General features: G+C 72.1%; 88 protein-coding genes, 1 tRNA gene and 1 pseudogene (1 of these 90 running past the window's edge). 48 read left to right on the forward strand and 42 right to left on the reverse strand.

Annotated features, from left to right (window positions below; genetic code table 11):
* From ACZ4U4_RS15785 to ACZ4U4_RS15845, 13 genes are all read left to right on the forward strand, one after another.
* Nucleotides 1-1128 (forward strand): ATP-binding protein (locus tag ACZ4U4_RS15785; RefSeq protein ID WP_467873887.1); only part of this gene is annotated, 1128 nt, incomplete at its 5' end.
* Between the two features lie 94 nt (nt 1129-1222).
* Nucleotides 1223-2689, forward strand: coding sequence for an FAD-dependent monooxygenase (locus ACZ4U4_RS15790; RefSeq protein ID WP_467873889.1), 1467 nt, complete (start codon nt 1223-1225; stop codon nt 2687-2689).
* 95 nt (nt 2690-2784) lie between these two features.
* Entirely contained in the window at nt 2785-3114 is a 330-nt protein-coding gene (locus ACZ4U4_RS15795) for a TcmI family type II polyketide cyclase (RefSeq protein ID WP_467873891.1), read from the forward strand.
* On the forward strand, nt 3111-4382 hold the full coding sequence (locus tag ACZ4U4_RS15800) for a beta-ketoacyl-[acyl-carrier-protein] synthase family protein (protein ID WP_467873894.1): 1272 nt from the start codon (nt 3111-3113) through the stop codon (nt 4380-4382). The genes ACZ4U4_RS15795 and ACZ4U4_RS15800 overlap by 4 nt, the downstream gene beginning before the upstream one ends.
* Entirely contained in the window at nt 4379-5587 is a 1209-nt protein-coding gene (locus ACZ4U4_RS15805; protein ID WP_467873896.1) for a ketosynthase chain-length factor, read from the forward strand. Before ACZ4U4_RS15800 ends, ACZ4U4_RS15805 begins: the two co-directional genes overlap by 4 nt.
* A gap of 39 nt (nt 5588-5626) precedes the next feature.
* The gene (locus ACZ4U4_RS15810) at nt 5627-5893 is read left to right on the forward strand and encodes an acyl carrier protein (protein WP_467873899.1); all 267 of its coding nucleotides are present in this window, start codon (nt 5627-5629) and stop codon (nt 5891-5893) included.
* A gap of 59 nt (nt 5894-5952) precedes the next feature.
* Nucleotides 5953-6738, forward strand: coding sequence for a 3-oxoacyl-ACP reductase FabG (fabG, locus tag ACZ4U4_RS15815; RefSeq protein WP_467873902.1), 786 nt, complete (start codon nt 5953-5955; stop codon nt 6736-6738).
* 39 nt (nt 6739-6777) lie between these two features.
* Nucleotides 6778-7722, forward strand: a complete 945-nt coding sequence (locus ACZ4U4_RS15820; RefSeq protein WP_467873904.1) for an aromatase/cyclase — start codon at nt 6778-6780, stop codon at nt 7720-7722.
* Nucleotides 7723-7724: 2 nt separating this feature from the next.
* Nucleotides 7725-10010: an SDR family oxidoreductase gene (locus tag ACZ4U4_RS15825; RefSeq protein ID WP_467873907.1), complete on the forward strand. Its 2286-nt coding sequence runs from the start codon at nt 7725-7727 to the stop codon at nt 10008-10010.
* Between the two features lie 130 nt (nt 10011-10140).
* Complete coding sequence (locus ACZ4U4_RS15830) at nt 10141-11475, forward strand: MFS transporter (RefSeq protein ID WP_467873910.1); 1335 nt, start codon at nt 10141-10143, stop codon at nt 11473-11475.
* A 53-nt stretch (nt 11476-11528) separates the two neighbouring features.
* Complete coding sequence (locus ACZ4U4_RS15835) at nt 11529-13118, forward strand: acyl-CoA carboxylase subunit beta (protein WP_467873913.1); 1590 nt, start codon at nt 11529-11531, stop codon at nt 13116-13118.
* A gap of 11 nt (nt 13119-13129) precedes the next feature.
* Complete coding sequence (locus tag ACZ4U4_RS15840; RefSeq protein WP_467873915.1) at nt 13130-13360, forward strand: acyl-CoA carboxylase epsilon subunit; 231 nt, start codon at nt 13130-13132, stop codon at nt 13358-13360.
* 87 nt (nt 13361-13447) lie between these two features.
* The gene (locus ACZ4U4_RS15845; RefSeq protein ID WP_467873918.1) at nt 13448-14032 is read left to right on the forward strand and encodes an NADPH-dependent FMN reductase; all 585 of its coding nucleotides are present in this window, start codon (nt 13448-13450) and stop codon (nt 14030-14032) included.
* Between the two features lie 96 nt (nt 14033-14128).
* On the opposite strand, the gene soxR is transcribed toward ACZ4U4_RS15845, so the two are convergent.
* Complete coding sequence (soxR, locus tag ACZ4U4_RS15850; protein ID WP_467873920.1) at nt 14129-14581, reverse strand: redox-sensitive transcriptional activator SoxR; 453 nt, start codon at nt 14579-14581, stop codon at nt 14129-14131.
* A 200-nt stretch (nt 14582-14781) separates the two neighbouring features.
* On the opposite strand from soxR, the gene ACZ4U4_RS15855 reads away from it, so the two are divergent.
* Nucleotides 14782-15714 (forward strand): alpha/beta hydrolase, encoded by a 933-nt coding sequence (locus ACZ4U4_RS15855; RefSeq protein ID WP_467873923.1) that lies wholly within the window; start codon nt 14782-14784, stop codon nt 15712-15714.
* A 26-nt stretch (nt 15715-15740) separates the two neighbouring features.
* On the opposite strand, the gene ACZ4U4_RS15860 is transcribed toward ACZ4U4_RS15855, so the two are convergent.
* Complete coding sequence (locus tag ACZ4U4_RS15860; protein ID WP_467873926.1) at nt 15741-16172, reverse strand: MarR family winged helix-turn-helix transcriptional regulator; 432 nt, start codon at nt 16170-16172, stop codon at nt 15741-15743.
* Between the two features lie 155 nt (nt 16173-16327).
* Between ACZ4U4_RS15860 and ACZ4U4_RS15865 the strand changes: the two genes are divergently transcribed.
* From ACZ4U4_RS15865 to ACZ4U4_RS15900, 8 genes are all read left to right on the forward strand, one after another.
* Entirely contained in the window at nt 16328-17338 is a 1011-nt protein-coding gene (locus tag ACZ4U4_RS15865; RefSeq protein ID WP_467873928.1) for a Gfo/Idh/MocA family protein, read from the forward strand.
* 61 nt (nt 17339-17399) lie between these two features.
* Nucleotides 17400-18965 carry an MFS transporter gene (locus tag ACZ4U4_RS15870; RefSeq protein WP_467873930.1) on the forward strand — a complete coding sequence of 522 codons (1566 nt, stop codon included), beginning with the start codon at nt 17400-17402 and terminating at the stop codon, nt 18963-18965.
* An 89-nt stretch (nt 18966-19054) separates the two neighbouring features.
* Nucleotides 19055-20326 (forward strand): nucleotide disphospho-sugar-binding domain-containing protein, encoded by a 1272-nt coding sequence (locus ACZ4U4_RS15875; protein ID WP_467873932.1) that lies wholly within the window; start codon nt 19055-19057, stop codon nt 20324-20326.
* A 70-nt stretch (nt 20327-20396) separates the two neighbouring features.
* Nucleotides 20397-21074, forward strand: coding sequence for an antibiotic biosynthesis monooxygenase (locus tag ACZ4U4_RS15880; RefSeq protein WP_467873935.1), 678 nt, complete (start codon nt 20397-20399; stop codon nt 21072-21074).
* A gap of 38 nt (nt 21075-21112) precedes the next feature.
* Nucleotides 21113-22180, forward strand: coding sequence for a glucose-1-phosphate thymidylyltransferase (locus ACZ4U4_RS15885; protein WP_467873938.1), 1068 nt, complete (start codon nt 21113-21115; stop codon nt 22178-22180).
* Nucleotides 22180-23211 carry a dTDP-glucose 4,6-dehydratase gene (gene rfbB / locus ACZ4U4_RS15890; protein WP_467873941.1) on the forward strand — a complete coding sequence of 344 codons (1032 nt, stop codon included), beginning with the start codon at nt 22180-22182 and terminating at the stop codon, nt 23209-23211. The genes ACZ4U4_RS15885 and rfbB overlap by 1 nt, the downstream gene beginning before the upstream one ends.
* Before the next feature lie 47 nt (nt 23212-23258).
* Nucleotides 23259-24515, forward strand: a complete 1257-nt coding sequence (rfbH, locus tag ACZ4U4_RS15895; RefSeq protein ID WP_467874585.1) for a lipopolysaccharide biosynthesis protein RfbH — start codon at nt 23259-23261, stop codon at nt 24513-24515.
* Nucleotides 24512-25939, forward strand: a complete 1428-nt coding sequence (locus ACZ4U4_RS15900; protein ID WP_467873944.1) for an NDP-hexose 2,3-dehydratase family protein — start codon at nt 24512-24514, stop codon at nt 25937-25939. The genes rfbH and ACZ4U4_RS15900 overlap by 4 nt, the downstream gene beginning before the upstream one ends.
* A gap of 91 nt (nt 25940-26030) precedes the next feature.
* Here the strand turns inward: ACZ4U4_RS15900 and ACZ4U4_RS15905 are convergent, their stop codons facing one another.
* The 8 genes from ACZ4U4_RS15905 to ACZ4U4_RS15940 all read right to left on the reverse strand — a co-directional run bounded on the left by ACZ4U4_RS15905 (nt 26031) and on the right by ACZ4U4_RS15940 (nt 38046).
* Nucleotides 26031-26834 carry a TrmH family RNA methyltransferase gene (locus ACZ4U4_RS15905; RefSeq protein WP_467873946.1) on the reverse strand — a complete coding sequence of 268 codons (804 nt, stop codon included), beginning with the start codon at nt 26832-26834 and terminating at the stop codon, nt 26031-26033.
* 52 nt (nt 26835-26886) lie between these two features.
* On the reverse strand, nt 26887-28122 hold the full coding sequence (gene cobA / locus ACZ4U4_RS15910; protein ID WP_467873948.1) for a uroporphyrinogen-III C-methyltransferase: 1236 nt from the start codon (nt 28120-28122) through the stop codon (nt 26887-26889).
* Between the two features lie 499 nt (nt 28123-28621).
* Entirely contained in the window at nt 28622-32848 is a 4227-nt protein-coding gene (gene cobT, locus ACZ4U4_RS15915) for a nicotinate-nucleotide--dimethylbenzimidazole phosphoribosyltransferase (RefSeq protein WP_467873951.1), read from the reverse strand.
* A 251-nt stretch (nt 32849-33099) separates the two neighbouring features.
* Nucleotides 33100-34326 (reverse strand): precorrin-6y C5,15-methyltransferase (decarboxylating) subunit CbiE, encoded by a 1227-nt coding sequence (gene cbiE, locus ACZ4U4_RS15920; protein WP_467873954.1) that lies wholly within the window; start codon nt 34324-34326, stop codon nt 33100-33102.
* A gap of 181 nt (nt 34327-34507) precedes the next feature.
* Nucleotides 34508-35140 (reverse strand): GNAT family N-acetyltransferase, encoded by a 633-nt coding sequence (locus tag ACZ4U4_RS15925; RefSeq protein WP_467873957.1) that lies wholly within the window; start codon nt 35138-35140, stop codon nt 34508-34510.
* A gap of 175 nt (nt 35141-35315) precedes the next feature.
* Nucleotides 35316-36170 carry a MetQ/NlpA family ABC transporter substrate-binding protein gene (locus ACZ4U4_RS15930; RefSeq protein WP_467874587.1) on the reverse strand — a complete coding sequence of 285 codons (855 nt, stop codon included), beginning with the start codon at nt 36168-36170 and terminating at the stop codon, nt 35316-35318.
* 74 nt (nt 36171-36244) lie between these two features.
* On the reverse strand, nt 36245-36994 hold the full coding sequence (locus ACZ4U4_RS15935) for a methionine ABC transporter permease (RefSeq protein ID WP_467873959.1): 750 nt from the start codon (nt 36992-36994) through the stop codon (nt 36245-36247).
* Entirely contained in the window at nt 36991-38046 is a 1056-nt protein-coding gene (locus ACZ4U4_RS15940) for a methionine ABC transporter ATP-binding protein (RefSeq protein WP_467873961.1), read from the reverse strand. The genes ACZ4U4_RS15935 and ACZ4U4_RS15940 overlap by 4 nt, the downstream gene beginning before the upstream one ends.
* 676 nt (nt 38047-38722) lie before the next feature.
* On the opposite strand from ACZ4U4_RS15940, the gene ACZ4U4_RS15945 reads away from it, so the two are divergent.
* On the forward strand, nt 38723-39091 hold the full coding sequence (locus ACZ4U4_RS15945) for a hypothetical protein (RefSeq protein ID WP_467873964.1): 369 nt from the start codon (nt 38723-38725) through the stop codon (nt 39089-39091).
* Nucleotides 39084-39524, forward strand: coding sequence for a hypothetical protein (locus ACZ4U4_RS15950; protein WP_467873966.1), 441 nt, complete (start codon nt 39084-39086; stop codon nt 39522-39524). The genes ACZ4U4_RS15945 and ACZ4U4_RS15950 overlap by 8 nt, the downstream gene beginning before the upstream one ends.
* A 56-nt stretch (nt 39525-39580) precedes the next feature.
* Here ACZ4U4_RS15950 and ACZ4U4_RS15955 read toward each other — a convergent pair whose 3' ends face one another.
* Both ACZ4U4_RS15955 and ACZ4U4_RS15960 read right to left on the reverse strand, forming a co-directional pair.
* On the reverse strand, nt 39581-40084 hold the full coding sequence (locus tag ACZ4U4_RS15955) for a GNAT family N-acetyltransferase (RefSeq protein WP_467873969.1): 504 nt from the start codon (nt 40082-40084) through the stop codon (nt 39581-39583).
* Nucleotides 40085-40370: 286 nt separating this feature from the next.
* Nucleotides 40371-41543: a glycerophosphodiester phosphodiesterase gene (locus ACZ4U4_RS15960; RefSeq protein WP_467873971.1), complete on the reverse strand. Its 1173-nt coding sequence runs from the start codon at nt 41541-41543 to the stop codon at nt 40371-40373.
* A gap of 263 nt (nt 41544-41806) precedes the next feature.
* Between ACZ4U4_RS15960 and ACZ4U4_RS15965 the strand changes: the two genes are divergently transcribed.
* Nucleotides 41807-42475: a lysophospholipid acyltransferase family protein gene (locus ACZ4U4_RS15965; protein WP_467873973.1), complete on the forward strand. Its 669-nt coding sequence runs from the start codon at nt 41807-41809 to the stop codon at nt 42473-42475.
* Between the two features lie 60 nt (nt 42476-42535).
* On the opposite strand, the gene ACZ4U4_RS15970 is transcribed toward ACZ4U4_RS15965, so the two are convergent.
* From ACZ4U4_RS15970 to ACZ4U4_RS15990, 5 genes are all read right to left on the reverse strand, one after another.
* Nucleotides 42536-44497, reverse strand: coding sequence for a bifunctional metallophosphatase/5'-nucleotidase (locus tag ACZ4U4_RS15970; protein ID WP_467873976.1), 1962 nt, complete (start codon nt 44495-44497; stop codon nt 42536-42538).
* A gap of 464 nt (nt 44498-44961) precedes the next feature.
* A complete protein-coding gene (locus ACZ4U4_RS15975) occupies nt 44962-46542 on the reverse strand; it encodes an MFS transporter (protein WP_467873978.1) in 1581 nt (526 codons plus the stop codon).
* The gene (locus ACZ4U4_RS15980) at nt 46539-47090 is read right to left on the reverse strand and encodes a TetR/AcrR family transcriptional regulator (protein WP_467873981.1); all 552 of its coding nucleotides are present in this window, start codon (nt 47088-47090) and stop codon (nt 46539-46541) included. The genes ACZ4U4_RS15975 and ACZ4U4_RS15980 overlap by 4 nt, the downstream gene beginning before the upstream one ends.
* Before the next feature lie 136 nt (nt 47091-47226).
* Nucleotides 47227-48654 carry an argininosuccinate lyase gene (gene argH, locus ACZ4U4_RS15985; protein WP_467873984.1) on the reverse strand — a complete coding sequence of 476 codons (1428 nt, stop codon included), beginning with the start codon at nt 48652-48654 and terminating at the stop codon, nt 47227-47229.
* Between the two features lie 264 nt (nt 48655-48918).
* Complete coding sequence (locus ACZ4U4_RS15990) at nt 48919-49311, reverse strand: DUF488 domain-containing protein (RefSeq protein ID WP_467873986.1); 393 nt, start codon at nt 49309-49311, stop codon at nt 48919-48921.
* A 188-nt stretch (nt 49312-49499) separates the two neighbouring features.
* On the opposite strand from ACZ4U4_RS15990, the gene ACZ4U4_RS15995 reads away from it, so the two are divergent.
* Nucleotides 49500-49573, forward strand: a tRNA-Pro gene (locus tag ACZ4U4_RS15995).
* Between the two features lie 325 nt (nt 49574-49898).
* On the opposite strand, the gene ACZ4U4_RS16000 is transcribed toward ACZ4U4_RS15995, so the two are convergent.
* From ACZ4U4_RS16000 to ACZ4U4_RS16025, 6 genes are all read right to left on the reverse strand, one after another.
* Nucleotides 49899-50246, reverse strand: a complete 348-nt coding sequence (locus ACZ4U4_RS16000) for a winged helix-turn-helix domain-containing protein (protein WP_467873989.1) — start codon at nt 50244-50246, stop codon at nt 49899-49901.
* A complete protein-coding gene (locus tag ACZ4U4_RS16005) occupies nt 50228-50647 on the reverse strand; it encodes a hypothetical protein (protein WP_467873992.1) in 420 nt (139 codons plus the stop codon). Before ACZ4U4_RS16005 ends, ACZ4U4_RS16000 begins: the two co-directional genes overlap by 19 nt.
* Before the next feature lie 335 nt (nt 50648-50982).
* The gene (gene secD / locus ACZ4U4_RS16010; RefSeq protein WP_467873994.1) at nt 50983-53427 is read right to left on the reverse strand and encodes a protein translocase subunit SecD; all 2445 of its coding nucleotides are present in this window, start codon (nt 53425-53427) and stop codon (nt 50983-50985) included.
* A 66-nt stretch (nt 53428-53493) separates the two neighbouring features.
* Nucleotides 53494-54192 (reverse strand): hypothetical protein, encoded by a 699-nt coding sequence (locus tag ACZ4U4_RS16015; RefSeq protein ID WP_467873997.1) that lies wholly within the window; start codon nt 54190-54192, stop codon nt 53494-53496.
* A gap of 61 nt (nt 54193-54253) precedes the next feature.
* Complete coding sequence (locus ACZ4U4_RS16020; RefSeq protein WP_467873999.1) at nt 54254-54922, reverse strand: response regulator; 669 nt, start codon at nt 54920-54922, stop codon at nt 54254-54256.
* Complete coding sequence (locus ACZ4U4_RS16025) at nt 54919-55881, reverse strand: HAMP domain-containing sensor histidine kinase (RefSeq protein WP_467874002.1); 963 nt, start codon at nt 55879-55881, stop codon at nt 54919-54921. Before ACZ4U4_RS16025 ends, ACZ4U4_RS16020 begins: the two co-directional genes overlap by 4 nt.
* Nucleotides 55882-56320: 439 nt before the next feature.
* On the opposite strand from ACZ4U4_RS16025, the gene ACZ4U4_RS16030 reads away from it, so the two are divergent.
* Nucleotides 56321-56647 carry a TraR/DksA family transcriptional regulator gene (locus tag ACZ4U4_RS16030; RefSeq protein ID WP_467874005.1) on the forward strand — a complete coding sequence of 109 codons (327 nt, stop codon included), beginning with the start codon at nt 56321-56323 and terminating at the stop codon, nt 56645-56647.
* A 132-nt stretch (nt 56648-56779) separates the two neighbouring features.
* Here ACZ4U4_RS16030 and ACZ4U4_RS16035 read toward each other — a convergent pair whose 3' ends face one another.
* The 6 genes and pseudogenes from ACZ4U4_RS16035 to ACZ4U4_RS16060 form a co-directional block, all read right to left on the reverse strand.
* Complete coding sequence (locus ACZ4U4_RS16035) at nt 56780-57322, reverse strand: arginine repressor (protein ID WP_391641845.1); 543 nt, start codon at nt 57320-57322, stop codon at nt 56780-56782.
* 7 nt (nt 57323-57329) lie between these two features.
* Nucleotides 57330-58547 carry an acetylornithine transaminase gene (locus tag ACZ4U4_RS16040; protein WP_467874009.1) on the reverse strand — a complete coding sequence of 406 codons (1218 nt, stop codon included), beginning with the start codon at nt 58545-58547 and terminating at the stop codon, nt 57330-57332.
* Entirely contained in the window at nt 58544-59470 is a 927-nt protein-coding gene (gene argB, locus ACZ4U4_RS16045) for an acetylglutamate kinase (RefSeq protein ID WP_467874011.1), read from the reverse strand. The genes ACZ4U4_RS16040 and argB overlap by 4 nt, the downstream gene beginning before the upstream one ends.
* Nucleotides 59471-59513: 43 nt before the next feature.
* Complete coding sequence (argJ, locus tag ACZ4U4_RS16050) at nt 59514-60692, reverse strand: bifunctional glutamate N-acetyltransferase/amino-acid acetyltransferase ArgJ (RefSeq protein WP_467874014.1); 1179 nt, start codon at nt 60690-60692, stop codon at nt 59514-59516.
* An 85-nt stretch (nt 60693-60777) separates the two neighbouring features.
* Nucleotides 60778-61806 carry an N-acetyl-gamma-glutamyl-phosphate reductase gene (argC, locus tag ACZ4U4_RS16055; protein WP_467874017.1) on the reverse strand — a complete coding sequence of 343 codons (1029 nt, stop codon included), beginning with the start codon at nt 61804-61806 and terminating at the stop codon, nt 60778-60780.
* Nucleotides 61807-62073: 267 nt separating this feature from the next.
* A pseudogene (locus ACZ4U4_RS16060) lies at nt 62074-62967 on the reverse strand (NADP-dependent oxidoreductase).
* A 69-nt stretch (nt 62968-63036) separates the two neighbouring features.
* Between ACZ4U4_RS16060 and ACZ4U4_RS16065 the strand changes: the two are divergent.
* Nucleotides 63037-63642, forward strand: a complete 606-nt coding sequence (locus tag ACZ4U4_RS16065) for a TetR/AcrR family transcriptional regulator (protein WP_467874020.1) — start codon at nt 63037-63039, stop codon at nt 63640-63642.
* A 296-nt stretch (nt 63643-63938) separates the two neighbouring features.
* Here the strand turns inward: ACZ4U4_RS16065 and ACZ4U4_RS16070 are convergent, their stop codons facing one another.
* Nucleotides 63939-64094: a hypothetical protein gene (locus ACZ4U4_RS16070; RefSeq protein ID WP_467874023.1), complete on the reverse strand. Its 156-nt coding sequence runs from the start codon at nt 64092-64094 to the stop codon at nt 63939-63941.
* Between ACZ4U4_RS16070 and ACZ4U4_RS16075 the strand changes: the two genes are divergently transcribed.
* On the forward strand, nt 64087-64875 hold the full coding sequence (locus ACZ4U4_RS16075; protein WP_467874026.1) for an amidohydrolase family protein: 789 nt from the start codon (nt 64087-64089) through the stop codon (nt 64873-64875). The genes ACZ4U4_RS16070 and ACZ4U4_RS16075 overlap by 8 nt on opposite strands.
* 61 nt (nt 64876-64936) lie before the next feature.
* Here the strand turns inward: ACZ4U4_RS16075 and ACZ4U4_RS16080 are convergent, their stop codons facing one another.
* Nucleotides 64937-65563, reverse strand: a complete 627-nt coding sequence (locus ACZ4U4_RS16080; RefSeq protein ID WP_467874029.1) for a TetR/AcrR family transcriptional regulator — start codon at nt 65561-65563, stop codon at nt 64937-64939.
* Nucleotides 65564-65687: 124 nt separating this feature from the next.
* On the opposite strand from ACZ4U4_RS16080, the gene ACZ4U4_RS16085 reads away from it, so the two are divergent.
* Nucleotides 65688-66476 (forward strand): alpha/beta fold hydrolase, encoded by a 789-nt coding sequence (locus ACZ4U4_RS16085; RefSeq protein WP_467874032.1) that lies wholly within the window; start codon nt 65688-65690, stop codon nt 66474-66476.
* A gap of 49 nt (nt 66477-66525) precedes the next feature.
* Here the strand turns inward: ACZ4U4_RS16085 and ACZ4U4_RS16090 are convergent, their stop codons facing one another.
* Nucleotides 66526-67959 (reverse strand): FAD-dependent oxidoreductase, encoded by a 1434-nt coding sequence (locus ACZ4U4_RS16090; protein WP_467874035.1) that lies wholly within the window; start codon nt 67957-67959, stop codon nt 66526-66528.
* 378 nt (nt 67960-68337) lie between these two features.
* Between ACZ4U4_RS16090 and ACZ4U4_RS16095 the strand changes: the two genes are divergently transcribed.
* Nucleotides 68338-68547, forward strand: a complete 210-nt coding sequence (locus ACZ4U4_RS16095; RefSeq protein ID WP_467874038.1) for a hypothetical protein — start codon at nt 68338-68340, stop codon at nt 68545-68547.
* Between the two features lie 8 nt (nt 68548-68555).
* Here the strand turns inward: ACZ4U4_RS16095 and ACZ4U4_RS16100 are convergent, their stop codons facing one another.
* The 4 genes from ACZ4U4_RS16100 to ACZ4U4_RS16115 all read right to left on the reverse strand — a co-directional run bounded on the left by ACZ4U4_RS16100 (nt 68556) and on the right by ACZ4U4_RS16115 (nt 72213).
* Nucleotides 68556-69197, reverse strand: a complete 642-nt coding sequence (locus ACZ4U4_RS16100) for a response regulator (RefSeq protein ID WP_467874041.1) — start codon at nt 69195-69197, stop codon at nt 68556-68558.
* Nucleotides 69190-70449 (reverse strand): sensor histidine kinase, encoded by a 1260-nt coding sequence (locus ACZ4U4_RS16105; protein WP_467874044.1) that lies wholly within the window; start codon nt 70447-70449, stop codon nt 69190-69192. The genes ACZ4U4_RS16100 and ACZ4U4_RS16105 overlap by 8 nt, the downstream gene beginning before the upstream one ends.
* A gap of 77 nt (nt 70450-70526) precedes the next feature.
* Nucleotides 70527-71279 carry an ABC transporter permease gene (locus tag ACZ4U4_RS16110; RefSeq protein WP_467874047.1) on the reverse strand — a complete coding sequence of 251 codons (753 nt, stop codon included), beginning with the start codon at nt 71277-71279 and terminating at the stop codon, nt 70527-70529.
* Nucleotide 71280: 1 nt separating this feature from the next.
* Nucleotides 71281-72213 carry an ABC transporter ATP-binding protein gene (locus ACZ4U4_RS16115; protein ID WP_467874050.1) on the reverse strand — a complete coding sequence of 311 codons (933 nt, stop codon included), beginning with the start codon at nt 72211-72213 and terminating at the stop codon, nt 71281-71283.
* 221 nt (nt 72214-72434) lie between these two features.
* Between ACZ4U4_RS16115 and ACZ4U4_RS16120 the strand changes: the two genes are divergently transcribed.
* Complete coding sequence (locus ACZ4U4_RS16120; protein WP_467874589.1) at nt 72435-73151, forward strand: class I SAM-dependent methyltransferase; 717 nt, start codon at nt 72435-72437, stop codon at nt 73149-73151.
* A gap of 162 nt (nt 73152-73313) precedes the next feature.
* Complete coding sequence (locus ACZ4U4_RS16125) at nt 73314-74519, forward strand: S8 family serine peptidase (protein WP_467874053.1); 1206 nt, start codon at nt 73314-73316, stop codon at nt 74517-74519.
* 57 nt (nt 74520-74576) lie between these two features.
* Here ACZ4U4_RS16125 and ACZ4U4_RS16130 read toward each other — a convergent pair whose 3' ends face one another.
* Both ACZ4U4_RS16130 and eccCa read right to left on the reverse strand, forming a co-directional pair.
* Nucleotides 74577-75725, reverse strand: a complete 1149-nt coding sequence (locus tag ACZ4U4_RS16130) for a glycosyltransferase (protein WP_467874056.1) — start codon at nt 75723-75725, stop codon at nt 74577-74579.
* Between the two features lie 168 nt (nt 75726-75893).
* Entirely contained in the window at nt 75894-79790 is a 3897-nt protein-coding gene (gene eccCa / locus ACZ4U4_RS16135; protein WP_467874059.1) for a type VII secretion protein EccCa, read from the reverse strand.
* Between the two features lie 532 nt (nt 79791-80322).
* Here eccCa and eccD point away from each other — a divergent pair.
* The 12 genes from eccD (at nt 80323) to ACZ4U4_RS16195 (ending at nt 108522) form a co-directional block, all read left to right on the forward strand.
* Nucleotides 80323-81717 carry a type VII secretion integral membrane protein EccD gene (gene eccD / locus ACZ4U4_RS16140; RefSeq protein WP_467874062.1) on the forward strand — a complete coding sequence of 465 codons (1395 nt, stop codon included), beginning with the start codon at nt 80323-80325 and terminating at the stop codon, nt 81715-81717.
* A gap of 147 nt (nt 81718-81864) precedes the next feature.
* The gene (gene eccB / locus ACZ4U4_RS16145; RefSeq protein WP_467874065.1) at nt 81865-83385 is read left to right on the forward strand and encodes a type VII secretion protein EccB; all 1521 of its coding nucleotides are present in this window, start codon (nt 81865-81867) and stop codon (nt 83383-83385) included.
* Nucleotides 83386-83490: 105 nt separating this feature from the next.
* Nucleotides 83491-83814, forward strand: a complete 324-nt coding sequence (locus tag ACZ4U4_RS16150) for a WXG100 family type VII secretion target (protein ID WP_467874068.1) — start codon at nt 83491-83493, stop codon at nt 83812-83814.
* Between the two features lie 97 nt (nt 83815-83911).
* Nucleotides 83912-84220 (forward strand): WXG100 family type VII secretion target, encoded by a 309-nt coding sequence (locus tag ACZ4U4_RS16155; RefSeq protein ID WP_467874071.1) that lies wholly within the window; start codon nt 83912-83914, stop codon nt 84218-84220.
* A gap of 151 nt (nt 84221-84371) precedes the next feature.
* Entirely contained in the window at nt 84372-84866 is a 495-nt protein-coding gene (locus tag ACZ4U4_RS16160) for a hypothetical protein (protein WP_467874074.1), read from the forward strand.
* A gap of 80 nt (nt 84867-84946) precedes the next feature.
* A complete protein-coding gene (locus tag ACZ4U4_RS16165) occupies nt 84947-87055 on the forward strand; it encodes a hypothetical protein (RefSeq protein WP_467874077.1) in 2109 nt (702 codons plus the stop codon).
* On the forward strand, nt 87012-87311 hold the full coding sequence (locus ACZ4U4_RS16170; protein ID WP_467874079.1) for a YbaB/EbfC family nucleoid-associated protein: 300 nt from the start codon (nt 87012-87014) through the stop codon (nt 87309-87311). The genes ACZ4U4_RS16165 and ACZ4U4_RS16170 overlap by 44 nt, the downstream gene beginning before the upstream one ends.
* 130 nt (nt 87312-87441) lie before the next feature.
* Nucleotides 87442-87774: a hypothetical protein gene (locus tag ACZ4U4_RS16175; RefSeq protein WP_467874081.1), complete on the forward strand. Its 333-nt coding sequence runs from the start codon at nt 87442-87444 to the stop codon at nt 87772-87774.
* A complete protein-coding gene (locus ACZ4U4_RS16180) occupies nt 87771-102221 on the forward strand; it encodes a WXG100-like domain-containing protein (protein WP_467874087.1) in 14451 nt (4816 codons plus the stop codon). The genes ACZ4U4_RS16175 and ACZ4U4_RS16180 overlap by 4 nt, the downstream gene beginning before the upstream one ends.
* A 96-nt stretch (nt 102222-102317) precedes the next feature.
* Complete coding sequence (locus ACZ4U4_RS16185; RefSeq protein ID WP_467874090.1) at nt 102318-103814, forward strand: hypothetical protein; 1497 nt, start codon at nt 102318-102320, stop codon at nt 103812-103814.
* Between the two features lie 55 nt (nt 103815-103869).
* The gene (locus tag ACZ4U4_RS16190) at nt 103870-107322 is read left to right on the forward strand and encodes a right-handed parallel beta-helix repeat-containing protein (RefSeq protein WP_467874092.1); all 3453 of its coding nucleotides are present in this window, start codon (nt 103870-103872) and stop codon (nt 107320-107322) included.
* Between the two features lie 243 nt (nt 107323-107565).
* A complete protein-coding gene (locus tag ACZ4U4_RS16195; RefSeq protein ID WP_467874095.1) occupies nt 107566-108522 on the forward strand; it encodes a DUF5996 family protein in 957 nt (318 codons plus the stop codon).
* Nucleotides 108523-108600: 78 nt separating this feature from the next.
* Here ACZ4U4_RS16195 and ACZ4U4_RS16200 read toward each other — a convergent pair whose 3' ends face one another.
* The 3 genes from ACZ4U4_RS16200 to ACZ4U4_RS16210 all read right to left on the reverse strand — a co-directional run bounded on the left by ACZ4U4_RS16200 (nt 108601) and on the right by ACZ4U4_RS16210 (nt 111755).
* Complete coding sequence (locus ACZ4U4_RS16200; RefSeq protein ID WP_467874098.1) at nt 108601-109638, reverse strand: hypothetical protein; 1038 nt, start codon at nt 109636-109638, stop codon at nt 108601-108603.
* Nucleotides 109639-109784: 146 nt separating this feature from the next.
* The gene (locus ACZ4U4_RS16205) at nt 109785-110237 is read right to left on the reverse strand and encodes a GNAT family N-acetyltransferase (RefSeq protein WP_467874101.1); all 453 of its coding nucleotides are present in this window, start codon (nt 110235-110237) and stop codon (nt 109785-109787) included.
* A 54-nt stretch (nt 110238-110291) separates the two neighbouring features.
* Entirely contained in the window at nt 110292-111755 is a 1464-nt protein-coding gene (locus ACZ4U4_RS16210) for an aminotransferase-like domain-containing protein (protein ID WP_467874103.1), read from the reverse strand.
* Here ACZ4U4_RS16210 and ACZ4U4_RS16215 point away from each other — a divergent pair.
* Together ACZ4U4_RS16215 and ACZ4U4_RS16220 are read left to right on the forward strand one after the other, a co-directional pair.
* On the forward strand, nt 111754-112758 hold the full coding sequence (locus ACZ4U4_RS16215) for a DMT family transporter (protein WP_467874107.1): 1005 nt from the start codon (nt 111754-111756) through the stop codon (nt 112756-112758). The genes ACZ4U4_RS16210 and ACZ4U4_RS16215 overlap by 2 nt on opposite strands.
* A gap of 174 nt (nt 112759-112932) precedes the next feature.
* The gene (locus ACZ4U4_RS16220) at nt 112933-113133 is read left to right on the forward strand and encodes a DUF1918 domain-containing protein (protein WP_467874110.1); all 201 of its coding nucleotides are present in this window, start codon (nt 112933-112935) and stop codon (nt 113131-113133) included.
* 85 nt (nt 113134-113218) lie between these two features.
* Here ACZ4U4_RS16220 and ACZ4U4_RS16225 read toward each other — a convergent pair whose 3' ends face one another.
* A complete protein-coding gene (locus ACZ4U4_RS16225; protein WP_467874112.1) occupies nt 113219-114487 on the reverse strand; it encodes a glycoside hydrolase family 10-like protein in 1269 nt (422 codons plus the stop codon).
* A 162-nt stretch (nt 114488-114649) separates the two neighbouring features.
* Between ACZ4U4_RS16225 and ACZ4U4_RS16230 the strand changes: the two genes are divergently transcribed.
* Nucleotides 114650-115343 carry the 5' portion of a 3-hydroxybutyryl-CoA dehydrogenase gene (locus ACZ4U4_RS16230; RefSeq protein WP_467874114.1) on the forward strand. It continues 176 nt past the right edge of the window, so only the first 694 of its 870 coding nucleotides appear in the window; its start codon is at nt 114650-114652; the stop codon falls past the right edge of the window.

Raw genomic sequence — 115343 nt, forward strand, 5'->3', positions numbered from 1 at the left:
GACAAACACGGCAACGTCGTGGTCGTCTCCACCCGCGACTGCTCCCTCCAGCGCCGCCACCAGAAGCTGGTCGAGGAAGCCCCCGCACCGTTCCTCAGCGACGAGCAGAACGCCGAGCTCTACCGCGCCTCCAAGGCCATCCTCAAGGAGGCCGGCTACGAAGGCGCGGGCACCTGCGAGTTCCTCGTCGGCCAGGACGGCACCATCTCCTTCCTCGAGGTCAACACCCGCCTCCAGGTCGAACACCCGGTCACCGAAGAGGTCAGCGGCCTCGACCTGGTCCGCGAGATGTTCCGCATCGCCGACGGCGAGGAACTCGGCTACGACGACCCGGCGGTGCGCGGCCACTCCTTCGAGTTCCGCATCAACGGCGAGGACCCCGGCCGCGGCTTCCTGCCCGCACCCGGCACCGTCACCACCTTCGAAGCCCCCTCCGGCCCCGGCGTCCGCCTCGACGCGGGTGTGGAGTCCGGCAGCGTCATCGGCCCGGCCTGGGACTCCCTGCTGGCCAAGCTGATCGTCACCGGCGCCACCCGCGAGCAGGCCCTCCAGCGCGCCGCCCGCGCACTGGACGAGTTCACCGTCGAGGGCATGGCCACCGCCCTCACCTTCCACCGCGTGGTCGTCAAGGACCCGGCGTTCGCCCCCGAACTGACCGGCTCCACCGACCCGTTCACCGTCCACACCCGGTGGATCGAGACGGAGTTCGTCAACGACATCCCGCCGTTCGCCGCCACCGGCACCGACGAGGCCGAAGCCGACGCCCGCGAAACCGTCGTGGTCGAGGTCGGCGGCAAGCGCCTGGAGGTCTCACTGCCCTCCTCGCTCGGCATGCCGCTGGCCCGCGCCGCGGTCGCCGGAGGCGCCAAGCCCAAGCGCAAGGCGGGCAAGAAGTCCGGCTCCGCCGCCTCCGGCGACACCCTCGCCTCCCCCATGCAGGGCACCATCGTCAAGGTCGCCGTCGAAGAAGGCCAGACCGTCGCCGAAGGCGAACTCGTCGTCGTCCTCGAAGCGATGAAGATGGAACAGCCCATCAACGCCCACCGCGCAGGCACCATCAAGGGCCTCGCCGCCGAAGTCGGCGCCGCCCTCACCTCCGGCGCCGCCATCTGCGAAATCAAGGACTGACGTCCTTCACCCAACGGTTCCCGGGCACCACCGCCTGCGCGAACCGCCCTTTACTGCGCGCCGAAGCGCAGCCCGCCAATGCCCGAGGAGTGACATGGACGCCGATGTGATTGTCGTGGGCGCCGGCCCCGCCGGGATGATGCTCGCCGGTGAGTTACGGCTCACCGGGGTCGACGTCATCGTCCTGGAACGTCTGGAGAAACGTACCGGTGAATCCCGAGGCCTGGGGTTCACCGCACGCACCATGGAGATTTTCGACCAGCGCGGACTGCTCTCCCGGTTCGGGGAGGTCGAGATCAGCAACGAGGGCCACTTCGGCGGTCTGCCCGTTGATTTCGGCGTGCTGGACGGCGCCCACCAAGCCGCCAAAACCGTGCCGCAGTCCCACACGGAGACCGTATTGGAGGAGTGGGTAACCGAACTGGGCGGTGACATCCGGCGCGGCCATCGGGCCCTCACCGTCAAGGACAACGGCAGCGCGGTCGAGGTCGAAGTCGACGGGCCGGACGGAGCACACCAGCTGACCGCCCCGTACCTGGTCGGATGCGACGGCGGGCGCAGCATGATCCGCAAGGCAGCCGGCTTCGACTTCCCCGGTACACCGGCGACGATGGAGATGTTCCTCGCTGATGTGAAGGGACTCGACCTCCCGCCGCGCATGATCGGCGAGACCCTGCCCGGCGGCATGGTCATGGTCGGCCCGCTGCCCGGCGGAATCACCCGGCTGATCGTCTGCGAGCGGGGCACGCCTCCGCGGCGTCGGGACATACCGCCTGAGTACGACGAGGTGGTATCGGCCTGGAAGCGGCTCACCGGGGACGACATCTCGCACGGGGAGCCCATGTGGGTGAGTTCCTTCGGGGACGCCACCCGCCAGGTGTCCCGGTACCAGCAGGGGCGGGTCTTCCTGGCGGGCGACTCCGCACACATTCACCTCCCGGCCGGTGGCCAAGGCATGAACACCAGCATCCAGGACGCGGTGAACCTGGGCTGGAAGCTGGCCGCCGTGGTACGCGGCCGGGCACCCGAGACACTGCTGGACACGTACCATGACGAGCGACACCCAGTGGGCAAGCGGCTACTGATGAACACGCAGGCCCAGGGACTGCTGTTCCTCAGCGGGGCCGAGATGCAGCCGCTGCGGGATGTGATGACCGAGCTCATCACGCACGATGTGGTCAGCCGCCATCTGGCCGGTATGGTCAGCGGCCTGGAGATCCACTATCCCCTCGACTCCGGCCCCCACCCGCTGCTCGGCCGGCGCATGCCGCACCTGGCACTGTCCGGCAGCTCCGGCGCGGGCAGCAGTACCGAGGCACTGCACGCGGGCCGCGGCGTACTACTCGATCTGGCCGACAACGCGGAACTGCGCCGCAGGGCGGCGGGCTGGACCGACCGCGTGGACATCGTGACGGCGAAGCCCGCAGACGATGTGCCGGACCCGCTGGCGCACACCACCGCCACCCTGATCCGCCCCGACGGCTATGTGGCCTGGGCCGCCCCCGGCAGCCACGGCGACCTGCCGATGGCCCTGACTCGCTGGTTCGGCCCCGCCCACTGAGGCGTCCTTTCGACGCGGACACGCCCTCCCCCCTCGTCAACACCTCCCCCAGGCCCATCCGGCCGGGGCATCTGAAGCGACTGAAGGAGAGAGCCATGCACAGCACTTTGATCGTGGCCAGGATGGAGCCCGGTTCACACACCGACGTGGCGCGCCTGTTCGGCGCGTTCGATGAGACGGAGATGCCCCACCGCATGGGGACACAGCGCCGTCAGCTGTTCTCGTACCGGGGTCTCTACTTCCACCTGCAGGACTTCGACTCCGACAACGGTGGTCAGCTCATCGAAGAAGCGAAGACGGACCCGCGGTTCATCGGGATCAGCGAGGACCTGAAGCCCTTCATCGAGGCGTACGACCCGGCGACCTGGCGTTCCCCCGCCGACGCGATGGCGCGGCGCTTCTACCACTGGGAGGCGTCCTCATGACGCGCCGCCGAGTGGTGATCACGGGCATCGGGGTCGTGGCACCGGGAGGCATCGGTGTCAAGAACTTCTGGTCCCTGCTGAGCGGCGGCCGGACGGCGACGCGGGGCATCACCTTCTTCGACCCCGTGCAGTTCCGTTCCAGGGTCGCGGCCGAAATCGACTTCGACGCGGAGGCGAACGGGCTGAGCCCGCAGGAGATCCGGCGGATGGACCGGGCCGCGCAACTCGCCGTCGTGGCCGCCCGCGAGGCGGTGGAGGACAGCGGCCTCGCATTCGGCAACCTCGACCCGCACCGCATCGGGACCACCATCGGCAGCGCGGTCGGCGCGACCACCGGCCTCGACCAGGAGTACCGGGTGGTGAGCAACGGCGGCCTGCTGGAACTGGTCGACCACACCTATGCGGTCCCGCATCTGTACAACTACCTCGTCCCCAGCTCCTTCGCCGCCGAAGTTGCCTGGGCGGTGGGCGCAGAGGGTCCGAGCACGGTGGTGTCCACAGGCTGCACGTCGGGGCTGGATTCGGTCGGCCACGCCGTGGAGCTGATCCGCGAGGGCTCCGCCGACGTCATGATCGCCGGTGCGTCGGACGCGCCGATCTCGCCGATCACGATGGCCTGCTTCGACGCGATCAAGGCGACCACGCCGCGCAACGACGACCCTGAGCACGCCTCACGGCCGTTCGACGGCACCCGCAACGGCTTCGTCCTCGGGGAGGGCTCCGCGGTGTTCGTTCTGGAGGAGCTGGCGGGCGCGCGGCGGCGTGGCGCGCACACCTACGCGGAGATCGCCGGTTACGCCTCCCGCTGCAACGCCTTCCACATGACGGGGCTGCGTCCCGACGGCGCAGAGATGGCCGAGGCCATCGATGTCGCGCTGGCCGAGGCGCGGATGAACGGCGACGAGATCGACTACATCAACGCGCACGGGTCCGGCACCAAGCAGAACGACCGGCACGAGACGGCGGCGTTCAAGAAGAGCCTGGGCGACCACGCCTACCGGACCCCGGTCAGCTCCATCAAGTCGATGGTCGGGCACTCCCTGGGCGCCATCGGCTCGATCGAGATCGCCGCGTCCGCCCTCGCCATGGAACACCACGTCGTGCCGCCCACGGCGAATCTGCACACCCCGGACCCCCAATGCGACCTGGACTACGTACCACTCACCGCCCGGGAGTGGGCGACGGACGCGGTACTGACGGTGGGCAGCGGCTTCGGCGGCTTTCAGAGCGCCATGGTGCTGGCCCGGCCGGAGAGGGGTGTGCGATGACCCGCTCGGTGGTGGTCACCGGCCTGGGAGTCGTCTCCCCCAACGGGCTCGGCGCGAAGGAGTTCTGGACGGCCACGCTGGCCGGGCAGAGCGGCATCAGGCCCGTCACCCGCTTCGATGCGTCTCCGTACCCGGTCCGGCTGGCCGGTGAGGTCCCCGGGTTCAGGGCCCACGAGCATGTACCGAGCCGGCTGATTCCGCAGACCGACCGGATGACCCAGCTGGCGCTCACCGCCACCGACTGGGCGCTGGCCGACGCCGGGGTCGAGCCCGAGGAACTCCCCGGGTTCGACATGGGCGTCGTCACGGCCAGCTCCTCCGGCGGCTTCGAGTTCGGCCAGGACGAACTGCGGAAACTGTGGAGCCAGGGCAGCCACTACGTCAGCGCGTACCAGTCCTTCGCCTGGTTCTACGCCGTCAACAGCGGTCAGATCTCCATCCGCAACGGCATGAAGGGGCCCAGCGGGGTCGTCGTGAGCGACCAGGCGGGCGGTCTCGACGCGCTCGCGCACGCCCGCCGCCAGATCCGCAAGGGCACCCGCCTCATCGTCTCCGGCGGCGTCGATGCATCGATCTGCCCGTGGGGCTGGGTGGCCCAGTTGGCCGGCGGGCGGCTGAGCACCAGCGACGACCCGGAACGCGCTTTCCTGCCCTTCGACACCGGGGCCCGGGGCCATGTGCCGGGCGAAGGCGGTGCGATCTTGATCCTGGAGGCGGCCGAGGCTGCCCGGCAGCGAGGCGCCCGGATCTACGGCGAGATAGCGGGCTACGGCGCCACCTTCGATCCCGCCCCCGGCAGCGGCCGCGAACCGGGGCTGCGCAGGGCCGTCGAGCTGGCGCTGGCCGATGCCGGGGCCGAGCCCGCCGATGTCGACGTGGTCTTCGCGGACGCGGCGGCCGTACCGGAGCTGGACCGCAGCGAGGCGGCCGCGATCACCGCGGTCTTCGGCCCTCGGGGCGTCCTGGTCACTGCGCCCAAGACCATGACCGGCCGCCTCTACTCGGGCGCCGCCCCGCTGGACGTCGCCGCTGCCCTGTTCTCCATCGAGGACGGGCTGATCCCGCCGACCACCCATGTCACGGCGCGGCCGGACTACCGGCTGGACCTGGTGACCGGCGCCCCCCGCACCGCCCGCCTCCGCACCGCGCTGGTCCTGGCCCGGGGCTACGGCGGCTTCAACTCCGCGGTCCTGGTCCGGGCCTGAACCAGCCCGAAATTTCCTACTGAAGTGAAGGAAAACACCATGAGCAAGCAGTTCACCTTCGACGATCTCAAGCGCATTCTCCTGGAGGGCGCCGGCGCCGACGAAAGCGTCGACCTGGACGCCGACATCCTCGACCTCGGCCTTGAGGAGCTGGGCTACGAGTCGCTGGCGCTGCTGGAGACGGCCAGCCGGATCGAGCGCGAGTACGGCATCAGCCTCGACGAGGTCGAGCTGACCAACGCCCTGACGCCCCGGGAGCTCATCGACGCCGTCAACGCGTGCCTGACCGCGTCGGCCGCGGCCTGACCACGGAACCCCGCACGTCCACGAAGCGGCAGAAGCACACGGCAACAGAAGGAGAGAGCATGTCGGAGCAGCACGCCAGGGTCGCCCTCGTCTCCGGTGCGACCAGCGGCATCGGCCTGTCCGTGGCCCGTCTGCTGGCCGGTCAGGGCCACCGGGTGTTCATCGGCGCCCGCAGCGGCGACAACGTCGCCACCACCGTCAAGGAGCTGCGCGGGGAGGACCTGGACGTCGACGGCACCACCCTCGACGTCCGTTCCGCGGACGGCGTACGAGCCTTCGTCCAGGCCGCGGTCGACCGTTTCGGGACGGTCGACGTACTGGTCAACAATGCGGGCCGCAGCGGTGGCGGAGTCACCGCCGACATCGAGTACGAGCTGTGGCAGGACGTCATCGACACCAATCTCAACAGCGTCTTCCGGATGAGCCACGAGGTCCTCAACACCGGCAGGATGCGGCACAAGGACCGCGGACGCATCATCAACATCGCCTCGACGGCAGGAAAGCAGGGCGTGGTGCTCGGCGCGCCCTACTCGGCCTCGAAGCACGGTGTCGTCGGCTTCACCAAGGCGCTGGGCAACGAGCTCGCGCCGACCGGCATCACTGTCAACGCGGTGTGCCCCGGATATGTCGAGACGCCCATGGCCCAGCGGGTGCGCCAGGGATACGCAGCCGCCTACGGCACCACCGAGGACGCCATCATGGAGAAGTTCTCCGCGAAGATCCCGCTCGGCCGCTACTCCACCCCCGACGAGGTCGCCGGCCTGGTCGGTTATCTGGCCTCCGACGTCGCGGCCTCCATCACCGCACAGGCACTCAACGTCTGCGGTGGCCTCGGCAACTTCTGAGCGCCCTTTCCCCCTCCCGGAAACGAAGAGGAGAACAGCATGGCTCACCAGGAACTTCGCGAGGTCGAGCACGAGATCACCGTCGAAGCCCCCGCCGCCGCCGTCTACCGGCTGCTCGCCGAGGTGGAGAACTGGCCGCGGATCTTTCCTCCCACCATCCATGTCGACCACGTCGAGCGCGGCGCGGACGAGGAGCGCATACGGATCTGGGCCACCGCGGGTGGCGAGGCGAAGAGCTGGACCTCACGCCGGACCCTGGACCCCGAGAAGCTGCGGATCACCTTCCGTCAGGAGGTCTCCGCTCCGCCGGTCGCCGAGATGGGCGGCACCTGGATCATCGAACCGCTCTCCGATACCGCATCCCGGATCCGGCTGCTGCACGACTACCGGGCGATCGACGACGCCCCGAAAGGGCTGAAGTGGATCGACGAGGCCGTCGACCGCAATTCACGCGCCGAACTGGCCGCACTGAAGACCAACATCGAACTGGGCCACGCCGCCGAGGAACTGACCTTCTCCTTCGAGGACAGCGTGCGGATCGAGGGGGCCGCCAAGGACGCCTTCCACTTCATCAACGAGGCCGGGCGGTGGGCAGAGCGGCTGCCGCACGTGGCGTCCGTGCGTTTCACCGAGGACACCCCCGGGCTCCAGGCCCTGGAGATGGACACCCGGGCGAAGGACGGCTCGGTGCACACCACGAAGTCCTACCGGGTGGCCTTCCCGCACCAGAAGATCGTGTACAAGCAGATCACGCTGCCCGCGCTGATGGTCCTGCACACCGGCTACTGGACCTTCACGGAGGACGAGGGCGGCGTCACCGCCTCCTCGCAGCACACCGTGGTCCTCAACACCGCCAACATCGCCCGGGTCCTGGGCCCCGGGGCAAGCGTCGCGGACGCCCGGGAATACGTACGCGGCGCGCTGAGCACCAACAGCCGCGCCACCCTGGGCCACGCCAAGCACTACGCCGAGAGCATGCGCTGACCGTGGCCACCGTGGACAGCGACGTCATCGTCGTCGGCGCGGGCCCCGTCGGACTGATGCTCGCCGGTGAGCTGCGGCTCGGCGGGGCGGATGTGGTGGTGCTGGAGCGCCGGGCCGAACCGACCACCGAGTCACGGGCCTCGACCCTCCATGCCCGCACCATGGAGATCTTCGACAGCCGCGCGTTCCTGGACCGCTTCGGAGAGCTGCCGGGCGACGTCATGGGGCACTTCGGCGGCATCCCCCTGGATCTGACCCTGCCCGGCCCGTACCCCGGCCAGTGGAAGGCGCCCCAGGTACGCACCGAGGCAGTCCTCCAGGAGTGGGCCCTGTCCCTGGGCGCCCGGCTGCGGCGCGGTCACGAACTGACCGGCCTGCGGGTCCACCCGGATCACGTCGAGGCAGAGGTGTCGGGCCCCAGCGGTCCGGTCCGGATCGGAGCCCGGTACCTCGTCGGCTGCGACGGCGAACACAGCACCGTACGCCGCCTGATCGGCGCCGCATTCCCCGGACGGGAGGCGGAACGGGAGCTGATCCGGGCGGATGTCGACGGCATCGAGATCCCGGCACGGCGCTTCCAGCGCCTGGAGCGGGGGCTCGCCATCGCGGCCCGCAATCCGCAGGGCATCACCCGGGTGATGGTGCACGAGTTCGGCAGCGCCGCCGGACAGCACACCGGCGATCCCGGATTCGCCGACATCTGTGACACCTGGCGGCGCGTCACCGGGGAGGACATCGCACACGGCACCCCGCTGTGGGTGAACTCCTTCCACGACGCCGCCCGTCAGCTGACCGACTACCGCCACGGCCGGGTGCTGTTCGCCGGCGACGCCGCGCACCAGCAGATGCCCATCGGTGGCCAGGCCCTCAACCTGGGCCTCCAGGACGCCGTCAACCTGGGCTGGAAGCTGGCCCTGAGGGTCACCGGGCGGGCTTCCGACGCGCTGCTCGACAGCTACCACGCCGAGCGGCACGCTGTCGGCGCACGGGTCCTGGGCAACATCGGGGCCCAGGCGACGCTGCTGCTCGGCGGCCCGGAGGTGGAGCCGCTGCGGGCCGTCATCGGCGAGCTCGTCCGGTACGAGCCCGTCCGCCGCCGCCTGGCCGGGATGATCTCCGGCCTGGACATCCGCCACGACGTCAGCGCGGGCGCTCATCCGCTGCTGGGCGCCCGCCTGATCCACAGGTATCCGCCGTCCCCCGGGCGCGGCATCCTGATCGATCTCTACGGCGACGAGGAGCACCACGCGCGGCTGCGCCGGGCCGCCGCGCCCTGGGCGGACCGCGTGGACACGGTGGCGGGCACGCCGGAGCCCGGCGGTGAACTGCCCGTGGCCGACGCCGTGCTGGTGCGCCCCGACGGTCACGTCGTCTGGATCGCCTCGGCGGGCCCCGCTGGTCCGGAACCACTGGTCACGGCCCTACGGCGCTGGTTCGGCGAGCCCGCCTCGCCGGACACCGTACGCACCACCGTCCCGGGCAGGGCCCACAGCGCCCTGCCGACCACAGCCGATCGGAGAGACCACATGAGCAGGCTCGCAGGTAAGACGGCGCTCGTCACCGGATCCAGCCGGGGCATCGGCCGGGCGGTCGCGGTACGGCTGGCACGGGAGGGAGCCCTCGTCGCCGTGCACTGCGCCACCGGCCGTGAGGCGGCCCAGGAGGTCGTCGCCTCGATCGAGAAGGACGGCGGACGGGCCTTCGCGGTCCAGGCCGAACTGGGCGTGCCCGGCGATGTCCACCAGCTGTTCCTGGGGGTGGACGAGGGCCTCAAGGAGCGCACCGGTTCGGCCTCGCTGGACATCCTGGTCAACAACGCCGGGGTGATGGGCGGGGTCTCGCCCGAGGACACGACGCCCGAGACGTTCGACCGGTTGTTCGCGATCAACGCCCGGGCACCGTTCTTCATCATCCAGAGGGCTCTCGCCGGGCTCGCCCCGGGCGGCCGGGTGATCAACATCTCCTCCGGACTGACCCGCTTCGCCAACCCTGAGGAGATCGCCTACGCGATGACCAAGGGTGCCGTCGAGCAGCTGTCGATGCACTTTGCCAAACACCTGGCCCCGCGAGGCATCACCGTCAACAGCGTCGCCCCCGGCATCACCCGCAACGGCAACCCCGTCTTCGACATCCCCGAGGCCGTCGAGCAGATGGCTCAGCTGTCGGCGTTCGGCCGGGTCGGCGAACCGCAGGATGTCGCCGATGTGGTCGCCTTCCTCGCCACCGACGACGCCCGCTGGATCACCGGCGCCTTCATCGACGCGACCGGCGGCACGCTGCTGGGGTAACGGGCCATCGATGCCGTCCTCTCAGCCCCGTCCTCCCCACCGAACCGGAAGCAGGATGATGGAGTCCTCGCCCCCAACGCATGCGCCCGCCCGGTCGGCCGCCCGCCCCGCCGGGCACTGGAGCCCCCGGATGTGGGGACTGTTGCTGGTACTGGCCGGCAACATGCTCATCGACGCCCTGGAAGTGTCCGCGGTGATCGTGGCGCTGCCGTCGATCGGCCGCGAGCTGCACCTCTCTCTGACCGTATCGCAGTGGCTGATCAGCGGTTTCGCCCTCGGCTTCGGCGGTTTGATGCTGTTCGGTGGACGCGTCGTGGAGCTGCTGGGCCGCCGGCAGGTGTACCTGACCGCGATGACCGGCTTCGCCGTGGCCTCGGTGGTCGGCGGACTGACCGGCGACCCCTCGGTGCTGATCGCCACCCGGTTCGTCAAGGGATTCTGCGCCGCCCTCACCGCACCGACCGGGCTCGCCATCATCGCTTCCGCCTTCCGTGCGGGCCGTGACCGCGACCGCGCCGTGTCGGTGTACGCCCTCTTCGGAGCCTGCGGGTTCACCACCGGGCTCCTGCTGTCCGGCTTCCTGACCGAGATCAGCTGGCGCTGGACCCTGCTCTTCCCAGCCCCGGTGGTCCTCGTACTCGCCGTATTCGGCCTGCGTCTCATCCCCGGTGCGCCGCCCGCGAACGCCACCCGGCACTTCGACGTCATGGGCGCGGGCACCTTCGTCGGCGCTGTGCTGGCCCTGGTGTACGGGATCGGCGAAGTCCCGGCGCACGGCTGGCTCGGCCTCCGTACGCTGGGTGCCTTCGTCGTGGCCGCGCTCCTCACGGCGGCCTTTTACGGCGTCGAACGGGCCTCGCCCCGGCCGCTGTTCGGCGTCGCGGCCCTGCGCAGCGGCCCACTCGTCCGCTCGATGCTCGGCGCCGCCGCTCTCAACGGCTCATACCTCGGGCTGCTGCTGGTGGCCACCGTGCGGTTGCAGGACGGCCAGGGCTGGGCGCCGCTGCGGACCGCGCTCGCTTTTCTCCCGGCAAGCGCACCTCTGGCAGCGACCGCACTGTTCTCCGGACGCCTCGTCAACCGCTTCGGCACCGCCGGACCGATCGCCGTGGGCGCGCTCGGCCCGCTCGCCGGTTATCTGCTCTATCTGAGTGCTCCGGTGCAGGCGCCGTACGCCACCGGTGTCCTGCCGACGATGCTGCTCGTCGGCGCGGGCTTCGTCCTGGGGTTCGCCGCCTTGAACATGCAAGCCACCCAGGGCATCGCCGCGAGCGCCCGGGGCCAGGCGGTCGCGCTCTACCAGACCGCCGTCCAATTGTCGGCGGTCCTGGTCGTCGCGCTGACCGCCGCGCTCGTCGCCGGCGGCTCCGATGACGCCCCGGCCCTGTGGCTCATCACGGCCGTCGGCGCCGTGGGGGTGGCCGCCGGGCTCTGCGGTCTGCCCCGCGCGGCACGCCCCTCGTGATCCCGCGGCGCCGGACACCGCGCCGCCCCCGCCTTCAGGAAGTGAGGACAGACATGCCCACTGCTGATACGACACCGGCCCCACGCGTGGACTGGACCCTGCGCGAACGTGTGGCCGAGTTGAGCCTGATCAAGCACGAGGCCCGGCACGGAACCGACCCGGCCGCCACCGAACGCCAGCACAGCAAGGGCAAGCTGACCGCCCGCGAGCGGATCGAGCTGCTGCTGGACGAGGGTTCGTTCAACGAGGTGGAGCCGCTGCGCCGGCACCGGGCGACCGGTTTCGGCCTGGAGGCGAAGAAGCCGTACACCGATGGTGTGATCACGGGCTGGGGCACGGTCCACGGCCGGACGGTCTTCGTCTACGCGCACGACTTCCGGATCTTCGGCGGCGCCCTCGGTGAGGCGCACGCCACCAAGATCCACAAGATCATGGACATGGCGATCCAGGCGGGCGCGCCGCTGGTCTCGCTGAACGACGGCGCCGGCGCCCGTATCCAGGAGGGCGTCTCCGCGCTCGCCGGTTACGGCGGCATCTTCCAGCGCAACACCAAGGCATCCGGTGTCATCCCGCAGATCTCCGTGATGCTCGGCCCCTGCGCCGGCGGCGCGGCCTACAGCCCCGCCCTGACGGACTTCGTCTTCATGGTCCGCGACACCTCCCAGATGTTCATCACCGGACCGGACGTCGTCCGCGCGGTGACCGGCGAGGAGATCACCCAGAACGGTCTGGGCGGCGCCGACGTCCACGCCGAGACCTCCGGTGTGTGCCACGGCTCGTACGACGACGAGGAGAGCTGTCTGGAGGACGTGCGCTATCTGCTTTCCCTGCTGCCGTCCCACAATCGCGAACTGCCGCCGTCCGTACCGACCCAGGACCCTCCGGACCGGGGCAACGAACCGCTGCTCGACCTCATCCCCGGGGAACCCGGCCACAGCTACGACATCCGCACCGTCATCGAGGAGATCGTCGACAGCGGCGAGTACTTCGAGGTCCACGCCGCGTGGGCGGCCAACGTCGTCTGCACACTGGCCCGGCTGGGCGGCGAGGTCGTCGGCGTCGTCGCCAACCAGCCGGCCTCCTACGCGGGCGTCCTGGACATCCAGGCCAGCGAGAAGGCCGCCCGCTTCGTGCAGTTCTGCGACGCCTTCAACATCCCGCTGGTCACCCTGGTCGACGTGCCCGGCTTTCTGCCCGGTATCGACCAGGAGCACGAGGGCATCATCCGGCGCGGCGCCAAGCTGCTGTACGCCTACTGCAACGCCACCGTGCCGCGGGTCTCGCTGGTCCTGCGCAAGGCGTACGGCGGGGCCTACATCGTGATGGACTCCCGCTCCATCGGGGCCGATCTGGCCTTCGCCTGGCCCGGAAACGAGATCGCGGTCATGGGCGCCGAGGGTGCCGCCAATGTCATCTTCCGTCGGGAGATCAGCAACGCCGATGAGCCCGAAACGGTCCGCAGCCAGAAGATCGAGGAGTACCGGACCCAGCTGATGCACCCGTACTACGCGGCGGAGCGCGGCCTGGTCGACGACATCATCGACCCCGTCGAGACCCGCCGGGTCCTGATCGCCTCGCTCGCCATGCTGCGCGACAAACACGCCGACCTGCCCTCCCGCAAGCACGGCAATCCCCCGCAGTGACGGAGAGAGACATGCCAACGACCGGCACCGGTTCCCTCCTCCATGTGACCAGAGGGAGCGCCACCCCCGAGGAGCTGGCGGCTCTCGTCGTGGTGCTGCTCGCCCGGACCCGCGCCACAGCCCGCCCCCGCAACGACCGCCGCCGCCATCCCACCTGGCGCCGCCTGGAACGGGCTCTGGGGCACCGGGGTCCGCGCAGCTGGCGCAGCGAGACGCGCCCCACCGCGCGGCACACCGGCTGAGAAACGGGCTTGACTTGAACCCCACTTCAAGTCTGATCGTTTGAACATTCCGCGAAACGGGGCCTGCCCCCACGCACAAGGAGACCCATGTCCACCACACCACTGCGCCTTGCCCTGATCAACAGCAGCGTCCGGGAGGGCCGTTTCGGTCCGACCGTCGCCAACTGGATCACCTCGCTCGCCAAGGAGCGCGACGACCTTCAGGTCGATCTGATCGACCTCGCCGACCACACGCTGCCGTACGAACTGTCCGCCCAACCCGACGAGGAGGTGGCCCGGACCCTGTCGAAGGTGTCGCCGCGGCTGGCCGACGCGGACGTCTTCATCGTGGTGACCCCGGAGTACAACCACAGCTTCCCCGCCTCGCTCAAGAGCCTGATCGACTGGCACCGCACGGAGTGGGGTGCCAAGCCGGTCGGCTTCGTCTCCTACGGTGGTCTGGCCGGCGGTCTGCGTTCGGTGGAACAACTGCGCACCATCTTCGCCGAGTTGCACGCGGTGACCGTCCGGGACGTGGTCAGCTTCCACAACTGCTGGGGACAGTTCGACGAGACCGGCGCGCTGAAGGAACCGGCCGCCGCGACCGCTGCCGCCACCACCCTCTTCGACCAGCTCGTCTGGTGGGGCCTGGCCCTGCGCGAGGCCCGTGAGGTGCGGCCGTACAACGTCTGACACGGGGCGCCGGGCCGCAGTACAGGTGCGGCGCGCCAGTTGGTTCCTGCCGTCACACTCCCGTACGCCTCGCTACGGAGCGTATGACGACAGGTCCTAGAACTGGAGCCCTTTGGCGCCCGGCCCCACTTCCCCGAGAACGTCACAGGGGTTCACGAGGGCACACTTCTCCAGCGAGAGGCAGCCGCAGCCGATGCAGTCGGTGAGCTTGCTCTGCAGAAGCATCAACAGCTTGATACGACGGGCGAGTTCGGAGCGCCACCGCTCGGAGACCTGGACCCAGTCCTCCTCGGTAGGGGTGCGGCCCTCGGGGAGGAGGCTCAGGGCCTCCCGGATGTCGGCGAGCGGGATCCCGACGCGCTGCGAGGCGCGGATGAAGGCGACACGGCGGAGCGTGTCGCGGGCGTAGCGCCGCTGATTACCGCTGGTGCGGCGGCTGTGTATCAGCCCCTCGCGGTCGTAATAGCGCAGCGTGGAGGCGGGCACACCGCTGCGGTCCGACACCTCTCCGACCGTCAGCTCCTTCGCCGGCGCCGCCGAGTTCGACATGCCCTCATCCTAAAGCGCCTTCCTCCCGACCCGGCCCGGCGCCACCCCACACGATCACCGACCGCCGCGCCGAGCCCCTCCGCTGCCACGCCCTTCCGGCCTCGTCCTCCCCCGCTCGCCGCCGAGGACGAGGAAGCGGACCACGCCACACCCCACCCGCCGCGGCCCGGACCGAGCCGCCCTGGAAAGCCGAGGCCCGTATGACCGGCCCCCCGACAGCCACCCCGCCCGCACCTGACCACGCGACCACCGGCCCGGCGGCGCTCTCCGCGGCCCCGGATGTCCGCCGGATCACGCTGGACGGCGCGGGTATCCCCCTGTCCGCGCTGCTCGCCGAACCGTGCCACACCCCGCCACGCGCGGTGATCGTCGCCGTGCACGGCGGCGGGATGCGGGCCGGATACTTCCACGGCCGGGCGCACCCCGCCCTTTCCCTGCTCGACCTCGGCGCGCGGCTGGGCTACACCGTGCTGGCTCCCGATCGTCCCGGCTACGGTGCCTCCGCCGGGCAGCTGCCGCTCGGCCAGAGCCTGTCCGAGCAGTCCGCCACACTCGCCGCCGCACTCACAGCCTTCGCCGGCGGGCACCGGACGGGGGCGGGCTTCTTCGCCGTCGCCCACTCCTACGGCGGCAAGCTCGCCCTGCGCGCGGCCGCTGAGGGGGCGTTCGGCCCGGACCTCATCGGCGTGGACGTGTCCGGCATCGGCCATCGCCCCGCTGTGGACTTCAGCAGGCTGTCCGCCTCCGGCGGCCGTCCGAACGGTTCGCTGCACTGGGGACCGCTCAGCCTGTATCCGCCGGACACCTTCCGGCTGGCCGGGACGCTGGTCACCCCGATGCCCGAACGCGAAGTGCGGGAGATGGCCGACTGGCCCGGACAGTTCGCGGGCATCGCCGCGCGGATCCGGGTCCCGGTGCGTTTCACCTTCGCCGAGCACGAGCGCTGGTGGCAGCACGACGGGCCGACCGTGGCCGCCATGACCGAGCTGTTCACCGGCACAACGGTCACCGTCGACCGGCAACCGGCGGCGGGGCACAACATCAGCCTGGGCTGGGCCGCCAGGTCGTACCACCTGCGCGCCCTGGGGTTCCTGGAGGAATGCGCCACCGCACGACGGGCGCACCCTCGATGAGACGACCGGCAGGGCGGGCAGGCCGCTCAGTCGGCGTCCGCCACCAGACGGGCGAGGAGCCGGTGGAACCGGTCACGCTCCTCCTCGCTGAAGGACGCGAACATCGCCTCGTCCGCCCGGGCCACCGCCTCATCCATGCGGCGGTACAGCCGGCGCCCTTGCGGGGTGCACCGCACGAGGTTGCGGCGCCGGTTGGCCGGGTCGGGCTCACGCGTGACGGCGTGCACTTCCTCCAGGTCACCCAGCAACGCGACCAGGTTCCCGGCGTCCAGATCGAGCGCCCGGCCCAGCTCCGCCTGGGTGCACTCCCCAAGTTCGGTCAGCCCAGCCAGGACGCGGTAGTGCTGCATGCGCAGACCTGTCCGATCCAGCTGTGCACAGAGCAGGCGTTTCGCCTGATGGGCGGCGTTGGACAAGAGCCAGACATCCAGCTGTGCCAAGCGTCCCGACATCTTCATGAGGCAATCCTACGCCCCCTATATTGCACCGACCAACATAAAAGCCTATCGTTGAACCAACCAATATTGGAGCGACCAATATTGCAGCTCTCTTTCCGCGTTGCGCGACACCGGACCAGCCCCCTGACACGGGCCACGAAGGCGAAGGTCGTCACATGACTGCACATCCCTTACGCATGGGCGTCATCGGCTGCGCCGCGATTGCCGCGCGCCGCATGCTGCCCGCACTCGTGGCCCATCCCGCCATCGAGGTGGCCGCGATCGCCAGCAGGCGGGAGGCCAAGGCCCGCTCGTTCACCGACCGCTTCGGCGGCGAGCCGGTCGAGGGGTACGACCGGCTGCTCGAACGCCCCGACATCGACGCGGTGTACGTCCCGCTGCCCGCGCTCCTGCACACGGAGTGGATCGAGCGCGCCCTTCAGGCCGGCAAGCACGTCCTGTCGGAGAAACCGCTGGCCACGACCCGGCAGGACGCCGAGAAGCTCCTCACGCTCGCCACGGCACGCGATCTGGTGCTGCTGGAGAGCTTCATGTTCCTGACGCACAGTCAACATGCTGTCGTCCAGCGGAAGGTGGCCGAGGGGGCCATCGGGGATCTACGTCACCTCACCGCCGAATTCGCCTTCCCGGCCAAGGCCGCGGACGACATCCGCTACCGGCCGGACGTGGGCGGCGGTGCGCTGACCGACATCGGCGTCTATCCGATCCGTACGGCCCTGATGTACCTCGGCGGCGATCTCGACGTGCTCGGCGCATGGCTCCACGTCGACGAGGACCGCGGAGTCGACCTGGGCGGATCGGCGTTGCTCAGCTCGCCCGACGCGGTCGCCGCGCACCTCACCTTCGGCATGGAGCACTCCTACCGTTCCCAGTACGCGCTGTGGGGCAGTCACGGAAGGATCTCCGTCCGCTGGGCCTACACACCGCCGCCGACGCACTCCCCCCTCATCCGCATCGAGCAGCAGGACCGCGTCGAGGACATCACCCTGGCTCCCGAGGACCAGTTCGCCAACGTCGTCGCCGCCTTCGTGGCCCGGATACGACAGGGCACCCCGTCCGGTCTGGAGGGCGAGTCCGTCCTCACCCAGGCCGCCCTGGTCGACGCCGTCCGCGCCCGGGCCCAGGCGGTCCCGCGCAGCGGTGGCGCGGGCTCGCTCCTTCCCTGAAACACCGCCGTCTCCCCTGGACGGCACCGCACCGAAACGAACGAGAAAGAGGTACTACACCGTGGTCGCTCCACCCAAGGCAGGCCGGAGGGAATGGGCAGGACTCGCCATTCTGGCCCTGCCGACCCTGCTCGTCTCCATGGACCTGACGGTCCTGCACCTGACGGTCCCAGGGCTCACCGAGGACCTGCACCCGAGCGGTACCCAGCTGCTGTGGATCGTGGACATCTACGGCTTCCTGATCGCCGGCTGTCTCGTCACCGCCGGCTCCATCGGCGACCGCATCGGCCGGCGCCGTCTGATGCTGTACGGCGCCGCGGTCTTCGGCGCGGCCTCCGTACTGGCCGCGCTCTCCGACAGCGCGGCCATGCTGATCGTGACACGCGGGCTGCTGGGCGTCGCGGGAGCGACCTTGATGCCCTCCACGATGGCCCTCATCCGCACCATGTTCCATGACGACGTACAGCGTTCACGCGCCATCGGCATCTGGATGACCAGCTTCATGGCCGGAGCGGCACTCGGCCCGCTGGTCGGCGGGGCGCTGCTGAACTTCTTCTGGTGGGGCTCGGTCTTCCTCATGGGTGTACCGGTGATGCTGTTGCTGCTGGTGCTCGGCCCCAAGGTGCTGCCCGAGTACCGCGCCGATGTGACGGGCCCCGTGGACCTCGTCAGCGTGGTGCTGTCGCTGGTGAGCATGTTGTCCGTGGTCTACGGGGTCAAGCAGATCGCCGGACACGGGGTGACGCCGCTCTCCGTCGGCATCGCCGTCGCCGGTCTGCTCGTCGGCTGGGCCTTCCTCCACCGGCAGCGGAGCTCCGCCAACCCGCTGCTCGACCTGGGGCTGTTCGGCAACATCCGGTTCAACGTGGCCGTCGTCGCCCTGGTCGTGAACACCGGCGTCATGATGGGCCTCAACTTCTTCGCTGCCCAGTACCTTCAGCTCGTCCACGGCAGCTCCCCCCTGGAAGCGGGCCTGTGGACGCTACCGATGACCATCGCGGGCATCCCCGTCGCCCTCCTGATCCCCTCCGTGGCCCGGAAGGTCCGTCCGGCCTACGTCATGGCGCTGGGACTGGTGGTGGCAGCGGTCGGCTTCCTTCTCATCACGCAGGTACAGGTGTCCCATCTGACCCTGCTGGTGGCCGGCACCGTGGTGATGTTCGTCGGGCTGTCCGCCATGGGCGTGTTCGGTACCGACATGGCGGTCAGCGCCGCGCCGCCGGAGCGGGCCGGTGCGGCGTCCGCGGTCACCTCGACCGCCAACGAACTCGGCGGCGCCCTGGGGCTGGCCCTCCTCGGCAGTGTCGGGACCGCCGTCTACCGGTCGGGCATGGCGGACGGCGACCTCACCGGGGTCCCCGCCCGTGCCGCACAGGACGCCCATGAGTCTCTGGGCGGGGCGGTCGAGACCGCGGGCCGGCTGTCGGCCCAGGCCGGCGCCGACCTGCTGAGGGTCGCCCGAAGCGCGTTCCTCGACAGCCTCCACGCCGTCTCCCTCGTCTGCGCGGTCGCGGTGCTGGCGCTGGCGGTGGCGATCGCGGTCCTGCTCCGCGACACCGGCCGGCCCGGCGAGGACCAGGAGGCATCGCCGCCTCAGGCCGCTCCGGACGGCGTCGAGACCGCCTGAGGAATCCTGCCGTCGAACGGGCCGCGCGACCGGCGCCGCCTCCGCACACCGCTCGCCCGACCCGTCGGGCACTGTGAAGGAGTTACCGCATGCGCATCATGTTCACCGTCTTACCCGTCACCTCCCACGTGATGGCGCTGGCCCCCTTGGCCACTGCCCTGCAGAGCGCGGGACACCAGGTACGGGTGGTGACGCACGATCACCCGGAAACCGTCGCCGCCATCACGGGAGCGGGCCTGACCGCGGTACCGCTCGACGGCAGGATCGACCTGGCCGCCGCGGTCCAGGAGACCTTCGCCAACGAGACGTTGGAGGGGATCGCCCGGACCACGGGGGTGGACCCCGACGACGGCAACACCTGGCCCATGATCCGCAACTACGTCGTGGCCTCGTACGCGTTCTACTACCCGGCGACCACCGATTCCGCCGGGGTCACCGACGAGATGGTCCGCTTCGCGCAGGAGTGGCAGCCGGAACTCGTCATCTGGGACCCGCTGTTCTTCCCCTCGCCGATCGCCGCTCGGGCCTGCGGCGCCGCCCACGCACGGCTGCTGTGGGGCCTGGACCGCTTCGGCTGGCTGCGCGATCAGTACGTCCGGGGCCGGCACAGCCGTGACGCGTCGGCCCCGGACCTGATGGCCGAGCTGATGCGCCCCCAGCTCAGCCGGTACGGCATCGAATTCGGCGAGGACCTGATCGTGGGGCAGTGGAGCATCGACCCCTGGCCCGAGGTCATGCGGCTGCCCCTGGACCTGGACCACCTCGCGATGCGCCCGGTGCCGTTCAACGGCGCCACGGCCCTCCCCCGCTGGCTGCGCGAGGCCCCCGAGCGGCCCCGCGTCTGCCTGACGCTGGGCACCAGCGGCCGGGATCTGTTCGGGGACAACGGCATCTCCATCAGCGATGTGTTCACCATGGCCGCCCAGCTGGACATCGAGATGGTCGCCACCCTCAACGAGGCCCAGCTGGCGGGCGCCGGCACCGTCCCGGAGAACGTCCGCCTGACCGACTACACCCCGCTGAACCAGCTCCTGCCGACCTGTGACGCGGTCATCCACCTCGGCGGAACAGGTACCTGGGCGGCCGCCATCGTGCACGGCGTACCGCAGCTCCTCCTGCCCAAGACCGGTTCCGAGTACGTGGATTTCGCCCGCTACACCGCGGCCAAGGGCGCGGGGCTGGTCATCGAGGACGAGAAGCCCACTGTGGCAGCCCTGCGCGAGGGGCTGCTGCGGCTGCTCGGTGACCCCGCATTCAAGGAGGCCACCTCGGCACTGCACCAGGAATTCACCCGGCTTCCGAGCCCCGTCGAGATCATCCCGGAGCTGGAGAGCCGCACCCGCCGGCACCGGGGCCGGTGAGCGGCTCCCGCAGCGAGCACACCGCACCACCCGCACACGCACCCGAGAACAGAAGCAAGAGGAGAAAGCCGTGACCCCGCCCGCCTTCCCCACCGTCAACCGCCCGGACTCCGAACTGGTGCTGGTGACCCCTCTGTACGTGGGCACCGCCGATGCCCAGCGCACGGTGGCCGATGCCCTCCTCGCCGAATGGGAGGCGACGAGCCGACCGGAGGGGCTGCTCTCGCAGACCTGCTATGTGAGCACCGAGGGCGAGAACGTGTGGACCTACGAACAGTGGACCGGCCTGGCGGCCTACCGCGCATCCGGCCGCATGTACCTGCAGCCCCCGGCGCTGCGCGGCCGCGGCGTGGACGGGGCGGACGTCGAACGCTGCGCCCCCATAGCGTTCAAGCGCTACCGGAGCACCGTCTTCGACACCGTCAGCACCCCGACCCGTATCGTCGCGCCGATGTTCGACGTCGACGGCCGTGCCGCGCAGCGCGCCGTCATCGACCGGCTGCTCGACGGCCCGCTCACCGAGGCGACACCGGGCCTGCTCTCGGCGCACTTCCACTACAGCCTGGATGGCAGCCGGGTGCTGAACTACGCGGAATTCACCGAGGACGAGGCCCACTTGGACTTCCTGGCCAGCCCCATCGCCCAGGCGACCACCAAGCTCACCCAGGACACTCCGGGAGTCCGGGGAATCGGCGGCAAGCGGTACCTGCTGCACGGCAGCGTCGGCGCACCGCCGGCCGCGAGCTGATCGCTCCCGTTCTCCACCGATCACGCAAGGAGGATTCCGTGAAAGCCCTGGTGTTATCCGGTGGCTCAGGCACTCGCCTACGCCCCTTCAGTCACTCCATGCCCAAACAGCTCATTCCCATCGTCAACAAGCCGGTCCTTGAGCACGTGCTGGGAAACATCAGGGATCTCGGCGTCACCGAGGTCGGCATCGTCGTGGGCAGCTGGGCCGCGGAGATCGCCGAAGTCGTAGGGGACGGCGCACGGCTGGGCATCCGCGTGACGTACATACCCCAGGAACAGCCGCTCGGCCTGGCTCACTGTGTGGCGCTCGCCCGCACCTTTCTGGGCGACGACGACTTCGTGATGTACCTCGGGGACAACATGCTCCCCGAGGGCATCGCCCGGGCCGCGGAGGAGTTCCGGGCGCAGCGCCCGGCCGCGGCGGTCGTCGTCCACCAGGTGGCGGACCCACGGGCGTTCGGTGTCGTGGAGCTGGAGCCGGACGGCACCGTAGCCCGGCTCGTCGAGAAGCCCCTGCACCCCCGCAGCAACCTCGCGTTGATCGGCGTCTACTTCTTCACCCCGGCCATCCACGAGGCCGTGCGGTCGATCGAGCCCAGTGCCCGCGGCGAGCTGGAGATCACCGACGCGCTCCAGTGGCTGGTCGACAACGGCGCCCGCATCAAGGCCGACGAGTATCACGGCTACTGGAAGGACACCGGCCAGGCCGCGGACATCCTGGACTGCAACGAGAAGCTGCTGGCCGACCTGCGCCCGGGCAACCTGGGCAGCGTGGACACCGCCAGCCAACTCGGCGACCAGGTACGCATCGAGGCGGGCGCCCGCATCATCCGCTCACGCATCGACAGCCCGGCCGTCATCGGAGCCGGCACCATCGTCGAGGACTGCCACATCGGGCCGAATACCTCCATCGGCTCCAGCTGTACGCTGCGGGCGACCCGGGTCCGGGACTCCATCGTGATGGACGGCGCCGAGATCTCCCACGGGCCCGGCCTGCGGAATTCGCTGATCGGCCGCAACGCCGTCATCGGCGCGAGCCTGGCCGGTGCCGCCTGCCACACCCTGGTCGTCGGCGATCACACCCGGATCAAGGTGGCCGCCTGATGCCCGTGTCGCGTGGCACACCGACGAGGCTGCTGGTCACCGGTGGCGCCGGCTTCATAGGCTCCCACTTCGTCCGCACCCTCCTGCACGGCGGTTACCCAGGCCACGAGTCGACCCGGGTGACCGTGCTCGACAAACTGACCTACGCGGGCAACCGCGACAACCTCCCCGCTCACCACCCTCGTCTGGAGTTCGTGACGGGCGACGTCTGCGATGGCCCGCTGCTGCGCGAGCTGTTGCCCGGGCACGACGCGGTCGTCCACTTCGCGGCGGAGTCGCACGTCGACCGGTCCGTGGGCTCGGGGACTGCGTTCGTACGGACGAACGTGCAGGGCACGCAGACCCTGCTGGAGGCCTGTGTTCAAGCTGAGGTGGGCAGGGTCGTTCACATCTCCACGGACGAGGTGTACGGCTCCCTCGCGGAAGGAGCCTGGACCGAGGAGTGGCCGCTGGCACCCAACTCTCCCTACGCCGCTTCCAAGGCCGCGTCCGATCTGCTCGCCCGCGCCTACTGGCGTACGCACGGGCTGCATGTGTCGGTCACCCGCTGCTCGAACAATTACGGCCCCCACCAGCACCCCGAGAAGCTGATCCCGCTCTTCATCACCAACCTGCTCGAAGGGCTGCCCGTGCCGCTGTACGGCGACGGCCGCAACGTCCGCGAATGGCTGCACGTCGACGACCACTGTCGCGCGATCGCCCTTGTCCTGGACGGAGGCGGGCCCGGTGAGATCTACCACATCGGCGGCGGCGCAGAACGGACGAACCTGCACGTCACCCAGCGCCTGCTCGATCTGTGCGGTGCGGAGGCCGGCTGCATCCGTCGGGTGGCCGACCGCAAGGGGCACGATCTGCGCTACGCCCTCGACTCGACCAAGATCCGTGAACAGCTCGGCTACCGCCCCCGCATCTCCTTCGAGCAGGGGCTGGCCGACACCGTCGAGTGGTACCGCTCCAACCTGGCCTGGTGGAAGGCCATGAAGTACGCGACCGAGGACAACGGACAGCAGTACCGAGGGGACATCGCGTGAGGAACGCCCACAAGGAACTGATTCTCGACGAGACCGCGAAGTACCACATGGAAGCCCGAGCTGAGGAGCCCTTCGTTCCGGGCGTCACCGAGATCTGGCCCTCCGGCGCGGTCCTGGACGAACGGGACCGGGCCGCATTGGTCGAGGCTGCCCTGGAGATGCGAATAGCCGCCGGACCCAGCTCGCGCAAGTTCGAATCCCGGTTCGCCCGCAAACTGGGCCACCGCAAGGCTCATCTCACCAATTCCGGCTCCTCCGCGAATCTTCTGGCCATGACCGCATTCACCTCGCATCTGCTGGAAGAGCGGCGGCTGCGCCCGCAGGACGAGGTGATCACGGTCGCGGCGGGCTTTCCCACCACCGTCAACCCGATCCTGCAGAACGGACTCGTCCCGGTCTTCGTCGATGTCGAGCTGGGCACCTACAACACGACGGCCGCCCGCGTCGCCGAGGCGATCGGGCCGCGCACCCGAGCCATCATGATCGCCCACGCTCTCGGCAACCCGTTCGAGGTCGCCGAGATCGCCCAGCTCGCGGCGGATCACGATCTATTCCTGATCGAGGACAATTGCGACGCGGTCGGTTCTACCTACGACGGAAAGCTGACCGGCACCTTCGGCGACATCACGACCGTCAGCTTCTACCCGGCCCACCATCTGACGACAGGCGAGGGAGGCTGCGTACTGACCTCCAACCTGGCGCTCGCCCGGATCGTGGAGTCACTCCGTGACTGGGGCCGCGACTGTTGGTGCGAGCCCGGCGAAACCAACAAGTGCCTCAAGCGCTTCCAGTACCAGATGGGCACCCTGCCTGAGGGCTACGACCACAAATATATTTTTTCGCACGTTGGTTACAACCTGAAGGCGACCGATATCCAGGCCGCCCTGGGCCTGACCCAGCTGGACAAGCTCGACGCGTTCTGCGCGGCACGGCGCCGTAACTGGCAGCAACTGCGGGACGGCCTGGAGGGCACCCCGCACCTGCTGCTGCCCAGGGCGACAGAGCGTAGCGACCCGAGTTGGTTCGGGTTCGCGCTGACCGTGGATCCCGAGGCCCCCTTCAGCCGGGGCGCGTTGGTGGACTTTCTCGAATCCCGCAAGATCGGCACCCGACGTCTCTTCGCCGGCAACCTGACGCGACATCCGGCCTATACCGACCAGCGGCACCGTGTCGTAGGCGACCTGACCAACACTGACATCGTCACCGAGCAGACCTTCTGGATCGGGGTCTATCCGGCGCTGACCGAGGAGATGCTCGACTACGTCATCTCCTCGGTGACGGAGTTCGTGGAGAAGCACTCATGACTCCGCAGACCGCGCCCCTCACCACGGCTCCCGCCGACCGTGACCGAGGACTGAGACCACGGCACGACGAAGCGCTTCTCTCTCGCATCGCCCGGTCCGCGGCCACCCGCCAAGGCGTGGGGCCGCAAACCGCGGAAGTACACACCTGGCTCGACGAGCGCCGCCGGTCCCACCACTTCCATGTGGAGCGCATACCCTTCGCCCAGCTGGACAACTGGTCATTCGACGGGGATACGGGCAACCTCGTACATCGCAGCGGCCGGTTCTTCACCGTCGAGGGGCTACGCGTCACCGTGGACGAGGGCCCCTACCGGGAATGGCATCAGCCCATCATCCGACAGCCCGAAGTCGGCATCCTCGGCATCCTCGCCAAGGAGTTCGACGGGGTGCTCCACTTCCTGATGCAGGCCAAGATGGAGCCGGGCAACCCGAACCTCGTGCAGCTCTCCCCAACCGTCCAGGCCACCCGCAGCAACTACACCAAAGTGCACAAGGGCGCGGCCGTGAAGTACGTGGAACACTTCACCCGCCCCGCCCCCAACAGGATCATCGCCGACGTTCTCCAGTCCGAGCACGGCTCCTGGTTCTTCCGCAAGAGCAACCGGAACATGATCGTAGAGACCACGGAGCCGGTCCCTCTCGACGACGACTTCTGCTGGCTGACCCTCGGCCAGATCGGTGAGCTGCTGCACGGTGACAATGTCGTCAACATGGACGCACGCACCGTACTCTCCTGCGTTCCGTACCAGGACGACCAGCCCGGTGCCCTGCACTCGGATATCGAACTGCTGTCGTGGTTCACGGCCGAACGTTCCCGGCACGAGGTGCGCGCCGAGCCGCTGCCGCTGGCCGGGCTCCCCGGCTGGACCCGCGGCGAATCGAGCATCGACCACACGGAGGGCCGCTACTTCAGCGTCGTGGCGGTCCGTGTACAGGCCGACAGCAGAGAGGTCACGGGCTGGACCCAGCCACTGTTCGAACCGCGCGCGACCGGCATCACGGCCTTCCTCCTCCGGCGGTTCGGCGGCGTACCCCATGTCCTGGTCCAGGCGCGCGTCGAAGCGGGCTTTCTGGACACTGTGGAACTCGGCCCCACGGTCCAGTGCACCCCCGCCGCCCACGCACATCTGCCCGCCGAAGAACGGCCACCGTTCCTGGACCACGTGCTGAACGCGCACTCCTCATTCCCGTCGCGCATCAGCTACGAGGCTGTGCACTCGGAGGAGGGCGGCCGGTTCCGCAACGCGGAGAGCCGCCATCTCCTCGTCGAGGCCGACGAAGCAACGGCTCCGCTCGACCCACCCGCCGGATTCCGTTGGGTCACCCCAGGACAGCTCACCTCTCTGGTCCGCCACAACCACTATGTGAACGTCCAGGCCAGGACCCTGCTTGCTTGCCTCAACGCAACCAGCACACGGGCCTGACAGCGGGTCCACAGGGTGGGGGTGAGCGTCGTGCGCTCACCCCCACCAACTGCGTTCGCCCCGCGAGGTCACAGCTTCACGGGCGACGCGGTCAACACCTCGTCGCGTAGAAGGCCACGGCGGAGGCGGCGGCGACGTTGAGGGAGTCCACGCCGGCGGCCATCGGGATCCGCACCCATTCGTCGGCCGCGCGCAGGGCGTCGATCGACAGGCCGTCGCCCTCGGTGCCGAGCATCAGCGCCAGCTTGTCGTACCGGCGGGCGGCCAGTTCGTCGATGGCGATCGACTTCTCGTCCAGGCACAGGGCAGCCGTGACGAAGCCGTCCCGCCGGAAGAGTTCGATCTCCTCCGGCCAAGAGGTCAGCCGGGTCCAGGGGACGTGGAAGACCGCGCCCATCGACACCTTCACGGACCGCCGGTAGAGGGGGTCGGCGCAGCGGGGCGTGAGGAAGACGGCGTCCACGCCCAGTGCTGCCGCGTTGCGGAAGGCGGCGCCCAGGTTCGCGTGGTCGACGGTGTCCTCGAAGACGGCGACACGGCGCGCCGTGCTGAGCAGCGACGCCGGGTCCGGGAGGGGCTTGCGCTGCATGGAGGCGAGGGCGCCGCGGTGGACGTGGTAGCCGGTCACCCGCTCGGCGAGGTCGGGGGTCACCGCGTAGACCGGTGCCGGGACCTCGTCGATGACGTCGCGCATGACGTCGACCCACTTGGCCGAGAGCAGCATCGAGCGCATCTCGTAACCGGCGTGCCGGGCACGGCGGATGACCTTCTCGCCCTCGGCGATGAACAGGCCCTCGGCGGGCTCCCGGCGGCGGCGCAGCTCGACGTCGGTGAGGCCGGTGTAGTCGCGCAGCCGGGGATCGTCGGGGTCGTCGACGGTGATGATTTCTGCCACGGGGAGATAGTGCCTTGTCGGTGTCGGGGTGCCAATGCCGGGCGGGGAAGGGCTACTTGACGGAGCTGCCGGGGGTGACGGCGACCACGTCACCGATGACGAGGACCGCCGGGGGGCGTACGCCCTCGGCCCGGACGGTCTCGCCGAGGGTGGCGAGGGTGGCGTCGACGCGGCGCTGGGCGGCGGTGGTGCCCTCCTGGACGACGGCGGCGGGGGTGTCGCCGGAGCGGCCGTGGGCCATGAGGGTGGCGGCGATGGCGGCGCTGTTGCCGACGCCCATCAGGACGACGAGGGTGCCGCGCAGCCGGGCGAGGGCGGGCCAGTCGACGAGGGAGCGCTCGTCGTCGGGGGCGACATGGCCGCTGACGACGGTGAACTCGTGGGCGACGCCGCGGTGGGTGACGGGGATACCGGCGGCTCCGGGCACCGAGATGGTGCTGGAGATGCCGGGGACGACGGTGCAGGGGATGCCGGCCTCGGCGAGCGCCTGGGCCTCCTCCATGCCGCGGCCGAAGACGAAGGGGTCGCCGCCCTTGAGCCGGACCACGGCCTTACCGGCCTTGGCGTGGTCGATGAGGGCCTGGTTGATGGCCTCCTGCGCCATGAAGCGGCCGTAGGGGATCTTCGCCGCGTCGATGATCTCGACGTGCGGCGGGAGTTCGGCGAGGAGGTCGCGGGGGCCGAGGCGGTCGGCGATGACGACATCGGCCTCGGCGAGCAGACGGCGGCCGCGCACGGTGATGAGGTCGGGGTCGCCGGGGCCGCCGCCGACGAGGGCGACGCCCTTGGTGCGGGCGCGGTGGTGGGGGGCGGCGAGGGAGCCGTCGCGCAGGCCCTCGACGACGGCGTCGCGGACGGCGGCGGAGCGGCGGGGGTCGCGGCCGGTGAGCACGGCGACGGTGACGCCTTCACTGTGGCCGGTGGCCGGGGTCCAGGCGGTGGCGGCCTCGGCGTCGTCGGAGCGGACGGCCCAGACGCGGCGCTCCTCGGCCTCGCGGGAGGCGGCGGCGTTGGCCTCGGGGTCGTCGGTGGAGATCAGCGCGTACCAGGCGCCTTCGAGGTCGCCGGGGCGGTAGTGGCGGCGCTCCCAGCGGAGTTCGCCGGTGTCGGCCATCGCCTCGACGGAGGGGGTGGCGGACGGGGAGACGAGCAGGACGTCGGCGCCGGCGGCGAGGAGGGCGGGGAGCCGGCGCTGGGCGACCTGGCCGGCGCCGAGGACGACGACGCGGCGGCCCGACAGGCGCAGGCCGACGGGGTAGGCGGCGTGTTCAGCGGCGTACTCGGCCATGGGTGCGGCTCCTTGTGCAGGTGAGGCAGGGGGGGCGGCGGGACGCAGCCGCTGCGGCGGTGGAACGGCTGGGAGGCATCCACGGGGCGCCGCCGGGTCCGGCCCCGACGCGGGTGGCGGCCCGGCTCCCAGCCTATAGGGGGCGCCGGGCAGGGGGGCGGGGGCCTGGGGGTAGGAGGTGGGAGGGGCGGCGGACGGCGGGCGGCGGGGCGTTATGGACAGGAAGGGTTCCTGAAAGCTCCGAGCCGGGGCCTACCGGTAGGAAGGCTCCCGGGCCGGGTCCTTACGGACAGGAAGGCTCCCTGAAGGAACAGGCGGACCCGGACCCGGCTCGTTCATAGAGGGAAGCTCCCTGAAAGCTCGCCCCAACGCCCTCACGAACAGGCAGCCTCCCTGAAAGCTCGGGCCCGGTGTCCCCTCGGCGAGCAGGACACCGGGCCCGTAGGCGGACGGCTCTGGGCGGCCCCGTGGACGGGCGGCCCCGGACGGACGCCTCGGCTCAGCTTTTCTCCGTCACGCCCGCGGTGTCGAAGGTGGCGACCTCGTGCATGGCGCGGGCGGCGCTCTGGACCAGCGGCAGGGCGAGCAGGGCGCCGGTGCCCTCGCCGAGTCGGAGGTCGAGGTCGACCAGGGGGCGGAGGCCGAGCTTGGTCAGGGCGGCGACATGGCCCGGTTCGGCGCTGCGGTGGCCGGCGATGCAGGCGGCCAGCGCCTCGGGGGCGATGGCGTGCGCGACGAGGGCCGCGGCGCCGACGCTGACGCCGTCCAGGATCACCGGCGTCCGCAGGGACGCGCCGCCGAGGATCAGGCCGACGAGGGCGGCGTGCTCCAGGCCGCCGACCGCGGCGAGGACGCCGATGGGGTCGGCCGGGTCGGGGCGGTGCAGGTCCAGGGCGCGGCGCACCACGTCGACCTTGCGGGCGTGCGTCTCGTCGTTGATGCCGGTGCCCCGGCCGGTGATCTCGGCGGGGTCGGCGCCGGTGTAGACGCTGATCAGGGCGGCCGACGCGGTGGTGTTGGCGATGCCCATCTCGCCGGTGAGCAGCGCCTTGTTGCCGGCCGCGACGAGGTCGCGGGCGGTCTCGATGCCGGCCTCGATCGCCTTGAGCACGTCCTCCTGGGACATGGCGGGCCCGGCGGTGAAGTCGTCGGTACCGGCGCGGACCTTGCGGGGCAGCAGCCCCGGTGCGGCGGGGAGTTCGGTGGCGACGCCGACGTCGACGACGCAGACCTCGGCGCCGACCTGGGTGGCGAAGGCGTTGCACACCGCGCCGCCGCCCAGGAAGTTGGCGACCATCTGGCCGGTGACCTCCTGGGGCCAGGGGGTCACGCCCTGGGCGTGCACCCCGTGGTCGGCGGCGAAGATCGCGACCGCGGCGGGCTCGGGGATCGGCGGCGGGCACTTGCGGGAGAGGCCGCACAGCTGCGCGGAGATGATCTCCAGCATGCCCAGCGCCCCGGCGGGCTTGGTCATCCGCTTCTGCCGCTCCCACGCGTCCCCGAGCGCCTTGGCGTCGAGCGGGCGGATGCCGTGCAGGGTCTCCCGGAGGAGGTCGTGCGGGTCCTCGCCGGGCAGGGCGCGGCGGCCGTAGGTCTCCTCGTGGACGACCCAGGACAGCGGACGGCGCTCCGCCCAGCCGGCCTGCATCAGCTCCGGCTCCTCGGGGAACTCGTCGACGTAGCCGATGCAGAGGTAGGCGACGACCTCCAGGTGCTCGGGGAGGCCGAGTTCGGTGACCATCTGGCGCTCGTCGAAGAAGCTGACCCAGCCGACGCCGAGGCCCTCGGCGCGGGCGGCGAGCCAGAGGTTCTCGACAGCGAGCGCGGAGGAGTACGGCGCCATCTGCGGCTGGGTGTGCCGGCCGAGGGTGTGGCGGCCGCCGCGGGTGGGGTCGGCGGTGACGACGATGTTCACCGGGGTGTCGAGGATGGCCTCGATCTTCAGCTCACGGAACTGCTTGGCGCGGCCCTTGGGCAGCGAGGCGGCGTACGCCTTGCGCTGCTCGGTGGCGAGCTGGTGCATCCGCTCGCGGGTCTCGCCGGAGCGGATCACGACGAAGTCCCACGGCTGCGAATGCCCGACGCTCGGCGCGGTGTGCGCCGCCTCCAGGACGCGCAGGAGCACGTCGTTGGGAATCGGGTCGGAGCGGAAGCCGTTGCGGATGTCGCGGCGTTCGCGCATGACGCGGTGGACGGCGGCGCGCTCGGACTCGTCGTAGCCGGGGGCCGCGGGGGCGGCCTCGGGCTGCGCGGCGGCGGGGGCCTCGGCGACGTCGGCGGCGGGCGCCTCGGTGGCGGGCTCGGGCTCTGCCTGGCCTTCGGCGGGGGCCCCGGCCGGTGCGGTCGCCTCCGGCACCTCGGTGACCTCGGTGGCCTCGGCGGGCTGCGGCTGCTCCGGTGCGGGGACCTGGGCAGGCGTCGCCTCGGGTTGGGCCTCGGCCTGCGGGGCTTCCTGGGGCGCTTCGGATGCGCCGGGCGCGGTGGCGTCCTGCGGGTGGGGGACGGCTGCGGGGGCGGCCGGGGGCACGGTCTGCGGCCACCCCGCGATGGGGGTGCCGGCGGCCGGGGTCGCGGTGACGGGCAGCGGGGCGGGCACCGGGCCGCCGGGAGCGACCGCGGGGACGGCGTCGGGCCCGGTGGGCTGCGCCTCCTCGGTGGTGTCCGGGCCGTTCGGCTGCGGGGCGGGGGCCGCGGCGACGCCGTCGGCCGGTGCCGACGGGGCCTGGGCGGCCGGTTCCTGGGCGGGCTGATCCTGAACGGTGTGCTCCGGTGCGGGGTGGTTCCGGGAAGTGTCCTCGGGCGCGGCGGCCTCAAGGTGCGGCTCGGCGTCGGGGACGTCGGACGGCTGCGGGTCGGCCGCCTCGGGAGCGGCCGGATCGGCCGCCGCCGTGTCCACGACGGGTGCGGGCTGCGCGGGGGCCGGGCCTTCAGGGGCCTGGGGCTGAGCCTCGGGTTCGGGGACGGTGGCCTCCGGCACCTGGGGCAGAGCCCCGGGAGCCTGGGCCTCGCCCTCGGGGGCCTGCGGCTGGACGTCGGTCACGGCCTCGGGGGCCTGGGCCTCGTCGGGGGCCTGCGCCTGGGTGTCGGTCACGGCCTCGGGGGGCTGCACCTCTGCCAGGGCCTCCGGCTCCGGGGCTGCCGCGAGCTGGGCGTCCGACGTGGCCTGCGCGGCCGCCTCGGCCTCGGCATCGGGCACCGGCTGCGCGGGCACCGCACCCTCGACGGCCTCGGCTCCCTCGACGGCTTCGGCGCCCTCGGCGACGGGGACCTGCCCGGCCTCGGGCTGCGGCTCGGGCTGTACGGCCTCGGCCGGTTCCGCCACGGGCTGCTCCGCGGTTGCCTCGGCAGTCGCCTCGGCGGGCTGGGCCGCGACGCCCTCGGGCGCGGCGTCGCCGGTATCGGCGGCATGGGCTTCGGCAGGCGCATCCGCGACCGCCTCGGGGGTCTCGTCCGAGCCCTCCACAGCGGTGGGCTGCCCGGTCGGCTGCTCCACGGCGGCCGGCGCGGCCCCGTCCGCGGCCTCGGTGTCCGGTACGGGAGCCTCGGCACCGTCCGGTGCGTCGGCCTGGGGAGCGGTGGCGTCGGCGGTCTCACCGTTCGCAGCGTCGGCGTCCGGGACGTCCGCGCCGGGCGCCTCGGCGACAACGGCCGCCTCGGCGGGCTGCGGCGCCGCGTCGGGAGCCGCCGCGTCCGCCTCCGGCTGCGCGCCGGCGGCCGGGTCGGAACCCTCGGCGGCCTGCGGAGCGTTCGCTGCGGCGGCCTCCGGAGCGGAGGCGTCCTGCGATGCGACGGCCTCGGCCGGAGCGGCGTCCTCCGGGCCGGGCACCTGCTGCGGGGCGGAACCCTCCGCAGCCGCGAGGGCGTCCGCGGTCCCGCCGGACGGCTCGGGGTGCGCCTCGGCCGGGACGGCGCCCGGGGCCTGCGCGGCCGGAGCGGTGTCCGGCGTCGGCACGCCCTGGGCGGGCAGCGGCACGGCACCGGGCCGAGCGGCCTGCTGCGGGTCGGCGACCGGCGCGGCGGCGGCCTGCGCGGACGCCTCGCCCCACGGCATCACCTGCGGCGGGATCTCACCGAGCTGGGGACCGGGCAGCGTCGCGGCCTCGGGCGCGGCGTTCGCCACCGGAGCGGCGGGCGCGGCCGGTTCCTGCGCCTGCGGACCGGCCTCCGCGACGGGCGGCTGCGCCCCGGGTCCGGCCCCGGGCACCTGCGCACCCGGCGCCGCGACAGGCCCCTGCGCACCGGTCTCCACGGCGGGAGCCTGCGGCGCGCCCTCGGTCTGCGGAACGTCCGTCGCCGGTACGTCCGCCGCCGGAACGTCCAGGTATTCGGGGCCGACCGTGGGCGGACCGGGCTGCCGGACCGGCATGGGCTGGGGCGGGGTCGCCGGGCCGCGGTCGGCGAGGGAGCGGACCACGCCGCCGGTGGCGTCCGGTACGGGCGGGCCCATGTGCAGCGGGCGCCGGGCGGGCGGGGGCTGCGGGGCGGCGGGTCGGGGCTTGCGGTCCGGCTGCTCGGTCCAGGCGCCCTGGGCTGCCGGCATCAGCAGCAGATCGTCGTCGTCGACCACGACGCCGGACGGTTCGGGGTGGCCGTACGCGTCCGCCTGCGCGGCACCCGGCTGTTCGGCAGCCGCGGGCCCGGCAGGGGAGGCGGTCGCCGGCTGCCCGGCCTGCCCGCCCGCGTGCTCCGGCTGTCCCTCGCCCGGGACCTGGCCGGTGTCGGTCATGCGTACCCCTCGCCCATCGATAGTGCTCCTTACCGCCGCTCGTGCGCGCGCGTGGCGGAGGGCGTGCCCTCCGCCCGGTGGGGCGGAACGAACGGCACGCCTCGCGGCACGTCCACCCTCCGAGTGTCGTGGCCAGATATCCGGATGTGCAGCCAAAACCGCGGCGTTTCCCGGATATTGACGTACGAAGCCGAACGCGGAACGGCGGCGCAACGATCCGCCAGCCTACCCCGCGCCGGTGACCTTCCTGGTCACGGGTGAGGAACGCGGTATCCGCTCAGCAGGAACACCACGGAGCGCTCCCGCTCGACCCAGGCCGAGGTGTCCAGATCGACCGATTGGAGCAGTGCGCACTCGACGTCGTAGCCGCCGTCGGCCAGGGCGCGGCCGAGCTCCTCGGCCTCGTCGCGGGTCGAGGCGTGGGTGACGATCCGCTCCGGGCGGCGGGCCGCGCAGGCGGTGACGACCGCCGCTCCCCCGCCGCCGATGCGGATCACGTCCGGCTCCGGCAGGTCCTCCAGGATCTGCGGGGCGCGGCCGTGGACGACCTGGAGCTGGACCCCGTGGCGGCGGGCGACGGCGGCGGTGCGGCCGCAGGCGTCCGGGTCGGCGTCGACGGCGATGACGGCGGCGCCGAAGCGGGCCGCCTCCACCGCGGCGGCGCCGCTGCCGGAGCCGATGTCCCAGACCAGATCGCCCAGACGGGGGCCGAGCCGGGCGAGTTGGGCGGTGCGCAGCTGCACCGCCTCGCCCTCGCCGAAGACGCCGCCGTACGCACCGGACGGCAGCCCCCAGCCGCGCGGCCCGACCGGATGGCCGACGTCGTGGCCGGCGATCCAGCCACTGGCGCGGTCCCCGGTGTCGTCGGTGCGCTGGGCGGCGCCGACGACGATGACGACGTTGGGGTCGCGCCAGTCGTGGTCGGCGACCCGGTCGGAGGTGAGGACGGTGACCCGCTCGCGGTCGGTGCCCAGGGCCTCGCAGATGACGAACGTACGGAGCACACCGCCGAGCAGCAGGGCGAGTTCGGCAGGACCGGCGCCCGGGGCGGTGAGGACGGCGACCTTGGGGTGGGCGCGGCAGACGTTGACGGCGCGGCGCAGGTCGCGGCCGTGGGCGACGACGATCTGGGCGTCGTCCCAGGGCATCCCGGCGCGGGCGAACGCGGCGGCGACGGCGGAGACGGCCGGGACGACCTCGACCTCCAGGCCGTACTGGGGGGCGCGCAGGGTGCGGACGACGCCGAAGAAGCCGGGGTCGCCGTCGGCGAGGACGACGGCGGTGCCGCGGTGTTGCGCTATGCGGCGGGCGGCGAGCGGGACGCTGCCCAGGCGGATGCGCTCGGCGGCGGGCGGTACCTCGGGGAGGGCGAGATGGTGCGCCGCGCCGGCCACCAGGGTCGCGGCGCCCAGCGCGGAGCGGGCGGCGGCGGTGAGCGGCGAGCCGTCCCATCCGATGACCGTGACCCGGTCGGCCATGCTTCGTCAGTCTCCTGTCGCGGGTGAGGGGCGGGAGCCGCGTCGCAGGTCGGTGCGGGGGCGGCACCGCGAGACTACTCCTGGCGGGGCCGGGGCGCGGACCGGGTACGGCGGGGCTGCGCCATCCGGCCGCGGTCCGCGCCGGCGATGGGGCACCCGGCAAACGGCCGCGGGTGCCCCGTCAGTTCCACTCCGGGTAGGCGAAACCGTTGGCGTCGACCCGGCGGCCGGGTACGTCGAGGTCCTCGGGGAGCAGGCTCCAGACGATGAGGTCGGTGCGGATGTCCGCCAGGCCGCCGTCCTCGGTGCGGGAGCGGGCGAGGAAGGCGTTGCGGAGCACGCCCTCACTGATGCAGCCGATCTTCTGGGCGACCTGCTGGGAGGCGGTGTTCCCGGCCGCGGTGCGCAGCTCCAGGCGCTCGAACTTCTGGTCGCCGAAGAGCCAGCGGGCGACGCCGAGGGTGGCCTCGCAGGCGTAGCCCTCGCCGCGGGCCCAGGGGGCGATGACGTAGGAGATCTCGGAGGAGCGGACCCGCCAGTTGGTGTTGCCGAGCTGGACGATGCCGACCAGGCGCTGGGTGAGGAACTCGGTGACGGCGAGGTCGATACCGCGGCCGGCGGTGCGTTCGCCGGGTGCGTACCGGGTGACCCAGGTGCGGGCGCGGTCCTCGGTGTAGGGCTGCGGTATGGCGGTCCAGGCGGCGACGAGTTCGTCGTTCATCATCTCGGCGAGGGCGGGGATGTCGTCCTCGTCCAACGGGCGCAGCACCAACCGGTCCGTGCTGATGGAGATATCCGGAAAGGTGGGGTTCATGCCGCTGCTCCAACGCTGTCGACCGTAGGGCTCCGGGGAGTTACGGGTCGTTTTCGATCACTTGTCGACCATCGTGAGTGCACCAGCATGCAGCATTCCGGCGGGGATACGCCAAGCACGGCGGCCCGTGCGCAGCGCGGGGCTGTGCACGGGCCGCCGGTGGTGCCGGGCGCGGTCAGCTCTTGGGCTTGCCGAAGGAGGGCAGCGCGGAGCCGTCGGTGTAGGTCTTCTCGATGTACTTCTTCACCGCATCGGTGTTGAGGAGCGTGGCGAGCTTCTTGACGCGCGGATCGTCCTCGTCACCCTTCTTGACGGCGAGGAAGTTGGCGTACGGGTTGCCCTTGACCGGCTCGATGGCGAGCGCGTCCTCGGACGGCTTGAGCTTGGCGGGGATGGCGTAGTTGCCGTTGATCGCCGCGGCGTCGTAGTCAGGGAGGGAGGAGGGCAGCGTCTCGGCCTTGGCCTCCTGGAACTTCAGGCCCTTGGTGTCCTTGATGTCGTTGAGGCCGGGGTTGTCGGCCTTGGCGTCCTTGAGGGTTATCAGGCCCTTGGACGCGAGCAGCTTGAGGGCGCGGCCCTGGTTGCTGGGGTCGTTGGGGACGCCGATGACGCTGCCGGAGCCCAGCTCGGAGAGCTTGGTGTGCTTCTTGGAGTAGAGGCCCATCGGCTCCAGGTGGACGTTGACCACCGGAACGAGGTGGCCGCCCTCCTTCTTGTTGTACTCGTCCAGGTATTCCTTGTGCTGGAAGTAGTTGGCGTCCAGCTCCCCGTTGTCGGTGGCGGGGTCGATGAGCGTGTAGTCCTCGAAGGTGCGGACGTTGAGCTTCAGCCCTTCCTTCGACGCCAGGTTCTTCTTGACGAAGTCGAGGATCTGGGCCTGGGGGACGGAGGTGGCGCCGACGGTGAGCGGCGCGTTCGCGTCGTTCTTCTTGGTGGTCTCGGGGTCGGAGGGGGCGCTGCAGGCGCCGAGACCGAGGGTGAGGGCGGCGGCGGCCGCGACCGCCCCGGTGAGCTTGATGACGTTGCGCACGAAGAGTGCCTTTCTCACGGGTCCCGCGGCATACGCGGGACGTCTACCGTCCGGCAAAGGGTCCGGACCGGGGTTCACAGAAGATGAGCGTTGTCCCGCTGGATCTGCTCGCTCGCCTTGCGCGGGCGGGGCAGGCGCAGCAGACCGCGGGGGGCGTCGGCGCGCGAGGAGCGGCGGGAGAGGGCGCGTACCGCGAGGTCGCCGATGAGCTGGACGGCGGTGACGATCACGATGATCAGGACCACCGTGACGATCATGAAGCGGGTGTCGAAGCGCTGCTGGCCGTAGGTGATGGCCACGCTGCCCAGACCGCCCGCGCCGAGGGCGCCGGCCATCGCGGAGTAGCTGATGACGGTGATGACGGTGTTGGTCAGACCGGCCACGAGCGAGGGCATCGCCTGCGGCAGCAGGACCTTGAAGACGATGGTCCAGGTGCCGCCGCCCATCGACTGGGCGGCCTCGACCAGCCCGCCGTCCACCTCGCGCACCGCGGTCTCCACCAGACGGGCGAAGAACGGGATGGCGCCGATGGCGAGCGGGACGACCGCGGCGCTGGGGCCGATGGAGGTGCCGATCACGAAGCGGGTGAACGGGATCAGCGCGATCATCAGGATGATGAAGGGCAGCGACCGCCCGATGTTCACCACGACGCTGATGACCTTGTTGACGGCCGCGTTGCGGAGCTGGCCGCCGCGCTCGGTGAGGACCAGCAGCACACCGAGCGGCAGTCCGCCGATGACCGCCCAGACGGTCGCCCACCACACCATGAAGAAGGTGTCGAGGCAGGCGTTGTACAGCAGCGGCTGCATCTCGTTCCAGCTCACTTGGCAGCGTCCTTCCGGAGCGTGGGGGCGGGCGCGGTGGCTCCGGCGGGTGCGTCGGCGACGTCGACCTGGAGACCTTGTTCGCGGAGGAAGCCGATGGGGACGACGTTCTCCTCGAAGGGGCCGGGCAGTTCGATCCGCATCCGGCCGACCTGATTGCCGCCGACGGTGTCCATCGCGGCGCCGAGGATCGAGATGTCGACGTTGTAGGTGCGCGACAGCTCGGAGATGACCGGGCGGGTGGCGGCGGAGCCGTGGAAGGTGACGTCCACGACGGTGCGGCCGTCGCCGGAGGGCTCGCCGCCCACGGGGAAGAGTTCGCGGGCCAGCTCGGAGCCGGGGGTGGCCAGGAGCCCCGCGACGGTGCCGGACTCGACGACCCGGCCGCCCTTCATCAGTGCGGCGGAGTCGCAGATGGTCTTGACGACGTCCATCTCGTGGGTGATGAGGACGATGGTCAGGCCGAGCTGCCGGTTGAGGTCGCGCAGCAGCTGGAGGATGGAGCGGGTGGTCTCCGGGTCCAGGGCGCTGGTGGCCTCGTCGGAGAGGAGCACCTTGGGGTCGCCGGCCAGGGCGCGGGCGATGCCGACGCGCTGCTTCTGGCCTCCGGAGAGCTGCGCCGGGTACGCCTTGGCCTTGTCGGCGAGGCCCACCAGGTCGAGGAGTTCGAGCGCCTTACGGGCGCGTTCGCGGCGGTCGACCTTGAGGATTTCCAGCGGCAGTTCGACGTTGTCCTGGACGGTGCGCGAGGACAGCAGGTTGAAGTGCTGGAAGACCATGCCGATGTGGCTGCGGGCGGCGCGCAGCGCGGCATTGGCGCGCTCCTTGCGTCCGGCCAGTGCGGTCAGGTCGGTCCCGGCGACGGTGACCGTGCCGGAGGTGGGGCGCTCCAGGAGGTTGAGGCAGCGGATCAGGGTGGACTTGCCGGCGCCGCTCTGGCCGAGGACGCCGTAGACCTCACCCTCGCGGACGTGCAGGTCGACGCCGTCCAGCGCGGTGACTTCGCGGTCTCCTGAGCGGTAGACCTTGGTCAGGCCCGTTGTGGTGATCACAGGGAATTCCGTCACTGTCGAGTGCCCGGCGGCTCGCCCGCCGGACACGGGGCATTCTTTCGCGGCATGGGAAACCGGGGACCTGAAAGACGCCGAAGAGCGGGCTTCGGGTTCCGGTGACGCGGGGTGGCCGGGTCCGTGGGGGCGGACGCTCTCGGCTCATGGCAGCAGGTCTCGCTTCGGGGCGCGAGGCTCAGGCGGGGGCCCTCAGCGGTCACACATTCGACACATGCAACGAGCACCGGGCGTCGTCATCGCCTCGGTCGCAGGGGTGCGGCTGCTCGTCGTGGTCATGGCGGCAAGTAAACCAGACAAGCGTCCAGGACGAGCCAGCGCGTCCGAATAGCGGACGGCAGATGTCGGAGCGTGGACGGTTCGTCGGCCGGGGGCGCCCGCCCCGGCCGCCGCTCCCCGTCCGCGCGGCCTGCGCGAACGCGCGCGTACGAGGCCGGGCGCCCGCCCGGTGTGCCCGGCCCGGGTCCGGGGCGTGTGGCCAACGCCACGGCGGGCGGGGCGGTCGGGCGGCGGGGCACGGCCCGGAGGAGTGTGCGGCCGGACCCGCCGCGCCGCTCCCCCGCCGGGCCGGGCCCGCGCGCGAGCGTCCGGTACGGGCCGATTAGCATCGCCTCATGCCCCACAACCCCACGGTGTGCCGCCGTGCCGCGCGGAGGTCCCGGTGATCGACGCCCTGACGATCGCGGTCGGCGCGACCGCCCTCGCCCTGGCCGCCTGGTGCGGCTTCGCCGCGTACCGCGACGAGCCGACGAAGGACTGGCACTTCATCGGCATGGCCGTCGTCTCCCTCCTCGGGATCGTGCAACTCGTCGTCGGCATCGTGCAGTTGGCGGGCGGACACACCCCCGACAAGGGCACCGCGCTCTTCCTCGCCTATCTGATCGGCGCGGCGGCGTGCGTACCGGGCACCGGCTTCATGTCGCTGTCGGAGCGCACCCGCTGGGGCTCGGCCACCGTCGCGGCGGGCGCCGTGGTGCTGGCGGTGCTGGAAGTCAGGCTTTTCGACATCTGGGGAGGCGGCAATGGCTGAGACCGCGAAGACCGACGTACCGGGGACCGCCGCCGCGGACGGCCGCCGCTCGCTGGGCTCCGGCCCCGGACGGCTGCTGGTCGCGCTCTACGGCATCTTCACCGTCGCCGCCGCGTCCCGCTCGCTCTACCAGCTGCTCGCGCAGTTCCATGTGGCGCCGCTGGCCTACACGCTCTCCGCGGTCTCCGCGGTGGTCTACGGCTTCATCACCTTCTCGCTGGTGCGCGGCGGCGAGGGCGCCCGCCGGGCGGCGCTGGTCTGCTGTGCGCTGGAGCTGCTGGGCGTCTTCGGTATCGGCACCTGGACGCTGCTCGACCCGGCCGCCTTCCCCGACGCCACGGTCTGGTCGGACTACGGCATGGGCTACCTCTTCATCCCGGTGATCCTGCCGGTCACCGGTCTGCTCTGGCTGCGGCGGGCGCGTACCGCCTGACGCCCGCGGGCCCGGCCGTGCCGCGGGGCCCTGAGGGTGGCCCCGCGGCGCGCGGCTCAGGCTCCGGTGGCGTACGCCTGTGCCGTCGCCGGCTTCTCCAGCGTGATGCGGCCCAGGCGGCGGCCGGTCTCCTCGGCGGGGACGGGGGCGTAGCCGTGGCTGCGGTAGAGGCGCAGCCCGCCGTCGCCGCGGCGGGCGGCGAGGAGGCGGTAGCGGGTGGCGGCGCGTTCGGCGCTCAGCCGGGCCTCGACGGCGGCCAGCAACCGGCCGCCCAGACCGTGCCGTTGCAGCCGGGGGTGGACGATGAGCTTGCCGATGCGGGCGGTGCCGTCGGCGTCGACAGTGCCGCGGGCCGAGCCGACGATCTCGTCTCCGAGGCGGGCGACCACCACGCAGCCGGTGGCGAGTTCCTCGCGGAGCCCGGCCAGGCTCTGGGTGAGCGGTTCGATGCCGTAGTCGTCGTAGAGCGCCGCTTCGGGCTGGTAGCAGAGGTACTGGAGTTTGAGGATCTGCTCGGCGTCCTGGTCGGTCGCCGCCGAGATGGTCACGCTCGTGCCCATGCGCGTTGTCCTCCCCTTTTCGGTTCGCGGTGTCCGGGCGCCATGAGGGTGGTGGCGGCTCCCGGAACGATGGCCCTGACCGGCGGCGTCCGGCAGACACCGCCGCTCCCGGCGTGGCCGCCGCCGGTGCTCTCCAGGGCTCCCCGCAAAGCACCGGCGGCAATCGCGCCGCGAGCATTCTGCGGGCCCGGCGCCGCCACCGGAACGGACCGGCGGCCCGCTGTGACATTCCCGACGCCGCCCGCCCCGGGGAACGGGGCGGGCGGCGGCCGGAACGGTCCGGGGATCAGGCCCTGCGGAACTCCTCGGCCACCAGCAGCGCAGTGTCCGGGTTGTCGGAGAACATCCCGTCGAGGCCGGTCGCCAGGCAGGCGCGGAAGTAACCGCGGGCGTCGCCGTAGGCGTTCGGGTCGGTGCCGCGGCGGTAGTCGGTCGGCAGGAAGGTGTTCTCGTTGCGGCCGGTGTAGGGGTGCAGCACCAGACCGGCGGCGTGCGCGTCCTTGACCAGCGGGGTGGCCGGGCCGGACGTGCCGTCGGCGTCCCGGGGGATGATCTGGTCCAGCGCCGGGCCGATGCCCTGGGCGAAGTCCGCGATCCAGCGCAGGCCCTCGGGCTCGATCAGGTCGGCCACCGTCCGCGGGTCGCCGGCCTCGACGAAGTCCCACGGCCGGGTGTCGGGGGCGTCGAGCAGGACGACCTTGGGGCACTCCAGGCCCAGCTTGCCCAGCCGCTGGATGCTGCTCGGCTCGAACGACTGGAGGAAGTTCGGCGAGGTGCGGCGGTGGCGCCCGTAGGCGCGCAGCGCCTTCGCCAGCCGCTCCTCCAGGCCCAGGCCCAGCTTGCGGAAGTAGGTGGGGTGCTTGGTCTCGATGTGGAGCCAGACCCGGCGGCCACGGCGACGCCCCTCACGGTCGGCCCAGCGCAGCACCTCGTCGAAGGTGGGGACCTCCCACACGCCGTCGTAGAGCGTGTTGTGCTGACGGGTCTGCGGGATGCGCTCCTTGGCGCGGAGGGTCTTCAGCTCGGCGAGCGTGAAGTCCTCGGTGAACCAGCCGGTGAGCTTCACCCCGTCGACGGTCTTGGTGGTCTTGCGGTCCGCGAACTCGGGGTGCGCGGAGACGTCGGTGGTCGCCGTGATGTCGTTCTCGTGACGGCAGACCAGGTGGCCGTCCTTGGTGGGGACGAGGTCCTGCTCGATGACGTCGGCGCCCATGTCCAGGGCGAGTTGGTAGGAGCCGAGGGTGTGCTCGGGGCGGTAGCCGCTGGCGCCGCGGTGGCCGACGATCAGCGGGACGGGCAGCTCGCCGCCCACGCCGCCGTGGTCCGGGCGGCCGCTCGCCGCCGTGCCGGTACGGTCCGCCGCCGCGGCCTGCCCGGCGGCGCCGAACACCACCGCACCCGCGCCGAGGGCCGCGGCCCCCAGTATCTTGCGCCGTCCCGGCTGCTGGCCCTGGTGCATCCCCGCTCCTTGCTCTCTGGATCGTCCGTTCAGCCGCTCCGGCCGTGGGTACGGGCCGGAGGGCCGGTCGATCGTATGCACGAACGAAGGAGTTCGGGGAGACGGCAGGGGGATTTGTGGAGAACATGACACCAACGGGGGTCAACTCCGTGCAGCGACCGGATGAACCCGGTGTGCGACCGGAGGTGACCCGCGAGTATCGTCCTGAGCCGCAGCGTTCCGTCATCACCACCACCGCCGACCCGTCACGCCCGGAGGGCCCGTTGTCCCGCATTGTGCTGAAGGCGATTCTCGGATTCGTCATGCGCGTCCTGTACCGCCCCACGGTCGAGGGCGTGGAGCGCATCCCGGAGACCGGCCCGGTGATCCTGGCCGGCAACCACGTCACGTTCATCGACTCGCTGTTCCTGAGCCTGGTCGTCAAGCGGCCGGTCTACTTCATCGGCAAGGACTCCTACGTCACCGGCAAGGGCGTCAAGGGCCGGCTGATGGCGTGGTTCTTCCGCAGCTCCGGGATGATCCCGGTGGACCGCGACGGCGGGCGCGGCGGCGTCGCGGCGCTGATGACCGGCCGCCGGATCCTGGAGCAGGGCCACGCGTTCGGCATCTACCCGGAGGGCACCCGCTCCCCCGACGGCCGTCTCTACCGCGGCCGTACCGGTATCGCCCGGCTGACGCTGATGACCGGTGCGCCCGTCGTCCCGTTCGCGATGATCGGTACGGACAAGGTGCAGCCCGGCGGCAAGGGCGTGCCGCGCATCGCCAAGGTGACGGTCCGCTTCGGTGAGCCGCTGGAGTTCTCCCGCTACGACGGCATGGACCGCGACCGCTACGTCCTGCGGGCCGTCACCGACGAGGTGATGAGCGACGTGATGGAGCTGTCCGGCCAGGAGTACGTGGACGTCTACGCCACCCAGGCGCGCGCCGCCTGACCTGCCGCCGCGCGACGGGCCGCATCCCCTCGGGGGTGCGGCCCGTCGTCGTGTCCGCGCTCAGCAGGGGACGCGGAAGCCGCCGGCGGCGCGGCGGCTCCTGGCGCGGGCGGTGGTCACGGCCGCCTCGGGGCGGGGGATGGCGGTGCCGTCGTACTGGAGCGGGCGGGGGCGTTCGGTGATGGTGCCGGTGCGGGCGTGGGGTGCGGTGGCGTTCTTCACCCGGACCCGGTCGGTGGCCGCCGGGGTGAGCTTCCCCGTCTGCCGGACGTACGCGACGAAGCTCTCGAAGTCGCGGGTGTGGCGCACCGGTTCGGTGAAGCCGAGGAAGGCGCTGAAGCCGTCCTGGTTGATGAGGGTGTACGAGGGGGCGGCGAGGCGGTAGGTGCGCTTCTCGTCGAGGGGTTCGCCGTCGATGAACACCTCGGCGGGGTCGACGCGCTTGCCCGCCGGACCGGTGGCGTCGAAGGTGTAGCGGACGTTGCCGGAGACGGCAAGCGGGGCGTAGCCGAGGCCGCCGCCCGGGACCGGCGCCCACTGTTCCTCCAGGGCGTCGTGGAGTTGGCGCCCGGTGACGGTGACGGTCATGATCGGGTCGCCGAAGCCGACGGCGTTCCAGGCGGCGCCGAAGGTGACGGTGCCGCCGCTGTCGGCGTCGTGCACCAGATCGGCGGCGATGACCGACTGGCCCTGGCGCGGCGCGACGACGATCAGGGCGAGGTCGGCGGGGGTGTTGGCGGGCCCGCCCGGGTCGGCCATCGGGTCGAGCGGCTGCCGCCCGGCCCACAGCGCCCAGTCGGCCACGAGGTTGCCCATGGTGCTCTCGCCGGTGTCCTTACGGGTGCGGGTGAAGGACGCGGTCTGGGTGGCGATCGGGGTGGTGGCGCGGCGGGTGCCGTATCCGGCCCAGTAGTCGGCGATCTCGCGGAGGTCGGGATCAGGGGTGATGTCGCGGGTGTTGGGGTGGTTGGTCGTGGTGGTCAGCTCGCGGACGACCTCGCCGGTGGCCGGGTCGAGGCGGAGGGTGATCTCGTTGATCAGCTGGCCGTAGCAGCCCGCCTCGACGAAGGGGCGGGGTCTGCCCGAGGGGTCCGGCAGCATCATGGAGAAGGCGCAGTGCCAGTGGCCGGTGACGATGGCGTCGATGTCGGACGAGACGCGCAGGGCGAGTTCGTAGGCGGGGCCCGAGGGGTTGGTGCCGCTGTTGAAGTCGGAGCCGGCGACGGCGCCGTCGTGCATGCTCAGGACGATGGCGCGGACGCCCTTGGCCTTGAGTTCGGCGGCACAGCGGTTGGCGGTCTCCAACTCGTCGAGGGTGCGCAGTCCGGGCTGGTAGGAGCCGGGGAACGATTCGGTGCCGACGGCGGTGAGGTGGATGAAGCCGATCGGCAGGGTGCGGCCGCCGCCCGCGTCGACGTGCACGATGTTGTACGGCGGCAGCACGGTTTTCCCGTCGGCGACATACGTCATGTTGGCGCTGTAGTAGGCGAAGTCGGCGCCCTTGAAGCGGGTGCCGGTGGAGTCCTTGAAGGCGTCGTCGCGGTCGACGACGGGGAAGGGCTTGCCGCCCGTCATGTGGGTGGTGAGGTACCGCACCGACTTGTCGAACTCGTGGTTGCCGGCGGACGCGAAGTCCAGGCCCATGGCGTTGAGCGCCTCGATGGTGGGCTCGTCGGCGAGGGCGGCGGCGTCGAACTCCCAGCCGGAGAAGAGGTCCCCGGGGGCGAAGAAGACGGAGTTGGTGTGTCCGGCGCGCAGCGCCTTGAGGTGCGCGGCCATGTAGGCGACGCCGCCGACGGTGTATCTGCGGCCGCCCGCACCGGTGATGACGGAGTTTCCGCCGGGTGCGCCCTGGAGGTAGCCGTGCAGGTCGGTGATGTTGAGGAGTTGCACATCGACGTACTCGGTGGCGGTGGCCGCGTCGCGGGCGTGGCCGGTGGCGTAGGTGGGGGTGCCGAGGGCGCCGGTGGTGGCCAGCGCCCCGGCAGCGGTGAGGAAGGAACGGCGTCCGATCTCGCGCACTGCGTCACTCTCCTGGGAGGTCCCGGGCGGAAGGGAACGGACGGAGAGTCAAGCGTGCGGGGCGGGCGCGCCGATCTCCGCGACGCGACGCGGACGTGAACGGGCGGCGGACATCGGCCCGACGGCCACCGGTACGCCCGGCGCGCCGTGGCGATCATGGTTGCCACCCGGCCCACGCCCCGGCGCCGACACGCCCCCGCCCCGCCCCGCGTCCCCCATCCGCACCCAAACCGGACGGCCGGGTAAGTACGGGCGCGGGCGCGCGGCGGCAGTGACTCGGGTAGCCGTCAGCAAGCCTTCCTGATGGCTACCCGGGCGGAGGCCGGATCAGGCGGTTCAGGAAGCCTTCCTGAAAGATGGCCACGCCGAGGGACGAGCGGGCACGTTCAGGAAGCCTTCCTGACAGTTGCCCGGCCGTGAGACGGACCGTACGAGCAGCGAGTCCCGGAGGCGGCTCCCGCCCCCTAGGCCACGGCTCCCCGCTGTTCGTCGGTGGGCCGTTCCTCCGGGCCGTCGCCGAGTTCCTGGCCGCGCAGCAGGAACCAGGCGACGACCGCGGCGGTGAGCAGCAGCGCGGCGCCGATGCCCGCCGCGACGTCCAGGCCCTCGACGAAGGCGTTCTGTGCGGAGTGCAGCAGCGCCTCGGACTGTTCCGGCGGCAGCGTCCGCGCCGTGTCCACCGCGCCGCCCAGCGACTCATGGGCCGCGGCGGAGGCGTCGCCCGGTACGCCCGCCGGGTCGGGGAAGCCGCGGTAGATGCCGGTGACGATGGAGCCGAGCAGGGCGATGCCGAGCGCGGCGCCCAGTTCGTAGGCCGTCTCGGAGACCGCGGAGGCGGCGCCCGCCTCCTCCTTGGGGACGCTGGAGAGGATGACGTCGGCGGTGACGGTGAAGGCGAACCCGGCGCCGATGCCGACGACGAAGAGGATCACGGTCAGCGCGAGGGTGCTGGTGTCGGCGTGCAGCGCGACGCACCCGGCGAGCGCGAGACCGACGACGGCGAGACCGCCGGCCACCACGACCCGCACGGAGAGCCGCCGGGCGACGTACCCCGCGGCCAGGCCCGCGCCCACCGCGCCGACCGCCGCGGGCAGTTCCACCAGTCCGGCGTTGAGCGGCGGCCGCAACTGCACCATCTGGAGGAACTGCGAGAGGAAGAAGACCAGTCCGGACAGGCCGAGGATGGTCAGCAGATCGGCGAGGACCGCGCCGGAGAAGCCCCGGTGGTGGAAGAGCTTCATGTTCAGCAGCGGTGAGTCGAGCGCGTACTGGCGGCGGACGAAGACCACCAGCGCGGCGATGCCGACGACCGCGGCCACCGCGATGTCCCAGCGGAAGCCGTGCACCGCCGCCTCCTTGATCGCGTAGACCACGGCGACGATGCCGACGAGGGAGAGGGCGACGCTGGGCAGGTCCCACGGGCCCGGCTCGGGGTTGCGCGACTCGGGGATGACCCGGGCGCCGACGAGCACGAGCAGCGCCATCACCGGAAGGTTGATCAGGAAGACCGAGCCCCACCAGAAGTGGCCCAGCAGGAAGCCGCCGAGGACCGGTCCGACGGCGGTGCCCGCGGAGGCCATCGCGCCCCAGATGCCGACCGCGAGGCTGCGCTCGCGGGGGTCGTGGAAAAGATTGCGGATCAGGGCGAGGGTGGACGGCATCAGCGTCGCCCCGGCCACGCCGAGCAGCGCCCGCGCCGCGATCATCATCTCCGGGCTGGTCGCGTACGCGCACAGCGCCGACATCGCGCCGAACACCACGGAGCCGATGAGCAGCAGCTTCTTGCGGCCGATGCGGTCGCCGAGGCTGCCCATCGAGACCAGCAGACCGGCGATGACGAACGAGTAGATGTCGCCGATCCACAGCAGTTGGGTGCCGGACGGCTGAAGGTCCTCGCTGAGGTACGGGGTGGCCAGGCCGAGGACCGTGGCGTCGACGCCGACCAGCAGCACCGCGAGCACGAGGACGGCGAGCGCCAGCCAGCGTCCCGGGCGGGGGTGGTCCTCGTGGGCGGAGCCGGCGCGGGCCGGTGCGCTCCCGTTCATTTCTCCATGCTCCGTCGCGCTCCGCCGAGCAGCAGCTCGGCGATCGAATGGGTGAGGTCGTTACGGGCCACCCGGCCGTCGTGGACGGCCCAGGCGCCGGCGCCGATCAGGCCGTAGAGCGCCTCGGTCAGCCAGGCCGCGCCGAGGTCGATACGGAAGTCGCCCTCCTCCTGGCCGCGGCGGAAGAGCGCGTGGATGCGGGCGTCGAGGCGGGTCCAGCCCTCGTTGATCTCCTCGCCCTCGAAGAGCTGGTTCTCGGTGAAGAGGAAGGCGAGGACGCCGGCGACCGGTTCGGCCTCGGCGACGAGCCGCCGGAGCGCGTCCGGGGCGGAGTCCTCGTCGAGCCGGGCGGCGTCCATGGCACGGGTGAGCTGTTCGATGCCCAGCTGTTCCAGCGCGCGGATGAGGGCGTCGCGCCCGGCGAAGTGCCGGTGCAGGGTGGCCCGGCCGATCCCGGCGGCGCGGGCGATCTCGTCCATGGAGGACGTGGGCCGCCGGGCGAGCAGCGCCGCGGCGGCGGTGAGTACATGGGAACGGTCCACAGCCATGAGACACACCATAACTGAATGAGACACCTCCGTCTCATTCAGCTGTTCATCGTCTCGTACGACCTACGGAGGGCGGATACGGCGTCGGCGGCCCCTCCGCACGGGAGGGACCGCCGACGGTGCGTCGGGGGTCGGGTCAGCGCTTGGCCGCGGCCCACCGCTGCTGGACGACGAGGTCCGACTTGACCTCGGCGAGCTGGACGGCGACGGCGGACGGGGCGGTGCCGCCGCGGCCGTTGCGGGAGGCGAGCGCGCCGGGGACGTTGAGGACGGTGCGGACCTCGGGGGTCAGCTCGGCGGAGATCTTCGCGAACTGCTCGTCCGTCAGCTCGTCCAGCTCCTTGCCCTCGGCCTCGGCGACCTTCACGCACTCACCGGCGACCTCGTGCGCCACCCGGAACGGCACACCCTGCTTGACCAGCCACTCGGCGATGTCGGTGGCGAGCGAGAAGCCCGCCGGGGCCAGCTCCGCCATCCGCTCGCGGTTGACGGTGAGCGTCGCCATCATGCCGGTGAACGCCGGGAGCAGCACCTCCAGCTGGTCGCAGGAGTCGAAGACCGGCTCCTTGTCCTCCTGGAGGTCACGGTTGTACGCGAGCGGCAGCGCCTTGAGCGTGGCCAGCAGGCCGGTGAGGTTGCCGATCAGCCGGCCGGACTTGCCGCGCGCCAGCTCCGCGATGTCCGGGTTCTTCTTCTGCGGCATGATCGACGAGCCGGTGGAGAAGGCGTCGTGGAGGGTGACGAAGGAGAACTCCTTCGTGTTCCACAGGATGATCTCCTCGGCGATCCGGGAGAGGTTGACGCCGATCATCGCGGTGATGAACGCGAACTCCGCCACGAAGTCCCGCGCGGCGGTGCCGTCGATGGAGTTCCCGGCGCTGCCGCGCTCGAAGCCGAGGTCGGCGGCGACCGCCTCCGGGTCGAGCCCGAGCGAGGAGCCCGCCAGCGCGCCCGAGCCGTACGGCGAGACGGCGGTGCGCTCGTCCCACTGCCGCAGCCGCTCGGCGTCCCGCGACAGCGACTGGACGTGAGCCAGCACATGGTGGGCGAAGAGCACCGGCTGGGCGTGCTGGAGGTGGGTGCGGCCCGGCATGGCGACGTCCGGGTGTGCCTCGGCGAGGCCGACCAGCGCCTCCTGGAGGTCGGCGATCAGCCCGCCGATGATCCGGGCGTGGTCGCGCAGGTACATCCGGAAGAGCGTGGCGACCTGGTCGTTACGGGAGCGTCCGGCGCGCAGCTTGCCGCCGAGGTCCGGGCCGAGCCGCTCCAGGAGCCCGCGCTCCAGGGCGGTGTGGACGTCCTCGTCGGCGACGGTGCCGGTGAACGAGCCGTCGGCGACGTCCGCCTCCAGCTGGTCGAGACCGGCGATCATGCGCTCCAGCTCGTCGGCGGTGAGCAGCCCCGCCTTGTGCAGCACCCGGGCGTGGGCGCGCGAACCGGCGATGTCGTAGGGGGCCAGCCGCCAGTCGAAGTGGACGGACGCGGAAAGCTGGGCCAGCGCCTCGGCGGGACCGTCGGCGAACCGTCCGCCCCAGAGCCGGACGTCACCGCTGTTGCTGCTCACTGCTGCTCCTCGGAGGTGGTGAGGTACACCGCCGCCCGCGCGGGGCGGAACGGCGGCCGTCGTACGAAGGTCGATCAGGTAACGAGCCGGGCCGGGCGAAGTCGCGTCCGGCCGCATCCGCGACGGGCCGCCACAGCGGCGGGCACGAGGCGCGCGGCCCCGGAGCCCCTCTGCGATCCCTGCGCGATAGGCATAAGTATGCAGTGGGCTGCATGCTTCGTCAACGCGGGAAGGGGCGGACACCCGCCGCGGGTCCGGGGCGCGTCAGCCGGCGGTGCGCAGCTCCTCCAGCAGGATCTGCACATGCCCGTGCGGCAGGTCCTTCGTGGCGGTCAGCAGCGTCATGGGGCCGTCGTCGGCGAGTTCCCGCAGGTGGTGCAGGGCCTCGCCCGCGTCCGCGTCCCGCGCCAGCTCCTCGCGGTAGCGGTCGGCGAACTCCGCGAACCGCTCGGGGGCGTGCCCGTACCAGCGGCGCAGGTCCGTCGAGGGCGCGACCGCCTTGCACCACTCGGTCAGCTCGGCGTCCTCCTTGGAGAGCCCTCGCGGCCAGAGCCGGTCGACCAGGACCCGGGTGCCGTCGGACGGCTCCGGAGCCTCGTACACCCGGCGGATCCGCAGGCCGTCGGCGGACGCCTTTCCGGAAGATTTTGTGGCCATACCTCATCGAAACACGCCGCGCGCCGGTCCGCCGGTGTAGCCGCCCGGCCCTGGTCGGGGCGGTCCGCACCCGCCGCCGGGACCGGGCCGGGGACCGCTTCGGGACCCCGCTTTTGGTCTCCGGGCACCGGACAGGGTATTTTTCTTCTGCACGCCCCGACCGGAGCTCTTCCGGTCGGTCCATGCACCGGGACGTGGCGCAGCTTGGTAGCGCACTTGACTGGGGGTCAAGGGGTCGCAGGTTCAAATCCTGTCGTCCCGACTCTGCTTTTAGCAGGTCGGAGGCCGTTCTCTCATCACGGGAGGGCGGCCTTTCGTGTGCCTCGGAAACACCGCGGTCAGCCGGTCGGTGGCCTTCCTCCCCCACCGGGAGGAGCCGTTGTCAACGATCCAGAAGACGCGTCTGGCGCTGGCGCAGAATCGCCCGGGCGACCGCCTCGCGGGCCGGTTCCGGCCATGACCAGCGCAATAGCGTTACCGGCCTCGACGGACAACTGGCGGGCCAGGGCTCGCTCGACGAGTCGGCCCGGCTTGGTGCCCGACCTCGCTGGGTCGAAGATGTACGGGATGGATGCTGCTACGCGGCCTCAGTCCGCTCCTTCCGTGATGGCCCTCAGGGCGGCCAGGTGGCGCTCATAGGCCGCGCGCCCCTCGGTGGTCAGTGCGAGCCAGGTGCGGGGGCGACGGCCGACGCGCCCCTTCTCCACGGTCAGCCAGACCTCTTTCTCCAGTGCCGCGATCTGCTTGGAGAGGGCCGAGTCGGTGACCTCCACCAGGTCGCGTACGAACCCGAACTCGGCCTTGCCGACCGACGCCAGGGCCGCGACCACCGACAGCCGCACGGGCGAGTTGAGCAGGGGGGCCAGGCCGTGCCGGGGATGGCTGCCCTCGCCGAGATCGGCCACGTCCCGCCCCGTCACGACGACCGCCGCCATTCGAGCCAGGCCCCTACGGCGGGCGGCAATGCGCACACCACCGCGGCCACCACGGCAAAGGCCGCGCCGGCCGTGAAGACCGAGTACCCCAGAACCAACGCCGCCACATAAACGAGGGCCCAGATGCCGATGATCATGCCGTGCCGGATGCCGAATCCGCGTCGCACAACGGGCTGCCGGTTGGCGTACACGCTGAGCCCCACCACCAACAGCACGGTGGCGGGCGTGTATACGGCCACGCGGACGGGGCCGCGCCCCAGGATGGCCAACGGGACGAGCACCAGCTGCGCCAGGGCAAAGATGCAGAGGTAGCGCGCGTACCAGCCGCTCTGCCTCCGGGTCGCCTGCTCGACCCCGACCGCCCGCTCCAATGCCTCGCCGGCGGCGCCGATTCCGTTCATGTCTCCCCCTCGCTTGCCCTCACTCCCCGATGCGGGAAGCCACAGATTTCCAGGGTCGCAACTACTTGCAAATTTGGCAAGTAAATACCGAACGGCTGAAGCTCCGTGCGCAGCGAGGCAACGGGACGCCCTGGCCGGGATCCTGCTGGAGACCGCCGAGCCCATAGCTGACGCGCCGGGGTGTGAGCGGTACATAGCCAGCGTTCCTGGCGAGGGCGACGTTGCATGCGTCACGGCCAACTGCCGGAGAGAAATCTCCAGGTCGGCGGGTTTTTTCGTCTGCGCATCCGGGCGGACGGTGTCCCGGCCGGGCGGGCCGGGACACCGTCCCCGGGTCAGACCCGGGCCCCCGTGTCGTGGCGCGGCCGTTCGCCCGCCGGGCGGCGGGTGCGGACGCCGCGCGGGCGGGCCGGCCGCGGCGGCGGGGCGCCGCTCGCCGACTCCAGGGCGATGGCCAGCGGCAGCGCCGTGAACATCGACGAGTACGTACCGACGCCGATGCCGAGGAGCAGCGCCACCGCGAAGTCGGTCAGCGTGTCACCGGCCAGGACGGCCAGCGCGGCGAGGATGAAGACCGCTCCGATGCCGGTGTTCACCGTCCGCGGCACGGTCTGCAGCAGCGCCCGGCCCGCGATCGTCCGGAACGGTGTGGCGCGGTCGGCGGCCCACAGTTCGCGGACCCGGTCGAAGACCACGACGGAGTCGTTGACGGAGTAGCCGACGACGGTCAGCAGCGCGGCGAGGAAGACGCCGTCGACCGGTTTGCCGAGCCAGGCGAAGGCACCGACCAGCACCACCACGTCATGGGCGAGCGCGGCGACCGCGGAGAGGGCGAAGGTCCAGCGGAACCGGATCGCCAGGTAGATCATCTGCCCGGCGAGCGCCACGCCCAGGGCGATCAGGGCGCCGCGGCGCAGTTCGGAGCCGAGGCTCGGCCCGATCTGCTCGTCGCGCACCTTCTCCGCGCCGCCGCCCAGCTCGGAGACCACGTCGGTGACCCGCTTCCCGTCGGGGGCGGAGAGCGGCTCGGTGCGGACGGTCAGCTCCTTCGCGCCCGAGGTGTGGACCACCGCGCGGGGGAAGCCCGCGTCGCCCAGGGCGGTACGGGCCCGTTCGGCGTCCACGGGCGCACTGGTCGTGTACTCGATCATCCGGCCGCCGGTGAACTCCACCCCGTAGTCCACGCCGCGGACCACGATGCCGGTGACGGCCAGGGCGAGGGCGAGGGCGGTCAGCAGCGGCCAGCGGCGGCGGTGGCGCAGCGGGTCGGGGGCGCGCCGCGTGAGCCAGGTGCGGACCCGGCCGGGGCGGGTGAGGCCGGTGAGGCCGGGGCGGCGGGTCACCGCGCGCCGGGAGAGGGCGAGTTCGGCCAGGACGCGGGTGATCAGCAGGGCGCTCACCATGGAGGCGAGGACGCCGATGCAGAGGGTCACGCCGAAGCCGCGGACCGGGCCCGAGGCAAAGGCGAACAGCAGACCGGCGGCGAGCAGGGTGGTGAGGTTGGAGTCGGCGATGGCGCTGAAGGCGTGCCGGAAACCGGCGGTGAGCGCGGCGCGGGGGCTGCGGCGTGGTGCGCCGCGCCGGGTCCGGCCACCCGCCGCGTACTCCTCGCGGGCCCGCTCGAAGACCAGGACGTTGGCGTCGACGGCCATCCCGATGGCGAGGACGAACCCGGCGAGCCCGGGGAGGGTGAGGGTCGCGCCGACCGCGAGCAGTGCGGCGTACGAGATCAGGGCGTAGCAGGCCAGCGCGGCGGCGGCGAGGGCGCCGAGGAGGCGGTAGACGACGGCGAGGAAGACCGCGGTCAGCGCGGTGCCGAGGAGTGCCGCGCGGGCGCTGGAGTCGAGGGCGGCGGCGCCGAGCGTCGGGCCGACGGTGCGCTGTTCGACGGTCTCGACGGGGACCGGCAGGGCGCCGCCGTTGATCAGGAGGGCGAGTTCCTTCGCGGATTCCTGGTCGAAGCCGCCGGTGATCTGGGTGGCGCCGCCGGCGATGCCGGTGCCGCAGGCGACGGACGGGTCGACCTGCGGCGACGAGATGATCTTGTCGTCGAGGACGATGGCGGCGCGGCGGGCCGGGTCGCCCGGTGCCGCACAGGCCGCCTCGGCGGTGAGCTTCTCCCAGGCGTGCTCCCCCGTACCGCGCAGGTCGAGGGCGATGTGCCAGCCGGTGCCGCGCTCCGCGTCGAACCGGGCGGTGGCGTTCTCCACGCCGTCGCCGGTGAGCGCGGGCGGGCCGAGCCGCAGCCGGGTGCCGGACTCGTCGGGCAGGACGGGCCCGGCGTCCTTGCCGGAGCCCTTCGCGGGCCTGCCGGAATCGGCAGGGGCCCTGCCTGTTCCGGCCGGATCCTTTCCGGGCGCCGGGGTGGCCTTGCCGGGGGCGCCCTTGTCCGTGCCGTCCTTGCCGGTGGCCGGGCGGTCGGTGGGGGCGGTGCCGAGGACGGGGTGGACGGTCAGTTGGGCGGTACGGCCGAGGACGCCGGCGGCGTGGGCGGGGTCCTGGACGCCGGGGAGTTCGACGACGATGCGGTGGTCGCCGGAGCGGGTGAGGGAGGGCTCGGCGACACCGAGGGCGTCCACCCGGCGGCGCAGCACCTCCAGCGTGCGGTCGGTGGCGTCCCGGTCGGCCTGCGCCGACGGGGAGTCACGGGTCTCCAGCACGAGCTGCGTACCGCCACGCAGATCGAGACCGAGCCGGACGGGTTGGGTCACGGCGAGATAGGCGGACAGGGCGAGCACGGCGAACGCGAGCAGCGCGCGCACCCTGGTGGCGCGGGTCATGATGCCTCCAACAGGCGTACCGCGTCCGGGCGTTGCCGGGCGCGGTGGAGTGCGACAGGACGTCGGTCAGCTGCCGGAGGAGGGCGGTGCGCGGGCCGGAGGGAGCGCGGCGAATCCGGGCGCGCCCGCGGAGGCGGCACGGATCCGCGGCGGGCGCGGCCCGGTGTACGGCGGTACGGGAAGGACGGCGGCGGGCGGCGTGCCCGACAGCGGGTGGTACGTCTGCTCGGGACCGGCACCCGGGCCGGACCGCAACAAGGGGGCCGGGTGCCGGACGACGGGCGCGGCCCGCAGACCGCCGGTGAAGCGGGCGGCGTGGGGGGCTTCGGAGTGCGGGGGGACGGGGTGGGCGGCCGGGTTCGCGGAGTCGCCCGAGGGGGCGGCGGCCCGGTCGGGACCGACCGCGGCGCGGGGCCCGGCGGTGCCCGTACCCGGCTGCGGGCCGGCGGCGGCGCGGGGCCCGGTGGCTGCACCCGGCTGCGGGCCGGTGCTCAGGGCGGAGGGGGCGTCAGGTCCGGCGGCGGTGCCCGTGCCGGGGCCGGGCTCCGGCGAGACCGTGTCCTCCGGTGCGTACGCGGCAGCCGCCGGGCGGACCACGCTCGCCGCGTAGGAGGACGGCGCCGCCTCCCGCTCCCCCGTCGGCGGCGGGAGCGCGCCGAGGAGCAGGGCGGTGAGCAGCAGGAGCGTACGGAGGGCGGGACCGCGCAGGCCGTGCCGGTCACGGGCGGCCGGGCCCGCCGCCCGCCGTCCGCCGCGCCGCGTCATCCCGCCCCTCCCCTCTCCCGCCCGCATCGTCCGCTCCGTCCCGCCGCCACCGCTGATACCGCTACGGCTCGATCAGGCCCACCCGGATCGCGTACCGGGTCAGCTCCAGGCGGTCGCGCATGCCGAGTTTGTGCAGCATGTTGGCGCGGTGGCGTTCGACCGTCTTGACGCTGATGACGAGGGTGGCGGCGATCTCCTTGGAGGAGTGGCCCTCCGCGACCAGCTTGAGGATCTCCTCCTCGCGGGCGGTGAGGATCTTCTCCGGGACGCCGTCGCCCTGCCGGGCGCGGTCGAGGTAGTGGCGGATCAGGGCGGTGACCGCGCCCGGGTAGAGGAAGGGTTCGCCGCGCATCGCGGAGCGGCAGGCCTCGACGAGGTCCCGGTCGGCGACGGATTTGAGGACGTAGCCGGAGGCGCCCGCCTTGAGCGCCTCGAAGAAGTACTGCTCGTTGTCGTACATCGTCAGCATGAGGATCCGCAGGCCGGGCAGGGCCGCGGAGAGTTCGCGGGCCGCCTGGAGGCCGGTCATCCGGGGCATGGCGACGTCCAGGACGGCGAGGTCGGGGCGGTGCTCGCGGGCGAGTGCCAGGGCCTCGGCGCCGTCGCCCGCCTCGGCGACGACCTCCAGGTCCGGTTCGCCGTCCAGGATCAGCCGGACGCCGCGGCGGACGAGGGCGTGGTCGTCGGCGAGCAGGATGCGGACGGGTCCGGGTGCGGTGCGCTCGATCATGCGGCTCCCCTCTCCTTTCCAGGCAGCGGGACGGTCAGCCGGACGCCGACGCCCCCGGTGGGCGCGGGCCCGATGTCCAGGCCCGCCTCGATGAACAGGGCACGTTCGCGCATCCCGCGGATCCCGGCGCCCTCCCGGGCCCGGCCCATGCCGCGGCCGTCGTCGCGGACCTCCAGCACCACCGCCCCGGGCGTACGGCGCAGCGTCAGCTCGACGGTGCGGGCGTCGGCGTGCCGGGCGGCGTTGGTCAGCGCCTCCTGGGCGACGCGGTAGACCACCAGCTCGGCGGCGGCGCCCAGGTCCGGCGGGCCGCTGTCGCAGCGGCAGCGCACCGTGAGGCCGGTGTGGGTGGCGTAGTCGGTGGCGAGGGCGGTGAGGGCGCTGGTCAGGCCGAGGTCGTCGAGGACGCCGGGGCGCAGCCGGCGGGCGATGCGGCGGACCTCGTCCAGGCTCTGCCGGGTGGTCTCCTGGGCGTGCCGGAGATCGCCGCGCAGCTCCTCCGGGGCGCGGTCGGCGGCGCGTTTCAGCTCCAGCAGCACCGCGGTCATGCTCTGGCCGACCTCGTCGTGGAGCTCCCGGGCGATGCGGCGCCGCTCGGACTCCTGGGCGGAGAGGGCGCGGGCGGTGCTGGCGGCGCGTTCGGACTCCAGCCGGTCGAGCATCTCGTTGAAGGTGCGCAGCAGCACGGCGACGGAGCCGCGGCCGTCGACGGGCAGCCGGTGGCCGGGGCGGAGCAGGTCGACGGTGACCATCCGCTGGGTGAGCCGGTCGACCGGGGCGAGGCCGATGCGGAGCAGCGCCGCGTTGGCGACCAGCATGACGACGAGACCGCCGACGAGCACCGCCGCCTCGGTCAGCCCCACCGGCACCGAAACGGTCACCGGCGCCCACAGCAGCAATGCCGTGGCCGCTCCCAGCACCACCGCGTTGAGCCCGAAGATCCGCCAGAACAGCGACACCGCGCGCCACACCTCCTTGATCGGCTCACTCTCCCATCCGCCGGGGCCTCGGGGGCGCCCGGGTCGGGCGCCGGGCCCAGCATGCCGGTGCCGGGCGAGGGCGTCGATCGGGTGAGCGACCCATCCCTGACCAGGGCATACACCCCTGGTGCAGCCGGAGATGGGTGGTGCCACCCATGTACGGGACGGGCCGCTGCGGCGAGGCTGGGAGGCGGGAGCGACGGTTCGTGTTGCCCGGCGGGGTGCCGCCGCGGGGCGCGGTCCGGGCCGCTCCCGGCCGGGCGGTGACCGCCGCCCGCCGTCCCGTCACCCGCCCGCCCCGGCACCCTCGCCGGCGGCGTACCGGGGGCTGCGGTGGCCGTGTCCCGGCCCGGTCCCGTGCCCGGGCCGGGTCACGCCCGCCGCAGCTCCCGTGGCGCAGCGAAAGGAACCGTCCACGATGTCGCCTGATGCGGCCCGCGCCGAAACCCCCGCCGACCGGATCGGCGCCGACGACGCCCGTCGGCGCCTGGTGCACGAGCGTGACGCCCGGCTGGCGCAGCTCACGGCCATCGAGGGCGAGGCGCCGCCCGGCACCGACGCGCTGCTGACGGCGCAGACCAGCGCGATCCGCCAGGTGCTCGCCGAGATCCAGCAGGCCGAGGCGCGGCTGGACGCGGGCACCTACGGGACCTGCGTGCGGTGCGCCGAGCCGGTACCCGCCGAGCGGCTGGAGATCCTGCCGTACGCCCGCTGCTGCGTCGGCTGCCAGGAGCACACCGGGTGAGCCGCCGGTGGTGACGAGGGCCCGGGCGCGCCGCCGTTTTTTCGGAGGCGCACCCGGGCCCTTCGTGTACGACGCCGCGGGCCCGGCGCCGACCAGTGCGGTCGGGGCCGGGCCCGCGGCGTCGTAGGGGGTTCAGTGCGCCTTCTGCGCCAGCCGCAGCAGATGGTCGGCGAGCGCCTGACCGCCCGCCGGATCGCGGCTGATCAGCATCAGCGTGTCGTCGCCGGCGATGGTGCCGAGGATGTCGTGCAGTTCGGCCTGGTCGATCGCGGAGGCGAGGAACTGCGCGGCGCCCGGCGGGGTGCGCAGCACGACGAGGTTGGCGGATGCCTCGGCCGAGATCAGCAGTTCTCCGGAGAGGCGGCGCATCCGCTCCTCCTTGGCCGACTCCCCCAGCGGCGCTCGCGGGGTGCGGTCGCCACCCTCGCTGGGCACCGCGTAGATCAGCTCACCGCCGGTGTTGCGGATCTTCACCGCGCCCAGCTCGTCCAGATCGCGGGAGAGCGTCGCCTGGGTGACGGAGAGACCGTCGTCGGCGAGCAGCTTCGCCAGCTGGCTCTGGGAGCGGACCGCCTGCCGGTTGAGGATGTCCACGATCCGGCGGTGGCGGGCGGTACGGGTCTGGGGTACGGCCTGGCCTCCACCGAGTGTTTCGTTGTCCTGCGCCTCATGCATCGCTTCGTCAGTCTCCGGATCGTTGTTCCCCGTCGGCCGCTTCGCGGGCCGTGTCGAGGACGCCGGGCAGCTTGCGGAGGAACGTGTCCACGTCGTCGTCGGAGACGATCAGCGGCGGGGCGAGCCGGATGACGTCCGGCGCGACCGCGTTCACCAGCAGGCCCGCGTCCTGAGCCGCCTGCTGCGCCTGCGGCGCGAGGGGCTCCGTCAAGACGATACCCAGGAGGAGGCCCGCACCGCGGACCGAGGCGACCGCGGGGTGCGCCAGCGCCTCGATCCCGGAGCGCAGCCGCTCCCCGGCCCGCTTGACGTGGTCGAGCAGTCCGTCGCGCTCGATGGTGTCCAGGACGGCGAGCGCCGCCGCGCAGACGACCGGGTTGCCGCTGAACGTCGAGCCGTGCGAGCCGGGCGTCAGCAGCTCGGCGGCCGGGCCGAAGGCGAGCGTCGCGCCGATCGGCAGGCCGCCGCCGAGCCCCTTGGCCAGCGTGACGACGTCCGCCTCGACGCCCTCCTCCTGGGCGGCGAACCAGTGGCCGGTGCGGCCGATGCCGGTCTGGATCTCGTCGAGGACGAGGAGGGTGCCGGTGGCGGCGGTGAGCTCCCGGGCGGCCCGGAGGTAGCCGGGCGGCGGGACGACGACGCCGTTCTCGCCCTGCACGGGCTCCAGGATCACGAAGGCGGTGTCGGTGGTGACCGCCGCGCGCAGCGCCTCGATGTCGCCGTAGGGGACGTGGTCGACGTCGCCGGGCAGCGGGGCGAACGGCTCCTGCTTGGCGGGCTGGCCGGTCAGTGCCAGGGCGCCCATCGTCCGGCCGTGGAAGCCGCCGGCGGTGGAGACCATGTGGGTGCGGCCGGTGCGGCGGCCGATCTTGAAGGCCGCCTCGTTGGCCTCGGCGCCGGAGTTGGAGAAGTAGACGCGCCCGGGGCGCCCGGCGAGGGCGAGCAGCCGCTCGGCGAGGGTGACGGTCGGCCCGGAGACGTAGAAGTTGGAGACATGGCCGAGCGTGGCGACCTGGTCGGTGACGGCGCGGACCACCGCGGGGTGGGCGTGGCCGAGGGCGTTGACCGCGATGCCGCCGAGGAAGTCGAGGTAGGCGCCGCCGTCGGCGTCCCAGACGGTGGTGCCCTCGCCGCGGACGAGCGCCAGGCGGGGGGTACCGAAGTTGTCCATCATGGCGCCCTGCCAGCGCCGCTGGAAGTCGGTGTTGCCGGTCGTGTCGGTCATGCCGTCCCCTCGTCCGTGCCGTTCTCGGTGTCCTGGTCCGGCACGACCATCGTGCCGATGCCCTCGTCGGTGAAGATCTCCAGCAGGATCGCGTGCTGGACCCGCCCGTCGATGACCCGGGCGGTGTGCACGCCGTTGCGGACCGCGTGCAGACAGCCCCGCATCTTGGGGACCATGCCGCTGGCCAGATCCGGCAGCAGCGCCTCCAGTTCGGTGGCGGTGAGCCGGGAGATGACCTCGTCGCTGCTGGGCCAGTCCTCGTACAGGCCCTCGACGTCGGTGAGGACCATCAGGGTCTCGGCGCCGAGGGCGGCGGCGAGGGCGGCAGCGGCGGTGTCGGCGTTGACGTTGAAGACGCCGTGGTCGCCGTCGTCGCCGCTGGCCGCGACGGAGGAGATGACGGGGATGCGGCCGTCGTCCAGCAGCGCCTGGACGGCGCCGGTGTCGATGGCGGTGACCTCGCCGACCCGGCCGATGTCCACCCGCTCGCCGTCGATCGACGCGTAGTGCTTGGTGGCGGTCATCAGCTGGGCGTCCTCGCCGGTCATGCCGACGGCGAACGGGCCGTGCCGGTTGAGAAGGCCGACCAGCTCGCGCTGCACCTGTCCGGCGAGCACCATCCGGACGACGCCCATCGCCTCGGGCGTGGTGACCCGCAGGCCCGCCTTGAACTCCGACTCCAGGCCGAGGCGGTCGAGCTGGGCGCTGATCTGCGGGCCACCGCCGTGCACCACGACCGGACGGAGTCCGGCGTGGCGGAGGAAGACGACGTCCTGGGCGAAGGCGTTCTTCAGGTCCTCGTCGACCATGGCGTTGCCGCCGAACTTGATGACGACGGTCTTGCCGTGGTGCCGGGTCAGCCAGGGCAGCGCCTCGATGAGGGTGCGGGCCTTGGGCAGCGCGGTGTGCTTACGGGTGCTCATGCGACGGCCTCGCCGGCTGGGCTCGGGGTGGATGCGTGGTGGGTCACGACGAGTACGCGCTGTTCTCGTGGACGTAGTCGGCGGTGAGGTCGTTGGCCCAGATGACCGCGGAGTCGCCGCCGGCGGCGAGGTCGGCGGTGATGCGCACCTCGCGGTAGCGCATGTCGACGAGGGAGCGGTCCTCGCCGACGGAGCCGTTCTTGCAGACCCAGACGTCGTTGATGGCGACGTTCAGCCGGTCGGGTTCGAAGGCGGCGGAGGTGGTGCCGATGGCGGAGAGGACCCGGCCCCAGTTGGGGTCCTCGCCGTGGAGGGCGCACTTGAGGAGGTTGTTCCGGGCGATGGAGCGGCCGACCTCGACGGCGTCGTCCTCGCTCGCGGCGTTGATCACCTCGATGCGGATGTCCTTGCTGGCGCCCTCGGCGTCACCGATCAGCTGGCGGGCCAGGTCGTCGCAGACGGTGCGGACGGCCTCGGCGAACGCGGCGCCCTCCGGCGCGACACCGGAGGCGCCGGAGGCCAGCAGCAGCACGGTGTCGTTGGTGGACATGCAGCCGTCGGAGTCGACCCGGTCGAAGGTGGTGCGGGTCGCGGCGCGCAGTGCGGCGTCCAGCTCGCCCGCGGGGACGTCGGCGTCGGTGGTGAGGACGACGAGCATGGTGGCCAGGCCCGGCGCCAGCATCCCGGCGCCCTTGGCCATGCCGCCGACGGTCCAGCCGTCAGCGGTGACGACGGCGGTCTTGTGGACGCTGTCGGTGGTCTTGATCGCGATGGCGGCCTTCTCACCGCCGTGCGGGGTGAGGTGGGCGACGGCCTTGTCGACGCCCGTGAGCAGCTTCTTCATCGGCAGCAGCTCGCCGATCAGGCCGGTGGAGCAGACGGCGACGGCGCCGGGCGCGTGACCGCCGGTCTCGTCGTGCCCCGCGGTGTTCAGCGAGGCGGCGGCCTTCTCCGCGGTGGCGTGGGTGTCCTGGAAGCCCTGCGGGCCGGTGCAGGCGTTGGCGCCGCCGGAGTTGAGGACGACGGCGGAGACCTCGCCGCCCTTGAGGACCTGCTCGGACCAGAGGACCGGCGCGGCCTTGACGCGGTTGGAGGTGAAGACGCCCGCGGCGGCCAGGCGCGGCCCGTGGTTCACCACGAGGGCGAGGTCCGGGTTGCCGTTCTCCTTGATCCCGGCGGCGATGCCCGCCGCCGTGAATCCCTGTGCTGCCGTGACGCTCACTGCTTCTCCTCGATCATTTCTCCGGCCGCGCCCGTCCTGGGCCCGGCGCCCACTCCGTACCGCCCGCCCGCGCCGTCCGTACGGCTCACGGGGCCACCCCGACGAGCGGCAGCCCGGTGGTCTCCGGGAGGCCGAGGGCGAGGTTCATGCTCTGCACCGCGCCGCCGGCGGTGCCCTTGGCGAGGTTGTCGATCGCGCAGATCGCGATGATCCGCCCGGCGGCCGGGTCCAGGGCCACCTGGATCTGCGCGGTGTTGGCGCCGCAGACCGCGGCGGTCGCCGGCCACCGCCCCTCGGGCAGCAGCGTCACGAACGGCTCGTCCGCGAACGCCTTCTCGTACGCACCGCGGACCGCCGCCGCGTCCACGCCGGGGAGCGCCTTGACGGTGCAGGTGGCGAGGATGCCGCGGGGCATCGGCGCGAGCGTCGGTGTGAACGAGACGCCGACCCGCTCGCCCGCCACCTCGCTGAGGTTCTGGATCATCTCCGGCGTGTGCCGGTGCCCGCCGCCGACGCCGTACGGGCTCATCGAGCCCATCACCTCGGAGCCCAGCAGATGCGGTTTGGCGGCCTTGCCGGCGCCGGAGGTGCCGGACGCCGCGACGATCACCGCCTCGGGCTCGGCGAGCCGCGCGGTGTAGGCGGGGAAGAGCGCCAGCGAGACGGCGGTCGGGTAGCAGCCCGGCACCGCGATCCGCCTGGTGCCCTGGAGCGCCGCCCGCGCACCGGGCAGCTCGGGCAGCCCGTACGGCCAGACACCGGCGTGCGGCGATCCGTAGAACGCCTCCCAGTCGGCGGCGTCCCGGAGCCGGAAGTCGGCACCGCAGTCGATGACCAGCACCTCCGGGCCCAGTTCCTCGGCGACCGCCGCGGACTGCCCGTGCGGCAGCGCGAGGAAGACGACGTCGTGCCCGGCCAGCGCCTCGGCGGAGGTCGGCCGCACCTCGCGGTCGGCCAGCGGGAGCAGGTGCGGCTGGAGGGAGCCCAGGCGCTGCCCGGCGCTGGAGTGCCCGGTCACCGCCCCGATCTCGACCTCCGGGTGCCCCAGCAGCATGCGCAGGACCTCACCCCCCGCATACCCACTCGCACCGGCCACTGCTGCACGTACCGCCATGGGACCCTCCTCCTCGATGGCATGACTATACGGTTGGGGGAAGTTTTATGCAATCCATTCGAGGGGGGCGTCCGCAGGCGTCGTGACGACGATCTGTAGTTGGCCCTTCCGATCGACTGTTGGCCCCGCTGGGGCTTGGGCCCGCTGGGGCTTGGGCCCGCTGGGGCTTGGGCCCGCTGGGGCTTGGGCCCGCTGTCTTCCGATGAGTAGCGAGATCCCGGTTGGCGTCGCCCTCACTTTCTGCTTGAGGGCGACGCATGGCCGGCTTCAGACGAGCAGAACCCGGCGCCCGCGCGTGTGGCCGGCCCGGCTGTCGATGTGCGCTGCTGCGGCCTCGGCGAGCGTGTACGACTTCTCGACCGGGATGTGGAGCTTCCCCCGCGAGATGAGGCCGACGGCCTCGGTGAGCGCTTCCGGCACGCTCCCGGCCACGCCGGAGAATCGGACACCGAACTCCCGCGCATCGAGATCGGCGATGGAGATCACCTTCTGCGCATCCCCGGTCAGCTTGACGAGCTCGCGGATCACGCCCGAGCCGGCCAGGTCGAGAGCCGCGTCGACGTGGCCGAGCTCCCGCACCCGCCCGACCCAGCCTTCGCCGTACGTCGTGGCGACGGCACCCAAGCTCCGCAGATAGTCCTGGTTCGCGGCCCCAGCCGTGCCGATCACCGTGATGCCGCGGTCACGGGCGATCTACAGCACCGCCGATCCGACTCCCCCGGACGCACCGCTGACCAGCAGCGCCTGCCCGGACTGCACACCCACCTCACGGATGACGCGCAGCGCGGTCTCCACCACGGAGGGATACCCGGCCGCCTCTTCGAACGTCAGCCCCTCGGGCATACGGGCCCAGGCCGACAACACAGCGAACTCGGCATATGTACTCGAACCTTCGCCGAACACGCGGTCGCCGACCTTGACCCCTTCGACGCCCTCACCGACCTCGTCCACCACCCCGGAGGCGTCCAGCCCGACTCCGGAGGGCAACTCGATCGGATGGGCCCCCAGGACCTGGCCTTCACGGATCCTCCAGTCGACGGGGTTCACGCCCGCCGCCCGCACGGCGATGCGTATCTGGCCGGGGCCCGCGTGGGGCTCCTCGGCATCTATGAGTTGCAGGACGTCCGGACCGCCGAACTCGGCAAAGCTCACCTTCTTCATGCGGTGACCGTAACACTAACGGATAGCCTTTTGGAATTGTTATGGTTTTGCACCTGATAGTGTGAGGGCGTGACCATGCCGACCGGACGCCGTGAGCGCAAGAAGGCCGTGACCCGCCAGAAGATCGCTGACGCCGCCCTGCGACTCTTCCTGGAACGCGGTTACGAGGCGGTAGGCATCCGTGACGTGGCTGCCGAGGCCGACGTGGCCGTCACCACGCTCTTCTCCCACTTCGCCTCGAAAGAGGCCCTGGTGTTCGAACAGGACGAAGACTTCGAGCAACGCCTCACGCGGGCGGTCACCGACCGGGCGCAGCACGAGCCGCTCATCCCCGCGCTGCGCCGCGAGATCCAGGCCCTGGTGCGCCACTGCACCGCGGACAGCGCCGCCCCGATCTGGCGCATGATCGACGCATCATCTGCCCTGCGGGAGTACGAGGAGTCGATGCGACTGCGCCACGCGGAGTCGCTGGCAACGGCCATCGCCGCCGATCCCGACCTGTCACGGACCACAACGGCCTGCCGGGCGATCGCGAGGTTCGTGATCGACGCCTATTCGCTGGCCCGTGAGGCGGCCGACCCGAAGGCCGCGGTGGACGAGATCTTCCAGATGATCGAGGCGGCCTGGGAGGTCGCCTGTCACTCCGCAAACTCCACCGGCACGGCCGGACCGTAGTCAGGACTCGACCCCGCCGAGCGCCGTTTCGCCGAACCCCAGCGGCAGAGCGGATCAGTGCGCGAACCGACCGTGATCGTTCTGCACAACGATGGCCCCAGGGGCGCACAGCCCTGCCAGCGGTCCGGCTGCGGCCGACCCCCATGAGCAGAACGAGCCGAGGCCCTTCGGGGCCAGCTACCGTCCGCCATCGGGGCCAGCAACACTTCTTCGCAAGCTGCTGAGCACCGGCTACTGATCGTTGCGAGGCCACCTGTCAGCCTTCGTCACAGGCGTCACCGCTGCGGTTCAGTGCTTCAGCTCGCCGCCGAGCCCTCCCGGCCTGCCGCGTTCTCGGTGGCGGAGATCGTCCGGCGCAGCAGGCCGCGGGCGGCCTCCAGATCGGCGGCGCGCCGGTCGAGGACGTCCAGGTGAGCGCGGAGGCTGCCGAGGAGGGAGAATTCCTTGATCATCGATGCGCACAGCCATGTCCACGATCCCGTCGAGGCGCACCTGAAGCTGCTGGACGAGGCAGGGGTGGACCGCTCCGTCCTGTTCGCCACCCGCCCGCACCCGGAACGGGCCAGCGACCTCGCCTCGTTGCGCAGGGAGATGGCGGTCCTGGACGCGGCCGTCGGGGGGCGGGGCGGCACGGTCGAGGCGTACCGCGGCGCGTGGCAGGAACTGGATGCCGCACTCGCCGCAGGTCAGGGGCGGTTCATCGGCTTCCTGTCGGTACCGCTCGGCGTGGCGCCGGAGCAGATCGCCGCGCTCGTGGCACGCGAGGTCGTCGGGCGCGGGTGGCACGGGATCGGCGAGCTGACGCCGCCACCGGGACGGGTCGGGACGATCGAACCGGTGCTCCGGACGGCGGCCGACCACGGCGGGCCGCCCGTGGTCGTGCACGTCTTCGCCCCGACCACGGCCGACGATCTGACCACCCTGGCGGCCCTCGCCCGCCGGTACCCGACGGTTCCACTGGTGGTCGGTCAGCTCGGCGGGCTGAACTGGATGCACGCCGTCGAACTCGTGCGGGACACCCCGAACATGTACCTGGAGCTGTCCACGGCCCACCTCGTCCTCGCGGTGCGGCTGGCGATCGAGGAGATCCCGGACCGGACCCTGTTCGGCTCGGACGCCCCGTACGGCGACCCGGCCCTCGCCCGGGCGACGGTGGAGCGGGTCACCGGGCCGGGCGAGGTGCGCGACCGGGTGCTCGGCGGAACGATGGCCGAGTTGGCCGGGCTCGCCTGAAGCGGGCCCGGCGCCGGGGAACACGCTGCGGGTGCGCCCGTCCGTCGCACCTCGTCGCGGCTCAGCGCGCGCCGGTGACCGGCGGCGCCGGCCATGCCGTCATCGCGGCGTCGGCGATGTGCTCCAGCGTTTCCCGGTCCGCTCCGTCACAGGCCTGCTGGTTCATGCCCTGGATGACCGCCGCGTAGAAGGCGGCCAGCCCGTCGGCGTCCGTGGTGGCGGGCAGGCGCCCCGCGTCGACGTCACCGCGGATGCAGGAGGCGATTGCGGCCTTGGCCTCCTCGCGCAGGGTGCGCAGCCGGTCCTTGACGCCCTGTGAGCCGGGGCCGCAGTTGGCCGCCGCGCTGATGATGAGGCAGCCGGGCGGATGGCTCGGGTCGGTGTAGTCCGCGGCGAGGTGCCGCAGCATCGCGGCGATGGCCGAGCGGGCGTCCGTCTCGCGCGACGGCGCGGTGCCGTGGGTGCGGACGTAGAGCTGGACGGCCTCCTCGAAGAGCTGCCGTTTGTCGCCGAAAGCGGCGTAGAGGCTCGGCGGCCTGATCCCCATCGCCCCGGTCAGCGCGGCGATGGATGTCGTGTCGTACCCGTGGGTCCAGAACTCCCGCAGGGCGGCGGCCAGCGCCTGGTCGCGATCGAACGCGCGACGGGTCGGCCCGGCGGCCTTGGACTGAGGGTTCGCGCTGCTCATGCCCGCACCCTACCGGCCGGCCGTAGCGATCGCTAAAGAAGCTCTGGTACGGTCGCTCCGCACTCAGCTTTAGTGATCACTACAGCTGCCGGGTGCGGCAGCCTGCCTCCGAGAGGAACCCCTGATGACGACGCCGAACCCGGCCACTTTCGCCCGCACCGTCCGAGGCGAGGGCCCCGGGCTGCTGCTCGCTCACGGTGCGACCGGCAGCATCGAGGACAACTACGGACCGATCCTGGAAGGGCTCGCCGCGCGGCACACCGTCGTCGGGGTCGACTACCCCGGCTCCGGCGCCACCCCGGCGGCGGACCGCCTGGAGCTCGACGACCTGGTGGACCAGCTCATCGCGGCGGCCGACGCCGAAGGGCTGGACACCTTCGCGGTCAGCGGGTATTCGCTCGGCGGCCCGGTCGCGATCCGCCTCGCCGCGCGGTACCCGGAGCGCGTCACCGCACTCGTCCTGACCGCGACGTTCGCGCACACCGACGCCCGCACCGAGCTGATCGCCACCGTCTGGCAGCAACTCCTGGAGACCGGGCAGTTCACCACGCTCGCCGCCTACATGCAGCTGGCGGCGCTCGGCGAACCGGCCCTGAGCGCCCTCACCCCGGCACAGGTGCGGGCCACCACCGAACAGCTCGCCGCCGAGCTGACCGCCGCCCCCACCGCGCAGGTGGCCCTGGTGCGCAGGATCGACGTCCGCGCCGACCTCGCGCACCTCACGGTGCCGGTCCTCGTCGTCGTCACCGCCGAGGACCGGCTCGTCTCCCCGGCGCTCCAACGCGAGCTGGCCGCCGCCGTGCCCGCCGCGGAGACCACCGAACTCCCCACCGGGCACCTGCCGTTCACCTATCAGCCCCGGCAGTGGCTGAGGGTCATCGACGGCTTCCTCGCCCGGACCACCCGGCCCTGACCGGACGGCGGCGCCCCGGCCGACCGGAGTCCGCCGACCCTGCCGCGCCTCACCCCTCACCCACCCCGAACCACTCCCCCAACCGCTTCTCCAACTCCCCCTGATCGTCGCCGACCCACGCCACATGGCCGTCGGGGCGCAGCAGGGCGGCGGGTACGTCCGGGGCGACGGCGTTGTCGCGGACGTGGTCGACGCGGCTCTCCCAGCCGGTGACCGTGAGCCTGCCGGTGCGGTCCAGCAGCAGGCCGCGGCCGGTGTGCATCCGGTCGTAGAGGCGGCCCTGCGGCAGCGGGACGTCGCGCATGCGGCGGCCGAGCAGGGGGTGGCCGTCGCCGAGGTCGTAGCGGATGTCGACGGCGGTGATGAGGCCGGTGATGTGGCGGTTCACCTCGTCGATGTCCATCAGCCGGGAGAAGAGGGCGCGCAGTGCGGCCGGGCCCGGGGCGGTGCCCAGCAGGGCCATCTGGGCGCGGGTGTGGGCCAGTACCTCGGCGCCCACCGGGTGGCGTTCGGCGTGGTACGTGTCGAGCAGGCCGGCCGGCGCCCACCCGGCCACCTCGGCGGCGAGCTTCCAGCCGAGGTTGAACGCGTCCTGGATGCCGAGGTTGAGGCCCTGGCCACCGGTCGGCGGATGGATGTGCGCGGCGTCGCCGGCCAGCAGCACCCGGCCCGTCCGGTAGTGCTCGGCCTGCCGGGTGGCGTCGCCGAAGCGGGAGAGCCACCGCGGGGAGTGCACCCCGAAGTCGCTGCCCGCCCAGGCCCGCAGCTGGGCCCGGAACTCGTCCAGGGTCGGCGCCGAACGGTCCCCGGACACGCCCTCGGCGGGGACGAGGAAGCGGTGGACGCCCACCTTCCCGTCCACGTCGGGCATGACGCCGAACCGCAGCTGGGTGCGGCGGACCTCCGCCACGGCGGCGGCGATCACCGCCGGGTCGGCGGTCGCCTCCATGTCGCCCAACAGCGTCTCGGTGGTGGCGGGTTCGCCGGGGAAGGCGATACCGGCCAGCTTGCGGACCGCGCTGCGGCCGCCGTCGCAGCCGACGAGGTACCGCGTACGCAGCCGCGTCCCGTCCGCCGTCTCGGCGGTCACCCCGTCCGCGTCCTGGTGCAGCGCGACCACCTCGTAGCCGCGGCGGATCGTGGCGCCCAGCTCACGGGCCCGCGCGTCGAGCAGCCGCTCGGTCTCCGGCTGGCCGATGGCGAGGCCGTACGGATGGGCGGTGTCCAGTCCGTCCGGCCACGCCTTGATGATGCCGCCGAACAGACCGCCGGCCCGGAACTTCTCCCCCGCCGCGAGGAACCGCTCCAGCAGTCCGCGCTGGTCCAGCAGCTCCACGCTGCGCGCATGCAGCCCGCGCCCGCGGGACTGCCCGGACGGCTCGGCCAGTTTCTCCAGCACGACGACGTCCACACCGTGCAGCCGCAACTCCGCGGCCAGCATCAGACCGGTCGGCCCGGCGCCGACGACGATCACGTCGTGCAAGCCGTCATCCGTCGCGTTCCGCATGGCGTTCTGCGCCGCATCGTGCGTTGTGCAAGGCAACGCGTCACTCTTCGCGTCCTTCATCGAATACCCCGTCATCGCCTACCCCGTTCCACGGAAATTGCTTGACGCATTCCGGCCCGGCACGCGGCAGCTCGCGCCACCCGGCGGGCCGCCGTTTCCGCTGGTCCCGGACGTGCGGCGGATATTCTGCGGCACCTTGGGGGCCTTGCGGCAAGGCCCCCTGTGCGCTATATGTTGAGAGTGGCAAGGAACGGATATCCGTCCTTGCCTTTTCTTTTGGAGCTGCTTGCCGTTTTTCCCTCCGGGCGCTCGCCTTCCATGGCAGCGTGGTGGGGCACCCCATCAGGAGGGCGTGTGAGCGGAGCAGCAGCCGGGGGGCGAGAGTTCGCCCGGGGTGTCCGGGCGCTGCCGGCGGCCCTCGACTCGGTCGACCCGGCCGCCCACACAGCCGCCTGGGCGCGGGGCCATGCCCGCGTCACCACCTGCCTGCCGGCCCTCGGCTCCCGCCCGCGCTGCGTGGTGGCCGGCCCGCTCACCGTGGAGTACGCGCACGACCTGCCCTGACGCACCCCCTACCCGAGGATCCCCCGGTCGTAGGCGTTCGCCACCGCCGCGGCGCGGTCCCTCGCGTCCAACTTGGCGTAGATGTGGGTGAGATGGGTTTTGACGGTCGCCTCGCTGATGAAGAGGGTGCGGGCGATCTCGCGGTTGGAGGTGCCCTTGGCGACGAGGGCGAGGACCTCGCGTTCGCGGGCGGAGAGGGTGGGGTCGGCGGGGGCCGGGGAGCGGACGGCGGTGACCAGGCGGGAGGCGACGGCGGGTGAGAGGACCGTGCGGCCGGCGGCCGCGGCGCGGACTGCGGTGAAGAGTTCGTCGCGCGGGGCGTCCTTGAGGAGGTAGCCGGTGGCGCCCGCCTCGATCGCCGGGAGGGTGTCGGAGTCGGTGTCGTAGGTGGTGAGGACGAGGACCTTGGCGCGGGCGCCGCGACGGGTGAGCTCCGCGATGGCCTCGACGCCGCTGCCGCCCGGCATGCGCAGGTCCATGAGGATGACGTCGGGGTCGAGGCGGGCGGCGAGCGCCACCGCCTCGATGCCGCCGGACGCCTCGCCGAGGACGGTGAAGCCGGGAGACGCGGCGAACATGCCGCGCAGTCCGTCGCGGACGACGGGGTGGTCGTCGACGAGGAGAAGGGTGATCGTCGGATCGTCAGCCATGGCGCACCAACGGTACGCGAGCGGAGACGGCCGTTCCGGCGCCGGGCTCCGACTCGATGTCGACGGTTCCGGCGACGCGTTCGGCGCGGGCCCGCATCCCGCCGAGGCCGAAGCCGCCGGCAGCCGACCGCGGGGGCAGCGCCAGCGGGTCGAAGCCGCGGCCGTCGTCGCGGATGTCCAGGCTCACCTCGTCGCCCATGTAGGAGAGGGTGACGCCGACGCGGCCGGCGGCGGCGTGCCGGTCGACGTTGGCGAGCGCCTCCTGGGCGATGCGCAGCAAGGTGGCCTCCAGTTCGTCGTGGAGCGGTTCGACGGTGCCGGTGACGGTCAGTCCGGCGCGGGCACCCGCCTGCGCCGACCAGTTCCGTACCAGCTTCTCCAGCGCCTCCGGGAGCGCGTCGTGCTCCAGGTCGCCGGGGCCGAGGTCCTGGACGGAGCGGCGGGCCTCGCCCAGGGAGCGGCGGGCGAGGGCTGCGGCGCGCTCGACGTGGGAGCGGGCGCGGTGCGGGTCGGGGGTGTCGGTGGCGGCCTGGAGCTGGGTGATGATGCCGGTCAGGCCCTGGGCGATGGTGTCGTGGATCTCGGCGGCCAGTCGGCGCCGTTCGTCGGCGACACCGGCCTCGCGGGCCTGGACGAGGAGTTGGGCGTGGAGTCCTGCGTTCTCCTGAAGTGCCTGCTCCAGGCGGGCGTTGGTGCGTTCCAGCTCGGTGATGGCGGCCGCCTTGGCCGCCGCCCGCCGGGCGTCCCGCTCGGCGAAGTGGCTGAAGAGCAGGCCGAGGCCGCAGTGGAGCAGGAAGAGCCCGCCGAAGAGGATCCAGCTCACCGCGTCCGGTCCCGGGGGCAGCCCGCCGGACTGCGATCCCGCCATCGTCACGGCGGTGAGGACGAGGCCGAGCCGCTGCAGCCGGGGCGGCAGCAGCACCCCGCTGTCGAAGTACCCCATCAGCGCGAAGATCGAGTAGAAGGGGTTCACCCAGGTCAGGGCCAAGGCGAGCGCGGTGCGGAGAGCGTAGTAGGCGACGGCGGACGGCGTCCCCGCGGCGGCGGTGCGGCGTCTGCGGTGCCACCACAGCTGGAGGACGAGGGCGACGGCCCCCAGCACGAGGTCCTGATGGCGGTGGCGGGGCTCGGGGAGGAAGGGGCTCGACACCGTCGCGAGGGCGACGCCGACCGCCAGCAGGACGTAGGGGCCCCAGCGGTGGAACTGCTCCCAGCGCTCGTCGGTGCCGGTGGGCCGGCTCACGGTCGTCATGGCGTTCAGGATGCCGCGCGGCGTCCCCGGGCTCCCCTGCGGCCCGGGGACGGCGCGGCGCACGGCCCGCCCGCCGGTCACTCCCAACGGAACCGGCGGACCGCGATGGTCAGCAGCAGTGCCGCCCACAGACCGGTCACGCCCAGGTGCGACCAGCTCGGCCAGTCCCCGGCGGCCGCCTGGGCGAGCGCCTGCGAGGCGGCGCCGAGCGGCGACCACTCGACGAGGTGGCGCAGCGTCTCCGGCATGGACTGGACGGGGAGCCACACACCCGCGGTGAACATCATCGGGAAGAAGACGACGGTCCCGAAGGTCTGTGCGGCCTTCACCGTCCGGGAGACGGCCGACAGCGCGCAGCCCAGCGCGAACGCGGCGAGCGCGGTGACCAGCAAGGCCAGGAGGTATCCGGCGGGTTGGGCGGGGAGCGCCACGCCGAACGCGAGGCGGCCGACAGCGAGGGCGAGCAGGACGGAGCCGAGGACGGCGGCGGCGTGCAGCAGCAGCGACGCCATCAGCAGGGACGCGGGGCGGGCCGGGGTGGTGGACAGGCGGCGCAGGATGCCGCGTTCGCGGTAGCCGGTGAGCTGGACCGGCATGGTCTGCACCCCGGCGACGCTCAACGCGAGCAGCACGGCCACGGGGACGTACAGGTCGATGACGCGCAGTCCGCCGGGGGCGGCGCCCGGTTCACGGAAGGCCGGGATGAGGCCGAGGATCGTCAGCAGCGCACTCGGGAAGACCAGCAGCCAGAAGAGCGCCCCGGGTTCGCGGCGGAAGAGTTTCGCCTCGGTGCGGAGGACGGCGGTGTGCGCCACGGTCACGGTCGGCATCTCAGCTCTCCCGGTCGATGAGGTCGTCGGAGGCGTGCCCCGCGGTGAGGTCGAGGAAGGCGTCGTCGAGGGTGGCGTCGGTGACGCGGAGCCGGCCGGCGGTGATGGAGTGCCGGGCGAGCAGCGACAGCAGCGCGGTGACGGTGTCGTCGGCGCCGTGCAGGGTGATGCGGCCGTCCCGGTCCGTGGTGGTGGCGGTGACGGCGGGCAGTGCGGCGAGGTCGGCGGGGTCCGGCGGTCGGGAGGGGGTGAAGGAGATGACGGTGGCGGTGGCGGCGCCGCGGATCAGCCCGGCGGGGGTGTCGAGGGCGGCGATACGGCCCCGGTCGATCACCGCGACGCGGTCGCAGAGCCGCTGCGCCTCCTCCATGAAGTGGGTGACGAGGAGGACGGTGACGCCGCTGTCGCGGACCTCCTCGATGAGCTGCCAGGTGTCGCGCCGTGACCGCGGGTCGAGGCCGGTCGTCAGCTCGTCGAGGACCACCACGCGGGGGTTGCCGATGAGGGCGAGCGCGATGAACAGGCGCTGTTTCTGGCCGCCGCTGAGCTTGCCGAAGCGGCGGCCGAGGAGGTCGGTGAGGCCGAGCCGGTCGGCGAGGTGGCCGGGGTCGGCGGGGTGCGGGTAGAAGGCGGCGTACAGCTCCAGGGCCTCGCCGACGGTGAGTTTCGGCTGGAGTTCGCTCTCCTGGAGCTGGGCGCCGAGGAGGCCGGTGAGCCGGTCGTGGTCGGCGATCGGGTCGAGATCTGCGACCCGTACGGTTCCGGCGTCGGGGACGCGCAGCCCCTCGACGCATTCGACGGTGGTGGTCTTGCCGGCGCCGTTCGGGCCGAGGATGCCGAAGATCTCGCCCTCGTCGACGGTGAAGCTGATGCCGTCGACGACGGGGCGCCCCCCGTAGGCCCTGCGCAGGCCCGTCACTTCGATGATGGACATGACGTCAGCCTGGCCCGCCCGGCCCGTGCCGGACATCGGCCGACGCGCTCGACGCCGTATCGGCCGATCGGTTGACGGCGCGGCGATCGGTCGATGGCCGGGGTGCGCCCCGGGGGCCGCCGGGCGGCGGAATTCGGGTGACTTCGGGGCGGGCGGCTGGGAGCATCGCCCCCGTGTCTCAATCGTTCGAGGATCTGGTGGCGGAGGCCGAGCGGGCTCCGATGGCGGGCTGGGACTTCTCCTGGCTGGCGGGGCGGGCGACGGAGGAACGCCCGTCATGGGGGTATCAGCGGCTGATGGGCGCGCGGATGGCGGGCGCGTCGGCGGCGTTGGACGTGCAGACCGGCGGCGGGGAGGTGCTGGCCGGGGTGGACCGGTTGCCGCCGCTGGTGGCCGCCACGGAGGCGTGGCCGCCGAATGTCGCGGCAGCGACGCAGCTGCTGCGGCCGCGGGGGGTGGTGGTGGTCGCCGATGCGGACGAGCCGCCGCTGCCGTTCGCCGACGCCGCTTTCGACCTGGTCGTCAGCCGCCATCCGGTGACGGTGTGGTGGCAGGAGATCGCCCGGGTGCTGGAGCCGGGCGGTACGTACCTGTCCCAGCAGGTCGGTCCGGCCAGCGTCTTCGAGCTGGTGGAGTTCTTCCTGGGGCCGCAGCCGGACGAGGTGCGGCGCAGCCGCCATCCGGACGACGCCCGGCGGGACGCGGAGGCGGCCGGTCTGGACATCGTCGATCTGCGGCTGGAGTCGCTGCGGACGGAGTTCCGGGACATCGGCGCGGTGGTGTACTTCCTGCGGAAGGTGGTCTGGATGGTCCCGGGCTTCACCGTGGACGGCTACCGCGACCGGCTGCGCGAGCTGCACGAGAAGATCCTGGCCGAGGGGCCGTTCCAGGCGCGGACGACGCGGTTCCTGATCGAGGCGCGGAAGCCGGTGGAGTGAGCGGGGCGGGTCGTCGGGGCCGGTCCGTTCTGCGGCCCGGCGGACAAACTGCCCCGCCTCGCCTGCCCGTTCGCCCGTCGGCCGGTTCTGCGTATGATCCCGGTCAAGCACAGAGCGGCCCCTCGGGCGGCCGCTGTCCGACCTGCTCCAGGAGGCACCTTCGTGTCCGACCGCCGGCGGAAACTCTCCCTGCGGGCCACCACGGTGGGCTGCCTCCTGCTCGCCGCGGCGGTCCCGCTTCCGGCCGCGGCCGCCCCGCTCACCGACTCCGCCGTACTGCCGCAGATCTCCACCGCGCTCGACGGGACGAAGTGCGTCAAGCGCAGCTCCGGGACGCAGCGGGCGACGCCGTGGCCGCAGAAGCTGCTCGGCATCGAGAAGGCGCATCCGCTGAGCGAGGGCCGCGGGGTGACGGTCGGGGTGGTCGACGGCGGGCTCGACGCCTCCGTACCGGCGCTGGCCGGGCGGGCGTCGGGCACCGGCAAGGACTGCTCCGGGCACGGCACCTTCCTCGCCGGTGTGGTCGCCGCCGCGCGCACCCCGGACATCGGCTTCGAGGGCGTCGCCCCGCAGGCCCGGGTCGTCGGGGCGGGCGTCGCGGCGGAGGGGTACGGCGGTGAGGCCGACCCCGACGCGGTGGCCGCGGGCATCCGCCGGACCATCGACCACGGCGCGCGGGTGGTCCTGGTCGGGGTGGGCGCCGCGCGCTCCAGCGGGGCGCTGAAGTCGGCGCTCACCTACGCGCAGCAGAAGGATGTCGTGGTGGTGGCGGGCGCCGGGACGGAGAGCCGCAGCCGCGGGGTCTCGTATCCGGCGGCCTATCCGCGGGTGGTCAGCGTGGCCGCCGTCGATGTGGAGGGCGCCCCGCTCGGCGGCGACGCCGAGCAGACGGCGGCGACCGGCGGGGCGACGGTCCGGGTCGATCTGACGGCCCCCGGCGACCGGGTGCTGAGCGTGGGCCCCGGGGGCGGGCACTTCACGGGGAGCGGGGATCCGGTGGCGGCGGCGTTCGTCGCCGGGACCGCCGCGCTGGTCCGCGCCCGCGACCCGCAGCTGTCGGCCGATGCGGTACGGGAACGGCTGCGGGCCACGGCGGTGCGCGGCGCCGGTGCGGTGCCGGACGCGGTGACCGGGTACGGCATGGTCGACCCGGAGGGCGCGGTGGCGGCGCTGCGGCCGGGCGAGAGCACTCCCGCCCCCGCCCCGGGCTCGGTCGCCGCCGCCTACCAGGCGGACCAGCCGCCGCCGGAGGTCGCGTCCGGGCCGGTGTGGGCGATGGCGGGCGGGGCCGCCGCGGTGGCGGCGGTCGCGGCGCTGCTGGCGGTGGTCATCCCCCGCGGCCGGGCTCGCGGCTGGCGCGCGCCGTAGGACCGCGTACGGGAGGGCGCGCCGGGCTGGTCGTCCGGCGCGCCGCCGCGTTCCGGCTCAGTCGGGGTCCGGCAGCCGGGTGAGGTCGAGCGGGGGCAGTCCGGCCAGTTCGGTGCGGGCCGCGGTCATGGCGTCGGTGTACCGGGGGGCGTCGAGGAGGGCGGTCACGGCGTCGGCGATCTCCGTGTGCGTGGCCGTCAGGGGCAGGGACCGGCCGAGTCCGAGCCGGGCGAACGCGTCGGTGTTGGCGGGCTGGTCGGCGAGGACGCCCATGCCGAGGACGGGCGTCGCGCCCTGTACCGCGTCGAGCAGGGACGCCCGGCCGCCGTGTGTCACGAAGAGGTCGGCGCGGTGCAGCAGCGCGGGCTGCGGGACGTGTGCGACGACGGTGATACGGGGATCGTCGCCGGTCAGCTGTGGGGCGAGGGCGCCCGCGGAGACGATCGCGTCGCAGTCGACCGCGGTGAGCGCGGCGATGATCTCCCGGTAGACGGCCGTCACGGTGGTGCGCAGCCCCGGCATCGCGGTGGTGAGGGTGCCCAGGCTCGCGTAGACGAGGGGGCGGGCGGACGGGGCGCGGTCCAGTCGGGCGGGGAGGACGGCGCGGTGTGGCGCGACGGTGCGGCGGACCGGTCGCGCGGCGGGCGGGGGCGTCGGATGGAACCACCGGACCGGGGCCGGGGTGAGCATCGGGGGCAGGGCGGGGGCGTCGTGGCCGTACTGCTTGTGCAGCGGGTTCAGGGCGGGTGCGACATCGGTGTCCCAGAGTTCCTGGAGCAGCGGGCCGAGGCCGTTGTCCGCCGCGAGCAGGGGCAGCCGCAGGATCCGTGCCGCGAGGTGGGCGCCGGGGTCGCTGCATTCGGCGATCACCAGGTCGGGCCGGTCGCGGCGCCAGGCGGTGAGCAGGGCGCGGGCCTTGGCCTCGGCGTGGTCGGGCCAGAGCCGTCCGAAGACATGGCGGTTGAAGGGCCCGTTCCCGTGCCGCCGCCAGATCTCGCTCGCCGTCTCCTGCACGCCGGGCCCGCAGGTCCAGTCCGTGCCGGCCCGCCGGTACGCGATGCCGCGGCGGTGGGCCTCACGGCGGAACATGAGGGGGGCGTGGAGGGTGACCTGGTGGCCCTGTTCCCGGGCCGGGCCGATGACGTAGTCGAGCGCGCTGAGGTGGGACGGTATCGGCTCGGCGGTGACGGCGATCCGTAAGGGCATGGGGGCTCCGGGTCTCCTCGTGGGGCGTGGCGGTGGAGCCATGGTGCGCCGGACCCCGCATCCGCCGGGCGGCGGATGCGGGGTGCGGGCGCAGTTCCGTGCGCGGGCCCCGCAGAAACGGAGGTGCCGGTCACACCGCTGGTGTGACCGGCACCTTCTTGATGGGCCTCAGTGCTCCTTCTCCCCCAGCAGTGCCGTCTGTACCTGGACGTTGCGGCGGCGGGCGATCCACTGGGCGCGGCCCGGCGGGTACGTACGGGGGCGGACGTCGCCGAAGAGGACGCCTTCGCCGGGCGGGCAGGAGAGCAGCAGGCGGTTGGTGTTGGCCTCGACCAGGCGCCGCATCAGCGGGTCGTTCATCGCGCGGCTGACGCCGCCGGCGGAGCGGGCGAGGATCAGGTGGAAGCCGATCTCGGAGCCCTGGGTGAGGATGTCGATCAGCGGCTCGAACGGGGTCTGCGCGCCGATGCCGGAGCCGCCGACCAGGTCGTAGTCGTCCGCGATCAGGAAGACCTGCGGGCCCTTCCACCAGTCGCGCCTGCGCAGCCGCTCCGGGGTGATGTCCGGGCCGGGTATACGGGGCCGCATGGAGGCGGCGCAGTTGCGGACCATCTCGCGGGCGGCGTCGAGGGAGACCGCGTAGTCGAGGCGGTACTCCTCGGGCACCGCGTCGTACAGCTCGCGCCGCAGGTCGACGAAGGCGAACTTGGCCTCCGTGGCGGTGTGGGTGCGGACGATGGAGTCGGCGACGAGGCGCAGCAGGTTGGTCTTGCCGCTCTCGGTGTCGCCGATGACGATGAGGTGCGGGTTGGCGTCGAAGTCCTGGCGGAAGGCGGCGAGTTCGTTCTCCTCCAGGCCCAGCGGGACGTCGCGGCCGACCGGTTCGGGCAGGTCGGTGGCGTGGACGGTGGACGGCAGCATCCGCACGGCGGGCGCGCCGGGGCGGTCGCCCCAGGCGGCGCGGACGGCGGCGACCATCTCCTGGGTGCCCTCGGTGAGGGTGGCGGCGTTGCCGTCGCCGTCGGTGCGGGGCAGTGCGGTGAGGAAGTGGTAGGTGTCCTCGGTCAGACCGCGGCCGGGGATGCGGGGGACCTCCTTGGCCTTGCGCATGTTGATGACGGAGTCGACCGTGTCGCCGAGCCGCAGCTCGAAGCGGCTGCCGATCTGATCGCGCAGGGCGGGCTGGATGTCGGCCCAGCGGGGCGAGGAGATCAGCAGGTGGATGCCGTAGTTGAGGCCGCGGGCGCCGAGCTGGGCGATGTTCTGGCTGAGGTCGAAGAAGTCGTTGCGCAGGGTGGACCAGCCGTCGACGACGAGGAAGACGTCGCCCCAGGGGTCGTCGGGGAACTCCCCGGCGGCGCGGCGCCTGCGGTAGTCGGCGATGCCGTCGATGTCGGACTCGGCGAACTGCTCCTCGCGCCGGGTCAGCAGGGTCTCCAGCTCGCCCACGGTGCGCTGGACGCGCTCGGTGTGGACGCGGCTGCTGATGGTGCCCATGTGCGGCAGGCCGGCCAGGGTGCCGAAGCCGCCGCCGCCGAAGTCGAGGCAGTGGAACTGCACTTCGCGCGGGGTGTGGCTGAGGGCGAGGGCGGTGATGACGGTGCGCAGCAGGGTGCTCTTGCCGGTCTGCGGGCCGCCGGCCACGCCGAGGTGGCCGCCGGTGCCGGAGAGGTCGGCGACGAGCGGGTCGCGCCGCTGGTCGAAGGGGCGGTCGACGACGCCGACGGGCACCCGCAGCGGTCCGGCCTCCCGGCGCTCGGGGTCGTAGAGGCGGGCCAGGTCCTCGGGCTGGGCGGGGAGCATCTCGTCGAGGGTCGGCGGGACGTCCAGCGGGGGGAGCCAGATGCGGTGGGCGGGCGGGCCGCCGGCGTCCAGCAGGCGCCGGTTGGCGGTCTCCAGCAGGGTGAGCTGCTCGCGCTCCTCGGCCGGGTCGGGTTCGACGGGGACGACGGGCCGGGTGGGGGCCACGTAGCCGGAACGGTAGGGGACGGCCGAGCCGCCGCCCTGGGCGCTCGGGGCGTTGCGGCGCCGGGCCTCGTAGGGGCCGGAGACGTACGCGGCCTTGAAGCGGGTGAGGGTGGCGGTGTCGCTCTTGAGGTAGCCGTTGCCGGGGGCGGGCGGCAGTTGGTGGGCGTCGGGGACGCCGAGGACGCCGCGGCTCTCCATGGCGGAGAAGGTGCGCAGGCCGATGCGGTACGAGAGGTGGGATTCGAGCTGGTGGACGCGGCCCTCGTCGAGGCGCTGGGAGGCGAGCAGCAGATGGACGCCGAGGCTGCGGCCGAGCCGTCCGATCATGACGAAGAGGTCCATGAAGGAGGGGTGGGCGGCGAGCAGTTCGCTGAACTCGTCGACGATGATGACGAGCGAGGGCATGGGCGCCAGCGGGGTCCCGGCGAGGCGGGCCTTCTCGTACTCCAGGTTGTTGGTGTAGTTGCCGGCCGAGCGCAGCAGCTCCTGACGGCGGATCAGTTCGCCGTGGACCGCGTCGTGCATACGGGTCACCAGCGCCGCCTCGTCAGCGAGGTTGGTGATGACGGCGGAGGTGTGCGGCAGGTTCTCCAGGCCGAGGAAGGTGGCGCCGCCCTTGAAGTCCACCAGGACGAGATTGAGGATCTCGGAGGAGTGGGTGAGGGCGAGCGAGGTGACGAGGGTGCGCAGCAGCTCGCTCTTGCCGGAGCCGGTGGCGCCGATGAGCATGCCGTGCGGGCCCATGCCGTTGTGCGCGGACTCCTTGAGGTCGAGTTCGACGGGTGAGCCGTCGGCGGCGACCCCGACCGGGACGCGCAGCCGGTCCCGCTCGCCCGGGCCGCGGAACTCGTGGAACCGCTCCAGCTCGTGGGTGTGCAGATCGGAGATGCCCAGCAGGGTGGTGAGCTGGAAGTCGGATTCCAGCGGCTCGGCGACCTCGGTGGTCACGCTCATCCGGTACGGCGCGATCATGCGGGCCAGGGCGCGGGCGCGGACCGGGCCGAGGGCGTCGGGGCGGCCGAGCCGGGAGACGGTCTCGCGGCCGTTGCGGTCGCGGCCGACGGCGCGCAGATGGCCGGGTTCGACCTCCAGGCCGAGGGTGTGCGGGCCGCCCCAGGCGAGGCTGCCGGAGAGGTCGAGGACGACGCAGTTGCGGTAGCCGCCGCCGGAGAGCCGGTCGTCGCCGGGGAGGTCGGCGCCGTCGAGGACGACGACGGTGAACGGCTCCTCCTTGCCGGGTGCGGCCTGGGGGTCGAAGCGCGGCCGGTCGGAGAGCAGACCTCCGAGGAGTTCGCCGAATTCGGTGGGGTCCTCGGTGACCAGGCGGCGCTGACCGGCGCCGTCGTGCTCGGTCGGATGCAGGGCGTGGGGCAGCCATTTGAGCCATTCCCAGTGCTCCAGCGCGTCCTTGGAGGTGCAGGCCGCGAGGCGCAGTTCCTCGGGGGCGTGGAAGACGGCGAGTTGCCCGACGAGGGCGCGGATCATGGCCCGTACGCTCTCGTCGTCGCCGCGGAACTGGACGCGGGCATAGCCGCGGAGGTAAAGGGCGATGGGCTGGTCGGCGACGGAGGTGTAGGCGCGGATGAAGCGGCGCAGCGCATGTGCGGCGAGCGGCTCCAGGTCCTCGACGGGCTTGGTCTCCATGGGCGCGACGCGCATACCGAGCCGCTGGTCTCCGACGGCCAGCCGGACCTCGGCGAAGTCCTCGTGGGAGGTGCGCCGTTCCCACAACCGGGTCGTTCGCACCAGTGAACGCAGTGCCTCCGGATCGGGGTTGCGCCAGGCGTGGGCGTCGCGTTGGCCGACGACGGCCTCGCGGACCCGGCGCCGGTTCTGCGACAGGTAGCGGAGGTAGTCACGGCGGTCGCCGCTGAGCCGCTGCTTGCGTTCGCCGGCGGAGCGCACGAGTTGGCCGATCAGCATGGCCAACGTGGAGACCAGCATCATTCCGCCGACCATGTAGGTGAAGACGCCGCTGCCGCCGCCGGGCCGCAGGAAGATCAGCACCATGCCGGTGGAGGCGATGGCCATCGGCAGATAGGTGAAGAGCGCGGAGAGGTTGCTGGTCCGCTCGGGGAGGGCCGGTGGCTCCTGCAATTCCAGTTCGCCACCGGGAACTTCAGGACCCGGCCGACGTGGTGGACGGCGGAAGAGGATGAGGCTCACACGGGTCCTCTCGGTACGTGCGGGACCGGCCGCCGCCGGGTCCGCCCGACCGTCCGGAGGGGGTGTCCGGGCAGGGTCGGCGGCGTCAACAGCGGGCGTCCGGCGGCGCGTCGGGCTGGTGGGCCCAGATGATGCCATGGCCGCCCGCGGGCCCCGCCGCCGCACCCGGATGAAGATCACACAAGTTTTCGTTGGACCGGCCACTGTTAAAGCGACTTGTGTTAACTTCCTCTCCACCAGGACGCCCTCCACGCAGCCACCGCACGTGCTTTTCGCGCCGGGAGCGTGACGTTCCGCGGCCTGTGCAGAGGCCCCGCCCGTCATGAAGATCGAGAAGCAGGCGTCAGCACAGTCATCGGATGTCTATCCGTTTTATACCGTCAGGTCCACGGCGGAGGCGTTTGCCCGGGCGGGACGTTCTGGTGGAACACCCTCGACGTTGGGGCGGAAGGCGAGAACTGACGTGAGCAGCACCATCGTTGCCGATATATGCAAGATCGTCGTCAAGGCGCCCGAGCGCTCCTTCGAGATCGGTCTACCGGCCGACATGCCCCTGGTCGAGGTGATGCCCTCGCTGCTGGAGCACGGCTCCGTCCCCGGCGGCGATCTCGACGAAACGGGCGTGGAGCACGGCGGTTGGGTCCTCCAGCGGCTCGGCCGCCCCGCCCTCGACGAGGAGGCGACCCCCGCCGATCTGGGCCTGCGGGACGGCGAGACCCTCCATCTGCGGCCACGCCGCGAACAGTTGCCGCCCGTGCACTTCGACGACCTCGTCGACGGCGTCGCCACCGGGATGCGCGAGCGCACCGGCCAGTGGGGCCCGGAGGGCACCCGGCGGCTCGCCCTCGGCTTCGGTGCCGCGGTGCTGCTGGCCGGTCTGGTGCCGCTGGCCACCAGCGGCCTGCCGCTGCTGCACTCCGCGGCCACCGCCGCCGTCGGCGTCCTGCTGCTGCTCGGCGCGATCGCCGCCGCCCGGGCCGTGGGCGACGCCGTCGCCGGCACCACCCTCGGCCTGCTGGCCGTCCCCTATCTCTTCGTGGCGGGCTGGTTCGTGCCCGCCGGACCGGCCGGCGATCCGCTGTTCGGGGCGCGGCTGCTGGCCGGTGCCGCGGCCGGCTCGGGCGCCGCGATCCTCGCGCTGGCCGCGGCGGCGTCCGCGGCGCCGCTGTTCACCGCCGTCCTGCTGGGCTTCCTCCTCACCGCGGTCGGCGGGGTCCTCGGACTGACCGCCGGGCTCGCGCCGTCGGAGGCGGCCGGTCCGGTCGCCGCCGTCACCGTCGTCCTCGGCACCTTCGTCCCCCTGCTGTCGTTCCGGCTGGCCGGACTGCGGCTGCCACCGCTGCCCACCAACGCCCAGGAACTCCAGGAGGGCATCGACCCGGTGCCGTCCACCGAGGTGCTGGAGCGCACCCGCGTCGCCGACCGCTACATGACCGCCCTCTACACGGCCTGCGGCCTGATGTGCGCGGTCTGCCTGGTGGCGCTGTCCACCGGGAGCGGCTGGGAGCCGGTGGCGCTCGGCGCGGTGCTCAGCGTGCTGCTGGTGCTGCACGCCCGGGCGATGGCCGGTACCCGCCAGCGGCTGTCGGTGGTGCTCCCCGGCTGCCTCGGTCTGCTGCTGCCCGCCCTCGGCTTCGCCTGGCACGGCTCCCCCGGCACCCGCGCCCTCGTCCTGCTGGTGCTGCTGATCGTCGGCGCCGGACTGACCATCGCCTCCTGGGCCCTGCCCGGCCGCCGGCTGGTGCCGTACTGGGGGCGCGCCGCCGATCTGCTCCACTCGGCCTGCGCCATCGCCCTGCTCCCCCTCGTCCTGATCGATCTGGGTGCGCTCGGCGCCCTGCGGGCCTGGCTGAGCTGACGTCCCGCGGCGCACGGCGGACGACCGGCCCCGCGCGCCCCTCGCCTTCCCGGTGGTCCGCGACCGGCGCGCCCCCACCGTCCGGTCAGCACGACCCCGACAACACGGCCCGGCAGCAGCGGGCGCAGCACGGTGGCAGGAGAGCAGATGCAGTCACGGCGGGACCAGGTCCAGGCGTACTCCTTCGTGGTGGGACGCCTGACCTCCAGCATGCTCTCCGCCGATCCGGACGCCATCGACACCCATATGGGGCGCACCCGGCGCGGGACCGTCATCGGGCTGGTCATCGGGTTGCTGCTCTGCGTCGGGTTCGCGGTGTCCGGTCTGCTCTTCCCCGGGCGGTCCACGTCCTGGCAGCAGGCGGGCGCGATCATCGTGGAGAAGGAGACCGGCGCCCGCTACCTCTACGGCGGCGGGGAGCTGCGCCCGGTCCTCAACTACACCTCGGCGAAGCTCGCCGTCGGTGAGAAGGGCCTGGTCCAGGAGGTCTCACGGGAGTCGCTGGCGGGCGTGCCGCGCGGCACCGCGATCGGCATCCCGGACGCGCCGGACTCACTGCCGTCGGGCGACGCGCTCTCCCGCGGCGCCTGGCAGGTGTGCGCCACCAGCCGCACCGGCGACGACGGGCGGGAGCTGGCGACCACCTCGGTGGGCATCGGCGTGAGCGCGCAGAGCCCGCCGCTGCGGGACACCGAGGCGGTGCTCGTCCAGGACGCCAAGAAGAACGACTATCTGCTGTGGCACGGTCAGCGGCTGCGGCTCGACGACCGCAGCGGCGCCGTGCAGGCGCTCGGCTACGGCACCGTCGAACCGGTCGCGGTGGACGACTCGTTCCTCGCCGCGCTCCCCGCCGGTCCCGATCTGGCGGCGCCGGACGTGCCCGGGCGCGGCTCGGCGGGCCCGGAGATCGGCGGGTCGAAGCGGACCGTCGGCCAGTTCTTCGTGGTGCACACGCCCAGCTCCGCCGACCAGTACTACCTGCTGACCAAGGACGGGCTGGTGCCGTTCACCCTCACCGGCTCGCAGCTGCTGACCGGTGACGCCGCCACCCGGAAGAAGGCGTACGGCGGGGCCGCGCCCGCCGCCGTCGCCCTCACCCCGGACCAGGTCCGCCCGGCGCTGGCCAAGGGCGAGCCGGCCGACCTCCTGGCCGGACTGCCCGCCGCGCCGCCCCGTGCGCTCTCCCCCGGCGGCGCCGTCCCCTGTCTGTCCGTCACCCCGCACGGCAACGCGCCGCTCCAGCAGATCACCCTGACCGACCGGCGGCTGGCCGGCGGACGGGAGATCGTGCCGCGGCAGAGCACCGCGCCGGGCTGCCCGCAGCCGGGGCTGGTGACCGCGCAGCCGGGCACCGCGGTGCTGGCCCGCCCGCTGCCGGGCCGCGGCGGCGAGGGCAGTGGCCGCAGCACCGGCGCGCCGTACCTCGTCACCGGGGACGGCACCAAGTACCCGCTGGCCGACGACTCGGTGCTGAAGAAGCTGTCGTTCACCGAGCCGGAGGCCGTACGCCTGCCGTCCGCGCTGCTGCGGCTGCTGCCGACGGGCCCCGTGCTCGATCCGGTGGCGGCGGCGCGGCCCGCGCTGACGGCGCCGCAGGCGCCGGAGGACCCCGAGTGCCGTGCCTCCGGAAGCGCCACCGCAGACTCCGGGAAGGGGGCGGCCGGATGAGGCACCGTCCTCCGGTCACTCCGGCCCGGATGCCGTTCACCGCACGTTCCCGCCGGGACACGGACACCGGGTCCGCGTCCGGCGCCGATCTCCAAGGAGCCCCGCATGGTAGCCGGAAACCAGCTCACAAGCAGTGAACACGCTCTCCAGGTCGCGGCCCAGGCCATCGACAACACGCACACCAGCTGCCAGAACATCCAGACCAGCGTCAACAACAGCAAGCTCACGCTGGCCGGCAGCTGGACGGGCAACGCGTCGAACGGCTTCGGCGGCGCGCTGGAGACCTGGCAGACGCAGCTCAAGGCGCTCATGGACTCCCTCCAGGCGATGGGTGACCAGCTGAGCGGCACCCGCAACAGCTTCAGCAACACCGAGTCGGACGGCCTCGACCTGAGCCAGAAGTGGGTGACTCAGACCAGCCACCACTGAGCGAGGTGCGGGCGGACCGCTCCCGCCGGTCCGCGACCGGGTCGTCTCCGGACGGCCACTCCCCCTGTCATCCCATCGATTCGTGAGGACGTGCCAGATGGAACTCACCAATTTCAGCACCAACCACTCGGCCATGGACCAGGGCCATCAGGAGCTGGTGAACTACACACGGACGATCGAGAACTACCTGGATGAGCTGAACGCCCAGGTCAACACCGTGCGCAGCGAGATGAGCGGTCAGGCCATCGAGGCGTACGACGCCGCGCACCGCAACTGGATCAACAAGGTCGACGAGATGCGCGCGACGCTGGGCATGGGCGGCCGGACGCTGGGTCAGGTCAAGATGAACTACCAGACCGTCGATGGCAACGAGGGCGCCAAGTGGGGCTCGCTCACCACCAGCTGACGCCTGCGGGCGGCGTGCGGCCTCCGCACGCCGCCCCCGCCCGCGGCGCCGTCCCCCGGCGGCGCCTTGCGACCCGTACCACTTCGTACTTCCGCGCCGATCACCGTGGCCCGCGCCGTGTGCGCGCGCCCTCACCCAGCAGGAGCCAGACATGGCGGACGACAACGGAACCCTGACGTTCACGAAGGCGACCCTGGAGGGTTTCCGGGCGAACGAGCTGACCAACCTGCGCGACGGAGCCGACCAGGCCCGCCTTCTCCTCCAGGCGTTCCAGGGCCCCAACAAGCTGCTGCCGGGCGGGCCGAACTACCAGCCGGCCGTCGATCTGCAAAACCGCGTCAAGGAGGCGGCGACCGCGCTGCTCAACGAGCTGACCACGGCGTACAACCTCTCGGACAAGATGATGGTGCAGATGCTGGAGACCAGCACCGCCATGAGCAACATCGAGGACGAGAACACCCAGCTGACGGCCCAGCAGCTACAGGGCATCATCGGCGGCGCGCTGACGGCGGGCGGCCAGGGCTCCGGCGCCACCGGCACGGGGACGTCGGGCTCCTCCACCGGGAACCAGAACGGGCAGAACACCAGCGGCGGCGGCCAGAACACCAACACCAACACCGAGACCGACACCAGCACCACCGCCTGACCCGCCGGGCGCCGGTCCCCGAGAGCCCCCGGCCGCCCCCCCGCCCGTAGCCGACCGCATCTCACCCAGGAGCAGCCCCCATGGCCGACCCCACGACCTGGTCCGAACTGCTGAATTCCTTGTTCTCCAAGGGGTTGCCGGGCGGCACGGCCATCGACCAGATCCCGCCGCTGGAGGCGGTGACCACGCCGCGCTGGACGAAGGCGTACTGGAACTACGCCCTCGGGCAGGACCCGTTCAAGGGGCAGTGGGTCACGCGGTACGACGACGGGCGCGGACTGTCGCGCACCGCGGGCATCACGATGCTGGGCGAGGAGGAGAGCGGCCCGGACAGCAAGGACTCGGCGTGGCCCAAGCTGAACATGGGGTCCTACCACGTCCTCCAGGCGCTGGCGGGCTCGGGGACGGATGTCACCTCGCTGCCGAGCTTCACCCACACCGAGCAGCAACTCAAAGCCGCCATCCAGTACTTCAACAACTTCCACATCGGCCTCGACCAGTGGCGGGCCAAGATGGACGCCCCGGAGACCGGCTGGAAGGGCTCCGCCTCCTCGGCCTTCGCGGATGTGCTGCTGCGTCTCTCCCGTGCGTTCGAGGAGATCAACACGCTGACCGGCGGCCCGGACGGCAACGGCGGCTACCTCGGCGCCGTCGCCCAGGCGCGCGACGGGCTGCGCGCCGCGGTGGACGAGATGCAGCAGATGTACAGCACCTGGGGCTCCCAACCCACGTGGTCGCCCGGCGGGGCGCTCCAGCAGGTGCTGTCCGGGCTGAACGTCGACCACAAGGACAATCCGGGCGGCGGCCAGGGCACCACCAAGCTCACCCACAGCGAGTACGGCGAGCTGGGCTACGTCGATCAGCAGGGCACCTGGGACCTGATCGAGCAGCATGCGAAGGACCTGTGGCTGAAGACCGCCCAGCAGTATCTGAACGGCATGGTCGGTGACGTCCACACCAAGCTGTCGCAGGCGTACAACACCGCGGCGCTGGCGCTGAAGCCCGTCCCGACGAGCATCGAGAACGCCATCAACGGCGGGGGGTACGGCTCCCAGACGCCGCCGGGCGGGACCAAGAACCCGCCGGACGGCGACAAGACACCGCCGGATGGGACCAAGAACCCGCCGGACAGCTCCCAGACACCGCCGGGCGGCACCGGTGACGGCAACGGGGACGGCAGCGATCTGCCGCCCGGCCAGACCGACCCCAACGGTGACGGCACCGACCTGCCCCCCGGCCAGACCGATCCCAACGGTGACGGCACCGACCTGCCCCCGGGCCAGACCGACCCCAACAGCGACGGCACCGACCTGCCCCCCGGCCAGACCGACCCCAACAGCCTCGGCACCGACCTCCCGCCGGGCCAGACCGACCCCAACAACCTCGGCACCGACCTGCCCCCCGGCCAGACCGACCCCAACAATCTCGGCGGCGACAAGCACGGCATCGGCACCGATCTCCCGCCCGGGCAGACCGACCCCAACGATCAGAACCACTACGTGCCGCCGTATCTGCGCAACCCCAACGGCGTGCCGCCCCCGGGCCACACCGACGTCAACCGGAAGCCCCCGTACACCGGTGACGACAAGAACAACAACAACGGCAAGAACGTCACCTACAAGCCGCCGCGCCCGGGGCAGACCGACCTGAAGCGGTGGACGCCCAACGACATCAAGAACTACACCCCGCCGCGGCTCTCCTCCGGCAACAGCAACCTGGGCCCGGGCGCCACCGGCTCCGGGACCGGCGGGCTGCAGACCTCCTCGAACGGCGCCTCCGGAACCAACGGCGCCGGCGGGGTGCGCGGCCCGATCTCCACCTCGTCGACCGGCGGCAAGAACGGTTCGGGCGTCCCGCTGTTCCCGCCGATGGCCAACGGCATGGGCGGCGGCAAGGGCCAGGAGAATCAGGAGCGGGAGCGCACCACCTGGCTGGCCGAGGACGCGTCCGTATGGGGAACCGATCCGGAGCTGGCACCCACCGTGCTCGGCCGGCCGGGCACCCAACTCTTCGCCGACACCGCATACCAGGGAGAGACCGATGAATGGCAACCCGCTGCTGGGCCGTATGGAGGACGCCCTGGAACGTCTGGAGGTGGCCCGCGTCCAGGCCAAGGAGGCGCGGGAGAGTCTCGACCGGGTCAGCGTGACGGCTACGGCCAAGGATCATCTGCTCAGCGTCACGGCTGACGCCCGGGGCCGGGTGACCGGCATCAAGGTGCACAGCACCCGCTACCGCTCGATGGCCGCCGCGGAGCTGGCGAAGGCGCTGCTGGAGACGGTGCAGCAGGCGCAGGAGGACGCCGCCGAGGCGAAGCAGCAAACGATGGCGGCGCATCTGCCCGAGACGCTCGACATGAAGGCGCTGTCCGAGGGCCGCTCCACACTGGACGACCTCCTCACCGCCTTCACCCGGGGCACCCTCCCCGGTCAGCAGAACGGTTAGCGGGCGCGGGGGCCACCTCGCGGGAAGTGAAGTGCCGTGCCGTACGGGACGACCGTGCGGCACGGCGTACGGCGGCACCGTCGGGGCCGCCGGTGTACGACGGATGTGACGGGGACGAAGGGAGACGGCCGTGGCCGAGAATCTGGCTGCCGATCTGAGCGGGATAGGCCAGGGTGCGTCCCGGACGGACGACCTGTCCGCGATCGTCAGGGAGATCTCCCAGCAGACGCAGACGGTCTCCCTCATGGTGAACGAGGCGTGCGGCTCCGGCGACGAGACCTCCGACCAGCTGCGGAAAACCTTCCTGCCCGCGGTCGACGCCTGCCATGAGCTGCTGGGGAACCTCTCCGTCGCCTTCCAGCAGGCGGCCGAGGACACCTTCGGCACCCAGAAGTCCTTCGGCGAGACCGAGGACGCCAACGTCGACGCCACCAAGCACCTGAAGCAGCGGATGACCCGGTGAGCCTCCAGATATCCGACGAGGGCCGGGGCTGGTTCATCGCGCTGACGGGCCAGGACTTCACGCACGCGGACGAGGACAAGCTGCGCGCGATGGGCGAGGGCTACGGGCAGATCCGCCAGAAGCTGGAGGAGATGCCCGAGCAGGTGGTCCGCGCCGTCAACTCGGTCCGCAGCAGCATCACCGGGGACACCGCCGACGCGTACGCGAAGTCGCTCTCGGAGTTCACCACGGGCGACCGCAACTACCTCCGGGCCGGTCAGGAACTCACCGGCGGCCTGGAGAAGATGGCCAAGACGTCCTCGGTCAACATCGAGTACATGAAGATCATGGCGATCCTCCAGATCACCGAGATGCTGATCGAGATCATCGTCGCCATCGCCATGCTCCAGTTCGAGGAAATCCCCGAGATCAAGGTCAAGACCTCGACCTTCCTCCAGCGGCTGCTCCGCTCCCTCCTCGACCACCTCGCGATGCACGTCATCCTCAACGAGTCCATCGGCGTCGCCCTGGACGGGCTCGCGCAGCGCATCCAGAAGGCGAAGGGCCACCGCGACTCCTGGGATGCGAACCTGACCAAGGACGCGGCGCTGGGCGGACTGCTCGACGGGCTGCTGGAGGGCCCGCTGTCGCTGCTCGGCGGGAAGGCCGGCAAGAAGCTGTCCGACCTGTTCGCCGGGCCGGTGGGCAAGAACGTCGCCAAACAGATCACCAACGATCTGTCGATCGCCACCAGCACGGTCTCGGACACCACCACCAAGAGCCTGTCGCACGGCATCGAGAACATCATCACCAAGAACGCCGACGACCTCCTCCGCCCGCTCGGCGGCTCCGCCGCGGGCAAGGGCATGGGCGAGAGCACGACGAAGAAGATCAGCGACGACTTCGGCAACCTCTTCAGCCACACGTTCAAGGACACGCTGGGCGAACAGGCCGCCCGCGACCTCGGCAGGCAGTATGGCGACACCTTCGCCAAGAACTGGGGCAAGGAGAGCAAACCGGCGCTGAAGGAAGTCCTCGACAGCGGCGGCCAGCATCTCGACCCCGCCGTGCACAAGTCGCTGACGCACCTCTCCGACACCACCCTCACGGCGATCCGGAACCACCACGACCACACCGCCGTCAAGGCCGGCCACTTCGCCGGTGCGACCGGTGCGGTGACCGGCCAGGCGTATCTGTCCGAGGGCTTCTACAACCTGCTCTTCTCCGACGAGAAGAGCTTCAGCGTCACACCGGTGTCCGGCGCCTCGGCCGCGGCGGGCCAGGCGGCGACCCACGTCGGGACCTCCGGTGGCGCCGCCGGCGTCAACGCCCTGAAAGACGCCGTCAAGCACCTGCCGGGCCCCGTCTCCACCACCTCCCACGGCAGCGAGAGCCTGCCCCCGCCCACCGAGCCGAACGCGTACGTTCCTCCGCCCACCTCCAGCGACGAGCAGCAGAACCCCCCGTCGGACGACACCAACAAGACCGACGGGCAGCCGACCGCCACGAACCAGAACTCCGGCGGAGGCGGGGCGAACAACCCCACACCTCCCCAGCAGAACACCGCGAGCCAGGGCAACGGCGGCGGTGACGACAGCAACACCCACCCCCCGACGTCCGGGCACGGCAAGGACACCGCCTCCGCCACCGACAACACCTCCGTCACCGGCGACGACTCGGCCACCGACCCGAAGCACGCCATCAAGGACGGGACCGAACACGGCACGCAGCACACGGACAACTCCCCGTCCCCGTCACAGAACGCCGACAAGGCCGATAAAGCCGACAAGGCTGTCGAGAACGGCGAGGTCGACCAGCCGACCGCGAACGCGGCGGCCGCCCACGCCGGCAATCTGACCTCCCCGCAGTCCACGGCCACGCACCAGAACGCCTCGCAGACTCCGCCGAAGCAGGAGCCCACCGAGCCCAGGGGGAAAGCCCGGCAGCCGGACACGGTCACGGACCCGACCGAGAAGACCAAGCAGGCGAACGACGAGTCCGGGGACCGGAACGACGCGGCGCAGAAGCCCCCCACCTCCTCGGACGGCAACACCACGGCCACCGACCGCTCCCCCACCTCCGAGCACCGGCCCGGCGACACCGAAGAGCCGACGCCGACCACCCCGACGTCCTCCGAGAAGATCTCCGACGACGCACGGACGCCGCAGGAGCATCAGGAGCAGCAGGAGCCGAAGGAAAAGCAGGGATCGCCCGGCACCGGGTGGAGCGAGCTGACCACGCTGACCGACAAGGACCGGACGCCCCCGCCGAGCGAGGCGAGCAGCCGGACGGACCACCTCTCACCCGCGAAGGACAAGTCCCCGCACATCGAGCCGGGCGACGAATCCGTCAAGAAACCGGACGCGTCCCTCGTGGACAACGTGTCCCCCAAGGAGAGTGAATCCGTCCCCCACACGGAATCCCTCACCAACAACACCTCGTCCGCCGATCAGCCCACCACGCCCCCCGAGAAGCGGAAGGGGAAGGGGAAGGCTCCGGCACGGGAGCAGATCGCCGAGAAAACGAAATCCGGCAAGGTGCACGAAGACGGGGTGGACGAAGAGGAGCACGCCCCGCAGCCGCCGGACGAGAACCTTTCGTGGGCCATGCGCATTGTGTCCGCGCCCCTGATCATCGTCACCGACTCCGCCACCGCGCAGCAGCACCGTGCCTACCGGGAGGTGGAGCAGAAAATCGCCAGCCGGCGCGGCGAGTTCACCAAAAATGACGCCGCGGAACAAAAGGCAGCCGACGCACTGGCGGAAAAGGAAGCCGACAGGCTGCTGGAAGAGAAGCTGGGGGAGCCACGCAAGCCGCGAAAGATCGGCCTGCGCCGCGGCGGGCAGAACTCACCCCCTGGGAAGACAGGCACCTCCGCGCCCACGTACACGGTGAACGGCAGCACGTACCTGCTGAACGGCGAAGAGTACAGAGAGGTGAATATCAGGGGCGACGGCGACTGCCTGTTCAACTCCATACTGGAGAGCGCCAGAAGCCAGGGCAAGCTGCCCCATCTCCATGGGATGAAAGTGCGGGACCTGCGGGAGCGTCTGGTCCGGTACATCGATGAGAACCGGGAACGGCTGGCGGCGCACGAAATACTCTCCCCCGTCGATGTCGTGCTGGAAGATGCCTTCGACCGTCGCGGGCAGCCTCTGTCACAGGAGGACAGGCAGCTCAAGAAGAAATTCGAGAAGAAGCTCGACGAGAACGACCGTAAAACCTGGCGGAAGCTGGTCCAGGAGGCCGGCTACACGGATCTGCTGGAGTTCGCACCGACCCCGCAGGCAGCGCGGGATCTGGGGAATGTGGGCCTGATCCGTAAGGCGGCCGAGGGCGGAAACACGCTGTGGCTCTCGCCGTTCGCCGACTATCTCCCGCAAATCCTCGCCACCATGCCCGAGATGCTCGGCGCAAATCTCACCGTCATCTCCAAGGTGCCGAAAGCGCGCCCCGACGACCCCAGCGTCCTCCAGCCACCGCAGTCGTACAACGACATCACCCCGGGCAGTCCTCCGCTGTACGTGTACTACGACCGCGGCGGCATGCACTACCAGGCCATGGCCACGTCCATGCCCGAGTCCGGGCCCTCGCACCACACCACCGGCGCCCCGTCCACCTCGTCGCAGGACAAGGGCAATGCCACGGAACCCGTCGTTCCCCCGCAGGACGAGGGCAAGGGCAAGGAGCCCCTCGTCCCCCCGCAGGACAACAAAGAGCAGGAGAACGGCCAGCTCCACGACCCTCTCCTCAACCCGGACACACCCCCGGCCAACGGCCGGCAGGACCCCCCGCAGGAGAAGCCCCCCAAGGTCGTCGAGCCCCCGCAAGGCTTCGGGCAGGACGGCCGTTACGGGATGGGGCAGTTCGGGCGGGTCCACCGCTTCGGGAACATCGCATTCGGAGCGGGCGGGAAGCGCCCTGCCGAGCTGCACCAGCTGGTCCGGTCGGCCGTGGACGGCATCCGCGACCCAAAGGGGCAGCATGACGTGCCCAAGTCCGCCCACCGCGAAGCGCTGGCGGACAACCTCTCCGCTCAGCTGTGGAAGGAACTGTCGGGCCCCAACGGTCAGACCCTGGCCCGGAAGCTGTTCGACGAGAACGGCCTCAGGCTGCGCTTCTCCGTCGGCTCGCCCACCAACCCGTACACCCTCACGCTCACACTGAACGACGTGCACCGCGACCACGCGGAGCACTACCCCACCGCGACGCCACCGAAGAGCGACCCCACGTCCGGCTCGTCCTCCACCACCGGTCCGGCGAAGGACACCAAGGCGACCCAGCAGCTCCTGTACCAGGAGGTGGACAAGGGGCAGCGGGAAGCGGCGATCAACCACAACGTCGGCAACAGCTCGACGACGGCCAACAGCCGCAGCGTGTCGGTGGGCACGACGCACGCCACGACCGCGAACGACGTGGGCATCAAGCCGAAGGTGACGCTGACCGGCTCCTCCAGCTCGTCGAAGGGGCACAGCAACCTCACCAACACCTACGCCCGCCCGGAACTGAACTTCACCGGGACGCGGGAGCACTTCGGCTTCAAGGACTCCACGCTCACCGTCGACATCCGCCGCGGCAGCAACGGCCGGCACGCCACGGCCACCGCGCAGGACACCGTGGAGGTGACCTTCCCGACCGAGCTGACCGACCCGAAGGCCAACGGCACCGCGCACCACTGGGGGGTGCACGCCGGCTCCTCGGCCACGGCGCGGCGGAAGCTCGCGAAGGTGCTGCAGAACACCTTCTTCATCGTGCAGGAGAGCCACGGCCAGTCGTCGCTCGCCACCGAGCTGACCAAGCCGTACGCGTCGATGGGGCAGGATTCGGCGCCGCGAAAGATGCTGGACAACTGGTTCAGCGAGCACAGCATGCTGTGGAACCTCCGCCGGATGCTCAACTCCACGATGCTGCCCTCCTTCTTCCACAAGGGGACCCGCTACGTCACCGAGGCGCGTGCCGGGGTCACCTCCGCCCGCCGGGTCGGCGACGCGACGCAGGTGGGGCTGGCCGGCAACTCCCGCGACTGGCACTCGGTGTTCCACACCACCTCCAAGGGCGGCGGCAAATCCGTCGACGCCGGCATCGTCATCGGCCTGGACCAGTTGCCGGTGCCGGTCTCCTTCCCGATCAGTTTCGGCCTCGGCACCAGCAACTCCTCGTCGCTGACCGAGGGGTACACCGGCGGTACGTCCAACACCACCCGCTTCGACGGGCCCAGCGTGCCGTACGAGGTGAAGCTGCGCGTCCAGGCGGGCCTCAACCCGGTGGGGAGCGGGAACTTCTCCAGCACCAAGGACGTGACGGCGATCGTCCGCGTCCCGGAGCACCTCACCGAGCATTTCGAGAAGCAGCTCACCGAGGTGGCCGAGCAGGACGGCGGCCATGTCATGCCCCGGCCGAACGCCACGCCCGAGAACACCCACCCGACCGAACAGCCCCGGGAAGGCAACGAAGACCGGAACGAGCACGTCAAGGAACCGCTCGGCCCGACGGATCGGCCGCCGACCCGCGGGCTGTTCGGCGTCTTCGGGCTCCAGGGTCTCGAAGAGCTGCCGCAGACCTTCCTGCACGACGCCCTCCGCGCCGAGCAGAAGACGGTATTCCAGCACAAGACCGCCACGACCAGGAACGATCACCTCCACGACCTCAAGGAGTTCGTGACCACGCAGTTCCACGCCGAGCAGCTGAACCACATGGCGCCCGACATCATGAACGGCGGCGTGCGGCGGACGTTCCGCAGTGCGAAGGGCGACAACGGCCAGCTGCTGATGCACTTCGGCATCACCGCCCGCCCGGCCGCACCCGGTGAGACGCCGAACGGCTGGCGGATGCCGGTCGCCAAGGCCACCACGCAGCTGTGGCCGACGCGCTGGGCATGGCTGCAGGACTCCCAGAGCCGCAGCACCAGCAAGTCGTTCAGCCTCGGCGGCACCCTCACCACGGACACGACCGAGGGCTTCACCATGACGCCGGTCGACGCCCTCTACTCCTACGGCCGCGACCGCTCCCTGTCCGACGGCATCAATACGTACGGCTTCTCCCACATGGGCGCCAACGTCTCCGGCAAGATGTGGCACCACTCCTATCCGGTGGTCTTCGAGACGACCGTGGAGGTCGAGCACGTCTTCGGCCCGAAGGTGCTCGGCGCACCGCCGGCGATCAAGAAGACCTTCGACGGCAACGCCGACTACCTGATATCGGACTCGCTGAAGAAGTCCACCGAGGAGAACTCCCACGAGGAGACGGAGCACAAGGTCACCGTCACGGACGTCGAGCCGGAGGCCCTCGGCAGGAAGAAGAGCTACCCGCCGCTGGAGACACCGCCCGGCGCGAGCGCGCATCAGATGGAGACCCTGGACCGCATCGACCATGTCCACGGCTCCCTGGACCTCCAGCGCGAGGCGGCGAACCTCTTCCAGGAAGCAGGCATCCCCCCGCAGCAGGCCGTCCCGTACGTCGAGACGCTGCTCGTCCCCGATCAGCTCAAGGGCATCCTCAACAGCGAATCGAAGTCGTCGTCCGGGGTGCAGGTGAGGAGGAAGACCTTCACCGACGACGACGTGCAGTTCGTCATCGAGGCCCTCACCTTCGACGACAAGACTCTCGGGCAGAAGCAGGAGTCGTCGAACTTCGTGCTGGACGAGTCCATGAGCCGCTTCACCAGCACCGACAAGAAGGTGGACTCCCACTCCGGCGGGCTGGACCCCGCCATCGACGTCTCCAAGGAGAACGGTGACAGCGCCGGCGGCGGCTCGGGGGACGGCTCCTTCGGCAAGTCCCTGTCGAAGGGCAGGTCCACCGTCAAGGTGACCAGCATCCACCCCGGCCAGTTCGTCGACCAGACGATGCCGCACCAGCAGCACGAGGCGGACGTCATCTGGCGGATGACCGTCATCCGGCGCAACACCAACATGGCCGGTACGTGGGGTGAGGAGACCCGGGTCAAGGACGTCCATGTCCGGGGCGGTGTGTCGTATCTGCGCCCCGAACACACCACGATGACGGCGGCGGAGGCGAAGGTCCCCGAGCAGCTGTCGAAGCTGCCGCTGACGGCGATGACCGTGGACCTGTCCCCCCGGGAGGACACCGCGCCGACGAACGGGCAGGACGGCAACGGCGCCGGCGCGGCGAAGTCCTCGTTGACCTCCCAGGTGCTGAAGTCGGTGGAGGAGCTTCTGGAGAAGCACGCACCGCACGCGCTGGGAAAGAACCACACGGTCAACAAGCCGGGCACCGTCATGGAGGCCGGGGGCGACAGCATCCTCGACGGCCGCACCCTGCAGAGCACCAGCAGCCTGCTGCGCGGCACGGGCCTTCACATCCGTACGCGGACGGACGGCATCGGCCACCACTCGTACACCAACGTCATCACCCAGCTGACCCGGGACAAGGAGGGCGCGCGCTTCACCGGAAAGGTCTCCAAGGGGGTGCTCTCCCGGTACACGCAGTCGCACATCCGCAAGGAGGAGGCGCACTCCCGGACCGTCAAGAATTCCTACGGGTTCGGCTTCGGCGGGTCCGGTTCCAAGGGCACCGAAGGCGCCACGCCGTCCGCCTCTTTCGGATCCGGCAGAAGCACCACGTTCTCCAGCAGCGACGCGACCATGATCCGCCGCCACGACGCGTACACGACCGCCGAGGAGGAGCTGTACGTCTACGAGGTCAACAGCACGATCGACCTCACCGTCGAGGACGAGAGCCATGCCTCCCAGCTGGCCGACAGTCTCCTCCTCGGCGGTTCGCAGAAGCTGAAGAAGCTCTTCACCTCGAACAAGGACGGCTCCTACACCCTCTCCGTCCCCGTACGGGAGCACGTCGTCGTCGCCCGCTCCGAGCTCTCCCCGGAGCAGCTGAAGGAGGTGGACGAGCAGACCGGGCAGGGCGGGACGCAGGAACCGCCGGCGCAGCAGTCCGACACGCAGACGCCTCCGCAGACCCCGCCGGCCCCGAAGCCGATCAGCAAGGACGAGTTCCGCGACAACTCCGTGCTGGTGGACATGGACGAGGCATCCTCGCGGAAGCTCTTCGAAGACGTGATGGAGGATCTGAGCAAGCACGACGGCGCCGCGAAGAAGTTCGCGGAGAAGGGGCAGCCGGGCCGCGAGCAGCTCCGTCAGCTCCTCAACTCCCGTGAGCTGGCCTGGCATCTGCGCAACGCGGGCCTCGGCGAGACCACCACGGAGGACAGCCTCTTCGGCGCGCGGCTGACCACCGAGGGCGGCGTCACGACGCTCACCCACGGCAACATCCGGATTTCCTTCACCCAGCTCGATTTCGGCACGTCGGAGGGGTGGTCCAAGGGCACGGCCGAGCGCTCCGACTACCAGTACCGGTACCACACCCAGTCGTACGCGGACGCCAAGGAGCGCAGCTTCGGCTCCACCCTCACCAGCAAATTCGCCGCGGCCACCGGCAAGATGACGCAGAGTTTCGGGGGGAAGTTCAAGCAGAGCCGGACGGAGACGCACGACAGCGGCGGGTTCACCTCGAATCCCAACGAGTCGATCGACCGCACCGTGCACCGGCTCCGTCACAGCCCCGCGAAGATCAAGATCGATATCGACATCGCGCCGAGCACCTCCGTCGACCACCTCGGCTCCTTCGACGACGAGAACGCCTACCACGGCAGCTTCGACGTCGACGACATGCTGCAACTGCGCTATGCGCCGGAGGCGGTGGTCCGCGAGACCGGCGGCGTCACCGACGCCGAGGTCAAGACCGACTCGGGCTGGTACATCGCCCCGCACCACGCCACGGACGGGCAGCAGACCGCCACCATGCTCGACGCGCTGCGCACCGCCCAGGAGACGGACGCCACGGAGGGGGAGACCCTCTGGCATGTCACCTTGGACGAGCAGGGCGACGTCCTCGTCCGCGGTAAGGCGCTGAGCCGGGAGAAATTCCTCAAGGAATACGTCCACCCGAAGCTGACCGGTGAGCAGAAGACGAACCGGCACGAGGAATGGACAGGCGAGGGCACCCCCGGCACCCGCCTGCTGCGGGTCTCCACCGCCAAGCCGACGCCGGACGATTCGCCGACGAACAAGAACGAGAACGACAACAAGCCGGGCAACGACGAGGACCAGGGATCGTCCTCAAGCAAGTCCGAAAGGCAGGACCCACCCCCGAAGAAGCCCACGGACCAGGACGAGAACGGGAACGGGAACCAGGACCCGCCCCCGAACGACCCCACCGACACCGACACCGCCCCCCACTCACCCCCCACTCCCCTCCCCCACACCCCCGAGGTTCCCAAGGGTTTCGGGGAGGACGGGCATCATCCGCTCGGGCAGTTCGGGTCCGTGGTGAAGATCGGGGACATCCCCATCGGGGAGCCCGGGCAGCGTCCCGCCTCGCTCACCTCGCTGGTGCGTGCGGCCGTCGACCAGACCGGGACGACGCTGCCGCCCGCTCACAAGAAGGCCCTGGTCAACAAGGTCGCCGAGGACATGTGGAAGAAGATTTCCGGTCCTGACGGCAAGCTCCTCGTACGGAAGCTGCTGTCGAAGGACGGGCTCCTCCTCGACCTGTACGACGACCGGCAGCAGAAGTACCGGATGAAGGTCTGGCTCGGCGGGCTCTCCGGGCAGCAGGGCATTCACCTGATCCATGAGCGGGTCACCCAGCCGCTGCCGTACGGCGCGAAGGTCAAGGGGCAGCGCGAGGCGATCCTCAACCGGCAGTACGGCGGCACCCACAGCACCGGCAACTCGCGTTCGCTGAGCAGCACCACCTCGTTCAAGCCCGGCGCCGAGCACGCGGCGTTGAGCCTCTCCGTCAACCTCAGCGGGTCGTCCAGCGCCTCCGCCGGGCAGAGCTTCCTGCACAACTCCTACGACCGCCCGGAACTCGTGTTCAGCGGCGACCAGGAACACTTCTCCTTCCCGGGCGCCAGCCTGAAGATGGAGCTGCACGGCGTCCCCAAGGCCGTACCGGACCAGCAGCCGATCCACCTGAAGGTGCCGGTCGAGGTGGCCTTCTCGCACGAGCTGACCACCCACGAGGCCAACCACACCCGCCACGACTGGGAGATCACCCCGCAGACCCCGCAGGAGCGCAAGCGCGTCGCCCAGGCGCTCCAGAACTCGTTCTTCCTGGTCCGGGAGAGCAGCGGCCAGGAGGAACTGATCGGGCTGCTGACCGCGCCGTACGCGCACATGGGCCCGGGGACGCGGGCGTTCGATTTCCTGCACCACTGGTTCGGTGAGATGGGCACCATCGCCAACTTCTCCCGGATGCTGAGCACCACCCGGCTGCCGTCCGTCCACAGCAACGGGAACCACTACGTCTCCGACGTCACAACGACGATCCTGTCCGTCAGGCGGAGCGGCGACGCGATCGACGCCGGGCTGGCGAACAACGTCCGGACCTGGGACTCGCTGTTCCACACCACGTCACAGGGGGGCGGCAAGAGCTTCGGCGTGGACCTCACCGTGGGTCCGAAGCTCTCCGACACCGCCACGTCGCTGTCGTTCCCGTTCTCCTTCGGGCTGAACAGCAGCGACTCCGCGTCGCTGACCGAGGGCAACACCGGCGGCACCCTGGCGACCGTCCGCTTCAACGGGAAGAGCGTCCCGTACGAGGTGCACGCCACGATGGAGGCGTCCCTCACCGAGGTGGGTGCGCCGGCGATGGCGCCGAAGTCCGTGCCGGTGCGGCTGGTCGTGCACGTCCCCGAGCATCTGACGGAGCAGTTCGAGTACGAGCTGGCGAAGGCCACGGGCCAGTCGGTGCTCCCGCCCCTGATGAGGACGGTGCCGCCGCCGAACCCGCCGGCGTTCGGGCTGTACGAAGGGTTCGCGGTCTCCGGGCTGTCGCACGTGGTGGACCTTTTCCGGAGGCAGGCGATCCGGGCGGAGCGGGAGGTCGGTTTCTCCCATGTGACGCCCGAGCGGCGCGCCCTCCACGTCGACCAGCTCAACCGCTTCCTGGAGGTGCAGTTCCATGTGAACGAGCTGTCCCGCAAGACCAAGGAGATGTTCGGCGACGGGATCCACCTGACGTTCCTCGGACCGCGCGGTGACAACGGCACCCAGCTGCTGCTGCACTTCACGGTCGAGGGCGAACACCATCAGGGCGACGGCACCGACACCCCGTGGCAGCTGCCGGCCGACGACGTCACCATCCAGAACTGGCCCACCCGCTGGAACTGGCTGGCCACGACCGCGTCCATCGGCAACGGCCAGTCCTTCTCGTTCGGCTTCTCGGCGGGCACGGGTGGCGACGGGGTGACATTCACCCCGCCCGGTATGACCTTCGGGCGCTCCCGTGATGTCTCGCTGACCAACGGCATCACGACGTACATGTTCTCCCACCACGGCACGAACGCGTCCGGCCCGATGTACCACGAGTACCGCCCGGCGAACTACCGCCTGTCGGTGTACGCCCAGAAGATCACCCAGGACGGGTCCGTGGTGTCCGCGCCGCAGGTCACCCACCCGACCGGCGGGGTGCAGTACGTGGTGCCGAAGTCGCTCTCCGACCTGCCGGTCGCCTCGTACCACGGCGGCGCGGGCGACGGGCCGACGCCGGTCCCGCAGCCGGCGCCGAAGCCGGTCTGGAACGGGAAGACGATGACGTTCTCCGACATCGAGCTGCCCGACGGCTTCACACCGGAGCAGCTGCGGTCCGACGACCGCATCGACCACGTCCGGCACGCCCGGACCCTGCAGAGGGCCGCCGCGGATCTGCTGGCCCAGCTGCACGTGCCGCCGTACGCCGTCTCGTACCTCCAGCACATGATCACCACCGACCAGCTCAAGGGCGCGCTGAACAGCGAGGCGAAGGCGCTGCCGGGCCGGTTCGTGGTGGGCAAGCAGTTCGCCGACATGCAGGTGTATGTGATGGCTCAGGCGATCACCGGCAACAAGAGGTCGCTCAGCACCGAGACGCAGGACCTGTCCTCGTTCACCCTCACCGAGTACATGCTCCGCCACACCCGCAAGACGCAGATCTCCGGCACCAACGCGTTCACCTCGGGCGCCGGCCTGGCGTACGAGGGGAAGCAGGGTGACGACTCCGGCAGCGGATCGTTCGGCCACTCCGAGACGTGGAGCCGCTCCAAGGGGCGGACCTCCATCGACATCGACGACACCCACCCCGGCGAGTTCTCCTCGATCGACGTGCCGCACGAGCACCATTCCATGGACGTCATCTGGCGGCTGAACACCGTGGTCACCAGGGACAACATGCTGGGTACCTGGAAGGCGGACGGGCTCAGCACCGATCTGTACGTGCCGGGCGGCGCGACGTTCCAGCGTCCGGTGCTGAACCAGCGGTCGGCGCAGGAGGCCAACGTGCCGCCGACGCTGGAGAAGCTGCCGATCCTGTCGATGACCACGGAGCTGACGCCCGCGCCGGTCCACGACCCCGCGAACGGGCAGCAGCAGAACCGTCCGCCGGGCGAGAGCCGGCAGGAGAACCAGGAGGACCGGGAGAGTCGGAACAACCAGGACGGGACGGCGCAGGTGCCGGACGAGCGGCGGACCGTGCTGCATCCGACGGTCTCCCAGCAGGTGCTCACCGAGCTGGTCACGCTGCTGTCCGAGAAGGCGCCGCAGCTCCTCGGCCCGCTGCACACCCTGCACACACCGGCCGGAACCATGAAGTCCATGGCCGACAGCATTCTGGACGGCCACTCACTGCGGAACCTGTCCAGCCTGCTGCGCGACACCGGACTGACCCTGCAGATACGCCTCGACGGCTTCGCCCACCACCACCGTGTCGACGTCCACCTCCGGCTGGACCGGACGACGGGCGCCCACTACACCGGGGCGTCGGCGTTCGGCTCCCTCTCCCGCTACATCCAGTCCAACACCCGCCAGGAGGAGCAGTTCAGCACCTCCGAGAAGCACAGCAGGAGCATCACGCTCGGCGGGGGCGGCAGCGGCGCCGGGGGCGGCGGCTCGCTGTCCGCGTCCCTGACCCACTCCACCGGGCACGGCGTCGCCAACAACAGCAGCGTCATGATCCGCCGGCACGACGCGTACACCACCGATGCGGAGGACCTGTTCGTCTACGAGACCGACGCGGCCCTGACGCTGTCGGTGGAGAGCTACGCGCACGCCTCGCAGCTGCTCGACGCACTGCTGCTCGGCAAGGCCCACCTCGTCGGGGCGGGCATCGACAAGGCCGCCTCCTGGTTCGCCCCCGGCACGAAGACCCCGCACCAGATCACCCTTCCGATGAAGGAGAGAGTCTTCGTCCCCCGGTCCGAACTGCCGGTCACGGAGGTGGGGACGCCCACGGCGATGTCCGCCATCACGTCCCACGAGTTCCGGAAGCACGACGCGCTGGTGGACATGGACGAGACGGCCGGGCACACGCTGTTCACCGAGCTGATGGAGCAACTGGCCGAGCACCCCGGCACCCCCAAGGTGTTCGCCGACCCCCGGCACGGCGGCCATGCGCAGCTCAAGCAGCTGATCGGCGCCCGGGAGCTGGCCCGCCACCTGGTGCGCACCGGGCTGGGCACCCCGACCTCGCCGATCGCGACGTTCCCGGTGCGGATCAGCGCGGAGGGCGGGGTGGCCACGCACACCCACGCGCAGCTCACCGTCGAGTTCCGCCCCCGCGATCTGGGCCTGTCGCAGGGCTGGCACCAGGGCACCGGCGAACGGGCCGACTACGACCTGCAGAACGACATCGACGCGCACACCGACACCGTCGGCAAGAAGCTCGGCGCCGGCATCACCGGCAGCTTCACCGGCGCCCAGCAGGCGCTCTCCGCGTCCTCGTCGGTGACGCACACGCTGGAGAACGACTCGGGCGGCCAGGTCGCGGTGCAGAAGAACTCCGTCGACCGCACCGTGTACTGGCAGCGGCACGCGCCGGCCTCCGTGGACGCGGTGGTGAAGGTCGCCACGTACGGCACGTTCGACGCGTTCGGGAAGCCGAAGATCTCCGGCAAGAACGTCTTCGAGGGGACCTTCACGCTGCACGACGCGCTCCAGGTGCGGTTCAGCCCCGAGGCGGTGCTGCGCGGCACCGGCGGGGTGCGGCCGGGCGCGATCCGGGTGGACTCCGGCTGGTACGTGCCCCCGCACCCCTACGGTGACGTCGGCGGCGCACAGCAGAAGGCGATGCGGGACGCGCTGCTGACGGCCCAGAAGGCGGCGGCGGACGACAAGCGGCAGACCGTCCATCTGGCGGCCGACGGCGACGACGTCCTGGCGGGCGGCGAGCGGATGAGCCGCGAGCAGTTCCTCGATCGTTATGTGAAACCGCACCTCACACCCGAACAGGCGGCGAAACTGGAACAGTTGGTCCAGTGGGAGGACGGGGCGGGCGCCTCTCTCCTGCTCCACCTCGACCTGCCGGACGGCGCCTTCGGCGCCCATGGGCCGCGTCCGAAGGAGCCGGAGCCGGAGACCCCCGATCTGCTGGGCGTGCCCAAGCCGTCGGCGGGCCTCCAGGCATGGGCCGCCGCGCTCGAAGTGGACCTGGACGCGGTGATGAAGAGCTACTGACCGGCATCCCGGCGCCGCCGGGCGCTCACCCCGCGTCCCGCCCGGCGGTGCCCACACCCCCCACCCGAACACCCGACGAGTGAAGCGGAACTCATCATGACCGACGAGACGGCGAACTCCCGCAGCGCGAAAGAGGCAGGTACCACCGGGGCGACCGGCGACACCTCCGCGCCCGAGGCCGACGCACCGCAGCCGGAACAGAGCGCACCGGCCGCGGCCACGGACACCCCCACCACGTCGACGGGCACCGCGAAGACCCCGGCCGGCGGAACCGCCCTGCGCCCCGGGCAGGAGCAGCCGGACCCCGCGGCGGACACCCCGGACGAGACCCCGGCGGCCACCGGCAAAGCCGCCGGGGCGACCGTGCTGCGCCCCGGTGCGCCGCTGCCCGGGGCGGCGGAGACCGAGGCCGAGGCGGACGCGGAGGCCGCGGCCGGGCCCGAGGCGGACGGCGGCGCGGCTGCGGAGGAGGCCGGGGAGACCGCCGCCTCCGTGGCTGCCGAGGCGACCCCCGCCCCGGCGGCCACCGGGAAGAAGGCGTCCGCCGGGCGGCGCGGCCTCGGCCTCTTCCGCCGGATGGACGCGGCGGCGGGCACGGCCGCCGGGGCAGCCGGTGCGACGGGCGCGGAGACCAAGGCGGAGAGCGGCAGCCGGGTCTCCCCCGGTGTGGTCGCGGGCGCGGCGCTGGCCGGGGTGGTGCTGCTGGGCGCGCCGTTCGCGATCTCCGCGCTGAGCAAGGGCTTCGCCGCGTCCCCGGCGAACGCCGCCGGGGACCTGACGCAGCCGCTGCCGGACGCCGGGAGCGACGGCGGCAAGGGTTTCGTGCCCGTCCCCGGCGGCGTCCGCAACGACGGCGGCACGGCCCCCCGGACGGACAGCCACGCCCCCGCCGGCGGCGGGAACGCCCCCGGCGACGGCAGCGGCGGCGGCTCCGGGTCCGGGCCGCACACCGACGGCGACGCCGGCACCCGCACCGACCCGACCGCCGGGAGCGCCGACCACGGCGACAAATCGGCCACGGACGACAAGGGGTCCGGCTCCGAGTCGCACGTCAAGACGCTGGCGACCAGGACCTTCACCGCGTTCGCCGGGCCGACCTGCGCGAACGGTGCCAACGCCGGGTACCACGAGATCGGTGCGTACGGTGACGGCAAGGAGGGGTGGCTGACGCGGACCGGTGGGTCGACGGCCGGGGGCTGCGGGGGCGGCTCGCGGGCGATACCGATGTCCGGGGACGCGGACTCGCCGGACTCGGACGTGACCGCGTACTGGCAGTTCAATTCCGGGATGAAGTCGGCAAGTTGCCGCATCTCCGTCTACATCCCCCAGGGGAAGAGCCCGGTGGAGGTGGGCGGGGCTCCCGCGCGATACTCGGTGCACAAGGGCACCAAGTGGTACGGCGGGGACCTCGCCGGGTTCCACATCGACCAGCCCCGCAACAAGGGAAGCTGGGTGCTCGGCACCACGGTCCACGTGGAGGGCGGCCGGTTCACCCTCCGGGTGACCAACGCCGGGCAGGACTGGGAGGGCGACACCTCGACGCTGGCGCATGTCGCCGCCGCCCAGGTGAAGGCCGAATGCCGCGCAGAGTGAGCACGTTCGGGCCCGGTGCCGTCACGGTGCCGGGCCCTGGAGGGAGTTAGCGGCGATGAGCCGTCAGGTGCTGGCCGTGGGGCCAGACGGGTCCGGGGCGTTCGCGACGATCGCGGAGGCGGTGCAGGCGGCACCGAGCGGTGCGCTGATCACCGTGGCCCCGGGCCGGTACGCCGAGGCGCTGGTGTTCACCGGCATCGTGACCGTGGTCGCCGCGGAGGGCCTCGGCACGGTACGGATCTCGCCGCGCACCGGCTCCGCGGTCACGGTGGCCGCCGAGGCGGTGAAGCTGACCGGTCTGGTGGTGCACGGCAGCGACCCGGAGCGCCCGGCCGTGGACGTGACCGACGGCCAACTGGAGCTGGACGGCTGCGAGGTCGGCGGCGCGGCCTGGGCCACCGTCCTCGCCCGCGACACCGGCACCCTCGCCATGCGCAACTGCGAGGTGACCAACCCCAAGGGCGCCGGGATCGTCGTCACCAGCGAGGCGGAGAGCGTCATCGAGGACTGCCGGCTGGCCGACCTCGGCGCGTCCGGCATCGTCATCGGCGACCACGGCGACCCGCTGGTGCGCCGCTGCACGGTCCGCGACGCACGCGGCAACGGCCTGTACGTCAGCGGCCACGGCCAGGGCACCGTCGAGGACTGCGACTTCTCCGGGACGGCGCAGCCCGGCGTCGCGCTGGAGGACGACAGCGCGACCCGGCTGCTGCGCTGCCGCATCCACCGTACGAAGGCCGTCGGCCTGCACCTGGCCAGCCGCAATCAGGTGCTGATCGAGGACTGCCGGGTCGAGGAGACCGGCGAGGAGGGCGTGACCGTCGCCGAGCACGCCGATCCGCTGGTGCGGCGGCTGCGGGTGGCCCGTACCGCCGGGCAGGGCGTGCGGATGTACGACTCGGCGCGGGGGCGGTTCGAGGACTGCGCGATCGAGGCGAGCGAGGACACCGGTCTGTGGGTGGGCGGCGCGGCCCGGCCGGTCTTCACGGACCTGCGGGTCGCCGACGTCCGGGGCACCGGGGTGGAGCTGACGCAGGACTGCGTACCGGAGCTGGACCGGCTGACGGTGACGGAGCCGCGGGGCATCGGCCTGCGGGTGGCCGAGGACGCCCGGCCGACGCTGCGCCGGACGGTGCTGACCGGCGGCGGCGCGCACGGCCTGGAGGCGTGCGACACCAGCCAGGGCCGGTTCGAGGACCTGGAGATCACCGGCACCCGGCGCAGCGGCGTGCAGATCGGCGGCGAGGCCCGCGCCCGGCTGACGATGCTGGTCGTACGGCAGAGCGGCGCGGCGGGGATAGCCGTGTCCGGCACCGCGTCGGCGCGGCTGCGGGACTGCGATGTGGCGGGTACCGGCGGTGACGGGCTGTCGGTCGGCTCGGGCGCCAATGTCGTGGCGACGCAGTCGCGGTTCCACGACGGCGAGCGCAACGGCATTCTGGTGGCGGCCGGCGGCTCGGGCACCTTCACCGGCTGCGAGGTCTTCGGCAACCGCGGTGACGGCATCCTGACGCACACCGACGGACAGTTCGCGCTGCGCTCCGTCTCCACCTGGGAGAACGGCGGCGCCGGCGTGCACCGCACGGTGGTCAGCGAGAACGCCCTGCTGGAGGAGGTGATGTCGCGCGGCAACGGGCTGGCCGACATCCACGGCGAGGCGGCGGAGAGCAGCGGTCCGGCGGCGGGGCGCGGCGAGCCGGCGCGCGGCGGCGCGGACGTACCGGCCGCGGGCAGCGCCGCCTGGAACGCGGCGACCGGCGCGACGGACAACGCCGCCGGTGCGCCGGTCGGTGCCGGGCCGGCGGCGGACGAGCCCGTCCGCAAGGAGGAGAAGAAGAAGGCTCCCGCGTCGCCGCTGGAGGAGCTGGACCAGCTGGTCGGGCTGGCCTCCGTCAAGCACGAGGTGACCACGCTGGTCAGCCTCAACCGCATGGCGCGGCGCCGCGAGGAGATGGGCATGACGGTGCCGCCGATGAGCCGCCATCTCGTCTTCGCCGGGCCACCGGGCACCGGCAAGACCACCGTGGCCCGCCTCTACGGCACGATCCTCGCCGAGCTGGAGGTGCTGCGGTACGGGCATCTGGTGGAGGTGGCGCGCCAGGATCTGGTGGCGCAGGTCGTCGGCGGTACGGCGATCAAGACGACGGAGGCGTTCAACCGGGCGCTCGGCGGGGTGCTCTTCATCGACGAGGCGTACACCCTCACCGCCCAGTCCGGCTCCGGCGGCCCCGACTTCGGGCGGGAGGCGGTGGACACCCTCGTCAAGCTGATGGAGGACCACCGCGACGACGTCGTCGTCATCGCCGCCGGGTACTCCTCGCAGATGCGCAGCTTCCTGTCGTCGAACCCGGGCATGGCCTCGCGGTTCAACCGCACCGTGGAGTTCCCCAACTACACGGTCGACGAGCTGGTGACCATCGTCGAGAGCATCTGCGAGCGGCACGAGTACGCCCTCGACCCGGCCGCCCGGGACGGCCTCGACAAGCTGTTCCGGCAGATGACGCGGGACGAGACGTTCGGCAACGGGCGGGCCGCGCGCGGGGTGTTCGAGGAGATGGTGGACCGGCAGGCGTTCCGGCTGGCGAACGAGGTGAACGCCACCCCCGCCGACATGGTCCGGCTGCTGCCGCAGGACCTCGGTGAGATCGCCGGATCCGGCGTCGGGGCGAACGCGGCGGGCGGCGACGAGGGGCAACTGGAGTCGCTGCTCGGCGAGTTGGAGCAGATGGTGGGGCTTGCGGAGGCCAAGCGGCAGGTCTCCGACCTGGTGCATCTGCTGGCCAACGCCCGGCAGCGGGAGGCGGCGGGGCTGCCGTCGCCGTCGCTCAGCCGCCATCTGGTCTTCGTCGGCCCGCCCGGCACCGGCAAGACCACCGTGGCGCGGCTCTACGCCAAACTGCTCAAGGCGCTGGGGGTGCTCGCCGGTGGCCAGGTGGTGGAGGTGGCGCGCGCCGATCTGGTCGGCCGGTACGTCGGCCACACCGCGCAGATGACCACCGAGGCGTTCGACAAGGCGCGTGGCGGGGTGCTCTTCATCGACGAGGCGTACACCCTCACCCCGTCCGAGCGGGGCGGCAGCGACTTCGGGCAGGAGGCGGTGGACACCCTCGTCAAGCTGATGGAGGACCACCGCGACGACGTCGTCGTCATCGCCGCCGGATACGAGGACGAGATGGGCGCGTTCCTCGCCTCCAACCCCGGTCTGACCTCCCGTTTCTCGCAGCGGGTGGAGTTCGGCAACTACGACGCCGACGAGCTGGTGATCATCGTGAACCGGCAGGCGAAGGCGGGCGGCTACACCTGCGCCCCGGAGCTGGAGGCGCTGCTGCGCGCCCACTTCGCGTCGGTGCCCAGGGACCGCAACTTCGGCAACGCCCGCTACGCCCGCAAGGTCTTCGAGTCCCTGGTCACCCGCCAGGCGGGCCGCCTCAGCCGCCAGACGTCCCCGAGCCGCGAGGAGCTGCTCCAGCTGGTGCCGGAGGACTTCCAGGAGGCGTCGTTGACGTGAGCCGTCCACGGCGGGCCGGGCGGTTCCGTTCCGGTCGGCCCGCCGGTGTGCCGGTAGCAGAGGTGCGGGGTGTCCGCGGCGGTTCCGCGAGCGGGCACGACGCCGGGGCGCGTGGGACGATGGGCGCGGACCGCACCTCGGTGCTGGAGGCCGCCCCGTCGCCGCACGGCAGGTGTGCGCACCGACCCGCACGCCCTCTGTGGCGACCACCGGCGGCCGCATCGACACGCTGGGAGGCTCCCCGTGAGCGAACGTCTCGGCGCGTGGCCGGAGCTGGACCACGCGGAACTGGCGCCCATGGTCGACTACGTGAACCGGATCGTTCAGGTCGCGGGCAAATACGCCTTGGACGAGCCCTTCGAGGCGGGCTGGGGCAACATCGTCCTGGGCGTCACGCCCCGCGGACTCGGCACACCGACGTTCCGCCACCGGGACGTCACCTTCACCGTCCACCACCGTCTGCTCGACGGTGATGTCGTGATCGAGACGGACAGGGGCGAGCGGAGACTGCCGCTGTCCGGGGAGTCGGTCGCCGCGTTCTACCGGACGTTCTGCGCCGCCGCGGCCGAACTCGGGCTGCCCCGCCCGCGCACCCCGCTGATCTGCGAGATCCCGGGCGCCCCGCCCACCTTCGAGGACGACCGCGCCGCACGGACGTGGAACCCGCACGCGGCCCGTCTGATGTGGCAGGCCATGAACCTGGTCACCGGCGGGCTGGAGTCCTGGCAGGCGCCCTTCCTGGGGCACCGTCCGCCGGTGGGGGTGATGTGGGGCGGCTTCGACCTCTCCGCCACCCGGCACCGGGCACAGCCCACCACCCCACCGCGCAACGCACCGCCGTTCATGCAGAACGCGCAGCTCAACGCGTATGTCGCGGTGGGTTTCTCGTTCCAGAACGTGCCGGACAGGCCGAGCATCGGCATGTACGCCTACATCTGGCCGCAGCCGGACGGTCTGGAGGGCCGGTCCTGGGGCGTGCCCGGCGCCACCTGGGACGCGGACGCCGGTCTGGTGCTGCTGCCGTGGGACATCCTGCGGCGGACCGAGGACCCGCATCGGGCGATCGTGGCGTTCGGCGACGCCGTCTACCAGGCCGCGGTCGACACGGCCGGCTGGCCGACCGACCTCGTCGGGCCCCGCGTCGACGGCTGGCACATGAGCCGGACCCCGGCCTCGGCCCTCCAGCACCAGCACGGCTGAGCTGCGCCGGGGCACCCTGCCCCGACGCCGGACGCCCCGGTCCCGGAGGGGTTCGGCAGCGTCCCGCCCGGCGCGGCGTCAGTCCCGGCCCTCCTCCCGGCTCCGGCGGCGGTGGTCGACGACGCCCCAGCCGACCGCCCCGGCCAGCAGGGCGCCGCCCAGCGCGGTGGTGCCCAGGCCGGTGCCCGCGGCGCCGCCGAGACCGGTGTCGGAACCGCCCTCGGGCAGCCGACCGTGGTCGGCGGCGACCACGGTCAGGGTGCCGGTCAGCGTGGTCTTCCCGTGCCCGCGCCCACCGCCACCGGCTGCCGGCGCGGCGCCGTCCGCCCGTACGGCGGACACCGCCCGGGCCGTGGCAGCGCCCGCCGGGCCGCCGCCCGCCGCCGCACCGTCCACCGGTCCTCCGGCGGGCAGCCCGGCTCCGGCCGCGTCCTCCGGTGCCACCGGTGCGCCCGCCGCACCGTCACCGGGCAGCAGCGCACCACCACCGGACGCTCCGGGATCCCCGGGGGCGGGCAGCGGGCCGTCCCCGGCCCCAGGCCCGTCCCCGGCCCCAGGCCCGGCTCCGGCTCCGGCTCCGGGCAGACCGTCTGCGGGCGGTGTCCCGCCGCTGCCGGGGGACGCTCCGCCCGGCAGGCCGCCACCCGGCAGGCCGCCGTCCGGTGCCGTGGCGTCCGGGCCCGCCGCGCCCGGATCGCTCTGGGGGGTCAGCCCCTCGCCCTGCGGCGCCGCCCCGGGCCGCCGACCGCTCCCGCCACCGTGCCCGCCGTCCTCACCACCGTCACCGCCACCACCATCACCGCAGACCACGGTCACCTTGTACGAACCGGGCTCGACGGAATCGGGGACCCGGGCGGTGCCGCCCACCTGGTTGCGCAGCGTCGACAGCTTCATCGTCGGTATGCCCGCGCCGTCGAACGTCGCCTCGCCGCTCTCCCCGGGGCAGTTGCCGCCGTCGAAGACCGAGAACTCCTCCCCGGGGGCGACCGGGTCGGGCTGGACGACCGCCCGGTGGGCGTCGCCCGCGGCGAGGACCGGCCCGGCGCCGGTCAGGGCCAGCGAGGCCGCGAGGGCGCCGGTGGCCGGTGCGTGTCGGAGGACATGCCGTATGAACATGCACCGAGCAGACCCCGGCCGCCCGCCGGGCGCACCTCGGTCCGGGCCCGCACTCCGCGCCGCAGGCCCCGAGCGCCGCCATCCGTGCAGGTCACAGGCGGCGCTCCGCCGACCGGGTGGCGGCTGGGCCGGACGGGGAACGGCGGTCAGCGCCCGGGCGTGTCCGGAGCGGCGAGCGGTCGCGCCAGCCACTCCCCGGGCTCCGGCAGCGGCCGGAACCCGGCCTTCTCGTAGACGCCGTGCGCGTCCCGGGTGGCGAGCACGATCCGCGGCAGTCCGCGCGCCGTGAGATCGGCGGCGACCGCCTCGACGAGGGCGGTGCCCAGGCCCAGGCCGCGGTCGGCCCGGTCGACGTAGACGTCGCAGAGCCAGGCGAAGGTGGCGTGGTCGGTGACCACCCGGGCATACGCCGCCTGGCGGCCCGAACCGGTGGCGTACAGACCGAAGTTGAGCGAACCGGCCACCGCCCGCTCCTGCCGTTCCCGGGTGCGGCCGGACGCCCAGTAGCTGTCCTCGGACAGCCAGCGGTGCAGCCGCGCACGGTCCAGGCGCGCCGGGTCGGTGGACAGCTCGTAGCCCGCGGGCAGTTGGGGATTCATGGCCGGAGATTCGCAGACCGGTGGGGCGGGCGTCGAGCCCTTTCCGGTGGCGGGCTACGGCGCGACCTCCTGCCAGGCGGTGGCCAGGCGTTCCACGCCCTCGGCGAGTTCGGCGGGGCCGGAGGCCGAGGCGAAGGCGAGGCGCAGATGGGCCGCGGGCGGCTCGGCGGGGAAGTACGGGCGGCCCCCGGCGACGGAGACCCCGGCCCGCAGCGCCGCGCCGGCCAGCGCCTCCTCCGAGGTGCCGTCCGGCAGCCGCAGCCAGAGGTAGCAGCCGCCGCGGGGCACGCGCAGTGCCGTACCGCCGTCCGCGTCCGTCAGGTCCGGCAGCCGGGTGCGCAGCGCGGTGGTCAGCGCGTCCCGGCGGGCGGCCAACTCCTTGGAGACCATCCGCAGATGGCGCGGCCAGGACGGTGAGCCGACCAGCTCCAGCGCGGTCTCCTGGAGCGGCCCCGGGACGAAGAAGCTGTCGACGACCTGGATGGCGCGCAGCCGGTCGAGGACGGGGCCGCGGGCGGCCAGCGCTCCCACCCGCAGGCTCGGGGAGGTCACCTTCGTCAGCGAGCCGACGTGGACGACGGTGCCGTGCTCGTCGCCGGAGATCAGCGTCGGCGGCAGCGCGGACGCGGGCTCGTGGGAGAGGCGGCGGGCGAAGTCGTCCTCGACGACGAACGCCCCGGCCGCCCGCGCCACCCGCAGCACCTCGGCCCGCCGTTCGGCCGGGAGCACCGCGCCCGTCGGGTTCTGGAACAGCGGCTGGCAGACGAAGAGCCGGGCGCCGCTGGCCCGGAAGGCGTCGGCGAGGAGGTCGGTCCGTACGCCGTCCGCGTCGACCGGCACCGGTACCGGCCGCAGCCCGGACGCGCGGGCGACGGCCAGGACGCCGGGGTAGGTCGGGGACTCGACGAGCACCGGCGCGCCGGGCGGGGCGAGCGCCCGCAGCGCGGCGGTCAGGGCGCTCTGGCCGCCCGCCGTGATCAGTACGTCGCTGGGGGCCAGCGCGCCGCCCGGCCCGCCGATCTCCCGCGCGAACCACGCCCGCAGCTCGTCCACGCCCGCCATCGGTGGCCGCCGCCAGGCCCCGGGGCGGCGGCCGGCCCGGGCCAGCGCGGCGGCGAGGGCGCGTTCCGGCTGGAGGTCGGGGTGGAGGTAGCCGCCGCTCAGCTCGACGACGCCGGGCGGCGGTCCCGCGAGGGTGGCGAGCACCCCGGAGGCGTCGACGCTGCGCGGCACCTGGTCGGCGGCGGCCTCGGCGCTGAGGGCGATCTCCTGCCAGGAGGTGTCGACGGGGCGCGCGGCGCGGGCGGGCGGGGCGGCGCGGAAGACCCCGGCGCCGGGCCGGGTGGTGACCAGCCCCTCGGCGGCCAGCTCGGCGAGCGCCCGGGAGACCGTCACCGGGCTGACGCGGTACCGCTCCCGCAGCGCACGGCTCGACGGCAGTTTCTCTCCTGTCGAGTAGCGGTTGACCTCTTCCCGCAGGGCTGCGGCCAGTTCGGCGACGCTGCTACGCTCATGCATGAGAGCACACGATAGCGCTACCGACGCCGCGCGGATAACGGTCGACGGCTCCGCGGCCCGGCCTCCGGCCTCCTGCACCGCACCGGACGCGGCCCGTCCCGCCGCCGCTCCGCCCACCCGAGCCGCTTCCGCCACTCCCCCCGACACCGCCCGCGGCGGCATCCTCCTCGCCGCGCTCGGCGTCGCCGCCTTCTCGCTCACCTTCCCGGCGACCGTCTGGGCGCTGGAGGGCCTGGGCCCGTGGACGGTCGTGATGCTGCGCAGCGTCCTGGCCGCCGCCGTCGCCGGCGCCTGCTTCGCGGCGCGCCGCACCCCGCTGCCCGCGCGGCGCCACTGGCCCGGTATCGCCGTCGTGGCCTGCGGGATCGTCCTCGGCTTCCCGCTGCTGACCACGCTCGCCCTGGAGACGACGACCACCTCGCACGCGGCGGTGGTCGTCGGTCTGCTGCCGCTGACCACCGCCGCGTTCGCCGCGCTGCGCACCGGGACGCGGCCGTCGCGGACGTTCTGGATCGCGGCGCTGACCGGTGCGGCGGTGGTCATCGCGTTCGCCCTGCAGCAGAGCGGCGGCCGTCCGGGCGCCGGTGACCTCTTCCTCTTCGGGGCGCTGCTGGTCTGCGCCGCGGGGTACGCCGAGGGCGGCCGGCTGGCCCGCGCCATGCCCGGCTGGGAGGTGATCGGCTGGGCACTGGTCCTGGCGCTGCCGGTGACGGTCGCGGGCTCGGCCCTCGCCCTCACCGCCGAGCCGCTGCACCCGACGCCGCACGCGGTGGCCGGGCTGGTGTGGCTGGCGGCCGGTTCGACCTTCGCCGGGATGGTCGTCTGGTACCGCGGGATGGCGGCCATCGGCGTCGCCCGCGCCAGCCAGATCCAGCTGACGCAGCCGCTGCTGACGCTGGTCTGGTCGGTCACCCTGCTCGGCGAACACCTGCCGCCCGCGGCCCCGGTGGCGGCGCTGGCGGTGCTGTCCTGCATCGTGGTCACCCAGCGCAGCAGGAGCTGAGGCGGAGATCCGGGGCCGCCCCACTCCTCTCGCGCGCCGGATGCGCCGTCGGCCCCCGGACGTAAACTGGCCGCAGCGGCATGTACCGCCGTCCGGGCCGCCCCGGCCCGTAATCCGTTGGCCAGGCCGCCCGGCCGAGCGGCGGCACGGCCTTCCCAGGCGGGAGGACCCCTGATGCATGCGACCAAGGGCGACCGGCTGCTGGTGCACGGCAGGACCGTCGGACACCAGGACCACGTCGTCGAGATCATCGAAGTGCTGGGCGACCACGGCGATCCCCCCTTCCGCGTCCGCGACGAATCGGGCCACGAGACGATCATGTCGCCCGGCCCCGACACCGTCGTCCGCCACGGCACGGACAAGCACACCCGCTGAGCCCTGCCCGCGGCGCCTCGCGCGGCCGCGGCGGTACCACGGAGCGCTCCGGGCGCCGCCCGCACGGCGGCCCCGGAGCCGTGTCCTACCGGTAGTGGTCCGCCACCACCCGCGCCATCGCCCCCGACGGATCGGCGGCCACCTCCTTCGCCGCGAAGAAGACATGGCCGCCCACCTGCGGATACCGGTGCGCGAAGGCGAGATGGCGGGAGAGTTCCGCCGGGTCCTGCCAAGGCGCGGGCTGCGCCGGGTCGCCCGCCTTGTAGAGGGCCTCGCCCAGGTAGAGGTCCACGCCGGTGCCCGCCACCGTGCGCGCCCACCACGGCACGATCCGCGCGTAGTCCGCCGCCTCGAAGCCGAGGTGCCAGTACGCCTGCGGGGCGAGGTAGTCGAGCAGCCCCAGCCGGGCCCAGCGCCGGGTGTCGGCGTAGAGGTCGTCGTAGGTCTGCACCCCGGCGCGGGTGTCCGAGCCCGCCGGGTCGGTGGCGCGGTTGCGCCAGACCGCGAAGGGGCTGACCCCGAACCGCACCCGCCGCCCGGTCGCCCGGCACACCGCCGCCACCCGCGCCGCCGTCTCCCGCACCAGCAGCTCGGTGTTCTGCCGCCGCCAGGCCGCCCGGTCGGCGAAGCCCGTGCCGTACGCCGCGTACGAGGCGTCGTCGCCGAACGTCTCCCCCGCGACCGGATACGGATAGAAGTAGTCGTCGAAGTGGAGCCCGTCGACGCGGTAGCGGCGCACCGCGTCCAGGCACGCGTCCTGGACGGCGCGCCGGACCTCCGGCAGCCCCGGGTCGTAGTAGAGCTTGCCGCCGTACCGCACCACCCGGTGCGGGTGGCGGCGCGCCGGATGGGACGGGTCCAGGCGCCCCAGGTCGTCGTGGAGGGCGACGCGGTACGGATTGCACCAGGCGTGCAGCTCCAGACCGCGGCGGTGCGCCTCACGGACCGCGCAGCCCAGCGGGTCCCAGCCGGGGTCACCGCCCTGCTGTCCGGTGAGGTAGGCCGACCACGGTTCGTACGGCGACGGCCACAGGGCGTCGGCGGTGGGCCGCACCTGGAAGAAGACCGCGTTGAGGCGGCGGTCGGCGGCGGCGTCGAGCAGGGCGAGGAGTTCCCGGCGCGCCTCGGCGGGCGGCAGGCCGGGGCGGGAGGGCCAGTCGCGGTTCGCGACGGTCGCCAGCCACATCCCGCGCAGCGCGGGACGCGGCCGCGCCCGCCCGACGCCCGCTCCGGTGGACGGTTCCGGTGCCGGGCGTCCGGACAGGTCCGCGGCGGCGGCCACGGGTCCGCCGGTGCGCCACACGGTGGCTCCGAGCGCCGCCACGGTGAAGCTCCGGCGTGTGATCCGTCTCATCAAATACCCCCAACTTGTCCGTTTTTCGTCCGGTTCTTGCAGGTCAGAATGCCCGCCCCGGCGCCAGGAGGCTCGTAGCCGTACGAGTAACTTGGGGGGCCGAGGCGGGTCCGGCACCCCTACGGAGCCCCGCCGGTCCCGTAGATCAGCGAAAGGCACGAGGTGACGGACACTTTCACCGACATCGCACGCGTGGGCGTCGTCGGCTGCGGTCAGATGGGCGCCGGCATCGCCGAGGTGTGCGCACGCTCCGGGCTGGAGGTCATGGTCGCCGAGACCACCGGCGAAGCCCTGGAGCTGGGCCGCACCCGGCTGACGAACTCGCTCGGCAAGGCCGCCGACCGCGGCAAGATCACCCCCGCCGAACGGGACTCCGCACTCGCCCGCCTGAGCTTCACCACGGACCTCGGGGAGTTCGCCGACCGGGACCTCGTCATAGAGGCCGTCGTGGAGAACGAGCAGGTCAAGACGGAGATCTTCCAGGTCCTCGACCAGGTCGTGACCCGTCCGGACGCGATCCTCGCCTCCAACACCTCCTCGATCCCGCTGGTGAAGCTGGCCGTCGCCACCTCCCGCCCCGACCAGGTCATCGGGGTCCACTTCTTCAACCCGGCGCCGGTCCAGAAGCTCGTCGAGCTGATCCCCGCGCTGACCACCGGCGACGAAACGATCGCGCGCGCCGAGGCGCTGGTCCAGAACGTCCTGGGCAAGCACGCCATCCGCGCCCAGGACCGCTCGGGCTTCGTGGTGAACGCCCTGCTGATCCCGTACCTCCTCTCCGCGATCCGGATGTTCGAATCGGGCATGGCCAGCCGCGAGGACATCGACAACGGCATGGAGCTGGGCTGCGCCCACC

The sequence above is a fragment of the Streptomyces sp. NPDC029159 genome, assembly GCF_055564055.1.

Bases quoted from the DNA above. Each gene is read 5' to 3' on its own strand.
- ACZ4U4_RS15790 (WP_467873889.1), top strand. From the start codon at position 1,223: ATGGACGCCGATGTGATTGTCGTGGGCGCCGGCCCCGCCGGGATGATG.
- ACZ4U4_RS15795 (WP_467873891.1), top strand. From the start codon at position 2,785: ATGCACAGCACTTTGATCGTGGCCAGGATGGAGCCCGGTTCACACACC.
- ACZ4U4_RS15800 (WP_467873894.1), top strand. From the start codon at position 3,111: ATGACGCGCCGCCGAGTGGTGATCACGGGCATCGGGGTCGTGGCACCG.
- ACZ4U4_RS15805 (WP_467873896.1), top strand. From the start codon at position 4,379: ATGACCCGCTCGGTGGTGGTCACCGGCCTGGGAGTCGTCTCCCCCAAC.
- ACZ4U4_RS15810 (WP_467873899.1), top strand. From the start codon at position 5,627: ATGAGCAAGCAGTTCACCTTCGACGATCTCAAGCGCATTCTCCTGGAG.
- fabG (WP_467873902.1), top strand. From the start codon at position 5,953: ATGTCGGAGCAGCACGCCAGGGTCGCCCTCGTCTCCGGTGCGACCAGC.
- ACZ4U4_RS15820 (WP_467873904.1), top strand. From the start codon at position 6,778: ATGGCTCACCAGGAACTTCGCGAGGTCGAGCACGAGATCACCGTCGAA.
- ACZ4U4_RS15830 (WP_467873910.1), top strand. From the start codon at position 10,141: ATGTGGGGACTGTTGCTGGTACTGGCCGGCAACATGCTCATCGACGCC.
- ACZ4U4_RS15835 (WP_467873913.1), top strand. From the start codon at position 11,529: ATGCCCACTGCTGATACGACACCGGCCCCACGCGTGGACTGGACCCTG.
- ACZ4U4_RS15840 (WP_467873915.1), top strand. From the start codon at position 13,130: ATGCCAACGACCGGCACCGGTTCCCTCCTCCATGTGACCAGAGGGAGC.
- ACZ4U4_RS15845 (WP_467873918.1), top strand. From the start codon at position 13,448: ATGTCCACCACACCACTGCGCCTTGCCCTGATCAACAGCAGCGTCCGG.
- soxR (WP_467873920.1), bottom strand. From the start codon at position 14,581: ATGTCGAACTCGGCGGCGCCGGCGAAGGAGCTGACGGTCGGAGAGGTG.
- ACZ4U4_RS15855 (WP_467873923.1), top strand. From the start codon at position 14,782: ATGACCGGCCCCCCGACAGCCACCCCGCCCGCACCTGACCACGCGACC.
- ACZ4U4_RS15860 (WP_467873926.1), bottom strand. From the start codon at position 16,172: ATGAAGATGTCGGGACGCTTGGCACAGCTGGATGTCTGGCTCTTGTCC.
- ACZ4U4_RS15865 (WP_467873928.1), top strand. From the start codon at position 16,328: ATGACTGCACATCCCTTACGCATGGGCGTCATCGGCTGCGCCGCGATT.
- ACZ4U4_RS15875 (WP_467873932.1), top strand. From the start codon at position 19,055: ATGCGCATCATGTTCACCGTCTTACCCGTCACCTCCCACGTGATGGCG.
- rfbB (WP_467873941.1), top strand. From the start codon at position 22,180: ATGCCCGTGTCGCGTGGCACACCGACGAGGCTGCTGGTCACCGGTGGC.
- rfbH (WP_467874585.1), top strand. From the start codon at position 23,259: ATGGAAGCCCGAGCTGAGGAGCCCTTCGTTCCGGGCGTCACCGAGATC.
- ACZ4U4_RS15900 (WP_467873944.1), top strand. From the start codon at position 24,512: ATGACTCCGCAGACCGCGCCCCTCACCACGGCTCCCGCCGACCGTGAC.
- cobA (WP_467873948.1), bottom strand. From the start codon at position 28,122: ATGGCCGAGTACGCCGCTGAACACGCCGCCTACCCCGTCGGCCTGCGC.
- cobT (WP_467873951.1), bottom strand. From the start codon at position 32,848: ATGACCGACACCGGCCAGGTCCCGGGCGAGGGACAGCCGGAGCACGCG.
- cbiE (WP_467873954.1), bottom strand. From the start codon at position 34,326: ATGGCCGACCGGGTCACGGTCATCGGATGGGACGGCTCGCCGCTCACC.
- ACZ4U4_RS15925 (WP_467873957.1), bottom strand. From the start codon at position 35,140: ATGAACCCCACCTTTCCGGATATCTCCATCAGCACGGACCGGTTGGTG.
- ACZ4U4_RS15950 (WP_467873966.1), top strand. From the start codon at position 39,084: ATGGCTGAGACCGCGAAGACCGACGTACCGGGGACCGCCGCCGCGGAC.
- ACZ4U4_RS15955 (WP_467873969.1), bottom strand. From the start codon at position 40,084: ATGGGCACGAGCGTGACCATCTCGGCGGCGACCGACCAGGACGCCGAG.
- ACZ4U4_RS15960 (WP_467873971.1), bottom strand. From the start codon at position 41,543: ATGCACCAGGGCCAGCAGCCGGGACGGCGCAAGATACTGGGGGCCGCG.
- ACZ4U4_RS15975 (WP_467873978.1), bottom strand. From the start codon at position 46,542: ATGAACGGGAGCGCACCGGCCCGCGCCGGCTCCGCCCACGAGGACCAC.
- ACZ4U4_RS15980 (WP_467873981.1), bottom strand. From the start codon at position 47,090: ATGGCTGTGGACCGTTCCCATGTACTCACCGCCGCCGCGGCGCTGCTC.
- ACZ4U4_RS15990 (WP_467873986.1), bottom strand. From the start codon at position 49,311: ATGGCCACAAAATCTTCCGGAAAGGCGTCCGCCGACGGCCTGCGGATC.
- ACZ4U4_RS16000 (WP_467873989.1), bottom strand. From the start codon at position 50,246: ATGGCGGCGGTCGTCGTGACGGGGCGGGACGTGGCCGATCTCGGCGAG.
- ACZ4U4_RS16005 (WP_467873992.1), bottom strand. From the start codon at position 50,647: ATGAACGGAATCGGCGCCGCCGGCGAGGCATTGGAGCGGGCGGTCGGG.
- secD (WP_467873994.1), bottom strand. From the start codon at position 53,427: ATGACCCGCGCCACCAGGGTGCGCGCGCTGCTCGCGTTCGCCGTGCTC.
- ACZ4U4_RS16015 (WP_467873997.1), bottom strand. From the start codon at position 54,192: ATGACGCGGCGCGGCGGACGGCGGGCGGCGGGCCCGGCCGCCCGTGAC.
- ACZ4U4_RS16020 (WP_467873999.1), bottom strand. From the start codon at position 54,922: ATGATCGAGCGCACCGCACCCGGACCCGTCCGCATCCTGCTCGCCGAC.
- ACZ4U4_RS16030 (WP_467874005.1), top strand. From the start codon at position 56,321: ATGTCGCCTGATGCGGCCCGCGCCGAAACCCCCGCCGACCGGATCGGC.
- ACZ4U4_RS16035 (WP_391641845.1), bottom strand. From the start codon at position 57,322: ATGCATGAGGCGCAGGACAACGAAACACTCGGTGGAGGCCAGGCCGTA.
- ACZ4U4_RS16040 (WP_467874009.1), bottom strand. From the start codon at position 58,547: ATGACCGACACGACCGGCAACACCGACTTCCAGCGGCGCTGGCAGGGC.
- argB (WP_467874011.1), bottom strand. From the start codon at position 59,470: ATGAGCACCCGTAAGCACACCGCGCTGCCCAAGGCCCGCACCCTCATC.
- argC (WP_467874017.1), bottom strand. From the start codon at position 61,806: ATGGCGGTACGTGCAGCAGTGGCCGGTGCGAGTGGGTATGCGGGGGGT.
- ACZ4U4_RS16070 (WP_467874023.1), bottom strand. From the start codon at position 64,094: ATGATCAAGGAATTCTCCCTCCTCGGCAGCCTCCGCGCTCACCTGGAC.
- ACZ4U4_RS16080 (WP_467874029.1), bottom strand. From the start codon at position 65,563: ATGAGCAGCGCGAACCCTCAGTCCAAGGCCGCCGGGCCGACCCGTCGC.
- ACZ4U4_RS16085 (WP_467874032.1), top strand. From the start codon at position 65,688: ATGACGACGCCGAACCCGGCCACTTTCGCCCGCACCGTCCGAGGCGAG.
- ACZ4U4_RS16100 (WP_467874041.1), bottom strand. From the start codon at position 69,197: ATGGCTGACGATCCGACGATCACCCTTCTCCTCGTCGACGACCACCCC.
- ACZ4U4_RS16105 (WP_467874044.1), bottom strand. From the start codon at position 70,449: ATGACGACCGTGAGCCGGCCCACCGGCACCGACGAGCGCTGGGAGCAG.
- ACZ4U4_RS16110 (WP_467874047.1), bottom strand. From the start codon at position 71,279: ATGCCGACCGTGACCGTGGCGCACACCGCCGTCCTCCGCACCGAGGCG.
- ACZ4U4_RS16115 (WP_467874050.1), bottom strand. From the start codon at position 72,213: ATGTCCATCATCGAAGTGACGGGCCTGCGCAGGGCCTACGGGGGGCGC.
- ACZ4U4_RS16120 (WP_467874589.1), top strand. From the start codon at position 72,435: ATGGCGGGCTGGGACTTCTCCTGGCTGGCGGGGCGGGCGACGGAGGAA.
- ACZ4U4_RS16130 (WP_467874056.1), bottom strand. From the start codon at position 75,725: ATGCCCTTACGGATCGCCGTCACCGCCGAGCCGATACCGTCCCACCTC.
- eccB (WP_467874065.1), top strand. From the start codon at position 81,865: ATGCAGTCACGGCGGGACCAGGTCCAGGCGTACTCCTTCGTGGTGGGA.
- ACZ4U4_RS16150 (WP_467874068.1), top strand. From the start codon at position 83,491: ATGGTAGCCGGAAACCAGCTCACAAGCAGTGAACACGCTCTCCAGGTC.
- ACZ4U4_RS16155 (WP_467874071.1), top strand. From the start codon at position 83,912: ATGGAACTCACCAATTTCAGCACCAACCACTCGGCCATGGACCAGGGC.
- ACZ4U4_RS16160 (WP_467874074.1), top strand. From the start codon at position 84,372: ATGGCGGACGACAACGGAACCCTGACGTTCACGAAGGCGACCCTGGAG.
- ACZ4U4_RS16165 (WP_467874077.1), top strand. From the start codon at position 84,947: ATGGCCGACCCCACGACCTGGTCCGAACTGCTGAATTCCTTGTTCTCC.
- ACZ4U4_RS16185 (WP_467874090.1), top strand. From the start codon at position 102,318: ATGACCGACGAGACGGCGAACTCCCGCAGCGCGAAAGAGGCAGGTACC.
- ACZ4U4_RS16190 (WP_467874092.1), top strand. From the start codon at position 103,870: ATGAGCCGTCAGGTGCTGGCCGTGGGGCCAGACGGGTCCGGGGCGTTC.
- ACZ4U4_RS16200 (WP_467874098.1), bottom strand. From the start codon at position 109,638: ATGTTCATACGGCATGTCCTCCGACACGCACCGGCCACCGGCGCCCTC.
- ACZ4U4_RS16205 (WP_467874101.1), bottom strand. From the start codon at position 110,237: ATGAATCCCCAACTGCCCGCGGGCTACGAGCTGTCCACCGACCCGGCG.
- ACZ4U4_RS16215 (WP_467874107.1), top strand. From the start codon at position 111,754: ATGAGAGCACACGATAGCGCTACCGACGCCGCGCGGATAACGGTCGAC.
- ACZ4U4_RS16210 (WP_467874103.1), bottom strand. From the start codon at position 111,755: ATGCATGAGCGTAGCAGCGTCGCCGAACTGGCCGCAGCCCTGCGGGAA.
- ACZ4U4_RS16220 (WP_467874110.1), top strand. From the start codon at position 112,933: ATGCATGCGACCAAGGGCGACCGGCTGCTGGTGCACGGCAGGACCGTC.
- ACZ4U4_RS16225 (WP_467874112.1), bottom strand. From the start codon at position 114,487: ATGAGACGGATCACACGCCGGAGCTTCACCGTGGCGGCGCTCGGAGCC.